The following is a 111354-nucleotide window of genomic DNA, read 5'->3' as shown; positions in this document are numbered from 1 at the left end:
CGCACAGAAGACCCTTTCCAGCTGGTGGCCGAGGCGATGGCCTCGCTGGCGCTGACGGCAGCGCCGGATGCGGATCTGCCGTTCCTGGGCGGCGCGCTGGGGCTGTTCGGCTACGATCTCGGCCGCCGGGTGGAGGTGCTGCCTGCTTTGGCCGCGCGGGATATCGCCGCACCGGACATGGCGGTGGGCATCTATGACTGGGCATTGATTGCTGACCACCACCGGCAGCGGCTGACGCTGGTCTGCCATGGAGACCTGTCGGCCCGGCTGGCCTGGCTGGAAAAGCTGCTGGCCCGCCCTGCCCCGGCCGATGATTTCCGGCTGACCGGGGAGTGGCAGGCGAACCTGACCCGTGAGGGGTACGGTGCGCGTTTCCGGCAGGTACAGGCCTGGCTGCGCAGCGGCGATTGCTACCAGATTAACCTGACGCAGCGTTTTACCGCGCCCTATCAGGGCAGCGAGTGGGAAGCCTTTACCCGCCTCAATGCCAGCAACCGCGCCCCGTTCTCCGCGTTTTTGCGGCTGCCCGATCAGGCGGTGCTGAGCGTGTCGCCGGAGCGTTTCCTGTGGCTGGCGGAAAACCAGATCCAGACCCGGCCAATCAAAGGCACGCTGCCGCGGCTTTCCGATCCGGTTGCGGATGCAGCACAGGCGGCGCGGCTGGCGGCCTCGGAGAAAGACCGGGCAGAGAACCTGATGATTGTCGATCTGCTGCGCAATGACATCGGCCGGGTGGCGGAGCCGGGCAGCGTACGGGTGCCGGAGCTGTTTGTGGTGGAGCCGTTCCCGGCGGTGCACCATCTGGTAAGTACCATCACCGCCCGGCTGCCCACAAATCGCCACGCCGTTGACTTGCTGCGTGCCTGCTTCCCCGGCGGCTCCATCACCGGCGCGCCCAAAGTGCGGGCGATGCAGATTATTGAGGAGCTGGAACCGCAGCGGCGTAACGCCTATTGCGGCAGCATCGGCTACCTCAGCCTGTGCGGCACCATGGACACCAACATCACCATCCGCACCCTGCTGGCTGAGGCGGGCCGCCTCCATTGCTGGGCGGGCGGCGGCATCGTGGCCGACAGCGATGAGCAGGCGGAATATCAGGAGACGTTTGACAAGGTGGCGCGCATTCTGCCGCAATTGCGCCCGGTTGCCGAACCGCAGGAGACCACGGCCGGATGAGTGATTATACGCTGGACGAGTTTATTACCCGCTTTATGCTGCAACAGCCTGCCCCGCCCCGGCCGCTGCGCAATGTGCGGCAGGCGGCGGTGCTGCTGCCGGTGGTCTGCCGCCCGGAGCCGACGCTGCTGCTGACCCGGCGCGCCGACACCCTGCGCAAACACGCCGGACAGGTGGCGTTTCCCGGCGGCTCAGCTGACCCGGATGATGCGTCCCTGATTGCCACTGCGCTGCGCGAGGCGCATGAGGAGGTCGGCATCCCGCCTGCGTCGGTACGGGTACTGGGCATGCTGGGGCCGGTGGAGAGTTCCACCGGGTTTCAGGTCACGCCGGTAGTGGGGCTTATCCCGCCGGACACCCTGCTGGTGCCCAATACCGATGAGGTGGCGGACATCTTTGAGATGCCGTTGCAGGAGGCATTGCGGCTGTCACGCTATACCCCGCTGGAGATTGAGCGCCGCGGCATCCGCCACCGCATCTACCTGAGCTGGTATCAGCATCAGTTTGTCTGGGGCATGACGGCCGGCATTATCCGCGAGCTGTCACAGCATGTGGCCCGCCCTGAGGAGAGCGCCAGCATGAATCCCTCCCTGGTTGCCGGTTAACCGCCATAACGTCCTTTGGATCCGCCTTTTTTATGCGCACTTTTACTGAGCCGCTGTCAGGAAGGCGATCTTTATCACCTTATTTATGGTAATCTTCTGTATATTAGCCACCTGCCATGATTTGCTACTGGAAAAGCCCCTGTTTTTTGTATGAGAAACTGGTAACCGCCGCCGTCACGCTGTTTTATGGCAGAATTTTTTCTGCGGACGCCCGCCGTTGCTATTAGGTAATCTCATGCGAAAAGGTGCTTGCAGGCCGGGCAATCTCACTACACTAAACAAGCAACCCTCTGGTTATTTTTACACCAGTCGCCCCGTTTCCCCTGAAGGAGTTTCAGCGTGATCAGCGTTTTCGACATGTTTAAGATCGGCATTGGCCCGTCGAGTTCCCACACCGTGGGGCCGATGAAAGCGGGCAAACAGTTTGTTGACGATCTCGTCAGCCGCGATCTTCTGCCTGCCGTGACCCGTATTGCCGTGGACGTTTACGGCTCCCTCTCCCTGACCGGGAAAGGCCACCATACGGACATCGCCATTATTCTTGGCCTGGCCGGCAACCTGCCGGACAGCGTGGATATCGACGGCATCCCGGCCTTTATCCGCGATGTGGAGACGCGCCAGCGTCTGCTGCTGGCCAATGGCCGCCATGAGGTGGATTTCCCGCGTGGCACCGGCATGGTGTTCCGTCAGGACAACCTGCCGCTGCATGAAAACGGGATGCAGATCCACGCCTTCGCCGGGGATGCACTGCTCCACAGCAAAACCTACTACTCGATCGGCGGCGGGTTTATCGTTGACGCAGAACATTTTGGTCAGGCAGAACAGCAGGCGGTCGCCGTGCCCTACCCGTTCAGCCATGCCAGCGATCTGCTGGCCCATTGTCGCCAGACCGGGATGTCGCTCTCCGGCCTGGTGATGCAAAATGAGCTGGCGCTGCACGACAAAGAGGCGATCGAGCACTACTTCAGCCAGATCTGGCAGACCATGCGCGCCTGTATCGACCGCGGCCTGAATACCGAAGGGGTGCTGCCCGGCCCGCTGCGGGTGCCGCGCCGGGCGTCGGCGCTGCGCCGGATGCTGGTCTCTTCAGATAAGCTCTCCAGTGACCCGATGAACGTGATTGACTGGGTAAACATGTTTGCGCTGGCGGTCAATGAAGAGAACGCCGCCGGTGGCCGGGTGGTCACGGCCCCCACCAACGGTGCCTGCGGCATCGTGCCCGCCGTGCTGGCCTATTACGATCACTTTATTGAGCCGGTGACGCCGGAGATTTACATCCGCTACTTCATGGCCTCCGGCGTGATTGGCGCGCTGTATAAGATGAATGCCTCGATTTCCGGTGCGGAAGTCGGTTGCCAGGGCGAGGTGGGCGTGGCTTGTTCCATGGCCGCCGCCGGGCTGGCGGAATTGCTGGGCGGCAGCCCGGAGCAGGTGTGCGTCGCGGCAGAGATCGGCATGGAGCATAATCTGGGGCTGACCTGCGATCCGGTCGGTGGCCAGGTGCAGGTGCCGTGCATCGAGCGTAATGCCATCGCCTCGGTCAAAGCGATCAATGCCGCCCGGATGGCACTGCGCCGTACCAGTGCGCCGCGCGTCTCGCTGGATAAGGTGATTGAAACCATGTACGAGACCGGCAAAGACATGAATGCCAAATACCGTGAAACTTCCCGCGGCGGTCTGGCCATCAAAGTGCAGTGCGACTAATGTTTCAACCGGGCAGCCTCTGCGGCTGCCCGGGCGTATTTTCCCTCCCTTCCCGTTTTACCTGATTCTTTCTGCCATTTTCTGGCTGGTCTGTGAAATTTGTATCACTATTATTCATGCTTCATGCAGGCAGCCTAAAAAATAATAGCCGTATTACCCAGCCTGTTCTTTGCGCCCGGCCTGACGGCCGCCGCCTTTTTTCTGCCCTCGGTGTGAGGTCAGGTGTCATCAGGGAGTGGCCACCGATCCTGTCCACGCGCGGCACCCCTGTGCCCCGGTTCCGGATTGCCTGCCGTTTTTCATCAAGGAACCCTATGCTGACACCCGATCATGCCAGTGCAAAATACCGTCTTTACCGTTGGGGGCTTTCCGCCGGTATCGGCCTGTTGACGTTGCTGATTATCCTCGGCCTGCGTTTTTACGAGGAGAGCCGCCGCATCGCCACCGTCCAGCAAACGCTGGTTGCCCATACCTCGCAACAGCTGGACATGCTGATCTGGCCGGTGGATCGCACACCGCTCGGCTACGATGCGTTTTACGGTATGCAGTGCCCGCAAATCCAGCTAAGGCTGTTACGGCAGGCAGCCGATCTTCAGACCCTGCGATCCATTGTGCTGGTGCGTGACGGGGTGCTGATCTGCTCCAGCCTGGTGGGTGCACTGAACCTGCCTTTCGACAGTGTGCTCCCGGCATTGCCCGCCCATCAAAAGCAGCTGGCGCTGCGTAGCTCTTCCGGCCTTAACCGTGGCGAGCCGCTGATGCTGATGTGGAAACCCTTCGGCCCGAACGATGACAGCGGCCAGATCTATACCTTTAATATCCGCCTGCTGGCGCGCTTCCTGCTGGAGCCGCAACCGCCCTACGCTGACCGGCTGGTGCTGAATGTCTCCGGCAACAGCCTCGAGTACCATAAAAACAGCCTGACCCCGCAGGTGAACCTGGGCGGCCTGCCGCAATATACCCACCGTTCCCCGCATTACCCGTTCTCGATCTCGCTGTATGCCCGCTCCGCCTACCATCTGGCCTTTGCCCAGCTCTACCACCATTTGCCGCTGGCGCTGCTGATAAGCCTGCTGGTGATGGCGGCGGTCTATCTGGCGGCCGGTACCCGCATGAGCCTGGCCTACCCGCTGAACCATGCGCTGGCCCGTGGGGAGTTCGCCATTTATTGCCAGCCGATTATCCATTGCCAGAGCGCGCGCTGCATCGGCATTGAAACCCTGTTGCGCTGGAACAGCCCACGCTATGGGCCGGTACCGCCGGACGTCTTTATCCCGCTGGCCGAGCAACATGCACTGATTGTGCCGCTGACCCGCTACCTGATGGCACAGATGGCCGATAACTTTGCCCTGTTCCCGCAGGACCCGGCGTTTTACATCAGTGTTAATGTTGATTCGCGCCACTTCCACCAGCAGCAGATTTTGCAGGATGTGCAGCAGATCTGGCTGGCGAAGCAGCCGTCGGTGACGCTGATGATTGAGCTGACCGAACGCAGCCGGCTGAGTGACCTTGACAGCCAACAGATCCACCAGCTGAAAGCGCTGGGCGTGCTGCTGGCAATTGATGATTTCGGTACCGGGCACAATTCGCTGAGTTACCTGAAGGCGCTGAATCCGGACGTGCTGAAGATCGACCAATCCTTTACCGCCGCCATCGGCACGGATGCGGTCAATGCCACGGTCACGGATATGATTATTACGCTGGCGCAACGCCTGAAGCTGAAGCTGGTGGTCGAAGGGGTCGAGACGCCGGAACAAATCGCCTATTTACGTGAACGGCAGGTGGACGCGGTGCAGGGGTATTACTACGCCCGCCCGCTGCCGGTGGAGGATTTCCCCGCCTGGCTGGCACAGTTTCATGGCGCGCCGCCAGACGGGGATCAAAACACGCAGCGGGAAAGCGGGAACTGAGGCTCTCCTGCCCCGGCCGGGTGCCGGGGCAGAAGGAATGCAGTGAGCCGTTACGCCTGTGCCGGTTCGTTCTCAGGCAGGGCTTCAACGTAGACCAGATCGATGCGGTAATCTGACACCGCCCGGATTTCGAAACGGAAGCGGTGCAGTTCCAGCACCTCCCCGGCCTGCGGCATCTGCCCGATGTGGGACAACAGCAAACCGGCGAGCGAGGCGTAATCCTCCGACGGGCTGACCAGCTCTGAGCAATCCAGCGCCTGTTCCAGCGAGTGGACATCCGCCCCGCCTTTGACCAGCCAGCCGCGCCCTTCCGGCACGATGTCGGGGGTTTCGTCCTCATCCGGGAATTCCCCGGCGATCGCTTCCAGCACATCCAGCGGCGTTACCAGCCCCTGGATCACCCCGAACTCGTTGCTCACCACCACCAGCCGCCCTTTGGCGCGGCGCAAGACCGCCAGCAGGTTGATGACGTCCATGGTCTCCGGCACGATGATCGGCGGCGTGCGGGCGGCAAAGGCCACGATGTCCTCCCCCTGCTCCAGCGCCACCAGCAGATCCTTGGCCCTGACCACACCAATCATCTCATCCAGTGAGCCGCGGCAGATCGGAAACAGGCTGTGCGGCGTGTCCAGCAACTGGAGGCGGATCGCTTCCGGCTGGCGATCACAATCTACCCATGAGATGTCGGTGCGCGGGGTCATGATACTGCGCAGTGAGCGCGAGGCGAGCGTCAGCACACCACTTATCATGTAGCGCTCCTCTTCGGCAAACGCCCCGGCCGGTACCTCACTCTGCGGCTGTTGCGGGTCGGCGTCCTGGCGGCGGCCGCCCATCAGGCGCAGGATCGCCTCGGCGGTGCGTTCACGGCGCGGGCGGCGTGCCTCATGCTTGATGAAGTTACGGCGCGCCACCTGGTTAAACAGCTCAATGAGAATCGAGAAGCCAATCGCTGCGTAGAGGTAACCTTTGGGAATATGGAAGCCAAACCCTTCCGCCACCAGACTCAGGCCAATCATCAGCAGGAAGCTGAGGCAGAGCACCACCACCGTGGGGTGGGCGTTGACAAAGCGCGTCAGGGCTTTTGACGCCAGCAGCATCACCCCCATCGCGATCACCACCGCCGTCATCATGATCGCCAGATTGTCCACCATCCCGACAGCGGTGATCACCGCGTCCAGCGAGAAGACCGCATCCAGCACCACAATCTGGAACACCACCAGCCAGAAGCCGGCATAGCCGCGATTATTCCCTGCGCTGTTGTCATGCCCTTCCAGCCGCTCATGCAGCTCCGTGGTGGCTTTAAACAGCAGGAACAGCCCGCCCAGCAGCAGAATCAGATCGCGTCCGGAGAAGCTCAGGCTGCCCACCGAGAAGAGCGGCGCCGTGAGCCGTACCAGCCAGGAGATCAGCGACAGCAGACCCAGGCGCATCACCAGCGCCAGCGACAGGCCGATAAGCCGCGCCTTATCACGCTGGTGCGGCGGCAGCTTGTCCGCCAGGATGGCGATAAACACCAGGTTGTCGATACCCAGGACAATTTCCAATACCACCAGCGTCAACAATCCGGCCCAGATTGAGGGATCCATCAAAAATTCCATGTCAGGCTCCAGAATAAGCACAGGTGAGATGGGCAATAGCCGGATGCCGGGCAGCCGCGCGCAGCCGCAGGGCGGCGGATCGGTCATTAACGGGGGCAATACGGGGTAACAACATCAAGCGGGAGATCGCATGTGTGCCGCAGCGGGACAGGGAATAACGATCGTTAAAGGTAAAGCGACTTCGGTGACGGTCCATAAAGTGGGGTTGGCCCCTACACTCCTCATTAAAATAAGAACCGGCACTGTAACAGGATTTTTCAAAGGCGACTACCATCTGATCTTACCGTTTGAATTGTTTTGTAACATCGGAGAGGGTTTAGTGACCACCTTTTCCTCTCTGTATTAGGCATCACGAAATAACAGAGCAACATCACATAAATTATTTTTTCACTGACTAAAATAAATAGGTCTTTTGCAGCACATATTACAGCCTTATGAATTTGTTCATTTATTTCTGAAAACCGGGTTTTCCGGGCGGATTCAGTGCATCTTTTTACACGACGCAGTGCCACGGCGCCCACAGCGCCCGCAGGCATTGTGCAGGGATCAACAGGAGGTAGCGGGTGAGCATTGCGATTGTCATTGGCACACATGGGTGGGCGGCGGAACAGCTGCTGAAAACGGCGGAGATGATATTGGGCACACAAGAGAATGTGACCTTTATCGATTTCGTTCCCGGTGAAAACGCAGAAACATTAATAGAAAAATACCGCGAGAAAATAAAGGATCTTGAAACGGCGGACGGTCTGCTATTTCTGGTCGACACCTGGGGCGGCAGCCCGTTTAATGCGGCAAGCCGTATCGCCCATGATGAGGAGAATTACGAGGTGGTCACCGGCGTCAATATCCCGATGCTGGCCGAAACGTTTATGGCCCGGGATGATAACCCCTCCCTGGCTGACCTCACCGCCCTGGCGATAGAGAGCGGGCGCGCCGGGGTGAGATCCCTCAAGGCGCCGGAGCCGGAAGCAGAGCCTGTACCGGCCCCACCGCCCACCCCGGCGGCTGCCGCACCGTCCACCCCTTCTGCGCCGGCTACCCCCTCCGGGCCGGACGACCATATGAAAATTGGCCTGGCGCGCATAGACGATCGTCTGATCCATGGCCAGGTCGCGACCCGCTGGACCAAGGAGACCAAAGTCTCGCGCATTATTGTGATCAGTGATGAAGTCGCCGCTGACCATGTGCGTAAAACCCTGCTGACTCAGGTTGCCCCGCCGGGGGTGACGGCCCATGTGGTGGATGTCGCCAAGGCGGTGCGGGTCTGGAATAACCCCAAATATGCCCATGACCGCGTGATGCTGCTGTTTACCAACCCGACGGATGTGCTGCGGGTGGTGCAGGAAGGCGTCAACATCACCTCGGTGAACATCGGGGGCATGGCGTTTAAGCAGGGGAAAACCCAGGTGAATAACGCGGTCTCTGTGAATGAGAAAGACATCGCCGCGTTCAGGGAACTGGATGCCCGGGGCATTGAACTGGAAGTCAGGAAAGTCTCCAGTGACAGTCGCCTGAAGATGATGGATCTGATCAACAAACTTAACGCCTGACCCGCGCCTGCGCGGCCCTTTACTTAATCAGGCCGGGTGCCTGGAGGAGAAAAGTGCAATGGAGATTTCAACGCTTCAGATTGTGCTGATATTTATTGTCGCCTGTATTGCCGGGGTAGAGTCTGTCCTGGATGAGTTTCAGTTTCACCGGCCATTGGTGGCCTGTACGTTAATCGGCATGGTGCTTGGGGACATCGAAACCGGCATTAAAATTGGCGGGACGCTGGAGATGATTGCCCTGGGCTGGATGAACATCGGCGCAGCGGTGGCACCGGATGCGGCGCTGGCCTCGATCATCTCCACCATCCTGGTGATCGCCGGCGGGCAGTCGATTGGAGCCGGGATCGCCCTGGCGATCCCGCTGGCCGCCGCCGGGCAGGTGCTGACGATTATTGTGCGTACCCTGACCGTGGCATTCCAGCATGCAGCGGACAAAGCCGCCGAACGCGGCAGCCTGTCCGGTATTACCTGGCTGCACATCTCCGCGTTGATTCTGCAGGCGATGCGCATTGCGGTACCTGCTGCGATTGTGGCGGTGTCTGTCGGGACCAGCGTAGTGCAAGAACTGCTTAACTCGATCCCGGCGGTCGTGACCAACGGCCTGAACATCGCCGGCGGCATGATTGTGGTGGTAGGTTACGCGATGGTCATCAACATGATGCGAGCCGGGTATTTGATGCCGTTCTTCTATCTCGGGTTTGTGACCGCCGCGTTCACCGATTTTAACCTGGTGGCCCTGGGCGTCATCGGCGTGGTGATGGCGGTGCTCTATATCCAGCTCAGCCCGAAATATAACCGGGCGGCGGGCGGTGGAGCCACGGCAACACCGGCAAATAACGATTTAGATAATGAACTCGATTAAGCACAGGGGCACGCAGATGAGTGATAACCATAACGAAAACCAGGCCGTCACCGGCCAGAAAAAACTGACCTCCAACGATGTGCGCGGTGTCTTCTTACGCTCCAACCTGTTCCAGGGGTCGTGGAACTTTGAACGTATGCAGGCGCTCGGGTTCTGCTTCTCCATGGTGCCGGTGATCCGCCGCCTCTACCCGGAGAACAATGATGAGCGTAAACAGGCGATCAAGCGCCATCTGGAGTTCTTCAATACCCACCCTTACGTGGCCGCGCCGGTACTGGGCGTGACCATGGCGATGGAGGAGCAGCGGGCGAACGGCGCCGCCATCGACGACGGCGCGATCAACGGCCTGAAAGTCGGGCTGATGGGGCCGCTGGCCGGGGTGGGCGACCCGATCTTCTGGGGCACGGTGCGGCCGGTATTTGCCGCACTCGGGGCAGGCATCGCGATGAACGGCAGCCTGCTCGGCCCGCTGCTGTTCTTTGTGTTGTTCAATCTGGTGCGGTTGATTAGCCGTTACTACGGCGTGGCCTATGGCTACCGCAAAGGCGCAGATATTGTCAGCGATATGGGCGGCGGCTTCCTGCAAAAACTGACGGAAGGGGCGTCCATTCTTGGCCTGTTTGTGATGGGGGCGCTGGTCAATAAGTGGACACACGTCAATATCCCGCTGGTGGTGTCACGGATCACAGACCAGACCGGCAACACCACGGTGACCACGGTGCAGACGATCCTTGACCAACTGATGCCGGGTCTGGTGCCGCTGCTGCTGACCTTTGGCTGTATGTGGCTGCTGCGGCGTAAGGTCAACGCGCTGTGGATCATCGTGGGCTTCTTTGTTATCGGTATTGTCGGCTACGCGATCGGCCTGCTGGGGCTGTAACCGCCCTGCCACACTCTGCCGGGGGCTTGCCCCCGGCTTTATTTTGTCTGCACCGTACCGGGAGGGTACATGACACTGACGGATGGGTTGTTGCTGGGCTGTATTGTGCTGGTGCTGGCGTATGCCGTTCATCTTGAGTGGCTGTTGCCGCAGCGCAAAGGCAAGACCTTGTTGCGGGTAAACTTATTGCGGAAAGGCCGGGCAGACAGCCTGATCTTTATCGCGTTGCTGGGGATAGTGATCTACCGGCATTATACCGGCCAGGGCGCGCCCCTGACGCTTTATTTACTGACCTTTCTGCTGATTGCCGTCTGCTATATTTCTTTTATCCGCCGTCCGGTATTACTGTTTAAACCTGAAGGGTTTTACTACGGCAATCTCTTCATCGGTTATACACGTATTCGTCATCTGCATTTAACTGAACAGGGCGTGCTGTTCATCCATCTGGAACAACGAAAACTGCCTATTCACGTACAATATATAGGCGATCTTGAAAAGATTAAAAACATTTTGTTTAAAAATCAACTAGATGTAAATTAACCTTTTTATAGCCTTGGCTATATTAAACTTATAGCCAAGGCTATATCTGGCTCTATTTTCAGCAAGCCTTAACAATAAAGTGACATTTCCCGATAAAAAGAAAGAGGGTTATTCCCCGCACAAGATGGTGGTTATTTCATCATATTGCGTACTGCCGTTATTCCCCTGCGCATTATATGTTGTCTGGCGCTAAAATATTATGTTAAGGTTGCGCCGTCATTGGGGAGTAGCCGGTTTCTGAACACGCTTGTCAGAAACGCCCGTATCAACATACTCGTTTCTTAAAGGAACGTGGTGCGGGCAACCAGGTCAGGTTGGCGAGACCATAGGCATGTAACTCTGCGTTGGCTGGGGGTGGGTTACGTGCATATGGAGAGACCCGGCCGAGGCTTTTTTTCAATGAACCTTTCCGCAACGCTTATTCTTGCCTTTGGCATGTCAATGGACGCTTTTGCCGCCTCCATCGGCAAGGGTGCTACCTTGCACCGTCCGCGTTTCCGCGAAGCTTTCCGTACCGGTTTAATCTTTGGTGCCATTGAGGCCATTACCCCGCTGATTGGCTGGGGGCTGGGTCTGATGGCCAGCCGCTATATCATGGCCTGGGATCACTGGGTCGCCTTTGCCCTGCTGTTTATTCTCGGCTCACGTATGATCATGGAAGGGCTGAAAACCCCGGCCATGGATGAACCCTGTAAAGATTGCCACAGCTTCTGGGTGCTGGCAGCCACCGCGGTCGCCACCAGCCTGGATGCGCTGGCCATCGGCGTCGGGCTCGCTTTTTTGCAGGTCAATATTATTCATACCGCCCTGGCGATTGGCATGACCACCATGCTGATGGCCACGCTGGGGATGCTGATTGGCCGTTTTATCGGGCCGATGCTCGGCAAACGTGCCGAAATTATTGGCGGGATTGTGCTTATCGGTATCGGCTGCAATATCCTGCTGCAACATCTTGGCCTGCTGGCCTGATCCCTGTCAGGCTACCGGCTGCCGCTGATGCAGCCGGATGACAAAATCGGTTTCACACGCCAGCCCCTCCCCCAACAGCCGCCGCGCCTCTTCACCGGCACGCCAGGCAAACGGCGTCATCTGTAAGAGTTGCAGCGCCGCCTCGCCCGTCAGCGTCATCGGGTAGGCCAGCGTCTGCTGGCAGAGACGGGTAAAACCGGGGAACTGCTCATCTTGTTCCGGATGCAACTGGGCATCCTCATACACTGCGGCCTTGAGTTGATAAAGGTGCCGTGGCCCCGGTGCTACCGTCAATACATACCCACCCGGTTTCACCGTGCGTGCCAGTTCCTGCGCATTGCAGGGGGCATAGATGCGGATGATCGCATCCAGGCAGGTATCCTCGAACGGCAGGCGGTGGCTGGAGGCCACACAGAAACTGGCCTGCCGGTAGCGTTTCGCGGCATAGCGCACAGCCACTTTCGCCACATCCAGCCCGTAGACGGTCAGCGCGCGTGTCTGCTTCAGTTGCGCTGCCAGCGCCGCCGTGTAATAGCCCTCACCACAGCCGATGTCCAGTACTGCCTGTGCAGACGCCGGCAACACCTCGTCCAATAAGGCGCAAACCCGCTGCTGCAACGGCTGGTAATACCCCGCATCGAGAAAATCGCGGCGTGCCTGCATCATCTCCGGGCTATCACCGGGTTGTTTTGAGCGTTTATGCTGCACCGGCAGCAGGTTGACATACCCCTCTTTGGCCCGGTCAAACTGGTGGTTTTGTTCGCAGCGCCATTGCTGAGCATGTTGCTGCAACGGCAGGTGACAGAGGGGACACTGGTAAGCCATGAGAAATTCCGTAAGCGCGGCGCGGGCCGCAGTCATTGAGGAGCGCCAGTCTAATCAACCCGGCTGGCCCGCGCAACCGTCAGGCTGGTCAAGCGCAGGCGACTCTGGCTACACTGGTGATTCTTATCCCTTTAGCCCGGAAGGCCCATGAAACATGATTCTCCCCTGCTCAGTGCGATCCCTGCCCTCGCCCATGGTTTTGGCCACAAGCGCGACCTGATGCCGGCTGCCCTTCAGCCCTATCGCGCCTCGTCACCTGAGAAAAAGCAGGTGCACGGCACCCGTATCGCTGAGGTCAGCCATGCGGCCCAACCCTGCGGCGAGGCCGATGGCTTTTTTACCCGCCAACCGGGCATATTGTTGACGGTGCTGACGGCGGATTGTCTGCCGGTGCTGTTCAGCCGCCGTGACGGCGCGGCGATTGGCGTCGTGCATGCCGGGTGGCGCGGGCTGGTGGACGGCATTATTGAGAGGATGGCTGAACGGATTGCACAGGAGGATACGCTGGCGGACTGGGTCGCGGCGGTTGGCCCGGCGGCCCATGCCTGTTGTTATCAGGTGAGTGATGAGCTGACAGAGACCTTTCTGCAACGCTTGCCGGAACTGCCGGCGTCACTGGTGATGCCGCGGCCACGCTATCTGGACTTGCCGGGGATTGCAGCCGCCAAATTACACGCTCTGGGGTTTGGGGCAGTGGACAACCTGGCACCCTGCACCATTTGCTGCCTCAGCCAGGATGCCGACGGGCCGCGCTATGCCTTTACCAGCTATCGCCGTAACAGCCACCGGCGGGCCGTGGACCCGGCGCATCCGGGCATCCGTGGCCGCAACCAGCATTCCGGGCTGGTGATCCTTCCCTGAATCGCGCCCATAAAAAAACCCGCACATGGCGGGTTTTTTTCACAGCTGACGCTGCTTAGATTGCAGTTACGTTAACTGCAGACGGGCCTTTCTGGCCGTCCTGGATTTCGAACTCAACGTTCTGGCCTTCAGCCAGGGTTTTGAAGCCGTTACCCTGGATTGCAGAGAAGTGTACGAACACGTCTTTGCTGCCGTCAGCTGGGGTGATGAAACCGAAACCTTTGGATTCGTTGAACCACTTAACTTGACCTTTGATCTTTGCCATCTTGAGTATTTCCTTTGGATTGTTTAAACCGCCCGGAGGCGTTACATAGACAAACTAGAGTCGTTACTGCTTGAGGCACTAAGATAAAAATCGGCAGAGAAGCGGTATTCAACGTGAACGTCTTTACTCAGAACTTCTTTACTGAAAATGCCACACATATACAGAACTGTACCTCGTTTTACCCAGATGCGTTATCACATACTCTGTAATTAATGGCAAGCCATTTTTAATCACTGATGGACATGTCGCACATATTTGAAACGGTTAAACGGGTCAGCCATCCCTTACTGCGAAAATAAGTTGATAGCCGTGCTATTTTCTGCTCTGTATTTTACGCCCTCCACAATGTGGGTGTATCCCCATACATTGCGGCCAAGCAATAACAACCGAACTTGATTATTGATCATTTATCCGTGGGCTGTAAGCGCTGGATCCTGATAAATGATAATAATTATGCAATTTTATAGCGTTATAACGGCTTAGCAATGTCGATTTTTAGCTTATGAAAAACGGTTATTTGACTTAAGTCACAAAGTTACATTTTTAACGCCCTGTTTTTTAACAAAATTCATGAAGGGCGCCTCTCTTTACCTTATGCACCCTCAGGCAGGGCACCCTGCGGCCGCTCAAGCCCGTAACCGGTTTCCCGACGTGGAGCCGTTACGCCGGCCTACCCTACGCTGCTGTATCCTGCTTTGTACCTTTGGATTATGACAGTCTGATGAAAACACAGGAGTTTACCTGTGCCGGCCAGGCGGTTCCGGCAACGGCACGCTGCCACGGCCCCGGTGCAGCGGCTCCCCATGATAGTGCACCGTTTTTGCCTGAATTTTCGGCATCCGCTTATTCTGCGGACATCAACCTTTGAGCCTTTTCTATTTATTTATTACTTTTCATGTAGCAAATAAAACAACAGAGCGGGCTTGCTATAAAAAGAAAGGTGCCCGAACGGCGTCGCCTTTATATTAATTGTGCTATCGCACTTATACTATATCAGGTTAAACAAAGGATCAGATTAAATAGCTTTTTAGCAAAAACACAGACGTCATCCGGCTGAGTTTTTATTGCACATATGCCTCAGAATATATTGATAAGAAAAGTTGCAGCATCTGGAGGGCATTCCTCTGACCCACCGCCCTCCCATCCACTTGCCGCTGATGCGCAGCACAGGTGATTCAAGCCCCGCGAAGCAGCGTGCTGGGCAACAGACGCCTGATATCCCTACGGTTAGCAAGCCTTACGGGTAAATCCCCCTTTCTTCTGCCATAAAACCACACTTATTCTCATTAAACCCGCTAACTTAAACAAATTGATAACATTTGAGGGCATCTTAACGTCAGTTTTATTTTTCACGCCCGTTATTGTACCGGGCGACAGCAATTTCAGGCACGCCTGGATTATTTTGATGGCTCCTGAAAGGTTGCCGGTGTGGACAAATTAATGCGTCCGCCAATTTTGAGTGCGCAAAACGCCTGTGCCGATATATTTTCCGCCGAAATAGCCTGCTGTAAAATGCCGGGCGGCTCATCCAGGGATTCATCTGCTAATTCAAACACTCCCCAGTGAATCGGGATCGCGCGCCGGCAATTGAGTTGTTTAAACAATTGGGCTGATTGTTGGGGGTCCATATGTTGCGGCCCCATGAACCACCGTGGTGCATAGGCCCCGATCGGCAATGCCGCCAGATCAAACGGCCCGAGGCGCTCACCAATCTGATGCAGCAACGGCGTATACCCGCTGTCACCGGAGAAGTAGAGGCGCAGTGTCGGGTGGGTCATCACCCAGCCACACCACAGGCTGCGGTTACGATCCCACAGCGTACGCATACTCCAGTGCTGGGCCGGTACGCAGTGAAAATCCAGCCCGCTATGGTGCTGCACATCCCACCAGTCCAGTTCTTCCACATGGCGCGCGCCGCGCCGGGTCAGCCAGTTTTTCAGGCCCAAAGGCACGAGAAAGGTCACATCTGGAAAACGTTTAAGCAACTTTTTCACGGTTTGCTTGTCAAGATGATCATAGTGATTGTGCGAAAGCAGCACCACATCAATGGGCGGCAGTTGATCAATCTCTGCTGCAACCGGGGTTTTCCGCCGCGGGCCATAAAAAGAGAGGGGTGAAGCCCGCTCTGATAATGCCGGGTCTGTCAGGATGTAACGGCCCTGTACACGGAACAGCACGCAGGCGTGGCCCAGCCACCAGGCAGCGTCTTCACTGCCGCTGAAATCAGGTTGCTGCCACCAGTCGGCAATAAACCGGGCATAGCCCTGTTTTGGCGGCTTAGGCAGCCCCTGTTGCTTGCGCTCTTCCTGCCAGCGACGGAAATCACCTTCACCGCGCGCGTGTGCTTGCTGCGGATTACGGAACCCTTCAGGCGTGTGGTGGGCTTTGCTGGCATCGTAATAACGGTTTTTATGGGCCACAGCGGCGCTCCTTGGCAAAAAGACCCGCCAGGCGGGATGCAGGCAGCATGGCTGTTCAGCCGATGCCGGATAAAGGAATTGGTAACACAAGGGTGCCGTGAGGGCATCCGGTAAATATTATGGATTTGTTAATGGTCTGGTGCGTTTCCTGACACCGCCGGGCAAAACAGGGCCGTTGCTCTGTCTCATACCGAATGTTTGTAAGGAGTAATGATGAACCAGCAAGAAAAGTCTCCCCCTCGCCCGCGGGTAAGAGGGCAACGCTCACCGCTGGCGCGGCTGAGCAAAGGGCTTAAAGGCGGATGGCAGCGCAGCACCCTGCCCGCCCGTGGTATTAATGCGCTGAAAAAGGTCGCGAATGCGCTGGTGTTAGCCCTGATTATGGTCAGTGTGGTGGTGATTGATGTGGTTGCCACACTGATGCATGCCCTCTGCCGGTTGTTTGGCGGGCGCAGCATGCGTGACATCGGCCATCACGCCCCCTGAGTTACGGCAGTCAAAAACTGAGCCAGTAAAAAACCTGTCCAGTAAAAAGCCAGCCGTCAGGCTGGCTTTATTTATGTGTGGGCACTTCAGGCCGCAGCCATGCCGCACAACTTGCTGAGATTGCGTGCACCCGCCATCACGGTCGCCACATAGGACTGCCGCCGCGTCACCACTTCAACGGCCACCCGGGCCCCTTTGTAATTCACCAGATAAGTAGACGGCCAGCCCTGCCGGCGCCGTCCGTAGGCTTTTTCATGACTGTCGATAGCGGCATGCGCCACGACAAGATGGGAGAGATTTTTATCGCCTTTAATGATGCGCTTCATAATGGACTCCGCCTTAGACAATACTGTCACAATGAAGAAACATTAATCAGTTGAAAGGTCTGTCTTTTTTACTCACCCTATTTATATAGCTTAATTTCAGGCACCTTGCAGCATCGGCATCTGGCTCAGCAAAAAACACTCCATGGCCGCCCGCAATGGGCAGGTATTGTAGGCCAGCCACTCACCGGCCGGGGTAGTAATGCAGGCGATCCATTGCTGGCCGGGGTTATCGGCAGGGAAGCGCAGGTTGATGCGGTAATTACAGATGATCGGCCAGGCATCGGCCGGATTGTTGCAGTAATCCTTACCTTTCATCCCGCCATAGGGGTACCACTTGTCGGGGTTTTCGCCGGTAAGCTCAGCGATGGTGCGATTAATATCGCTGTCATGTTCTTCAGACCAGTCAATCATCGGGAAGCCTCACCCTGTCAGTTAGTGGCTTCAGCTTACGACGGCATTACGTCACTTTTATGACAGGCACAGCAGGGGAAAAGGCGGAGCAAAGGGCGGAACAGGCGGGGGTTGCCTGCTCCGCAGAGGGGTTAACGTTCCGGCACAAAACCTTTGAACTGGAGGATCTCCTCCTCCTGGGCGGCCGGCCCACGCGCTTCGCTGCCGCCGGCCAGCTGTGTCAGCAACTCGGTCTGACGGCGCTGCTGTTCTGCAATCTCTGTTAACAGCCGGATCTGCTCATTGGCCCTGACGCTGGCACGGTTTACCTTAAACCAGACCACCAGCAGCAGTAAGGCACTTAACAGTGATACCACCAGCGATACCACACCCGACGACCCTAGTAAAAAATCAAACATTGCCTGTCCTGCCAGCAAAAAAACCAGGCCTTATCCTACCACCCGGCGGGAGGCACTGAACAGCACTGCCCTACCAGGGAATAAAAGAGGTGACTGAACACATGCCGAGGGTGAAATTCCCCCCCTGATCGCAGTAACTGTTCAGGGCCAGCAGGTACAGGGCGATGCAGGCCGCCCCGATGACGACGACGGTTGCCAGCATTTTAAATTTCAAATTGATGTCCGCCCCCGCAGCCCCTGAGATAATGCATTATGCTACGCCCCCTACCTTAAACCAGGGTTTAACTGAACCCGCATCACCGCCGCCTTTTTCAGAGTGTTGCCCTTTTTTGCCGTATAGCCGGCCGGTAAAGTCGTGCCCGATGCCCACCGAGGGCACGGTCACCGGGAGAGACAACATGCGGTTTAAAGGGTTGGCATGCATCGCGCTGCTCTATGGGGTGTTTTTGTTTTCCGGCTACGGAGTACTGGCCGGCAGTGAGAAGAACGGTGCCGGGCTGGGCCTGCATTGCCGCTATCTCACGGCACGTGGGATGGTCAGCGCGCAATTCCTGCACTCTGACAGCGGTATTATTGGGGTAAGCCAGTGCCCGCTGCTGAAGAAAGCGGTGGACGTGGTGGAATAAGCGCGTAAAAAAACCCGCCTTGGCGGGTTTTTCTTATTCAGCGGCGGTGAACTTCAGGTCAATCAGCGCAATGGCTTTCTGAACCGCCCGTTTGGTTACCGCATCGGCCCCTGCCGGATGACGGTCAAAATCGATGCTTTTCAGCTGGTGTGACATTTTATCGCGCACCTCAGCCGGGGCGATGACGTCAATCACATCCAAAATCTGTTTAATCACCAGCTGGCAGGCGACCAGGTCGGAAACCAGCTCCTGATCCTGCGTCAATAGGTCTGACATGGTTTACCTCTGCTTAATCAATTGCTCTGTTTAACACGCGGTCTGCCGCGTTGCGGCGGCAAGCATACCATGCGCCTGCACCGGCCTGAAAACAGAAAACCCGCCGTAGCGGGTTTCCATAGACCATCAGTTATATGTGAGGATTAGTTCGCCACCGAAAGAACCAGCCACGCTACTGTGCACCAAAAAGCAACACAACCGGCCAAAACATACGACAAAGGTGATTGAATCATATAGTGCATAATGACCTCGCATCGACAACTGTGTTATGGAATTATCTCCCGGGAGATTAAGATTAATCTTACACCATAATCTTAAGTCTGGCGCTGATTTGCCGGATAATTGCTCTGATAGTCGTTGGCTATTTTCCGAAATGTTGGTCGTGTCACAAACCTGGCATCTTGCTGTGCATTTTTGCCTGCGTTGATGTCGCCGGGATAACAGCAATGAGCTGTTTTGGGGCAGTGCACTGCCGGTGGGCGGAACGTGCACTGCGCCGGGAAGGCGTTGAGCGGCTATGCTTGAGTGAGGGGAAGGTGTTGCCGGCCTGCCGGTGTTGACTAAAAGGATATCCTGAATGTATGCCCTGATTTTGTCGATTTGCTACCTGGGCGGTGGGTGTGATGACCTGGTGATTGATGCCTTTAATACAGAGCCGCAGTGCCTGGCAGCGATGGAGGAGCAGCGCCTGCGCCATGCCGCCTGCTACCCTATCGAGGATTTTATTGACGGTTACGGCGTGCCGGCAGAGGAGCATGCGGATTTTTAAGCGGGAGGCAAAGGCGGGAAATTTCCTGCCGGAGGGCGATAAAGGTTGCCTGACGATCCTCAGATGCTAGATTGATGATAATTTGCACATACCGGGGTGAAGTATGAAGTTCTCGGAACAAGAAATTCAACCGCTGTGGGATGAGGTGGCACGTATTATTGGCGAAGGCGTGATTACGTTACGGCATCAGGCACGCCCGCTGAGTACCGATGCGCTGATCGACCTGTTGGGGCAGCAGCTGCGTGCCACCCCGGATACGCAACGCCGTATCATGCTCGGGGCGGCCATCAATATGCTGAAAGACAAAAGCCGGGTCAATTAACGGCGCGGCACCGCACACCCCGGCACCGGCTTAGTCAGCAATCGTCAACTCTGCGGTTTTCAGGCATTTTTCCAGCACCACGTAATGCGGCCCCTCCAGAAAAAGATAGTCGTTGATGACCATCCAGCGCACCATGGCATCAAAATCATCCATCAATGCCCTGGCATCGGCCTCTTCCTGCGCAATGCGGCGGTTCTCGGCCCCCTGGCAGAAATAGTACTCATAGGCCGGTTCCGTCACGAAGATGCTGCTGGGCTCATCCTCTTTATTGCTCAACCGCTCAATATGCCAGTCACGCCGCGCCTCGCCCAATAACCCCTCTGCCAGCGCCCGGTTAAGCGTCTGTTGGGGGTTGAGATCTTGGGGTTGGGGTAACGCGGCCAGGGAAGCCTGGCGGATAACCTGGTACAACAGGGTAAAAGTGTTCATTGGCAATCAGACGCCCCTCTGTGAGCCGCGCCACCATGGCGGGCTTTCCGGACACGCAAACACACCATCAGTATCATGGCCCCTGCTTTTTAACATCCGGCCGGGGCGGCGGCAATCCCTGTTCAGGCGGGGGCGGGTCAGTCGCTGTCGTGCCGGTCGCGCTGGGCGAAAATAAACATTCGCTGTGCGACCTCATCTGCGCCTTTAATCATCGTAGTCTGCCGGGTATTGCCCTGGTTGACCGCCCGGTTAAACGCCAGTTCATGCGCCTGTTCAACCAGGGTAATGACTTTATCGCGGGTGGGTTTATCAACGGCACCGAGCAAGGTGGTTATGATCGCCTGGTAAGCGTGTGACGCATAGGTCAGGTTTTTTTCACGCTGTTCCAGCGCCTCAATGCGGGCTGTCAGTTCTTCAAGCGAAGCATGATTTTCCATGACACTCTCCCTCTGAAAGGTGTCATCACGCAAAGGCGTCGCCTGCGGGCACCACACCCGCAGGCCATAAAGCGCGATGACTGAATAAAGTCTAGCAGAGGAACCGCACACAGGCGGCTTAACGACGGGCAATGATCCAGATGGCGTGAATAATACCGGGGATGTAACCCAACAGTGTCAACAGGATGTTCAGCCAGAACGCCCCACCGAAACCGACCTGCATAAAGACACCCAGCGGCGGCAGAATAATGGCAATAATGATACGAATCAGGTCCATATAGTCTCTCCTTTTTATCGTCAGCTCTATTAACTTTAGACGATTATACTGAGTGTTCAAGTCTATACAGAATTTTACAAACCCTTTCAGCGTTACTGCACAGGGTTATGCGCCAGGCAACCGGGCGCCCTGCGCCCGTGCCCGGGCCTGTCTCATCAGCGTTTCTCGTCCCGCTGATCGATGTCATCGGCATCCTGATGGGCGGGGATAATGTTGTGCTGGTGGAACGCCACTTCTTCGCCCTGCTTCAGTTCCCAGTGATCAAAAGGAATGTCTGCCGAAGGCGATACCACGACCACGTTGCCGATCAGCCTGTCGCCTTCACGGCGGGCCAGCATCACATCCAGCAGGTAGACGTGATCCAGCCCATGGGTCTCCAGCCGCACAATATCACCCACAACGACCCGGTGGGTGCCCGCTGGGCGTGGGGTAGAAAACTGCACATCCGTCCTCATCATCTTTCTCCTTTTTTATGGGTAACTTCATAAGGATAGATGATCTTTTTCCGGCTTGCCGCCCAATCTTCCGTGGCCGCTAGCCGGCAGAAACAGCCGGCAATGGCATCAGCGGTAGAGAATCGCTTGTGAGATCCACTGGTTGGGTACCTGCGTCGGTTCCACATTGGAGACAAAATAGTAATGCGCGCCGACGGCATCCGCTTTTTTCTGAATCAGTTCTGCGGCATTCATCGGGTTGCCGTATACCGTGACCGACGCGGTGCCTACCTGCGTCAGGTTGGTGGTTTGATCACGGCGGATCTCCTGGGCATGCGCCCCCGGTGACAGCGTACCCATCGGGGCGCGTTCAGTCAGGCTGCAGGCGTTCAGGCTGAGCACCAGCAGGGTGGACAGGCTTATTTTCAACAACGTCATGATGTTATTCCATTAAGGGAAAAGGTTGCCCAGCATACCGCCCTGGGCTAACGGTCCGCCAGCCTCTTTCGCCCCGGCCGCTTTCTTCGCCGCTGTCACGTGTAACGTAAATAAAAGCTAAACAAAAACGTCATAATAATTGAGATACCCCTCATAAAATGCTGACCTGAGTGGTTTCCCCCTCCCCGCGCCGTGTACTATCACTTTTAATTGCAAATAATTGCCCTTTTTCTTCTTTTACGGCTCTTTTGGCCCCCAGTGAATATGAGGATATGCCCTGTGGCAACCAGTTTCCCTGCGTTGTTTTCCCTGTTGCTGTTTGCAGTGTCGATTACGATCTGCCTGCGTAAAGGCATTACCAACCTCTTCTGGCTGATTTCCCTGCTGGCGACTTCGCTGGTGTTCATTTTGCTGAACCTGCTTTACTACGCCAGCAACTATTTTACCGGTAACGGCATCAATGATTCAGTGCTGTACACCCTGACCAGCAATCTGGAAGGCGCGGGGATGGCCAAATACCTGCTGCCGGGGCTGGCGCTGCTGGGCGGGCTGGTGCTGCTGTTCTGCGGGGTAGCGTGGGTGCTGCTGCGCGCACGGCGGTTAAAAAACCGCCCGGTCTATAGCCTGACCGCCTTCGCCCTGATCAGCGCCTCGCTGGTCATTACCCCGGCCACTGGGGAAATTTACACCATGATCAAATCGCGGCACGCCAATAAAGGCGAAGAGTTTTATACCTACTATAAAATCCCGTCCCGGCTGATCGGCGGGAAAAAGCGCAACCTGGTCTACATTTACGCGGAAAGTTTTGAGCGTACCTATTTTGATGAGCAGGAATTCCCCGGCCTGACGCCGGATCTCGCCGCCGTCAAACAGCAGGCGCTGGATTTCAGCCAGACCCGCCAACTGCCCGGCACAGAATATACCATCGCCGGCATGGTGGCCTCACAGTGCGGCATCCCGCTGTTTGCCCCGTTTGACGGCAACGCCGCCGGGTCGGTGGATGGCTTCTACCCCGGCAAAATCTGCCTCGGCGATATTCTGAAAGCCTCCGGCTACGCCCTCTCCTTCTATCAGGGGGCCGACCTGGCGTTCGCCGGCAAGGGGCAGTTCCTGAAGTCGCACGGTTTTGATCAGGTTTACGGCCGCAAGGAGCTGCAACCACAGCTTCAGGACCCCACCTACGTGAATGACTGGGGGCTGTATGACGACACGCTGCTGGATCAGGCCTATGCCCGGTTTGAAACGCTGTCGGAACAGGGGAAGCCGTTTGCCCTGTTTACGCTGACAGTGGATACCCACCACCCGGACGGCTATGTGTCGCGCAGTTGCCAAAAAAACCGCTATACGACCGGCGGTAAAGAGAATAAGTCCCTGAGCGCCATCCTGTGCAATCAGGAGACGGTGGCGAACTTTATCCGTCGCATCCAGCAGTCGCCTTACTATAAAGACACGGTGATCGTGGTCTCCTCCGATCATCTGGCGATGAACAACACCGCCTGGAACCAGCTCACGCGCCATGACCGTAAAGACCTGTTCTTTATCCTTGACGGCAGCGGCGCACAGCATGGGCTGAACGACCAGCCGCGCAGCACGCTGGACAACGGCGCCACGGTGCTGGATCTGCTGGGCGGCGATAATTTCATCGGCCTGGGCCGCAGCACGCTGTCCAACGCCTCACTGGCCGCCACCACCCCGGATCTGGCGGCTAAAATCACCGCCTGGGTACCGGCGCTGATTGAACTGTGGGGCGTACCAAAACGCATCACCGCCTACCAGGTGGATCTCAACACCCAGCGTTTCTCCTTCTCCGGCAGCACCTTTACCTATCCGCTGATTCTGAAGATCGGCAATCAAAAAATTGAGCCGAAATTTGAGACCTACCTGCTGGCGCCGCTCAACCAGCAGTTAGCGGGCTTCCGACCGGGCGATCTGTTTGTCTGGGTCGATGCCTGTGACCGTATCAGCCACATCTGGCCCGGCACCCCACCCTCCGGCCTCTGCCTCGCCTCCGGCAAACTGGGGTCACGCCCGGACATCCGGCAAATCACCGGGCCGGTTTACCAGGGCACGGTGCGTTTCCCGCTGGATAAACACAGCGAAGCCCTCTACCGGCAGACCGTGGCGCAGCTGCAACAGGCCACCGCCCCGGCGGAAAAAGGGTAAAAAAAACGGGAGCCAGAAGGCTCCCGTTTCGCAGGCGTGATGACGATTACATGTTGCTGATGATGTCGTCGCCGAACTCGCTGCATTTACGCAGGGTGGCGCCTTCCATCAGGCGTTCGAAATCGTAGGTCACGGTTTTGGCAGCAATCGCGCCTTCCATGCCTTTCACAATCAGGTCTGCGGCTTCGAACCACTGCATGTGGCGCAGCATCATCTCAGCAGAGAGGATAACCGACCCCGGGTTAACCTTGTCCTGGCCGGCATACTTCGGCGCGGTACCGTGGGTCGCTTCAAACAGCGCGCATTCGTCACCGATGTTGGCACCCGGTGCGATGCCGATCCCGCCAACCTGTGCGGCCAGCGCATCAGAGATGTAGTCACCGTTCAGGTTCATACAGGCGATCACGTCATACTCGGCCGGGCGCAGCAGGATCTGCTGCAGGAAGGCGTCAGCGATCACGTCTTTAATGACGATCTCTTTGCCGGTGTTCGGGTTCTTGATTTTCACCCATGGGCCGCCGTCAATCAGTTCACCGCCGAACTCGTCGCGGGCCAGCTGGTAGCCCCAGTCCTTGAAGGCACCTTCGGTGAATTTCATGATGTTGCCTTTGTGCACCAGGGTCAGGGAGTCGCGGTCGTTGGTGATCGCATACTCGATGGCCGCACGCACCAGGCGTTTGGTGCCCTCTTCGGAACACGGCTTAATACCGATGCCGCACTGCTCTGGGAAACGGATCTTCTTCACACCCATTTCGTTCTGCAGGAAGTTGATCACCTTGTCTGCTTCCGCAGAGCCGGCTTTCCACTCGATGCCCGCATAGATGTCTTCGGAGTTCTCACGGAAAATCACCATGTCGGTGTCTTCCGGGCGTTTCACCGGGCTTGGGGTGCCCTGATAGTAACGCACCGGACGCAGGCAGATGTAGAGATCAAGCTGTTGGCGCAGGGCAACGTTCAGGGAGCGGATACCGCCACCGACCGGGGTGGTCAGCGGGCCTTTGATGGCCACACGGTATTCACGGATCAGGTCAAGGGTCTCTTCCGGCAACCAGACATCTTTGCCGTACAGTTCAGTAGATTTCTCGCCGGTGTAAATTTCCATCCAGGAAATTTTACGCTCACCCTTGTAAGCTTTCTCAACCGCTGCATCCACAACCTTGATCATGGCGGGGGTAACATCGACGCCGATACCGTCACCTTCGATGAACGGGATGATCGGGTTATGCGGAACAACCAGTTTACCCTGAGCATCGACCGTAATTTTATTACCTTCCGCCGGAACAACTACTTTGCTTTCCATTAACCTCTCCTTCAAAGCGCACTTTGTTAATGATTTGTAAGATGCGTGTCAATACTACTTGAATATTCACCCCGCGCCAATCTGAAACCGTTATCGGCTATAATGCGCCTATTGTGGCCAACGTTAAAGAACATGAAAAAATTCCCTGTTAAAAATCACCACGTTAAACGATTCAGCCCGCCTGCGGCCGCCCGTCCTGAGAAACCCGCCGGCCCGCGGCGCATTGTGTTGTTTAACAAACCCTTCGATGTGCTGCCGCAATTTACCGATGAAGCCGGGCGCGCCACACTGAAAGATTTCATTCCGTTGTCAGGCGTTTATGCTGCCGGGCGGCTGGATCGCGACAGCGAGGGGCTGATGGTGCTGACCAATGACGGCAAATTACAGGCACAGCTCACACAACCGGGCAAACGTACCGGGAAAATCTACTATGTTCAGGTAGAGGGTGAGCCGGATGAGGCAGCGCTGGCGGCGCTGCGCCACGGCGTGACGCTGAAAGACGGCCCGACCCTGCCGGCCGGGGTGGAGCGGGTCACGGAGCCGGGCTGGCTCTGGCCGCGTAACCCGCCGATCCGCGAGCGCAAGGCGATCCCGACCGCCTGGCTGAAAGTGACGCTCTACGAAGGGCGCAACCGGCAGGTACGCCGGATGACGGCCCACATCGGCTTCCCGACCCTGCGGCTTATCCGCTATGCGATGGGCAGCGCGACCCTGGGGACGCTGGCCCCCGGTGAATGGCGGGAAGTGCCGCACCTCTAGTTCCGTTTCATCTGTCCAAGGAGAGTCTATGTTCAAACCCCATGTCACCGTGGCCTGCGTGGTACACGCCCAGGGCAAATTCCTGGTGGTTGAGGAAACCATCCGCGGCAAAGCGCTGTGGAACCAACCGGCCGGGCATCTGGAAGCGGACGAAACGCTGGTGCAGGCGGCAGAGCGTGAACTCTATGAAGAGACCGGCCTGCGTGCGCAGGTGCAGCATTTCCTGCGGCTGCACCAGTGGATCGCGCCGGACAACACGCCGTTCCTGCGCTTCTGCTTTGCGCTCGACCTGCCCGCCCCGCTGCCCACCGCCCCGCAGGACAGCGACATCGACCGCTGCCTCTGGCTCCCGGCAGAGGAGATTCTTCAGGCGCCCAACCTGCGCTCGCCGCTGGTGGCCGAGAGCCTGCGCTGCTGGCAGCAACCGGCGCGCTACCCGCTCTCCATGCTGGCGGCGTTCAACTGGCCGTTCCCGGCCTAGACAATTTGTGTGATTGTCGCATTCGGCGGTGCAGCAGCCCCGGCAACGTGGTAAAATCCGGCGCTCATTTTTAACAGGCATGGCCGGCCTGCCCCGCAGCCCCGCCATGCCGTGCGGCACGCGCGCCCTGCGCCTGCCGCCTGGTATACAGGCTCGTGAGATTCCCATGTCAGATAACAGTCAGAAAAAAGTAATCGTCGGTATGTCCGGCGGCGTCGATTCCTCGGTTTCCGCTTACCTGTTGCAGCAACAGGGCTATCAGGTGGCCGGGCTGTTTATGAAGAACTGGGAAGAGGACGACAACGAAGAGTACTGCACCGCCGCCACCGACCTGGCGGACGCGCAAGCCGTGTGTGACAAGCTCGGCATTGAGCTGCACACCGTGAACTTTGCCGCCGAATACTGGGATAACGTGTTCGAGCTGTTCCTGGAAGAGTACAAGGCCGGGCGCACGCCCAACCCCGATATCCTCTGCAACAAAGAGATCAAATTCAAAGCCTTCCTGGAATTCGCCGCCGAGGATCTGGGCGCGGACTACATCGCCACCGGCCACTATGTGCGCCGCCAGGATGTGGACGGCGTGAGCCGCCTGCTGCGCGGCATCGACGGCAACAAAGACCAGAGTTACTTCCTCTACACCCTGAGCCACGAGCAGATTGCCCAGAGCCTGTTCCCGGTGGGTGAGCTGGAGAAGCCGGAAGTGCGCCGCATCGCGGAAGAGCTGGATCTGATCACCGCGAAGAAGAAAGACTCCACCGGCATCTGTTTTATCGGTGAGCGCAAATTCCGTGACTTCCTCGGCCGCTACCTGCCGGCCCAGCCGGGCCGCATCGTCAGCGCTGACGGCGTTGACATGGGGCAGCATCAGGGGCTGATGTACCACACCCTCGGCCAGCGCAAGGGGCTCGGCATCGGCGGCGTCAAAGACGGCGGCGAAGATCCGTGGTACGTGGTGGATAAGGATGTAGAAAACAACATCCTGGTGGTGGCGCAGGGCCATGAGCACCCGCGCCTGATGTCCACCGGCCTGATTGCCCAGCAGTTGCACTGGGTTGACCGCCGGCCGTTGACCACCCCGCTGCGTTGCACGGTGAAAACCCGCTACCGCCAGCAGGATATCCCCTGCCTGGTGACGCCGCTGGACGAGGAGCGCATTGAGGTGCGTTTTGATGAGCCGGTGGCGGCCGTGACGCCGGGCCAGTCCGCCGTGTTCTATCTGGATGACGTCTGCCTCGGCGGCGGCATCATCGAACAACGTATTCAGGGGTAACCGTGGCAAAAAATTACCATGACATCACGCTGGCGCTGGCCGGGATCTGCCAGTCGGCGCGGCTGGTGCAGCAACTGGCCCAGGACGGCCAGTGCAACCGTGACGCGCTGGCGGTGTCGCTGAAAAGCGTGCTGGAGACCAACCCCGCCTCCACGCTGGCGGTGTTCGGCAATGACCCCAGTAACCTGATGCTGGGGCTGGAGACGCTGATGGGCGTGCTGAATGCCAACCGTCAGGGCCCCGGCGCAGAGCTGACCCGCTACACCCTGAGCCTGATGGTGCTGGAGCGCAAGCTCAGCGCCAGCAACGGCGCGCTGGCGACCCTGTCTGAGCGCATCAGCCAGCTTGAGCGCCAGCTGGTGCATTTTGATTTGGAATCCGACACGCTGATGAGCGCCATGGCCGCCATCTATGTGGACGTGGTCAGCCCGCTCGGGCCGCGTATTCAGGTCACCGGTAATCCCTCTATTTTGCAAAACCCGGCCACGCAGGCGCGGGTACGTGCGGCCCTGCTGGGCGGCATCCGTGCCGCGGTGCTGTGGCAACAGGTCGGCGGCGGCCGTCTGCAACTGATGTTTTCGCGTAACCGCCTGTTTGAACATGCTAAAAAGATTCTCGCCCAATGTTAACTAACACATCCCTGGAGTTGCTACCGATGGAATTATCCTCACTGACCGCCGTTTCCCCCGTTGATGGACGCTACGGTGATAAAGTCAGCGCGTTACGCGCTATTTTCAGCGAATTTGGTTTGCTGAAATTCCGCGTGCAGGTTGAAGTACGTTGGCTGCAAAAACTGGCCTCCTGCACCGGCATCGCAGAAGTTCCTGCATTTGATGCCGACGCAAACGCTTTCCTTGATGAGATCGTCGCCAATTTCAGCGAGCAGGATGCACAACGCATCAAAGAGATCGAAAAAACCACCAACCATGACGTCAAGGCGGTGGAGTATTTCCTGAAAGAGAAAGTGGCGGCCGTCCCGGCTCTGCATGCGGTGTCTGAATTTATCCACTTCGCCTGTACCTCCGAAGACATCAACAACCTCTCCCACGCGCTGATGCTGAGCACCGCACGTGAAGAGGTTGTGCTGCCTTACTGGCGTAAGCTGATTGACGCGCTGAAGGCGCTGGCCCATGAGTACCGCGACATCCCGCTGCTCTCCCGTACCCATGGCCAGCCGGCGACCCCGTCCACACTGGGCAAAGAGTTCGCCAACGTCGCCTACCGCATGGAACGCCAGTACCGCCAGCTGGCACAGGTGGAGATCCTCGGCAAAATCAACGGCGCGGTCGGCAACTACAACGCCCACCTGGCCGCCTACCCGGACGTGGACTGGCACCAGTTCAGCGAAGAGTTTGTGACGTCGCTCGGCGTGACCTGGAACCCCTACACCACCCAGATCGAGCCGCATGACTACATCGCCGAGCTGTTCGACGCCATTGCGCGCTTCAACACCATCCTGATCGATTTCGACCGCGACATGTGGGGTTACATCGCCCTTAACCACTTCAAGCAGAAAACCATCGCCGGGGAGATCGGCTCCTCCACCATGCCGCACAAGGTGAACCCGATTGACTTCGAAAACTCCGAAGGCAACCTCGGCCTGGCGAATGCCGTGCTGGGCCACCTGGCCAGCAAACTGCCGGTTTCCCGCTGGCAGCGTGACCTCACCGACTCCACCGTGCTGCGTAACCTCGGCGTGGGCGTGGGCTATGCGGTGATCGCCTATCAGGCCAGCCTGAAAGGCATCAGCAAGCTGGAAGTGAACGAAGCCAACCTCGCTTATGAACTCGACCATAACTGGGAAGTGCTGGCTGAGCCGATCCAGACGGTGATGCGCCGCTACGGCATTGAAAAGCCGTATGAGAAGCTGAAAGAGCTGACCCGCGGCAAGCGCGTGGATGCCGCCGGGATGCAGGCGTTTATCGATGGCCTGGCGCTGCCGGAAGAAGAGAAAACCCGCCTGAAAGCCATGACGCCGGGTAACTACCTTGGCCGCGCAGTGCAGATGGTGGATGACCTGAACCCGCAGGTCAACAACCTGAAATAATACCCACCGGGCGGCGGCCCCCGCCGCCCGTTTTCCCTCTGCCCGCCCTGCCCCGTTTATTTTCCGTTTACCCGGTTATCCCGGCGGTTTACCTGTGGTTTACCCTGCGCAGGGATAATAGGCGCATCCGGGCGCCCGGCCGCGATAAAAGTCACAGGCAAAAACGGCGGTTCCTGCCATAATGGCGGGCTGCGCCTGACCGGGCCGCGCCCCGGCAACCCACTCATGGCAGCATTTCAGAGGATACAGGTATGCGCGTTTTGGTCGTGGAAGATAATGCCCTGCTGCGCCATCATCTGGCGGTTCAGATGCGGGAAATGGGGCATCAGGTGGATGCCGCCGAAGATGCCAAAGAGGCCGATTACTTTTTGCATGAACATGCGCCGGATATCGCGATTGTGGATCTCGGCCTGCCGGGCGAGGATGGGCTGAGCCTGATCCAACGCTGGCGCAGCCACCAGACCACGCTGCCGATCCTGGTACTGACCGCGCGTGAAAGCTGGCAGGACAAGGTGGCGGTACTGGAAGCCGGCGCGGATGACTACGTCACCAAACCCTTCCACCTGGAAGAGGTCATCGCGCGCATGCAGGCGCTGATGCGCCGCAACAGCGGGCTGGCCTCACAGATTATCAGCCTGCCGCCGTTCCAGATTGACCTGTCGCGCCGGGAGCTCAGCATCCATGACCAGCTGATCAAGCTCACCGCCTTTGAGTACACCATTATCGAAACGCTGATCCGCAATGCCGGTAAAGTCGTCAGCAAAGATGCGCTGATGCTGCAACTCTACCCGGATGCCGAACTGCGCGAGAGCCACACCATCGATGTGCTGATGGGCCGCCTGCGCAAAAAAATGCAGGCCGGTTACCCGCACGAGGTGATCACCACGGTGCGCGGCCAGGGCTACCGCTTTGATGTGGGCTGACCGGCACCATGCCTGAGGCCTTACCGTGATGACCCGCCGCGCCCCCTTTTCGCTGCGCGCCCGTTTTCTGCTGGCTACCGCGGCGGTGGTGCTGGCGCTGTCATTGGCTTACGGGCTGGTGGCGGTGGTCGGCTATATCGTCAGCTTTGATAAAACCGCCTATACCCTGCTGCGCGGCGAAAGCAACCTGTTCTTCAGCCTGGCGCAGTGGCGCGAAAAGCAGCTGACCATTGCCGTACCGCCGGATCTGGAACTCAACTCCCCGACGCTGGTGCTGATTTATGATGACCACGGCACGCTGCTGTGGCACCAGCGCGCGGTGCCGGGGCTGGAGTCCCGCATCCCGCGTGAGTGGCTGCGCAAGGGCGGCTTCTATGAGCTGGATGCCGACCCGCACCTCAGCAGCACCGTGGTCGGCAATAATCCCCATGCTCAGCGCCAGTTGAAAGGGTATGAAGAGGATGAACCCTCCCTGACCCACTCGGTGGTGGTAAATAAGTATGCCGCCACTGCCCGCCTGCCGCCGCTGAGCATCGTGGTGATCGACACCATCCCCCAGGAGTTGCAGCGCAGCGATCTGGTCTGGCAGTGGTTCAGCTATGTGCTGCTCGCCAACCTGCTGCTGGTGATCCCGTTGCTGTGGCTGGCGGCGCACTGGAGCCTGCGGCCGATCAAGGCGCTGGCGCAGCAGATAGGCGAACTGGAGAAGCGTGAGCGGGAGGTGCTGGAGGTGAACCCGCCGCAGGAGTTGCGCAGCCTGGTGCGTAACCTCAACCTGCTGCTGAACAATGAGCGCGGGCGCTCCCTGCGTTACCGCACCACCCTTGCTGACCTGACCCACAGCCTGAAAACCCCGCTGGCGGTGTTGCAGTCTACCCTGCGAGCGCTGCGCGGCGGCAAGCAACTCACCATTGAGCAGGCTGAGCCGGTGATGCTGGAGCAGATCAGCCGCATCTCCCAGCAAATCGGCTACTACCTGCACCGCGCCAGCCTGGATTCAGAGAAAAACGTGCTGACCCGCGAAATCCACTCCGTCTCCGCGCTGCTCGACAGCCTCTGTTCCGCGCTCAACAAGGTCTACCAGCGTAAGGGCGTGGTGCTGACGCTGGAGATCCCGCCGGAACTGACGTTTATGGGCGATAAAAATGACTTTATGGAAGTGATGGGAAATCTGCTCGACAACGCCTGCAAATATTCGCTGGAGTTTATTGAGGTCAGCACCCTTCCGGCGGAAAACCAGCTGGTGCTGGTGGTGGACGATGACGGCCCCGGCATTCCGCCCGCCAAACGTGAACTGATTTTCCAGCGCGGCCAGCGGGCGGACACCCTGCGCCCCGGTCAGGGCATCGGGCTGGCGGTGGCCAGTGAGATCATCGCCCGCTATCAGGGCAGCATCACCCTCAGCGACAGTCCACTGGGCGGCGCCCGGATGCAGGTGACCTTTGGCCGCCAGAATGAGGCTGGGGAATAAATACCCGGCCGGTGGCTTTTGCACAGGGAAATGCACGCGCCGCGCCCGCCATCCGTTATACTCGCTGCTAGTCTCCCCCGAATAGTGGAATACAAAATGGATTACCAACTTGACCTCGACTGGCCTGACTTCCTGCAACGTTACTGGCAAAAGCGCCCGGTTATCCTGAAGCGTGGCTTCAAGAACTTTATTGACCCGATCTCCCCCGATGAACTGGCCGGGCTGGCGATGGAAAATGAGGTCGACAGCCGGCTGGTCAGCCATGACGAAGGCAAATGGCAGGTCGGCCATGGGCCGTTCACCAGCTTTGATCATCTGGGTGAGACGAACTGGTCCCTGCTGGTGCAGGCAGTTGACCACTGGCATGAGCCGTCTGCGGCGCTGATGCGCCCGTTCCGCCACATCCCGGACTGGCGCATGGATGACCTGATGATCTCCTTCTCCGTGCCGGGCGGCGGCGTTGGCCCGCATCTCGACCAGTACGACGTGTTTATCATCCAGGGTACCGGCCGCCGCCGCTGGCGGGTGGGTGAAAAAGTGGCGATGAAGCAGCACTGCCCGCACCCGGATCTGCTCCAGGTTGAGCCGTTCGACGCCATCATTGATGAAGAGATGGAGCCGGGTGACATCCTCTACATTCCGCCGGGCTTCCCGCACGAAGGCTATTCGCTGGAGAATGCGCTGAACTACTCCGTGGGCTTTCGTGCGCCGAACGGCCGGGAACTGGTGAGCGGTTTCGCGGATTATGTGTTGTCCCGCGAGCTGGGCAGCAAGCGTTACAGCGACCCGGATCTGCCGGCGCGTGAGCAGCATGCGGACATCCTGCCGCAGGAGCTGGATGGCCTGCGCGGTATGATGCTGGAGTTGTTGCAGCAGCCGGAGCACTTTGAAGGCTGGTTCGGGGAGTTTATTTCCCAGTCACGCCATGAGCTGGATCTGGCCCCGCCGGAACCGCCGTACCAGGCCGGTGAGATTTATGAGCTGATGCAGGGCGGTGAAGTGCTGCAACGCGTTGGCGGTCTGCGGGTGCTGCGGATTGGCGATCGCTGCTTTGTGAACGGTGAGCGTATGGAAACCGAGCATGCGGCGGCAGCGAACGCGCTGTGCCAGCACTTTACGCTGGATGCGTCACACTTCGGTGATGCACTGGATGACCCGTCCTTCCTGGCGCTGCTGGCCGCGCTGGTCAACAGCGGATACTGGTACTTTAAAGACTGATTGTTAGTCTGATGTCTCGCCGATGGGTGGGAAAGGCCGGGCAGCGCAGGCTGCCCGGCTTTTTTATGCGTTTTTTCAAGCAGTTCTGGCGCGCTGGGCGGTCAGCGCGGCGATGCGGGTGATCACCGCCACCGATTTTTCCATCCCTTCCAGCGTCGCGAACTCATGTTTGCCGTGGTAGTTGTAGCCGCCGGTGAAGATGTTCGGGCAGGGCAGCCCCATAAAGGAGAGCTGTGCGCCGTCGGTACCGCCACGGATCGGTTTCATCACCGGTTCGATGTCGTTATCTTTCATTGCCTGCGCGGCAATTTCGATAATGTGCGGGTGTTTCGCCACCTCTTCGCGCATGTTGTAGTAGCTGTCCTCCAGCGTCACCTCAATGTAGCAATCCGGGTGCAGCCCCTCGCCCACCTGTTCCGCCACGCTTATCAGCTGCTGTTTACGCGCCTCGAATTTCTCGCGGTCAAAATCACGGATGATGTAGTGCATCTCGGCCCGGTCTACGCTGCCCTTCATGCTGTTCAGGTGGAAAAAGCCCTCATAACCGGCGGTGTGCTCCGGCGTCTCTGCAGACGGCAGCGCCTGATGGATGCGGGTCGCCAGTGACAGGGCGTTCACCATCACCCCTTTGGCGGTGCCGGGGTGTACGTTATTGCCGACGATTTTTATCGTGGCCGAGGCGGCGTTGAAATTCTCATACTCCAGCTCGCCCACGCCGCCGCCGTCCACGGTGTAGGCCCATTCGGCCCCAAAGGCCTTCACATCAAAGACGTGCGGCCCCTTGCCCACTTCCTCATCCGGCGTAAAGGCCACCCGGATCTCGCCATGGGGAATGTCACCCTGTTTCAGCCGGGCCATCGCCGTCATGATTTCGGCGATGCCGGCTTTGTCATCCGCGCCGAGCAGCGTTTTGCCGTCGGTGGTGATCAGCGTCTGCCCCAGCAGCTGGTGCAGCACCGGGAACATCACCGGCGACAGCACCTCCTCACCGCTGCCCAGCGCCACGTCGCCGCCGCGGTAGTTCTCCACAATCTGCGGGTTCACATTTTTCGCGGTAAAGTCCGGCGAGGTATCCAGATGCGAAATAAAGCCAATCACCGGCACCGGCCAGTCCACATTGGCCGGCAGGGTCGCCATCACGCAGCCGTGCTCGCTCAGGGTAATCGCCTCTAACCCCAGTGCGGCCAGCTCCTCCTGCAACGCATGGGCCAGCTTCCACTGCCCCTCGGTGCTGGGCACCTGACGGACATTTACCTTTGACTGGGTATCGATAGAAACGTAATGCAGAAAACGATCGAGTAAGTTATCCATAGTCTATCCTCTGAGAGCCGCGGGCCATTATGCGCAGCCTGATGGGGGGAGTGTATTGCGTCAGGTCAGTTTTCATCTTTGTTAACCTTAGCGTTTATTTGCCCTGATTGGGCGGCTTACGCGCCATTTGCCGGGTTTTTCCCCGCTCAGGCCGCGTAAGCATTGGTGATACCGGCAGTTTCACGTAGAATTCCCCCCCTCCGAGATCAGACTCACTGTATGAGACGATAGCCTGCTGCACGCTGCCGGACCGGCAACCTGAGCACAAGAAAAGAGTGCCCCGATAAATGACTGAAAACCTGTCTCCGACCCCCCTGGTCACCCTGAGCGGACTACATAAAGCCTTTGACGGCAAAACCATTATCCGCGATCTCAACCTGACCATTAACCATGGCGAATTCCTGACCCTGCTCGGCCCTTCCGGCTGCGGCAAAACCACGGTATTGCGCCTGATTGCCGGCCTGGAAGAGACCGACAGCGGCACCATCACCCTGGACGGCCAGGATGTGACGGCAGTACCGGCCGAACACCGCCACGTCAATACCGTTTTCCAGAGTTACGCGCTGTTCCCGCACATGAGCGTGTTCGAGAATGTGGCCTTTGGCCTGCGGATGCAAAAGACGCCGGAGGCGGAGATCGTCGCCCGGGTCACGGATGTGCTGCGGATGGTGCAACTGGACGACTTCGCCCAGCGCCGCCCGCACCAGCTTTCCGGCGGCCAGCAACAGCGGGTGGCGATCGCGCGCGCCGTGGTGAACCGCCCACGGGTGCTGCTGCTGGATGAGTCACTCTCCGCGCTGGACTACAAGCTGCGTAAACAGATGCAGAACGAACTCAAGGCGCTGCAGCGCAAGCTCGGCATCACCTTTGTGTTCGTCACCCACGACCAGGAAGAGGCGCTGACCATGTCTGACCGCATCGTGGTGATGCGCGACGGGCGGATCGAACAGGACGGCACCCCGCGCCAGATTTACGAGGAGCCGGAGAACCTGTTTGTCGCCAGCTTTATCGGGGAAATCAACATCTTTGAGGCGGAGGTGATCCACCGTCTGGATGAGCAGCGCGTGCGCGCCTGGGTGGAGGGTCGCGAGTGTGACATCACCGTGAACCACCTGGCGGTGACGCCGGGGCAGCGGCTGAAGGTGCTGCTGCGCCCGGAGGATCTCAAAGTCCGGGAGATTAACGAGGGTGACGCCGCCGAGGGCTTTATCGGCCATGTGCGGGAGCGCAACTACAAGGGCATGACGCTGGAATCCACGGTGGAACTCACCAGCGGCAAGCTGGTGATGGTCAGTGAGTTCTTCAACGAGGATGACCCGGATGTGGATCACTCGCTCGATCAGACCGTGGCGGTGACCTGGATCGAAAGCTGGGAGGTGGTGCTCGCCGATGAACAGCTCACGTAAGCTTTTTCAGCGCGGGGTGATTATGCTGGTGGTGGCCTGGCTGACGCTGTTTGTCTTCCTGCCGAACCTGATGATCATCGGCACCAGTTTCCTGACCCGCGACAACGACAGCCTGGTGCGGATGATCTTCTCGCTGGACAACTACCGCCGGCTGCTGGACCCGCTGTACGCCGATGTGCTGCTGCACTCGCTGAATATGGCGCTGATTGCCACCCTCTGCTGTTTGCTGATTGGTTACCCGTTCGCCTTTATCCTGGCGCGGCTGCCCGCCCGCGTGCGGCCGCTGCTGCTGTTCCTGCTGATTGTGCCGTTCTGGACGAATTCACTGATCCGCGTTTATGGCCTGAAGATTTTCCTCAGCACCCGCGGCTACCTCAATGAGTGGCTGATGGCAGCTGGGCTGATTGATACCCCGCTGCGCATTATGTACACGCCGCAGGCGGTGATCCTGGGGCTTATCTACATCCTGCTGCCGTTTATGGTGATGCCGCTCTACGCCAGCATTGAAAAGCTTGATAAAGCCTACCTGGAAGCGGCACGTGACCTGGGCGCGGGCAAGATCCAGACCTTCGTGCGCATCATTTTACCGCTGACCATGCCGGGCATCATTGCCGGCAGCCTGCTGGTGATGCTGCCGGCGATGGGGCTGTTTTATATTGCGGATCTGATGGGCGGCGCGAAAAACCTGCTGATCGGCAATGTGATCAAGAGCCAGTTCCTGAATATCCGTGACTGGCCGTTCGGCGCGGCCACCAGCATCTGCCTGACGCTGCTGATGGGCCTGATGCTGCTGGTTTATTACAAAGTAGCGAAGGCGCTGAACAAAAAAGGGGAGCTGGAATGATCGGACGCGGGCTGCGCGGCGGCTTTATGGCGCTGGTTTACGCTTACTTTTACATCCCTATTATTATTCTGATCGTGAATTCGTTTAACAGTTCACGTTTTGGTTTCAACTGGCAGGGTTTTACCACCCGCTGGTACAGCACCCTGATGAATAACGACAGCCTGATCGAGGCGGCACGCCACTCCGTGACCATGGGCGTGCTCTCGGCAACCTTTGCGACGCTGATCGGCGCGCTGACGGCGGTGGCGCTCTACCGTTACCGGTTCCGAGGCAAGCCGTTTGTCAGCGGCATGCTGTTTGTGGTGATGATGTCGCCGGACATCGTGATGGCGATTTCGCTGCTGGTGCTGTTTATGCTGGTGGGCATCTCGCTCGGCTTCTGGTCACTGCTGTTTTCTCATATCACCTTCTGCCTGCCGTTTGTGGTGGTGACCGTCTATTCACGGCTGAAAGGGTTTGATGTGCGGATGCTGGAGGCCGCGCGCGATCTGGGTGCCGGTGAGTTAACCATTCTGCGCAAAATCATCCTGCCGCTGGCAATGCCCGCCGTGGCCGCCGGCTGGTTGCTGAGCTTTACGCTCTCGATGGATGATGTGGTGGTGTCGTCGTTTGTCACCGGGCCGGATTACGAGATTCTGCCGCTGAAGATCTACTCGATGGTCAAAGTCGGGGTGTCGCCGGAGATCAATGCGCTGGCCACCCTGCTGCTGGCGTTGTCACTGGTGCTGGTGCTCGCCAGCCAGTGGCTGCTGCGTGACCGGTCGCCCCGTCAGGGCTAGCAACCGGTTGCTTCCTTTCATACCGGGCGCTCCTTATACTGGGCGCCTGGCTTTTTAATGGACACCGATACGTCCGGATGGTGAGATACCCTCCCGTGCCGCAGGCGCGCCGGGGTGAGGGTAAATAACAGGGGTAACAATGAAAAAAACAGCACAGTGGCTGGCCGCCGGTTTACTGGCCGCCAGCGCCTTCGCCCAGGCGGATGACGGTAAAACCTTATATTTCTACAACTGGACGGAATATGTCCCGCCGGGCCTGCTGGAGCAGTTCACCAAAGAGACCGGCATCAAGGTGATTTACTCCACCTATGAGTCCAATGAAACCATGTACGCCAAGCTGAAAACCTATAAAGAGGGCGCGTACGACCTGGTGGTGCCGTCGACCTATTTTGTGGCGAAGATGCGCAAAGAGGGCATGTTACAGAAGATCGACAAAAGCAAGCTCAGCCACTTCTCCGCGCTGGACCCGAACCTGCTGAACAAACCCTTTGACCCGAATAACGACTACTCGATCCCTTACATCTGGGGTGCCACGGCGATTGGCGTCAACAGCGATCAAATCGACCCAAAAACCATCACCGGCTGGGCTGACCTGTGGAAGCCGGAATACAAAGGCAGCCTGCTGCTCACTGACGATGCGCGTGAAGTGTTCCAGATTGCGCTGCGCAAGCTCGGTTACTCCGGCAACACCACCGACCCGAAAGAGATTGAGGCGGCTTACCAGGAATTGCGCAAGCTGATGCCGAACGTGCTGGCCTTCAACTCTGACAACCCGGCGAACCCGTACATGGAAGGCGAAGTGAATCTCGGCATGGTCTGGAACGGTTCCGCCTACGTGGCGCGCCAGGCCGGTACGCCGCTGACGGTCGTGTGGCCGAAAGAGGGGGGGATTTTCTGGATGGACAGCCTGGCGATCCCGGCCAATGCGCATAACGTGGCGGGTGCGCACAAGCTGATTGATTTCCTGTTGCGCCCGGAAGTGGCGGCGCAGGTCGCAGAAACCATCGGCTACCCGACGCCGAACCTGGAAGCGAAGAAATTGCTGCCGCCGGAGGTCGCCAATGACCCGTCGCTCTACCCGTCTGACGCGGTGATGAAAAACGGCGAGTGGCAGAATGACGTCGGCAGCACCAGCGAACTGTACGAAACGCTTTACCAGAAACTCAAAGCCGGGCAATAAACGGTTTACCTGCCGGGCGCGCCCTGCGCCCGGTTACTGGTGCTTTACTGCCACTGCCCTTCCCCGCCGGCGATCATCTGGCGGACATACGCCGGCACCACTTCACTTGCCAGCCCATATTTCCGCTCATCAAACTGGCTCTCTACCTGGCTTGGCTCCAGATTAAGTTCCACGGTATGCGCGCCGCCCAACCGGGCCTCATGCACAAAACCGGCCGCCGGATACACATGGCCGGAGGTGCCGATGGAGATAAAGTAATCCGCTTTTGCCAGCGCCTGGTAGATCTCATCCATGCCGATCGGCATTTCACCAAACCACACCACATGCGGGCGCAGCGGTGAGGGGAACTGGCAACAGTGGCAGCGGTCATCCACCGTCAGGTCGCCCGGCCACTCGATTACCTGGTTGGAACGGGTGCAGCGTACTTTCAGCAGTTCGCCATGCATATGCAGCACCCGCTGATTTCCGGCGCGCTCGTGCAGGTTATCGATATTCTGCGTCACCAGCAGGAAGTGATCGCCCAGGCTCTTTTCCAGTTCTGCCAGCGCCAGATGGGCGGCATTGGGCGCAATCGCCGGTTGCTGCAACTGTTGCCGCCGGGCGTTGTAGAACGCCTGCACCCGCACCGGGTCACGCTGATACCCTTCCGGCGTGGCCACATCCTCCACGCGGTGCTCTTCCCATAATCCGTCCGCTGCGCGGAAGGTACGGATGCCGGACTCTGCGGAGATGCCCGCGCCGGTTAATACCACCACAAAAGGTTTTTTCATCTCGGTAACCGCCATAGTGTCGCGATGGAAAATACGTGAGCGAAATCGTTGGTGCCGCAAATGGTTCAGTTTGCGAAACCGGCGCAGCCTGTGGCGTGTGTGCATGACACCTGCTCCTCTGTACTGCGGTGCGCAATCCCGGATGGGATAGCGTTAGTCTAACAAATTTAGGCAGGCTGCCCCGCGCGCGCCACCTGCATCGCCATAGCGGGCTTTCTCAATGCGCGGCGGCACACAGCCCGGCAACAGGTGGGCCGGCAGGCGCGCGGCCAGCGCCGGGTACAATTCATCCACGTTCGACAGGCCACCGCCGATCACCACCAGATGCGGGTCCAGCAGGGTCAGCAGGTTGCCGAGGCAGGCGGCCAGCAGATCCGCATAGCGTGTGAAATGCGCTACGGCGGCGGCCTCCCCGGCCCGGTAGCGCGCCATAATCGCCGGGGCCGTGAGCGTCTGACCGCCGGCGAGGGCATATAGCCGCTCAAACCCCCGGCCGGAGAGATACCCCTCAATGCAGTCAATCTGACCGCACCCACAGGCCACCGGCGGCACGTCGCCCAGGATCGCCCGCGCATCCACCGGCAGGCGCACATGGCCGACTTCCCCGGCCACGCCGTTTCGTCCGCTGAAGACCTTGCCGTTAAACACCAGACCGCCACCGACGCCGGTGCCGAGGATTAACCCCAGCACGCTGGGATAGGCGCGGAATTCGTCGTCCCAGGCTTCGGAGAGCGCAAAACAGTTGGCGTCATTGTCGATGCGGACGCCACGCTCCAGCAGGCGCGCCAGATCGTCCTGCACCCGGCGGCCGGATGCCGCCGGGACATTGGCGGAAAACAGCGTGCCGTCGGCTTTAATCAGGCCGGGAACGCCGATACCCACGCGCCCGCCGCCAACAACGGCATCCGCCTCCTGCACCAGCGCCACCAGGGCCGCCAGCAGCGTGGTGTAGTCATCCCGTGGGGTCGGCACCCGCTTCTGCCACAGGCGGGTCAGCTGGGCGTCAAACACCGCCAGCTCAATTTTGCTGCCGCCCATATCAATGCCGTAATACATGTCAGCGCCCCCCGTTACTGGCCGCCGCTCAACACGCGGGCCGGGTCAATACGGCTGGCGCGCCGCGCCGGGTACCAGCTGGCGATCAGGCTCAGCAGAATGGCCGTCAGCAGCACGCCGCCCACGTCCAGCCAGTGCAGCTCTGACGGCAGGAAGTCGATGAAGTAGATATCCCCGGACAGGAACTGGTGGCCGATCAGCGTCTCCAGCCCGCGGATAATCGGCGTGAGCTGCAAGGCAGCCACCACGCCGACCACCACGCCGCTCAGGCTGCCGACCAGCCCGGCCAGCAGACCGTACCAGATAAAGATGGCGCGGATCAGCCGGTCACCCGCCCCCAGCGTGCGCAGTACGGCGATGTCACTGCTTTTGTCTTTCACTGCCATCACCAGCGTGGAGACGATGTTGAAGCAGGCGACGCCAATCACCAGCACCAGCGCCAGGTACATAATCGCGCGTACCATTTCGATATCACGGTACATGTAGCCGTAGGTGCCGATCCAGCTGCGGATATAGACGTAAGCATTAGTGACTTTGCCCGCCTCACGCACCAGCGTGTTGGCGCTGAACGGGTTGTTGGCTTTAATGGCAATCCCCGTGACACTGTCACCCATGTCAAGGTAGCCCTGCGCATCGGCCAGCGGCACCATGGCAAAGCTGTGGTCAAGCTGGCCGCTGAGTTGCAGAATGCCGGTAACCCGCAGGCGGATGCGCTTGGGTTGCAGCAGTTTGCCCTGCGGATCGCTGTTGGGGATCATCACCGTGACGGAGGAACCCGCTTTGACGCCCAGCTCATCGGCGATGCCTTTACCGAGGATCACCTGCTGTTCACCCGCCCGGAAATGCGCCCAGGCATCGCCCTGCACAAAGTGCGGCAGCGCGCTGAGGTGCGCTTCCTGTTGCGGGTCTACGCCTTTTACCTGCACCGCACGCAATTTCGCGCCGCTTTCCAGTAGGCCGGTGAAATTAATGTAGGGCGCGGCGGCCGCAACGCCCGGCACGGCCGCCACTTTCGGCAGCAGGCCTTGCCAGCCGTTGAACGGCTGGTCCACCGGCTCAATTTCACCGTGCGGCACGACGGCCAGAATGCGGTTATTCAGCTCACGCTCGAAACCGTTCATCGCGCTCAGGCCGACAATCAGCACCGCCACACCCAGCGCAATGCCCACGGTGGAGATGATGGAGATCAGCGACACCATGCCGCTGCGGCGACGGCCGCGGCTGAAGCGCAGGCCAATCACCAGAGAGAGAGGCAACCCCATTACTGCGCCCCCAGCAAGGAAACATCCTGCTGCAACTGGCCGTCGCGCATCTCCAGCTGACGGTTCAGGCGGCGCGCCAGCGTCAGGTCATGGGTCACCACCAGGAAGGCGGTGCCCTGCCGCACGTTCAGCTCGCCCAGCAATTCAAAAATGCTGTCGGCGTTCCGCTGGTCGAGGTTGCCGGTCGGTTCATCCGCCAGCACCAGCGACGGGTTATTCACCAGCGCCCGGGCAATTGCCACCCGCTGGCGCTCGCCACCGGAGAGTTCGGAAGGCCGGTGGCCGCTGCGCTTCTCCAGCCCCACCGCCGCCAGCATCTCACGCGCTTTTTCCTGCGCGGCAGCTGCCCCGCCGGTGCCGATCAGCAACGGCATCGCCACATTCTCCAGCGCGGTGAAATCCGGCAACAGGTGGTGGAACTGGTAGATGAAGCCCAGCTCACGGTTACGCAGCGCGGCTTTGGCACGGGAAGACATACCGCTCAACGGCGTGCCTTTGAACACCACGTCGCCGGAGGTGGGGGTATCCAGCCCGCCCAGCAGGTGCAGCAAGGTACTTTTGCCCGACCCGGAGCTGCCCACAATCGCCATCATCTCGCCCGGCTGCATGGCAAAGGTCACATCGCGCAGCACAGAGGTTTGCAGCTTGCCTTCCTGATAGGTTTTGCACAGGTTGTCGCACTGCAATAAAGGATGGTTACTCATAACGTAAAGCCTCAGCGGGTTGAACGGCGGCAGCGCGCCATGAAGGGTAAAGCGTGGAAAGCAGCGCCACGGCCATTGCCACCAGCGCAATGGTGATGACCTGGAGCGGCTCAATGTCGACCGGCAGCGACGCGCCGTCAATCGCCATGCCGAGCGCAGGCATAATCGTGCCCAGCTGGCTCGCCAGCAGGGTGCCGAGCAACGCCCCGAGCAGGGCGCCGATGATGCCGGCGCTCGCGCCCTGCACCATAAACACCGTCATAATCTGGCGGCGTGTCAGCCCCTGGGTTTGCAGAATCGCCACCTCACCCTGTTTCTCCATCACCAGCAGCCCCAGCGAAGTGATGATGTTAAAGGCGGCCACGGCCACAATCAGGCTGAGTAGCAGCCCCATCATGTTCTTTTCCATACGCACCGCCTGGAACAGCTCGCCCTTGCGGTCACGCCAGTCTTTCCACTGGGTGCCGGCCGGCAGCGGCTGTTGGCTCAGGGTGTCTACGGTGAGCGGCTGTTGCAGCGTCAGCCGCCAGCCGGTGATGTTACCGGCCGGGTAGCGCATCAGGCGGGAGGCATCCTGCTGGTTCACCAGCAACTGGTAGCCGTCCACTTCGCTGTTGGCCGCAAACGTGCCAATCACGGTAAACAGGCGCTGGCTCGGTATCCGCCCCATCGGGGTGAATTCACTGGCGCTGGTGACCATCAGCCGCAGCGTGTCGCCGCGTTTGACGCCCAGTTGCCCGGCCAGCTGCTCGCCCAGGATCACGTTGTAGGTCTGCGGCTGGAGCTGCTGCTGCTGCGCGCCCACCAGATACTGCGCCAGCGGCTCCGGCTGATCCGGGTTGACGCCCAGCATCACGCCGACCGCCACACCGCGCGCGCTTTGCAGCACCACATCACCGGTGGTCAGCGGCACAATGCGCTGCACGCCCTGTAAGCCGGACAGGCCGGACGCGGGGAGTTTCTGGGGGTTAAGGGAGCCCTGTGGGGTGGTGATCAGCGCCTGAGGCATCAGCCCGAGAATATTTCTCTCGAGATCGCGCTCAAAGCCGTTCATCACGGAGAGGACGGTAACCATCGCCATCACGCCAAGCGTAATACCGATGGTGGAAAGCCAGGAAACAAACCGGCCGAAGCGGTCTGAGGCCCGCCCGCGCATATAACGCAGGCCGATGAATAACGCGACAGGTTGATACATGAAATCCGTTTTATGACAGTTGCTAAAGCAAAGTGATCAAGGATAATAAAGGCTACAACCGCATTAGGGAACCACTTCCTGAAGTAACTCTTTGTGTAAGTACACATCTATTAACTACCAGGCTTTCAGGGTTGCTTATACTTACTGCATCGCGTCTTCTGTGCTGTTAAGCCAGCCTGATGCGGGTGCTGCCGCAAACATGCGGCTTCACGATATGGCGGGCAAGATGCCCGGCTGACCGGGATGGCCCGTTGCTGAACAAGAGAATGTAAAACTGACTATGCCTCACACATACCGTTACCCCCTGCCCGCCCGCCGCGGCGATGTCCGCGTGCTTGGTCAACTGACCGGCTCGGCCTGCGCCGTTGAGTGCGCCGAGATCATTGAACGCCATGACGGCCCGGTGATGCTGCTCGCCCCTGACATGCAAAACGCCCTGCGGTTGCGCGACGAGATCCAGCAGTTCACCTCCCATCTGGTGACGGCGCTGTCGGACTGGGAAACCCTGCCCTATGACAGTTTCTCGCCGCATCAGGAGATTATTTCTGCCCGCCTCTCCAGCCTCTACCAGCTGCCGACCATGGCGCGCGGGGTGATCATCCTGCCGGTCAATACCCTGATGCAGCGCGTCTGCCCCCATGCGTTCCTGCACGGCCATGCGCTGGTGATGCAAAAAGGGCAGCGCCTCTCGCGTGACAAACTGCGCGCCCAGCTGGAGCAGGCGGGCTACCGCAGTGTGGATCAGGTGATGGAGCATGGCGAGTACGCCACCCGCGGTGCGCTGCTGGATCTCTACCCGATGGGCAGTGAAGAGCCGTACCGCCTCGATTTCTTTGATGATGAGATAGACAGCCTGCGGGTGTTTGATGTGGATACCCAGCGCACCCTGAGTGAAGTGGATCGCATCAATCTGTTGCCGGCGCATGAGTTCCCGACGGACAAGGCGGCAATCGAGCTGTTCCGCAGCCAGTGGCGTGAAAAATTTGATGTGCGCCGTGAGCCGGAGCACATCTACCAGCAGGTCAGCAAGGGCACCTTCCCGGCCGGGATTGAGTACTGGCAGCCGCTGTTCTTCAACGAACCGCTGAGCACGCTGTTCAGTTACCTGCCGGAGAATACCCTGCTGGTGAATACCGGCGATCTGGAGGCGTCGGCGGAGCGCTTCTGGCTGGACGTGAACCAGCGTTACGAGAACCGCCGCGTTGACCCGATGCGCCCGTTGCTGGCGCCGGAATCCTTGTGGCTGCGGGTCGATGCCCTGTTTGCCGAGCTGAAACAGTGGCCGCGCGTGCAGCTGAAAACTGACCTGCTGCCGGAAAAAGCAGCCAACACCAATCTGGGCTATGAGCCGCTGCCGTCACTGGCGGTGGAACCGCAGCAGAAAGTGCCGCTTGATACCCTGCGCCGCTTTGCTGAATCCTTTACCGGCCGCCTGATCTTCTCCGTGGAGAGCGAAGGCCGTCGCGAAACCCTGCAGGACTTGCTGGCGCGCATTAAATTACGCCCGGTGATGATTGAGCGCCTGGAGCAGGCGGAAGCGCCGGGCCACTACCTGATGATCGGTGCCAGCGAGCGCGGGTTCCTGGATCGCCCACGCGAACTGGCCCTGGTGTGCGAAAGCGATCTGCTGGGCGAACGCGTCAGCCGCCGCCGGCAGGACAACCGCCGGACCATCAATACCGAAACCCTGATCCGCAACCTGGCGGAGCTGCACCCCGGCCAGCCGGTGGTACACCTGGAGCACGGCGTCGGCCGGTATGCGGGCATGACCACACTGGAAGCCGGCGGCATCAAGGCGGAGTACCTGATCCTGACCTACGCCGGTGAAGACAAGCTCTACGTGCCGGTGTCGTCACTGCACCTGATCAGCCGCTATGCCGGGGGGGCGGATGATAATGCGCCGCTGCATAAACTGGGCGGTGAAGCCTGGGGCCGGGCGCGGCAGAAAGCGGCCGAGCGGGTGCGGGACGTGGCCGCCGAGCTGCTCGACATCTACGCCCAGCGCGCCGCCAAGGCGGGCTACGCCTTTAAACATGACCGCGAGCAGTATCAGCTGTTCTGCCAGTCGTTCCCGTTTGAAACCACGCCGGATCAGGAGCAGGCGATCAATGCCGTGCTGAGCGACATGTGCCAACCGCTGGCGATGGACCGGCTGGTGTGCGGCGACGTCGGCTTCGGCAAAACGGAAGTGGCGATGCGCGCCGCGTTCCTGGCGGTGGAAAACCACAAACAGGTGGCGGTGCTGGTGCCGACCACCCTGCTCGCCCAACAGCATTATGATAACTTCCGCGATCGCTTCGCCAACTGGCCGGTGCGCATTGAACTGATGTCGCGTTTCCGCAGTGCCAAAGAGCAGCAGGTGGTGATTGATGAGGCGGTCGAGGGCAAAGTCGACATCATCATCGGCACCCACAAATTGCTGATGAGCGATCTGCGCTGGAAAGACCTCGGCCTGCTGATCGTCGATGAGGAGCACCGTTTCGGCGTGCGCCACAAAGAGCGTATCAAGGCGATGCGCGCCGATGTGGACATCCTGACCCTGACGGCCACGCCGATCCCGCGCACGCTGAACATGGCGATGAGCGGGATGCGTGACCTGTCGATCATCGCCACCCCGCCGGCGCGGCGCCTGGCGGTGAAAACCTTTGTGCGGGAGTATGACAGCCTGGTGGTGCGCGAGGCGATCCTGCGTGAGGTGCTGCGCGGCGGGCAGGTTTACTACCTCTATAATGATGTGGAAAACATTGAAAAAGCGGCACAGCGGCTGGCCGAACTGGTGCCCGAAGCGCGGATTGCTGTGGGCCACGGCCAGATGCGCGAACGCGATCTGGAACGGGTGATGAACGATTTCCACCACCAGCGCTTTAATGTGCTGGTGTGTACCACCATCATCGAAACCGGCATCGACATCCCCAGCGCCAACACCATCATCATTGAGCGGGCCGATCACCTTGGGCTGGCGCAGCTGCACCAGCTGCGCGGCCGGGTCGGGCGTTCACACCATCAGGCCTACGCCTACCTGCTCACCCCGCCGCCCAAGGCGATGAGCGGCGATGCGCTGAAACGGCTGGAGGCGATCGCCTCGCTGGAAGATCTGGGGGCCGGGTTCGCGCTGGCCACGCATGACCTGGAGATCCGCGGGGCCGGTGAATTGCTGGGTGAAGACCAGAGCGGCCAGATGACCACCGTCGGCTTCACGCTCTATATGGAACTGCTGGAGAGCGCGGTGAATGCGCTGAAAGAGGGGCGCGAGCCGTCACTGGAGGATCTCACCAGCAACCAGACCGAGGTGGAGTTGCGGATGCCGTCGCTGCTGCCGGAAACCTACGTGCCGGACGTCAACACCCGCCTCTCCTTCTATAAACGTATCGCCAGCGCCAAACAGGCCAACGAACTGGAGGAGATCAAGGTTGAGCTGATTGACCGCTTTGGCCTGCTGCCGGATGCGGCGCGCAACCTGCTCGACATCGCCGCGCTGCGGCTGGCGGCGCAGGCGCTGGGCATCCGGCGTATTGAAGGCAATGAGCGCGGCGGCTTTATTGAGTTTGGCGAACAGAACCGCGTAGACCCGGCGTACCTGATTGGCCTGTTACAGAAAGCACCGCAGGTCTACCGGCTGGATGGCCCGACCAAACTGAAATTCAACCGCGAGTTGACCGAGCGTAACCTGCGGCTGGAATTCCTGGACACCCACCTGAAAGCCTTTGCGGAGCACACGCTCTGACCCCAGCCGGGCAGCGGCCGCTGCCCGGTTTCTCCCCATAAGAAAGCCCGCGCCAATGTTAATGCCACTCGCTTACCTCACCCCAGGCGGGTAAACGATCAGAACTAACACTGTGCGCGGGCGCAATTTTTTATTGGCGTTGCCGATTAGGTACGGTTACTGTCGTTCAGAATCAGCTGGCCGTTACGATCCAGTGGGATCTGGCTGCCCGGTTGACGATCCATCCGCACTTTGCCCTGCTGGTCACCGATTTTATAGGTGACGTCGTAGCCCAGGGTTTTTTGGCTCTTGTCATACACCGTGCTGCAACGCTGTTTCGTGGTGGTGTAGGTGTCATTTTCCTGCAGGCTGCTCTGCGTGCGGTTACCTGCATATCCCCCCGCCAGCGCCCCGGCCACGGTGGCGACATCACGCCCGCGCCCGCCACCGAATTGATGGCCCAGCACCCCACCCGCTACTGCACCCAGCACTGAGCCGGCGATCTGGTGTTCATCCTGCACCGGACGGCGGTGCGTGACGGTGACGTCACGGCACTCCTGACGCGGCGTTTTAACGGTTTCCGTGATCGGTGTGGCATTCACTACCTGCGCATATTGCGGGCCGGAGAACGCATCCAGATTGCTGGCGACGGCGGCGATCCCCATCGCGGCGGCGACGCCGATGCCGATACCTGCTGCCATTGATTTATTCACAGGACATCCTCCCGGTTCATTCTCATGCCATGTTACCTGTCCGGCACTGCCGGCTGCGGGACGTTTCCGTACTGCGGCCGGGTGCCCGGACGGGGGCTGACGTTCATGCCCTGCCCCCTTCTGATGGAAAAGAGTGTGCCTCCGGATTGCGCGTCCGGCAATAAGAGCAGTGGACGAAAAGTGGCATTTCCACGGGAGAAACCGCAGGTTTAGGAGTTGTCTGAAGGGTAAAGCGCGCTTAAGTAAAACTTTATGCTGGCAACGGCAGCTGGGAAAGAATAAGGCCCGCCGGGGAAGCGGGCCTCTGGTCAGTCAAACAGGCTTAATGTAATTTCAGGCGCGGGCGGATAACGCGGTTGATGCTGCCCACCAGCACCATCAGGCCGGTACGCAGGTAACCGTGCAGCGCCACCTGGTGCATACGGTAGAGCGAAACGTAGACAAAGCGCGCGATACGCCCCTCAATCATCATCGAGCCGCGCATCAGGTTGCCCATCAGGCTGCCGACGGTGCTGAAGCGGGAGAGCGACACCAGTGAACCGTTGTCTTTATAGATGTACGGCTTCAGCTTGTTGTCCTGGCCGCTGAGCTGCAACAGCAGGTTGTCGTAGCAGCGGGAGGCCATCTGGTGGGCGGACTGAGCGCGCGGCGGCACAAATTTGCCGTCCGGCTGCGGGCAGGAGGCGCAGTCACCAATGGCATAGATGAACGGGTCACGCGTGGTTTGCAGGGTCGGTTCCACCACCAGCTGGTTGATGCGGTTGGTTTCCAGGCCGCCGATCTCTTTCATAAAGTCCGGTGCCTTAATCCCGGCTGCCCAGACCATCAGATCGGCCTCAATGTACTCACCGCCTTTGGTATTCAGGCCACCTTTATCGGCACTGGTGACCATGGTGTTGGTCAGCACGCGCACGCCGAGTTTGGTCAGCTCCTGATGGGCGGCCGCAGAGATGCGCGGCGGCAGCGCCGGCAGAATGCGCTCCCCGGCTTCCACCAGCGTGACATTCAGCGCTTTATTATCCAGCCCCTGGAAGCCGTAACTGTGCAGCTGTTTCACCGCATTATGCAGTTCCGCAGACAGTTCCACCCCGGTGGCCCCGCCGCCGACGATGGCGATATTTACCTGCTCACGGTCAGCCGGGTTGGCGGAGAATTTCAGGAACAGGTTAAGCATCTCGTTATGGAAACGGTGCGCCTGATGCGGGTTATCGAGGAAGATGCAGTTCTCTTTAACGCCCGGCGTACCGAAGTCATTAGAGGTGCTGCCCAGCGCCATCACCAGGTAGTCATAACTGATTTCACGCGCTGCCACCAGCACGTCGCCCTGGCCATCGCGGATCTCGGCCAGTTGCAGGGTTTTGCTGTCACGGTTGATGTCGGTAACAGACCCCAGCTGGAACACAAAATGGTGGTTGCGGGCATGGGCCAGGTAGCTCAGCTCATCCACCCCGGCATCCAGTGAACCGGTGGCCACTTCATGCAGCAGGGGCTTCCATAAATGGCTGTTGTTGCGATCGACTAATACAATTTCAGCCTTGTTTTTGCGGCCTAATTTGTTCCCCAGGCTGGTTGCCAGCTCCAGCCCGCCTGCACCACCACCTACGATGACGATCTTTTTCATTGGCGTAGTCAATTTGACCCCCTCAAATGTGAACCAATTGTAATCTAAAGGTTAAATATAATGTCCTTAGAAAACATAGGGTTCGCGTAAATTAAACCTGCATCTGAGGCCAGAATAGCATGGGAGGTTATTTGGTCATACCAAAATTGATATACATCAAACTTTTTTGTTTATTCCATAGACAAAGAGCGGTATTAATGCATTTAAATCATCAGGTTATTAAGAATAGTCTCAGGTATAGCCGTGCGCGATATGGATAAAAAAAGCCCAGCTGGCGCTGCTTAAACAAGCAATCCGGAAAGGGGAAACCGGCCGCCTGACGGTGACCGGCATGACCGGAAAACAGGCGTCAGCCTGTGGTTTTGAACGCGTTGATGCGTTGCAGGTGTGGGGAGAGATTTTTGAATTTGTGGCCCTGCTGCTCATCCCAGATGATGGGATAGTAATGATGCAGCGCGGCCGCACTGCGCCGGCTGTCCAGGGCTTCATCCTGACGGGAGAGGATCAGCAGGCAGCGATCGCGGTTACGTTCTCGGAAGTCACTGACACATTTGGTGGCGATGTCGAGATACTCTTCCGGCCGGTCGATTTTGCCGGGCATGTTCTCTTCCGGCCAGAGATTGGGATTAACGCTGACCTGGCGGATCCCACAAAGAAAGCCGATACGCTCCGCCCAGAAGCCCCCCAGCCCCACCCCACATATCAGCGGATGGTCGTCACGGTTCTGCTGGAGCGCTTTATCCACCTCTTTCAGCAGGAATTGCATATCGTGGCGTGGATGCAGGGTGCTGTAACTGATCAGCCGGACATCAGGATCGATGAATTGCAGTTGCAGCACTTTTTCATGATTGCCGGGACTCGTTGAATCAAAACCATGCAGATAGATGATCATGTTTTTCCCCGTATGATGTGAAACGGCCCCCGCCCAGATTGGCCGGGGCCGGACAATCACCCGGCGTTCTGCTGTTTGTGCGCCTGCCAGCGGTCATTGAGGGCGGTAAGCGCCTGGTTGGCCTGCTTCCAGCGCGGCGAATCTAACAGTTCTTGCCGGGTGTATTTACCCCGATGATACAATTGTGCAACCTGCCCCGCGTTGACCGGGGTCAGGTTATCCAACACGCTGACGGCCCCGGCGCGGTTGTTGCACACCAGAATCATGTCACAGCCCGCATCCAGCGCTGCCTGGCCACGCTCCGCATAGCTGCCCATAATGGCCGCCCCCTCCATGGAGAGATCGTCAGAGAAGATGATGCCGCTAAAGCCCAGCTCCTGACGCAGCACCTGCTTCAGCCACCAGGGTGAGCCGCTGGCCGGGCGCGGGTCGGCCTCGGTATAAATGACATGCGCAGGCATGATCGCATCCAGCCGGCGGCGGGCGATCAGCTCGCGGAAAATCAGCATGTCATGTGCGCGGATCTCTGCCAGCGGGCGCGGGTCGTGCGGCGTCTCTTTGTGGGAGTCCGCCGCCACCGCCCCATGGCCGGGAAAGTGCTTGCCGGTACTCTTCATCCCGGCGCTCTGCATTCCCAGGATAAAGCGCTCAGCCATTGCCAGCGCTACCTGCGGATCCTCATGGAAGGATCGCTCACCAATCGCCGCGCTGCGGTGGCCGATGTCCAGCACCGGGGCAAAACTGATGTCGATGTCCATGCTGATCATCTCAGCGGCCATCAACCAGCCCGCCTCTTCAGCCAGCCGCCCGCCCTCTTGCGCATCGTTCAGCGCGGCAAAAGACTGGGCGGCCGGCAGACGGGTAAAGCCGTCACGGAAACGCTGCACCCGGCCGCCTTCCTGATCCACCGCCACCACCAGCCGCTCACGCGATGCCTGGCGGATTTGGCGCACCAGCTCGCGCAACTGCGCGGCATCATGAAAATTACGGCTGAACAGGATCAACCCACCCACCAGCGGGTGGCGCAGAATCTCACGCTCTTCCGCATCCAGTTCATACCCTTCCACATCTAACATTACCGGACCCACGGTACTCTCCCTTCACTGCCTGCTTGGGAACCTGCCGGTTCCGCTGTTATCGACTCTGTAACCGGGCGTGCAGGCCATCGGCCGCCGCCCTGAATGAAATAGTGTGTGTTTGTTGCCAGCGCACTTCGTACCACATCAGCATCAGGTAGTCGATCCACGGCAACCAGCGCCCTACCGCTGCTTGAAGCCGCGTAACGTCGCCGTACCCTCCTGCCGCACAATAGGCCGCTACCAGCGCCGCCTGTTGCTGCCCGGCTGACCAGCCATTGCCGCGCACCAGTGCCGCCAGCTCGCAGGCGATGTCTCCATCGGCGGCGTACTCCCAGTCAATCAACTGCCAGCCTTCACCGGTTGCAATGATATTGCCGGGGTGAATATCCATGTGCAGCGGTGCAATCTTCAGCACCGGCGGCAGTGGCGTGCGCTGCACGCGCTGATGGTAACGCAGCCAGCGGGGCGTCAGGCGGGTGCGGTCGATCTGCTGCCAGTACCGGGCCAGAATACCTTTCAACGCCAGCGGAAACCCGCCGCGCGGCTGCCGGTGCAGCCTGACCAGCAACAACGCCAGTGCCCCAACCGGCTGAAATGCCGTTTCCGGCAGCGTGTCGCCATCGATCCAGGCCAGCAGCAGCCAGCCATGGTGCAGCCCCAACGGCTGCGGCCCCACTCCGCCAGGCTGCCGGGTGCGCAGCATCCGTAGCTCCCGGCGGCGGCTGACGCCCATTTCCGCCATTACCGCCGTCTGCCGACGCGCCAGATAAGTGCCCTGTGGGGTACAGATGCGCCAGCTTTCGCCGGAAAGGCCGGCAACCGGGCTAAAACAGCAACCGGCGGTATTCACCGCCGGCAGGATCTGTTTCAGGCTGACAATCAGGCTGGGATCAACGCTGTACGTCACCGCTGCCCGACCAGACGATTTCACCGGTCTGCACCAGCATCAATTGCATCTCCAGCGTAGGCGCTTTGGCACTGCCGCTGGCATCGCTGTAAAGCACATACTGGGCCTTGAGGTAACGCGCCAGGCCGATAGCCTTGCTGCGGGACACCAGGCTGTCATCAGCTGAGAGGCCCAGCGTCTGCTTGGCCTGAATCAGCTGGCTGGCTGGCACCACCGAGAAGGTGTTGTTGGCGCCCAGCGCATCATAGAGGGCGGCGGTCGCGGCACTGGTCTGCAACGTGCCGTTGGTGCTGTTTTTCACATTGTCCAGCAGCAGCACGCCGCCGCTCTCCACGCCTTCAGCTTTCAGCATCTGGGCCACCAGCGGCTGCACGCTGGCCGGCCAGTCAATCGGCTTTTGCATTTTCGGTGGCTGCGGCACAGTTTCTGACGCCGGCGGCAGCGGCTGTTGCGGCTGCGGCTGGGGTTGCTCAGGTTGCGGTTGTGCCGGGATAGTGGTGACCGGCGCCTGCGGCTCTTCCGGCGGCCGGGTCATACACCCGGACAGAATTAACGCGGCCGCAGCCACAAGTAAAAGCTTTTTCATTTACCCTCTCCGGTAACTGATTAGAGATAAAGATAGAGACGCACACTGTCGGCATCCAGATTGCCCATCAGCGAATAGATCGTGGCGGTGGAAGCGGGTGCAAGCGTAATGGTACGCGGTGGCTGGAACGGCAGCAGATCCAGCCCCTGCGCATCATACCAATAGAAGCGGTAATGCACGGTTACCGGCGTCATCTGGCTGTTTGACAGCACAGAGGCGGCACTTTTGCGCCCGGAGGCATCCGCAATGGTGGGTTTATCCGCGATAATCCCTGCAGTCAGCACCGGTGATTCCATCACCACGGTTTGCTGCGTATTCAGCGCAATTTTTTGTGGGGTACTGCACCCTACCAGGGCAAGGCCCATCAGCAGAATCCACCCCGTCCGCCTGTAAACCTGCATAATGTTTTTCCTGTCAGCGAGCCAGCATCGGGCCGAGCGGCCGGCCACCCACCAGGTGCATATGAATGTGATACACCTCCTGGCCGCCATGCCGGTTGCAGTTCATGATCAGGCGATAGCCATCTTCCGCAATGCCCTCTTGTTCGGCAATTTTTGCTGCCACGGTAAACATCCTTCCCAGCGCGTGCTCATGCTCGGCCGCAACATCATTAACGGTAGGGATCAGCAGGTTCGGCACAATCAGAATGTGCGTAGGGGCCTGAGGCGAAATGTCACGGAATGCCGTAACCAGTTCATCCTGATAAACCACATCTGCCGGGATTTCACGGCGGATAATTTTACTGAAAATGGTCTCTTCAGCCATGGCAGTTGTCCTTTAGTGATGCGTGAATGATGTACGCAGTATGAGTGACATTTTCCATTTCTTTCAACCTCATTCCAAACATTCAGTGCTGACTGCCGGAGAAAAGAGCAGCAGCACCGGCCCGGAGCGCCGGCCCAGCGGCCGGTCACCGGGGTGGCCGCACGCTCCCGGAGGCAGCAGGAAAGGACAACGGGTGGGATCGCAGACATAAAAAAAGGGAGGCTTTCGCCTCCCCTTGTCGCTCCCCAGCGGACATTAATGATTACGGATGTAATCGTCCATGTCAGTTTTGAGGTTGTCTGATTTGGTACCGAAAATCGCCTGCACCCCAGAACCTGCCACGACCACACCGGCCGCGCCCAGTTTCTTCAGCCCTGCCTGATCCACCTTGGAGACATCTGCCACGCTGACGCGCAGACGGGTGATACAGGCATCCAGGTTGGTGATGTTCTCTTTGCCGCCGAAGGCGGTCACCAGTGCTGCAGACATTTCGCTGCCGCTCTGGGTAGAACGTTCACCGGTTGTTTCTTCACGGCCCGGCGTTTTCAGATCCAGCTTGGCGATCAATACGCGGAACACTGAGTAGTAGATCACGCCATAAATGATACCGATGATTGGGAACAGCCAGATTTTGCTGCTGTTGCCGCTCAGTACCACGAAGTCAATCAGACCGTGTGAGAAGCTGGTACCGTCGCGCATCCCCAACAGAATACAGATTGGGAAAGCCAGACCTGCCAGGATGGCGTGGATGCCGTACAGGATCGGCGCCACGAACATAAAGGAGAACTCGATAGGCTCGGTGATCCCGGTCAGGAACGAGGTCAGCGCGGCGGAGATCATGATGCCGCCCACTTTGGCACGGTTTTCCGGTTTCGCAGAGTGCCAGATGGCAATCGCTGCCGCCGGCAGGCCGTACATTTTGAACAGGAAGCCGCCTGAAAGTTTACCTGCTTCCGGGTCACCCGCCATATAGCGAGGAATGTCGCCATGGAAGACCTGGCCGGCTGAGTTCACGTATTCACCAATCTGCATCTGGAATGGAACGTTCCAGATGTGGTGCAGACCAAACGGCACCAGTGCGCGCTCAATCACCCCATAGATACCAAACGCCACCACCGGGTTCTGGTAAGCCGCCCACTGAGAGAACGTCTGGATCGCGGTACCGACCGGCGGCCAGATGAAGGAGAGCAATACGCCCAGGATGATCGCTGCCAGGCCGGAAATAATCGGCACAAAGCGTTTCCCGGCGAAGAAGCCCAGATATTCCGGCAACTGGATGCGGTAGAAGCGGTTAAACATGTAGGCCGCGATGGCCCCGGCGATAATGCCGCCGAGCACACCGGTATCCGCCAGATGCTTGGCCGCAATCTCTTCGGCCGGCAGGTGCAGCACCAACGGTGCCACCACCGCCAGCGTTTTCACCATGATGCCGTAAGCCACCACCGCTGCCAGGGCGGAAACACCATCGTTATTGGTAAAACCAAGTGCCACGCCGATAGCAAAAATCAGCGGCATATTGGCAAACACCGAACCACCCGCTTCCGCCATCACATGGGAAACAACGGCTGGCAGCCAGCTGAAGTTGGCGGAACCGACACCGAGCAGAATACCTGCAATGGGCAGTACCGACACCGGCAGCATCAGCGATTTACCTACTTTCTGTAGGTTGGCAAATGCGTTCTTGAACATAATTGAGTGTGCTCCTGAGTAATAGTGCTTTTGGTACTACTGGCACCTGACAGCAGAGATGGCGCGGTCCGGTGTGCAGCCGGAACGGGGAGAAAGCCCCGGCTGTCAGGGCGTCTGAAGCGCCCCTTTAATTTTTACGAAGAGTAAAATAAATGCCGTTTGTAATGTTTGATAACAGTCACGTTTCTACAAATAAAAGATGTATCTTTCATTTTTAGCATCGGCTTTTACCGCAAAAGAGAGGAAACAGGCAGATTAACCGCCAGAATTCGGCAGCGGCGCCTCGTTTTATCCGGTATTAATTACGAACCGGAAAATAAAGCGCCGCTAAAAACGTCAGGTATAGATTAGGCCAGGGCAGCCGGAGTCACATGGAATAATTGGGAAAAGTTTTTTGTGGTGGTTTCCGCCAGTTGCTCCAGCGACACCCCCTTCAATACAGCCAGATACTCCGCCACATCACGTACGTAAGCCGGCTGATTCTCTTTGCCGCGATGCGGGACCGGGGCCAGGTAAGGTGAATCCGTCTCGACAAGAAGGCGATCTAACGGCACATAGCGGGCGGCGTCACGGATTTGCTCCGCATTACGAAATGTAAGAATGCCGGAGAATGAGATATAGAAACCCAGATCCAGTAACGCTTTTGCCGTGGCCTGATCTTCAGTAAAGCAGTGCAGCACACCACCGCACTGATCCGCCTGCTCTTCACGCAGAATGGCCAGTGTATCTTCGCGTGCATCCCGGGTGTGGACAATCACCGGCTTGTTCAGTTCACGCCCGATGCGGATGTGGTCACGGAAGGATTGCTGCTGCACATGCAGGTTCTCTTTCTGGTAGTAATAGTCCAGCCCGGTCTCCCCCATCGCCACTACCCGTGCGTCAGACGCCAGCTGGCGCAGCGTATCGACCTCATACGCGGCCTCCATATTCAGCGGATGAACGCCACAGGAGAACACCACATCCGGGCGATCGCCAATTAATGTGCGCATCGCGCTGTAGCCCGGCAGCGTGGTGGCCACCGCCAGGAAAAACTTCACATCACGCTGATGTGCTTTCGCCAGGGCATCGTCAACGCCGGTATGGAGATCCTGATAGTTCAGCCCATCAAGATGGCAGTGTGAATCAACTAAAAACATAATTTTAAACTCTACAGCCGTTAGAAAGCAGAATCCGGCGCGGCAAGCAAGTCTTCCCACGCCAGCAGGTGTTCGGTGAGCAACAGCTCGCGGTTGACGGCATTCACCGTCAGCAACTGATGCCGGCAGGTCAGCCAGCCCTGCATCAGCGTTTGCAGGGAACGCTGCCCCAGGGTGGCCGCCAGCGCCGCTACCAGCGGCTGCTGATCCTGATTCAGCAGATACGCTGCCGCGCCCTGCTGCCACTTCATCGCATCCAGCAACAGGGTGCACAACCAGTGTAGACGTTCAGCGGCATCCTCGTGATTGAGCACCGGCAGCAGCGCCAGCAAGTCTCGCGCCGGTAACAGGCTGCTCACCTGCTGGCAGAGTTGCTGCCGTTGCTGCCAGCGTTCCGGCTGCAACAGTGCCGCTGCGGCCAGCGGCGCGCCGTGGCTGAGTTTCAGCGCGGTTTCAACACTTTGCGGGTCAACCGGTTGCTGGCGCTGGATCCACTGGCTGCTCAGGTCAGGCGGTGGATTTTGCAGATGCCAGTAGCTGCACCGGCTGCGCAGGGTCGGCAACAGGCGCGAGGGCGTACGGCAGCCAATCAGGAAATAGGTTTTCTCCGGCGGCTCTTCCAGGGTTTTCAGCAGCGCATTGGCCGCGGCTTCCGTCAGCCCCTCGGCCTGCGCCAGCCAGACCACCTTCGCCCCGCCCTGCTGCGCATGGGTATACAGCCCGTCAATCACCTGCCGCACCCGGTCAATACCCAGGCTGGTTTTGCCTTTCTCCGGCGTCAGCACATGCCAGTCAGGGTGGTTGCCCGCCAGCATCAGCCGGCAGCTGTGGCACTCCCCGCAGCTTTTTTCGCCCTGTGGATGCCGGCACAACAGCCAGCGGCTCAGCCCATAGACCAGTGCCGCATCCCCATTACCTTCATCTGCGTGGATCAGCAGCGCATGGTGGCCGCGCCCGGCCTGATATTGTGCAATCAGCTGGCGGTAAGGGGTATTCAGCCACGGATACCAGTTCATCAGGCGTGCCCTTGCTGCGGTAACCAGGCGCGCAGGGTGGCGGTAATCTGTGCCGACACCTCCGGCAGCGGCTGCGCGGCATCAATAGTTTTGATACGCGGGTCTGCCGCCGCCAGCGCCTGATAGCGGGCGCGCGTGCGTTCAAAGAAGGCCAGGGACTCCTGCTCAATGCGGTCCAGGGCGCCACGCTGGCGGGCGCGCTCCAGCCCGATGGCCGGCGGCAGATCCAGGTAAAGGGTTAAATCCGGGCTGAAGTCCGCTAACACGATGTCCCGCAAGGCGGCCATCATCGTGGGATCAATCCCGCGGCCGCCGCCCTGATAAGCCTGGGAAGAGAGATCGTGGCGGTCGCCAATCACCCACGCCCCGCGGGCCAGGGCCGGTTTAATCACGGTTTCCACCAATTGCACCCGCGCGGCATAGAGCATCAGCACTTCCGCTTTGTCCGTCAGGGTTTCGCCTTCAATGCCCTCTTTGATCAGGGTGCGCAGGCGTTCAGCCAGCGGTGTCCCGCCCGGCTCACGGGTAAACACCAGATCGGTAATGCCGGCCTCATGCAGCGCCGCCACGATGGTGTCACGGGCGGTGGTTTTTCCGGCGCCTTCCAGCCCCTCAATCACAATAAATTTGCTGTTCATGGTCTGTCAGCGCCCCGCACTGGTTTTCAGGATTTCACGGTAACGTTGCACCGCTTTGTTGTGGTTTTCAAGATTGGTGCTGAACGTGTGCCCGCCCGTGCCGTTTGCCACAAAATAGAGGTAAGCGGTTTTCGCCGGGTGTGCGGCGGCCTGCATGGATGCCAGGCTTGGCATGGCAATCGGCGTCGGCGGCAACCCGGAGATCACATAGGTGTTGTAAGGCGTCGGCGTCTCCAGATCTTTACGGGTGATGTTGCCTTTATAGGCGTCGCCCATACCGTAAATCACGGTGGGATCCGTTTGCAGACGCATACCGATGCGAAGGCGGTTGATAAATACCGAGGCGACCTCATCCCGCTCCTCGCTGACGGCGGTCTCTTTCTCAATGATCGAGGCCATGGTCAGCAGATCATTCGGCGTTTTATACGGCAGATTCGGTGCGCGCTGGGCCCAGATCTCATCCACGGTTTTCTGCATTCGCGTATAGGCGCGTTTGAACAGGGAGAGATCGCTCATGCCGGCGGTATAAAGGTAGGTATCGGGATAAAGGCGGCCTTCTACCGGCTCACCGGGTTTCATACCCAATGCCGCGCCAATGGCGGCTTCATCTTTGCCTGCCAGTTGGTGCTTCAGGTAGGGTGCTGCCTGCGCAACCTGCAACCAGTCTTGCAGCCGTAACCCTTCGATCAGACGGATACTGAACTGGGCTTCTTTACCGCTGACCAGCAAAGCCAGCATCTCCCTTACTGTCATCCCGGGCATCAGACGGAACGTGCCGGCTTTGACATTAGCCAGGGAGGGTTCAATACGCAGTAGCCAGGCAAACCATGGGCTGGGGGCCAGCACTTTCTGTTCATTGAGCAACGCTTCCAACCCGCTGCGGCCGGTACCGGCCGGCAGGGTGAAAATGGTTTCCTGGCTAATGGCCAGCTGCTGGCCGGCAAAATGCTCAGTCCGCTGGTAAACAAATACTGCGGCAATCAACAGAAGTGCCGCCAGTAACGTAACAACTCTTAGTTTCTTCTTCATTCAACAGCCTGGTTAACAATAAGGAATCAGCGTATGGAAAAGCGTTCGCGACGGGTAGCGCCACTCGCCGATGGCAGTAACCGGCAGCAACGGCATCAGGGCGTTACAGATAAAGACTTCATCTGCCCCGGCCAGCACCGCCATCGGCGCCCGCACAATCTCTGCCTGATAGTCCGGGTGGTCAGCCAGCAGCGCCAGAATATGTTGCCGCATAATTCCATCTACCCCGGAAAGCGTGACGTCCGGTGTCATCACCCGCTGACCGGTACGCCAGAATAAATTAGCCGCACAGCATTCCACCAGCATCCCGGAAGTGTCAAGCACCAGCGCTTCGTCGGCCGTTGTCTGCTCAAGATGCAGCCGGATCATCACCTGCTCCAGCCGGTTCAAATGTTTAATGCCGGCAAGCAAGGGGCTTTGCGCCAGCGCTACCGGACTCAGCGCCAGCGTAACGCCGCGCTCACGCCAGTCGCTGTAGTGTGCCGGGTAAGAGGATGTTGTAACGATTCTTGTGGGCTGAAGGCAACCGGCCGGGCTATAGCCGCGCCCGCCGCTGCCGCGGGTGACGATCACTTTAAGTACGCCCTGCCCTTGTTCGGCGGCAGCATGCACCATCTCCTGTTCAAGCGCCTGCCAGTCAACGCCCTGGATCATCAACGCCGCGGCACCGCGTTGCAACCGAGCCAGGTGTGCCGGCAGCCATTGCATGCTGCCGCCAAGCACGCGGGCCGTGGTAAAACAGCCATCACCAAACTGCACCGCGCGATCGCTAAGGGAAATGTCAGTGGACGGGCAGCCATTGAGCCAATACATCAGAGACCTCCGGGGCGTGTCATGTCATGGGAACCTGCGCCTGCTTCCTGAGACTGGCGATGGGTACAGAGGTTCCCGGCTGGCCGCAGCCTTTCACAGGGGTGCCGCACCTATAAAAAAGCCCGGCAGAGCCGGGCTTAGGATGCTTCTCGCCTGAGCGTTGTCGTTTTTTATACCCGACGGAATACCAACGATCCGTTGGTGCCGCCAAAGCCAAACGAGTTGCACAAGGTATATTCCAGATCGGTCACCTGGCGCGCCTCATGCGGCACGAAGTCCAGGTCACAGCCTTCATCCGGGTTATCCAGGTTGATGGTGGGCGGCACGGCCTGATCGCGCAAGGCCAGCACAGCAAAGATTGACTCTACCGCCCCTGCCGCGCCCAGCAGGTGGCCGGTCATCGATTTGGTAGAGCTGACCATCACGCGTTTGGCATCTTCGCCAAACACCGATTTCACTGCCTGGGCTTCCGCTTTGTCACCCGCGGGGGTAGACGTACCATGGGCATTGATGTAACCGATGTGGTGGGTAGAGAGGCCGCAATCCTGCAGGGCGTTTTTCATCGCCATGGCTGCGCCTGCGCCATCTTCCGGCGGTGAGGTCATGTGATAGGCGTCACTGCTCATGCCGAAACCAACTACTTCTGCATAAATTTTTGCGCCGCGCTTTTTCGCATGCTCATACTCTTCCAGCACCATGATGCCTGCGCCGTCACCCAGCACAAAACCATCACGATCTTTGTCCCATGGGCGGCTGGCCGCTTGCGGGTTTTCATTGCGGGTCGAGAGTGCCCGTGCAGCACCAAAGCCGCCCACGCCCAGCGGGGTACTGGCTTTTTCTGCACCGCCTGCCAGCATCACGTCAGCATCGTTATAGGCGATGATACGCGCGGCATGGCCGATGTTATGCACACCGGACGTACAGGCCGTGGCGATAGAGATGCTCGGGCCACGCAGGCCATACATGATGCTCAGGTGGCCGGCGATCATGTTGACGATAGTGGAAGGCACAAAGAACGGGCTGATTTTACGGGGGCCACCATTCACCAGTGCGGTATGGTTTTCTTCAATCAGACCCAGTCCGCCGATGCCGGAACCAATGGCCGCGCCAAAACGCGTTGCGTTTTCTTCAGTGACCTGGATACCGGAATCCTGCATGGCCTGAATACCGGCCGCAACTCCATATTGAATGAAGGCATCCATCTTGCGTGCATCTTTGCGCGAGATGAAGTCTTCACAGTTAAAATCCTTTACTAAGCCGGCAAAACGCGTTGCATAGGCAGTAGTATCGAAATGGTCGATTAGGCTGATGCCGCTCTGACCGGCAAGGAGAGATTTCCACGTGGACTCTACAGTATTGCCGACAGGAGACAACATGCCCAGTCCGGTCACAACAACTCGACGCTTAGACACGGTTGTCCTCCAGGGAGGGAAAAAATATGGATACTCAGGGACAAAAAAACTTAGGCGGTCGAATGACCGCCTAGATATGTTCGCTTACTGCTGGCTAGCCTGGATAAAATCAATCGCTGCCTGAACAGTAGTGATTTTCTCAGCTTCTTCGTCCGGAATCTCAGTATCAAACTCTTCTTCCAGAGCCATTACCAGCTCAACGGTGTCAAGAGAATCAGCGCCCAGGTCATCAACAAAAGAAGCGTTGTTTAAAACTTCTTCCTGCTTAACACCAAGCTGCTCAACGATGATTTTCTTAACGCGTTCTTCGATAGTGCTCATACTCTTAAATTTCCTATCAAAACTCGCTTTCGCGATGGTTTTCGTAGTGTATAAAATGTTGAAAAAGATGCAACTAAATCCCGGCTGGTCAAACCACGATTTTACGCTATTTTGCGGTGTTTACCCCAAATAACGCAAATAGTTTTCGTGATTTTTAAATCATATACATGCCGCCATTGACATGCAGTGTTTCACCGGTGATATAGCCAGCCTCATCAGAGGCTAAAAAAGCAACAGCGCTGGCGATTTCTTTAGCTTCTCCAAGCCGGCTAGCCGGAACCTGGGCCAAAATGCCTGCGCGTTGATCTTCTGTCAACGCCTGTGTCATGTCCGTCTCAATAAAGCCGGGCGCCACGACGTTGACCGTAATGCCACGTGAAGCAACTTCACGTGCCAAAGATTTGCTAAAACCAATCAGACCCGCTTTAGCCGCCGCGTAGTTCGCCTGCCCTGCATTGCCCATGGTGCCAACAACGGAACCGATGGTAATGATACGGCCAAAACGCTTTTTCATCATAGCGCGCATTACCGCTTTTGACAGGCGGAATACTGAAGTCAGGTTGGTGTCCAGGATATCCTGCCACTCATCATCTTTCATACGCATCAGCAGGTTATCACGGGTAATCCCGGCATTATTGATCAAAATATCGATCTCGCCGAATTCCGCACGGATTGTTGCCAGCACGGCGTCAATCGATGCGGAATCTACCACATTTAACATCAAACCTTTACCGTTATCGCCCAGGTAAGCACTGATTGCCTCAGCGCCTTTCTCACTGGTCGCGGTACCAATCACTTTGGCACCCTTTGCCACCAGTGTTTCAGCGATTGCCCGGCCGATGCCACGGCTTGCCCCGGTTACCAGGGCAATTTTTCCTTCGAAGCTCATTGTTTTCCTCTTTTTATTGTTCAAGCGCCGCTGACAGGCTGGCCGTATCGTTTACGGCGGCCGCAGTCAGGGTGTCAACAATACGTTTGGTCAGCCCGGTCAATACTTTGCCCGGCCCAACCTCAATCAGGTGTTCTACGCCCTGGGCGGCCATAAACTCTACGCTCTCGGTCCAGCGGACCGGGCTGTAGAGCTGGCGGACCAGTGCGCTGCGGATCGCCTCCGGCGACTGCGCAATGGCGACGTCAACGTTATTCACCACCGGCAGGACCGGGGTTGAGAAGGTCACGTTTTCCAGCGCCTGTGCCAGCTTTTCGGCCGCCGGTTTCATCAGGGCACAGTGGGAGGGCACACTGACAGGTAACGGCAGCGCACGTTTGGCACCGGCTGCTTTACAGGCGGCATTCGCCCGCTCAACCGCTTCTTTATTGCCGGCAATCACAACTTGCCCCGGCGAGTTGAAGTTCACCGGGGAGACAACCTGCCCTTGTGCCGACTCTTCACAGGCTTTGGCAATGGCGTCGTTGTCCAGGCCGATGATAGCAGACATCGCCCCGGTGCCTTCCGGCACCGCTTCCTGCATCAGCTTGCCGCGCAATTCAACCAGGCGGATAGCTTCCTGGAAATCCAGCACACCGGCGCACACCAGCGCTGAGTACTCACCCAGGCTGTGCCCGGCCAGCAGCGCGGGGGTCGCCCCGTTCTGCTGCTGCCATACCCGCCAGATGGCCACGGAGGCCGCCAGCAGTGCCGGCTGGGTCTGCCAGGTTTTATTCAGTTCTTCAGCCGGCCCCTGCTGCACCAACTGCCACAGATCATAACCCAGCGCCTCAGAGGCCTGGGCAAATGTCTCTTCCACTACCGGATACTGCGCGGCTAAATCAGCCAGCATACCGAGCGCCTGGGAGCCCTGCCCAGGGAATACCATTGCAAATGTCGTCATTATTCTTTTCCTGCCCGATTAGAAACGAACCAGTGCTGAGCCCCAGGTAAAGCCGCCGCCAAAGGCTTCGAGCAGTACCAGCTGGCCGCGCTGAATGCGCCCGTCGCGTACTGCTTCATCCAGTGCTGCCGGCACAGAGGCCGCAGAGGTGTTGCCGTGGCGGTCAAGCGTCACCACCACATGTTCCATCCCCATCCCCAGCTTTTTAGCTGTGGCGCTGATAATACGCAGGTTTGCCTGATGGGGAACCAGCCAGTCCAGCTCGCTGCGATCCAGATTATTGGCAGACAGTGTCTCATCCACGATATGCGCCAGTTCAGTTACCGCGACTTTGAATACCTCGTTACCTGACATGGTCAGGTAGGCGGTGCCGTCCGGATCCTGGCGGTTATGGTGCGGCAGTGCCAGCAGGTTGCCGTAACGGCCATCTGCGTGCAGATGCGTGGAGATAATGCCCGGCTCTTCAGAGGCACCCAGCACCACTGCGCCGGCACCGTCGCCAAACAGGATCAGGGTGCCGCGATCGTTTGGATCGAGGGTGCGGGAAAGGACATCAGACCCAATCACCAGCGCATGCTTGACTGCACCACTTTTGATGTACTGATCGGCCACGCTCAGAGCATAGGTAAACCCGGCGCATGCGGCAGCCAGATCAAAGGAGGCCGCATCTTTAACACCCAACAGCTGTTGGATCTGGCATGCGGAACTGGGGAATGCATGGCTGGAGGAAGTCGTGGCGACAATGATCAGACCCAGGTCGTCTTTGTCGACGCCGGCCATTTCAAGCGCCTTTTGCGCGGCATTGAAGCCCATCGTGGAGACGGTTTCATCGGCTGCGGCGATACGGCGTTCACGAATACCGGTGCGGGTGACAATCCACTCGTCGGAAGTATCCACCATTTTTTCGAGGTCGGCGTTAGTACGCACTTGTACGGGCAAATAGCTCCCCGTACCGAGAATTTTAGTATACATGTACGATCAGTCACTCTTGGGTAATACAGCCTCAAGGCGCGCGGCAATACGCTCGGGGACCTGCCGCTGCACCGCCTGCACAGCCTGTTCGATCGCGGCAGCAAATGCGCGTTGATTCGCTGCGCCGTGGCTTTTGATAACGGTGCCCCGCAATCCTAACAGACATGCGCCATTATACTGGTCGGGGTTCAAATGACCGAACCGCTTTGCCACGCGTTTCTGTAACCATTTACCCAGCAGTGTTACCCACCAGGCTTTTTTCTTCCCTTCACCAGAGGAGTTGAGGAGTGACAAAAAGAGCCTTATCACACCTTCCATGGTCTTCAGGGTGACGTTACCCACGAAGCCGTCACACACCAGGACATCCGTCTTACCTGTCAGCAAGTCGTTGCCTTCAAGATAGCCTATATAGTTTATTGTTGGCGTTCTTTTTAGTACGGCGGCGGCTTCGCGGATATTATCCGGGCCTTTGGCCTCTTCTTCCCCGATATTCAGCAGGGCTACCCGGGGAGAACGGATGCCCACCACTTCTTCGGCCATGACGGCCCCCATCACGGCAAACTGAACCAGCATGGTGCTGTCGCACGCGACATTGGCCCCCAGATCAAGCACAACCGTCCTGCCGCGTTGCTGATGCGGTAATACGCTCATCAGCGCCGGACGTTGAATCCCTTCCAACGGTTTCAGCACCCCTTTTGCCAGCCCCATCAGCGCGCCGGTATTGCCGGCACTGATGCATCCCTGCGCGTCGCCCTGCTTGACCAGCTCCAGCGCAATACGCATAGAACTGCCGCGACTGGCACGGATCGCCTGCGATGGGCGGGCGTCACCGGCAATCACCGATTCAGCAGGAATTACCCGCAAACGCGCCATAAAAGACGGATCAACTCGGTTCAGGTAAGGCGAAATCGCGTCGGGATTACCGACTAAAAGAAGAGTGAGCTCTGGATGGGAGGCCAGTGCCTGCAATGAAGCAGGCACTGTGACGGACGGACCGAAATCCCCGCCCATTACATCTAACGCAAGGGTCAGACGAGCCAAGGTATCTGTCGCTTTGCTAAAAATTAGCGAAAGCTACTCAGATAACCTTGCGACCGCGGTAGAAACCGTCGGCAGTGATGTGGTGACGACGGTGAGTTTCACCAGACGTTTTGTCCACAGACAGAGTGGTGGTGGTCAGGGCATCGTGCGAACGACGCATGCCACGCTTGGAACGGGTTGGTTTATTCTGTTGTACGGCCATGGACCTTACTCCTCAATTACTTTTTCTTTAAACTGGCTAATACGGCAAATGGATTAGGTTTCTCCGCCTCTTCAGGCAGTTTACCGAAGACCATGTCCGCGTCGGACACTTCACAGTGTTCAGAATCATGTACCGGAACCACCGGCAATGAAAGAATGATTTCATCTTCAATCATTGCCAACAGATCAACTTCGCCAAAATCATCGACGTTAATCGGTTCGTAAGCTTCCGGCAATGCCTCAGCCTGCTCATCATTGACGACCGGGCTGAAACAATATGTTGTGTGCACATGGTGTTCGAAGGTCTTTCCGCAACGCTGACACTCAAGCGTGACCGTGACATCCGAAACGCCGGAAATCACTGCCAGACGCTGATTATCGATGTTAAACGATAAAGCGCTTTCTACATCACTGTCCACACTGACCACGGATTCGGCAACTCGTGTAACCTGCTCCGGCGAATAGATACCTGCGTAATCTAAACGCTTTTGCGCGGTACGAACCGCATCAACGGCCAAGGGTAATTTTACCTTTTGCATAGGGCGCGCATATTAACTTTGTAACGACATGGAGTCAAAGAAAAAGGCCGGCTTCCCGCACCTTTCACCAATATTCGCTTCCGCAGCGGCCAATAGTTTAAAATGCGCAATTCAATTACGCTACGGTTTATGAAAAAAATATGTCTCTTCCTCTGGTTCTTGCCTCAACGTCACCCTACCGCCGCGCCTTACTGGAAAAAACCGGCCTGACATTTATGGCTGCCGCGCCGGACGCCGATGAAACGCCCTGCCCCGGTGAAAGCGCGGAGGCACTGGTTCAGCGGCTGGCTGTGGCAAAAGCACACTCGTTGGCACACGCGTATCCGCATCACCTGATTATAGGGTCAGATCAGGTCTGCGTCCTGGACGGTGCCATTACCGGCAAACCCCACACCCTGGAAAACGCGTTTGCTCAGTTGCGGCGGGCCAGCGGTCAATGCGTGACCTTTTATACCGGGCTGGCGCTTTATAATAGTGAAACCGGCGCGTTACAGTGCTGCTGCGAGCCTTTTGAGGTGCATTTCCGGGCACTCACGGACGAGGAAATTCACGGGTATCTGATGCGTGAACAGCCGCTGGACTGTGCCGGCAGCTTTAAGAGTGAAGCGCTGGGCATCACGTTGTTTGAACGTTTATCCGGCCGCGACCCTAATACCCTGGTCGGGATGCCGCTGATTGCCCTGCTGGCGATGTTGCGGGCGGAAGGGGTAAACCCTTTACTCGCCTGACCTCAGTAATAAAAAGGCACCTTTCGGTGCCTTTCGGACAATCAGGCTTTCGCCTCTTTACGCAACACTTGCAGACAGCGCTGCAGGGCAGCATCCAGCGGGGCCTCGATGCGCATAGTCTCGCCGCTGCCCGGATGCTCAAAACGCAGGGCCGCTGCGTGCAGGAACAACCGTTTCAGGCCGGTTGACGCCAGCTGGCTGTCAAACTCACGGTCGCCGTAGCGATCGTCAAAAGCGATAGGATGCCCGGCATGCAGGGTATGAACCCGGATTTGGTGGGTACGGCCCGTGACCGGGCTGGCTTTGACCAGGGTGGCGAAGGTAAAGCGCTCCTCCACTTTAAAGCGCGTCTCAGAAGGCTTGCCTTCACTGTTGACCCGCACAATCCGCTCACCGCTCTGCAGGATATTCTTCAGCAAAGGCGCCTGTACCACTTTGCAATGGGATTGCCACTGACCGCGTACCAGCGCCAGGTAATCTTTTTGCATACCCTTCAGGCGCAGTTGCTCATGCAGCGATCGCAACGCTGAACGTTTCTTGGCCACCAGCAGCACGCCCGACGTATCCCGGTCAAGGCGGTGCACCAGCTCCAGGAAACGTGCCTCAGGCCGCAGGGCCCGCAGGGCTTCAATCACCCCGAAGCTCAGCCCGCTGCCGCCATGCACTGCAGTCCCGGCGGGTTTATTCATAATCAGCAGATGCTCATCCTCATACAGGATACAGTCTGCCAGCGCGGCCACTTTATCCAGCTTAGCGGAGACCTGCGGCTCTTCGCGCTCAGCCACACGCACGGGCGGAATACGCACTTCATCCCCCGCTTCCAGTTTATACTCGGGTTTAATGCGCTTTTTATTTACCCGGACTTCGCCTTTACGCACGATGCGGTACACCATGCTTTTCGGCACCCCTTTGAGTTGGGTGCGCAAAAAGTTGTCGATACGCTGGCCGGCCTGATCGTCAGAAATAGTGACGATTTGCACTGATGGATTCTCTGTTTTCATGGCGGCGATTCTAAATACCCGGCCGCCTTCGCGCCACTGATTTTTGTGACACAGACCGGCTTTTGGCCGCAGACACAGCATAATTTTGTTTATTTCCTCAGCAACCGTTACCGTCCTGCTTTCTTATGCGTGAGTTTCTTGTAAGGCACTGCTAAAGTCACCTTGCTATAACCGTGTCTGCAATGGAATAATGCGATTTCTTTCCGCGTTAATCTCGTTAAGACAGGGAAAATAGCGGAATCAGAACATTGCCTGATCGCACACACGCAGCAATGGCGTAAGACGTAGCGTAAAATCAAGCAATTAGCGGGCTGCGGGTCGCAGCCTGGCCGGCATAATGGAATGAGATCTGTCGACGTAACTGAGAGGCTATTCCCCTACAAAGAGCGCTGCTTTTCACAAAGAAAGGCAGGCTTACCGAAGTAATGCGCCCCTATGCAGGCGACAACCGGGAGGTTGACGGCTTTGCGAGAAGACACGGGGCCAACGGTAACACCGGTCAGGAGGTTATTTTGCCCGCAGCTTTATCGACAATGCAAAAATAACGAGTAAGTTAAGATGAAAAGAATGTTAATTAACGCAACTCAGCAGGAAGAGTTGCGTGTTGCCCTCGTAGATGGACAGCGTTTATATGACCTGGATATTGAAAGCCCGGGTCATGAACAGAAAAAAGCCAATATCTATAAAGGCAAAATCACCCGTATAGAACCGAGCCTTGAAGCCGCTTTTGTTGATTACGGTGCCGAAAGACACGGTTTTCTCCCCCTCAAAGAAATTGCCCGCGAATACTTTCCCAGTAACTACTCCTCCCATGGTCGCCCCAACATCAAAGATGTATTGCGTGAAGGCCAGGAAGTCATTGTTCAGGTCGATAAAGAAGAGCGCGGTAACAAAGGTGCTGCCCTCACAACGTTTATCAGCCTGGCAGGCAGCTACCTGGTATTGATGCCGAATAACCCGCGCGCCGGGGGCATTTCACGCCGTATCGAAGGTGATGACCGCACGGAGCTGAAAGAGGCCCTTTCTTCACTGCAACTGCCGGACGGTATGGGGCTGATTGTCCGCACCGCCGGTGTCGGCAAGTCTGCTGACGCGCTGCAATGGGATCTCTCTTTCCGCATCAAGCACTGGGAAGCGATTAAAAAAGCCGCGGAAGGCCGCCCGGCCCCGTTCCTGATCCATCAGGAGAGCAACGTTATCGTCCGTGCTTTCCGCGATTATCTGCGACCGGATATCGGCGAAATCCTGATCGATAACCCGAAGATTCTCGATCTGGCCAAAGAGCACATTGCTGCCCTGGGCCGCCCCGATTTCAGCAGCAAGATCAAGCCTTACACCGGCGAGATCCCGCTGTTCAGCCACTATCAGATCGAATCACAGATTGAATCTGCCTTCCAGCGTGAAGTGCGCCTGCCTTCCGGCGGTTCTATCGTCATTGATACCACCGAAGCGCTGACTGCGATCGACATCAACTCCGCACGCGCTACCCGCGGCGGCGATATCGAAGAAACTGCTTTCAATACCAACCTGGAAGCGGCCGACGAAATCGCCCGTCAGTTGCGTCTGCGTGACCTCGGTGGCCTGATTGTCATCGACTTTATCGACATGACGCCGGTGCGCCACCAGCGTGAAGTTGAAAACCGCCTGCGCGATGCGGTGCGTCAGGACCGTGCGCGTATTCAGATCGGCCGCATTTCACGGTTTGGCCTGCTGGAAATGTCGCGCCAGCGCCTCAGCCCGTCACTGGGTGAGTCAAGCCACCACGTCTGCCCGCGTTGCAGCGGCACCGGCACCATCCGTGACAACGAATCCCTGTCGCTCTCCATTCTGCGCCTGATTGAAGAAGAAGCGCTGAAAGAGAACACCAAGGAAGTGCACGCGATTGTTCCGGTGCAGATCGCCTCTTACCTGCTGAACGAAAAACGTGAAGCCGTGAATGCGATCGAAAAGCGCCAGGGTGGCGTGCGTGCCATCATCGTGCCGAGCGACCAGATGCACACCCCGCACTACTCTGTGCTGCGCGTGCGCAAAGGCGAAGAGACCTCGACCCTGAGCTACCTGCTGCCGCAACTGCATGAAGCTGAGATGGTACAGCCTTCAGACGATGCGCCGGCTGAGCGTAAACGTCCGGAACAACCGGCGCTGGCGACCTTCGCCCTGCCGGTTGAAGCACCGCCGGTGTTTGAAGAGAAAGTTGCCAGCAAACCTGTGGCCGCCGCCAGCCAGCCGGCGAAGCAAGAGGCAGCCCCGGCAGCCCCTGGCTTTATCAGCCGTCTGCTGGGTGGCCTGAAAAACCTGTTCGTTGGTGAACCGCAGCAACCTGAAGCCAAACCGGCAGAAGAAGATGTGGTGGTGAAGGAAGAGAGCCCGGAACCGCGCCGCAACGATCGCGATCGCCGTACCCCACGCCGCCAGAGCAATAACCGCAAAGAGCGTAACGGTGAACGCCGCCCGCGTGACGATCGTGAGCCGCGTGAATCCCGTGAATCCCGTGAACCGCGTGAACCACGTGAATCCCGCGAACCGCGCGAATCCCGTGAGCCGCGTGAACCACGTGAAATGCGCGAACCGCGTGATGATCAGCGTCGCAACAAGCGTAATCAGGACGTGATTGCCGAGCCGCGCAGTGAAGAGGCTGAAAAGGCCCTGCGTGAAGAGCAACAGCAACGCCGTGAGCAACGTGCTGAGCGTCAGCGCCGTCGTCAGGAAGAGAAGCGCAAAACGCCGCAGGAGGTTGTTGCTGAAGAAGTAATCGCGCCGGTTGATGTGATTGCCAACGTCAATGTTGACGATAACGATCAGGAAGATCGCCAGCAGCCGGTTATGCCGCGCCGCGAACGTCGTCCGCTGACACAAAAAGTGCGTTTTAATGGTGAAGCCCCGGTAGAAAACAGCCCGGTTGCTGAAAGCCAGCCGGTTGCAGAGACTACTGTACAGCAAGATGATGAAAGTGGTGCCGAAGGCCGTAACGCCAACGGTGAAACCGGCATGCCGCGTCGTTCACGCCGTTCGCCGCGCCACTTGCGCGTCAGCGGCCAGCGTCGCCGTCGTTACCGTGATGAGCGTTACCCTTCCCAGTCTCCGGTACCATTGGCAGGCGCATTTGCCTCGCCGGAAATGGCCTCAGGCAAGGTCTGGGTTAGCTATCCGGTTACGGCATTTGGTGACGAGCAGCATGATGAGCCGATGTCTCCGCACACTGCCCTGTCAGCCGGTATCGCTGAGCAGCATGAAAATGGTGATTATGTTTACCCGTCCTCTACCCCAGAAGAGATGGCCGGCGTAGATGCAACCCATACTGACGCAGCAAAAGATGACGTTGCAGTCATTGATGCGCCGGCGCTGGAAATCATGGCCGATCCGCTGACGGCTGAAACCGTTGAGCGCATTGAGGAAGCAGCACCGGAAGCAGGCATTGAGTTGGATGTCGAGCCGGTATCCGCGGCTTCTGCTGATGAGCCACAGGGCGTCACTGAAGAGGCCACACCGGCAACTGTCAGTGTACAGCCGGTCAATGCCCCGGAAGCTGCCCCTGTTCAGGCACCGGCCGCAGTTACTGAAACCCTGGTGAATGCTGCCGAAGCCCCAGTCAATGCTGCTGAAGCACCGGTTAACGCGGCTGAAGCACCAGTAAATGCCGCTGAAGCGCCGGTGAATGCTGCTGAAGCACCGGTTAACGCTGCTGAAGAACCAGTGAATGTCGCTGAAGCGCCGGTAAATGCTGCTGAAGCACCGGTTAACGCTGCTGAAGAACCAGTGAATGCCGCTGAAGCACCAGTTAACGCTGCTGAAGAGCCGGTAAATGCCGCCGAAGCACCGGTTAATGTTGCTGAAGCACCAGTGAATGCTGCTGAAGCGCCTGAGGCTGAGGTTGCGCCACTGAAAGAAGAAGAGGCTGTCAAAGCAACGCTGGTTGCTGAAGCGGCCATCGCGGCGGCTACGCCTGCGGCCTCACCGGCACCGGTTGATTTTACACACCATGCTACCGCGCCGATGACCAAGGCTCCGGCTCCGGATTACACCCCGGAACCTACACGCCAGAGTGACTGGCAGCGCCCGGTATTTAACTTTGAAGGTAAAGGTTCCGCAGGTGGGCACGCTGCTGTCAGCACCGCCACTGCCCCGGCAACCAAGCCTGAAATGAGCGAATAACGCTGCTATAAAAAATAAAACCCGCCATCCGGCGGGTTTTTTTATGGGCTATCTCAGGCGACAGCATCACCTGCGCCTGCTGTGCAGCGGCTCAGGCGATCTGTTTTAACGTCTTGATATCCAATGACGCGAGTTTGCCTTCCAGTTGGCTGGCAAAGCGGCCAAAGTGCTCACTGTTACTGTGCTTATCAAGCGCTTCCTGTGAACGCCAGCGTTCGAAAAATACGAAACCGGCTGGATTTTCATTGTCCTGATGCAACTCATACTGAATGCACCCTACTTCCAGCCGGCTCGGCTCAATGATTTCATGTAACGTTGCGGTCACTTCTTCCAGATATTCCGGCTTAGCAACCAGACTTGCGACGACACGCACTTCCATACTTACGACTCCTTATTTTAATGCCGGGCAGCGCGTTTAAGGCAATACCGCCGCCGGCCGGATGAATAGGTTTACTATGGCCCTATCTTGCCAGCGATTTCAACTTTGGATTAACAAACAGATGCATCTGATCAACTTTACGCTTATCCTTACACCCCGCCATAAATCGCCTGTTAACACGGCTGATGTCTTTAACGCCTTTTCCATTTATGCCGGAGTGTTGTGAAATGACCGCCCAACCGCAAGTTCTGAAGATCCGCCGCCCTGACGACTGGCACATCCATTTACGTGATGATGACATGCTCAGAACCGTGGTGCCTTATACCAGTGAAGTTTTTGGCCGGGCGATCGTCATGCCAAACCTGACGCCCCCCGTCACGTCGGTCGCGCAAGCGATTGCTTACCGTGAACGCATCCTGGCAGCAGTGCCTGCCGATCATCATTTCACCCCATTGATGACCTGTTACCTGACAGACTCCCTGCCGGCCAGCGAACTGGTACAAGGATTCCAGCAAGGCGTCTTTACCGCAGCAAAACTTTACCCGGCGAATGCCACCACCAACTCCTCCCACGGCGTCACCAATGTGCCGGGTATTTATCCCTTATTTGAAGCAATGCAAAAAATTGGGATGCCGCTGTTGATCCATGGTGAGGTGACGCACGCGCACGTTGATATTTTCGACCGTGAAGCGCGTTTTATTGATGAGGTCATGGACCCAATCCGCCGCCATTTCCCCGCACTGAAGATTGTTTTCGAACATATCACCACGAAAGATGCTGCAGACTATGTTCTGGCCGGTGACCGCTACCTGGGTGCTACCGTGACCCCTCAGCACCTGATGTTCAACCGCAATGATATGCTGGTAGGCGGTATCCGCCCGCATCTTTTCTGCCTGCCTATCCTCAAGCGAAATATCCACCAGCAGGCACTGCGCAGCGCGGTGGCCAGCGGCAGCGATCGCTTCTTCCTCGGCACGGATTCTGCGCCTCATACCCGCCATCGCAAAGAAGCCAGTTGTGGCTGCGCCGGCTGCTTTAATGCGCCGTTGGCCATGTCTGCCTATGCAACGGTCTTTGATGAGCTGGGTGCGCTGGAGCACCTGGAAGCCTTCGCCTCGCTGAACGGCCCGCAATTCTACGGCTTGCCGGTCAATGAGGGGTTCATTGAGCTGACGCGTACTGAGGTAGTGCAGGAAGAAGAGATTGCCGTTGCCGGTGAGAGCGTCGTGCCGTTCCTCGCGGGCCAGACCTTGCCCTGGCGTGTTACCCGCCTTTCCTGACCGGCCTGCTCTGTTTTGCTTAAAACAGGCTTGCGCCCCTGCATGATATACTGTATAAATTAACAGTATATTCTGATGTGGGGGTGCACGATGCGTGTTGAACTTACCGTGGATAAAACCAAACCTTTGCCGGCGGGCGCGCTTGAGGCGCTCTCTGGTGAGCTGAGCAAGCGCCTTAACCAGCAGTTTACCGATGTGGCCGTACAGGTGCGTTATGCCGGTGCCAATCACCTCTCGGTGTTAGGTGGGGCGAAAACGGACCGGGCGCTGATCGAAGAGATCCTACAAGAAACGTGGGAAAGCGCCGATGACTGGTTCGTCACTGACTTTTAACCACTTGCTGTTTTTTTGCCGGGCGTCGCTTCCCGGCTTTTTTATATCTCTGGCCAGCCTGTTTTTCTTCCCCAGACCGTTATAACATTATGTTACATACTCAGCGTTAATCGCTGTCGCGTGTAACAGGGTCGTGATGACGGGCCGAAAGGGTGGCCATACCGTGCCGCCTCTGCGCCCGTTACCTGCCCTAATCTGTCTGGCTTGTATTCACACAGGAGGTAGGCACATGGCCGCCGAAAAACCGGAAGAGGCAATGACGTTTGGCGAGCTGCTGGAGCTGATACGCGATCAGCAACGTCGGCTGAGCGTGCTGGAGACGGCATTCTCTTACCTGGCTTTTAGTCATGATGATAAATCAGCCCAATTAATGATTCACAGCCTGAAGCTGGAATCGCAGAACCAGAACCGGGATGAAGAGACACAAAAACATTTTGCGCAGCTGGCGGAGCAGTGGGAAAAACGCTTTTCGCCGGCTATTACGCCTTCTGCCGAATAATCTTCAGCCTCTCCGGTAAGCCCGGGGAGGTTCCTTCTGTAAAAGGGCTAAAAAAGCCGCCCTCCGTTCATTTATTGCCCGTTCGGGCCTCTTTTTAGCGTGTCCTCAACTTTTACTTCCCAAAAACCTGTCGGCCGTGCTTATACTTAAGTGCTCACTTCATAAAGAGCCGCATTGCTCCTCAGTTAGTCACTCACGTTAGTCACTACTAAAGAAGGGGTCTATATGGACAGAAAAGATGAAGTTATTCAGACACACCCGCTCGTAGGTTGGGATATCAGTACCGTCGATGTTTATGATGCCATGATGATTCGTCTTCATTACCTGTCTTCAACAGACCAGTCTCCAGAAGAAGCACATGTTGACAGAACGTTATGGTTAACGACAGATGTTGCGCGGCAACTTGTTTCCATTCTTGAAGCTGGCATCGCAAAGATAGAATCCAATGAATACCTGGACCTTGACCATCGTAAACATTAACGTTATTTATCGCTTGGCCTGAGGCACCCGTTATCCGGGTGCCTTTTGCATTTCTGCCCCCCGCTTTTTTCTGCACCACGGCGGATTGTCAACGCCGGGTCACTCTCTCTATGATGGCGGGGTCTTTTACCCTGAATCACGAGGAAGCACGTTCCATGGAATATGATCTGATCATTGTCGGCAGCGGGTCAGTTGGCGCAGCGGCAGGCTACTATGCCACCCAGGCCGGCATGAAGGTGCTGATGATCGACAGCGCCATGCCCCCGCACAAAGGCGCAAGCCACCACGGCCAGACGCGCATCATCCGCCATGCCTATGGCGAAGGGGAACGCTATGTGCCGATGGTTCTGCGGGCGCAGGCACTGTGGGAGCAGTTGGCCGGGCTGAGCGGCCAGCGCCTTTTCCACCCGTGCGGCGTGATTAATCTTGGGTCGGCGGACTCTGCTTTTATGCGCAATGTGTGCCGCAGTGCTGAAGCTTATGGGCTGCCCGTCGAGATGTTAAGCCCTGACCAGGTGCAGGCCCGCTGGCCGGTGTTTACCGTGCCGGATAACTTCATTGGTGTGTTTGAACCGGGTTCGGGCATCCTGCAATGTGAACAGGCGATTGAGGCGTACATCCGGCTGGCGCGTGAAGCCGGCTGTGCCCAGCTGTTTAACTGCCCGGTCACGGCAATTGCCTCTCTGGAACAAGGGATGCAGGTCACCACCCCGGAAGGGGCGTTCACCGCCCGAAAAGTGGTGATCAGCGCCGGTACCTGGGTGAAGGCGCTGCTGCCCACGCTGCCGGTACAGCCGCTGCGTAAAGTCTTCTCCTGGCATCAGGCCGATGGCCGCTACAGTGAAGAGAACCACTTTCCGGCCTTTACCGTTGAAATGGCGGAAGGCGACCACTATTACGGTTTCCCGGCCGGTAAAGAGGGGCTGAAGCTCGGTAAACACCAGGGCGGCCAGCCGATCTCAGCGCCGGAACAGCGCACACCGTTCGGCAGCGTGGCGGAAGACGGCACCGAAGTCTTCCGCTTTCTGCGGCGCTTCCTGCCGGGCGTGGGCGTCTGTCTGCATGGGGAATCCTGTACGTACGATATGACGCCGGATGAAGATTTTATTATTGATACCCTGCCCGGCTGCCCGCAGGCAATGGTGATCGGCGGCCTGAGCGGACATGGTTTTAAATTCGCCAGCGTCCTGGGTGAGATGGCCGCCCTGTATGCGGATGACCAGCCCCTTCCCTTTGATTTAGCACCCTTTAGCTTATCCCGCTTCGGCTGAGTGGCCGGCGGCCGCCCGGCACGGCGGCCGCCATAAATAATAACCCACGCAAATTCATTATTCTTAAATATATAAACCACTTATATATTCGGAAATTATACTCCGCTCACTCTGCTTTTTCAGAATTGACGCTTCCTGCAGATCTGATTAATTTGCCCGGTCATTAAAAATGGAATTTCGCTATTTACCGAGGAGAGCAGCAAATGCGGATCATGATAATCGACAGTTGTGTCTTTACCCTGTTGGGTGCCTGCTGCTTTTTTGAAAAATACCCTTCTGTTACCACAGAACATGCCACTGCCCTTGAAGCGGGGTTGCCTTTGGTCACCGATTTCCGCCCCGATATTGTGCTGGTTAATTTAACGCATTATTGTCGCCGCGGCGGCGAATTCCCCCAGCTGGTTGATTTTTTTAAGGCTTGTGGTAATGCCCAGGTTTATATTTACGTGGATGCGCCCTATCCCACAGCCGGTGAGCCCATTACGCTGACCGGACGCGTCTCTTTAATGAATAAACAATGTCTGCTGCCCCTGCTGCATCAGATAGGTGAAACCTGCCGGCCACCGGCGCTGCTTAAACGCACCGGCAAAGGGTTCCTCTACAGCCGCCAGGAGTTGGCGGTTATCGCGTTATGGATGGCGCAGCAAACCAACCATGATATTGCGCGGCAACTGGGGATCTGCGGGCGGACGGTCTATGTGCATAAACGCCAGGCCATCCGCAAACTGACAGTGCGAAACCGGCTGGAATTCTGTTTTCTCTATCATGTGCTCAAGTATGTTATCTATCCGCCCTTTTTCTTCCCTGAGCACAATGCTGCCCCTGCCGGGCTACAGCACGCCCTGTAATCCCTGATCCTCTCTCTCACTCGCGGTTACATCGGCTGCTGGCTTTAATCCGGCAGCCCCGCCCTGTCTTTCGCCGTCTCTGCTTCCTGCTTTTTGCATGCATTAGCCCGTTTTTATCTTTTCTTTTGCACATTATTGCAATTAACCCTAGGGCTGTTTTATTAGCGTTCCATTAAATTGACAAACACTGACAATTATTGACAATACTCGTTTCCCTCCCTGCTTTATCTTCCCAGGCTTTTATAGGTTATTTCACCGAAGCCACTGAATAAGATATCGGTGACTAAATCAAAAATTATGAAAGAAATTTCCAATTGATTATAAATAAAAAATAACCGTTGATTTTGTAAAATCAGATGTCTATTTTTTAAAAACTCGTTACCGTCTGGTAAAGGTTTTTATGATGCATTTTAAAAATGATACTCAGGCTTTTGGTCACACCAGCGTGCTGATCCATTGGCTGGCGGCATTGGTCATTTACGGCATGTTTGCACTCGGCCTCTGGATGGTGACCCTGGGCTATTATGACGTCTGGTACCACCGGGCGCCTGAACTGCATAAAAGCATCGGGGTCCTGCTGTTTGCCCTGATTTTATTCCGCATTATCTGGCGCTTTGTCTCACCGCCGCCCTTGCCGCTCAGCACGTACAGCGCTGCCACACGCCTTGCGGCAACCACGGCCCATTTGCTGTTGCTGGCGGGCCTTCTCGGCATTCTGGTTACCGGATACCTTATTGCCACCGCAGAAGGGCAGCCCATCAGCGTGTTCGGTTGGTTCAGCGTGCCGGCTTTGGTGACGCTTGGGCCAGAGCAGACAGACCTGGCCGGCACCCTGCATCTCTGGCTGGCCTGGGGGGTGGTGGTGCTCTCGGTGCTGCATGCGCTGGCTGCCCTGAAACATCACTTTATCGACGGCGATGTCACCCTTAAACGGATGCTGGGTCGCCGGTCCTCTTGAGACTCACCTACTGGTAACATGGAGATTGCTATGCTGACGATGACCCCGAAGCTGAAAAAGCGCGCCCTTGGCCTGACATTCGCCTCATTGCTGATGAGTGCCGGAAGTGCAGTAGCTGCTGACTATAAAATCGACAAAGAGGGGCAGCACGCCTTTCTGCAGTTCCGCATCAAACACCTGGGGTACAGCTGGATTTACGGCAGCTTTAAAGATTTTGACGGCACCTTTACCTATGACGAGCAGAACCCCGCGTCAGATAAAGTTAACGTCACGATTAACACCAACAGCCTTGATACGAACCACGCAGAACGTGATAAACACCTGCGCAGCGCTGAGTTCCTGAACACCGGCAAATACCCGCAGGCGACGTTCGTCTCCACCAAAGTAGAAAAAGACGGGGATGAATTGAAAATCACCGGCAACTTTACCCTGAACGGCGTCACCAAGCCGCTGACCCTGGAAGCGAAGCTGATAGGCCAGGGGGATGACCCATGGGGCGCTTACCGTGCCGGATTCGAGGCGGAGGGGGAATTTGCGCTGAAGGATTACAATATCAATACCAAACTTGGCCCGGCATCCCAAAATGTGCAGCTGATTATCTCGCTGGAAGGGGTACGGCCGAAATAAGCCTTACGCCATAAAAAAGGTCACCTCAGGTGACCTTTTTATTTTGTCAGGCAGGATCAGGCTTCGTTGTCCGGTGCCGGGATCTGCAAGCGTGGGCGCAACAGGCCTTTGGACTTATTGAAGATCTTATTGCCGTTTTCACGGCCGGCACGGCGTGCGCGTTGCTCTTCCGGCGGTAATGCCAGTTCTTCCTGGCAGAGGGCGCTGCAACAGCCTTCATAGGCGGCGGCACAACGCGGGCACTGGATAAACAGCAGATGGCAGCCATCATTTCTACAGTTGGTATGGCTGTCGCACGGCTCACCACACTGGTGGCACTGGGCGATCACATCGTCAGAGATGCGCTCCCCCATCCGCTCATCAAACACAAAGTTCTTGCCGATGAATTTCAGCGGCAGACCTTGCTCACGCGCCCGGCGGGTGTACTCAATGATGCCGCCCTCCACGTGATAGATGTTTTTAAAGCCGTGGTGCAGCATGTAGGCGCTGGCCTTTTCACAACGGATGCCGCCGGTGCAGTACATCACAATGTTTTTGTCTTTCTGGTCCTGCAGCATCTCGACGGCCATCGGCAACTGCTCACGGAAGGTGTCTGACGGCACCTCAAGCGCGTTTTCAAAGTGGCCGACTTCATACTCATAATGGTTGCGCATATCCACAAACAACGTGTCGGGATCGTCAATCATCTGGTTAACCTGATCGGCTTTCAGGTATTCCCCCACCTGGGACGGATCGAAGCTTTCGTCCTCGATGCCGTCGGCCACAATGCGCTCACGTACTTTCATGCGCAGTACCCAGAACGATTTGCCGTCATCTTCCAGCGCAATGTTCAGGCGCACCTGATCCAACGCCGGATGGCTGGCAAACAGCGCCTGCTTAAACGCCTCAAAGCGGCTTTGCGGCACGCTGATTTGGGCATTAATCCCCTCTTTGGCCACATAGACGCGGCCAAAGACATTCTCCGCCTTAAACGCCAGGTAGAGGGCGTCACGGAAGGCTTTCGGGTCGTCAAGGGTAAAGTATTTGTAGAAAGAGACGGTGGTACGCGGCTCGGTTTCGGCCAGCATACGTGCCTTCAGCTCTTCGTTGGAAATTTGGTTGTGTAACACTGGCATGGTGTACGTTCCTGGGGTCATCAAGTCTCAGACAAATCGCGCTCCGCCACGGCGGGCGTAAACGGGGGCGTATGATACATGATAGTTTTTTCCAAAACATCACCATAACCAATGAATGGCAGCTTTTCCGCCCTCCCTCCCGCCGGAAACAATTTGTTGCCGACCCACAGGTTGACGTCAGGCCGAAAAGGGTTAAGCCTTGTTATAGAGACAATTAAAACACGTTATCTTCGGCGGGGGGCCGCCAGGCCATACTGTGCCCCCTTCCCTTCTCTCTTAAAAGCGAGGTCTTCATGAGTCAGCTGTTTACACCTTTTCACCTGGGTTCCCTGACACTGCCAAACCGTATCGTCATCGCCCCGATGTGCCAATACTCTTCCGATGACGGCAAAGCTACCTCCTGGCACACCATCCATCTTGGCCAACTGGCCCTTTCCGGTGCCGGTTTGCTGATTGTTGAGGCCACGGCCGTGGAAGCGGTAGGCCGCATTACGCAGCAGGATCTCGGCCTGTGGGATGATGAGACCGAGCAGGCGCTCTCCGGCGTGGTGAAGGCTATCCGTGAACACAGCACCATTCCGCTTGGCATTCAGCTTGGCCATGCCGGGCGTAAAGCCTCCTGTAAACGCCCCTGGGAGGGCGGTAATTCCATTCCTGACGGCCAGCCGGGCGGCTGGAAAACCGTGGCCCCTTCGGCGATCCCTTATAATCCTGAACAGGATGAAACGCCGGAAGCGATGACGCAGGAACGCATTGATGCGCTGAAAGAAGCCTATGTCGCGGCGGCCAAACGTGCTGACCGGCTGGGCTTTGACCTTCTGGAGCTGCACGCTGCCCATGGTTATCTGCTGCACCAGTTCCTCTCCCCGCTGTCCAACCAGCGTACCGACCAGTACGGCGGCTCGTTGCAAAACCGGATGCGGCTGGTGCTGGAGGTGTATCAGGCACTGCGGGCAGCCTTCCCGGCAGAAAAACCGATCGGCGTGCGCATTTCTGCCACTGACTGGGCGGACGGCGGCTGGGATCTGGAACAGTCGGTGGCACTGGCGAAAGCGCTGGATGAGCTCGGCTGCAGCTACATCCATGTCTCCAGCGGCGGGAACGCCATGCAACAGAAAATCAGCATCAGCCCTAACTATCAGGTGCCGTTTGCCGATCGCATCCGTCAGGCGGTGAAGATGCCGGTGATTGCTGTGGGCCTGATCACCGAACCGGAACAGGCAGAGGCCATTGTGGCGACCGGCCAGGCGGATCTGGTGGCACTGGCGCGCGGCATCCTGTATGACCCGCGCTGGCCGTGGCATGCGGCGGCCAAACTGGGTGAGAAAGCGATCGCGCCCAATCAGTACAAGCGCTCTGAACCCCATGCGCTGAAGGGGCTGTTCAACGATAAATAACCCCTCCGGGGTGGGCCGCCCGGCCTGCCCCTGTTTCTTTTGTTCTGCATCATGCTGAAAATCACCTCAATCTGACGTGCTTTTGTACGTTACCCTAACAAAATGAACCTTTTATGCGGTGAATTTTCACCTATGCTGCTAATAATGGCACAATAGCCAACAATGTAGCGGCTGAATATGTTGGGTTCATCCCTGCCATACTGCGTTTCTGACCAGCCACCGGCAGCCTTAGGCAAGGAGCTTCTGCCGCACTGACAGAAACGTATTAACCAGAGCATGATTGTTACGTCGTAACAAAATAAAGCAGAGAAATTATGACGCACCTTCCTACCTTTAACCGTTCTCTATTGCATCCCCGTTACTGGCCGACCTGGCTGGGCATTGGCCTGTTATATGCGCTGGTGCTGTTGCCCTATCCGGTGATTTACCGGCTGGGCACCGGCCTGGGTCGTTTCTCCATGCGGTTTCTTAAACGCCGGGTGCGTATTGCACAGCGTAATCTGGCGCTCTGTTTCCCGGATATGCCTGCCGCCGAGCGGGATGAGCTGGTGCGGAAGAATTTCGAATCGGTGGGTATGGGCCTGTTTGAAACCGGCATGGGCTGGTTCTGGCCGGAGTGGCGGGTGCGCCACTGGTTTACCGTGCGTGGCGAAGAGAACATCGCCCTGGCAAAAGCCAATAAAGAGGGCGTTTTGCTGGTCGGTATCCATTTCCTGACGCTGGAACTGGGCGCGCGCATTTTCGGCATCTACAACCCCGGTATCGGCGTTTACCGCCCGCATGATAATAAGCTTATGGACTGGATCCAGACCTGGGGCCGCACGCGCTCCAACAAAACCATGCTGGACCGTAAAGATCTCAAGGGCATGATCCGCAGCCTGAAACAGGGGGACATCATCTGGTATGCGCCGGATCATGACTACGGCCCGCGCGCCAGCGTGTTTGCGCCGCTGTTTGCGGTGCCGGATGCCGCCACCACCACCGGCACCTATCTGCTGGCGCGGATGGGCAAACCGGCGATCATTCCGTTCGTCCCACGGCGTCTGCCGGGCGGCCGGGGCTATGAGATGGTGATCCTGCCCAAAGTGGAAAACATGCCGCTGGACAGCGAACTGGCGGCGGCCACGCGTATGAATCAGGTGGTGGAAGAGGCGATCATGATGGCCCCCGACCAATATATGTGGCTGCACCGCCGGTTCAAAACGCGCCCGGAAGGGCAACCTTCGCTCTATTAGGGGCAGCGCACGGTTCACACCCAAACCGGCGGGCGCGTTGCCCGCCTTTTATACGCGGAGATTCTTATGTACATCATCAGCCTGACCTATACCCAGCCTCTGGATGCCGTAGACGCCCACCTTGACGGCCACCTGGCCTGGCTCGATCAATACTTCCGTCAGGGCACCTTCCTGGCAGCCGGCCGTAAAGATCCGCGTAACGGCGGCGTGATCCTGGCGCAGGGTGTGTCGCATGACGAACTGGATCGCATTTTGGGCGAAGACCCGTTCCAGGCTGTGGCCCGTTATGAGGTCACCACCGTAGAGGTAACCCTGACCAACGCCCAACTGGCCTGCCTGAAAGGCGTGTAACCCTCCCGGGCCGGCGCGCAGCCGGCCTTGGTTTTTTACCGGCGTCCCCGGCTACCCCACCCTCCCTGCCCTCCTCTTTCTCTCAGCTGGTTGATAATACAGCGGTTCCGGCGCATACTTAACAGGCTAATCGTCTGTTTTTCATGCGCTGCCATACCGGTTCGCCCCCGTTTTTTGCTGCGGGCGAAACCTGCGGCAGTGCGGTGTTCACCTTTGATCGCAGGACATAACCCCGCTGTGCAGAATACGCTCCCCGCTGCTGTACCGATCAACTGGAAACGCAACCTGACGGTTGCCTGGCTCGGCTGCTTTCTGACCGGTGCCGCCTTCAGCCTGATAATGCCTTTCCTGCCGCTCTACATTGAAACGCTCGGCGTCACCGGCCATGAAGCGGTCAACATGTGGTCAGGGCTGGTGTTCAGTATCACGTTTCTGTTCTCGGCGGTGGCCTCGCCCTTCTGGGGCAGCCTGGCCGATCGCAAAGGGCGTAAGCTGATGCTGCTGCGCTCAGCGCTGGGCATGGCGATCGTCATGGTGCTGATGGGGTTGGCCCAGACCATCTGGCAATTGCTGGCGCTGCGTGCGGTGCTGGGGCTGCTGGGCGGCTTTGTGCCGAATGCCAACGCCTTGATCGCCACCCAGGTGCCGCGTAACAGAAGCGGCTGGGCACTGGGCACGCTCTCTACCGGTGCGGTCAGCGGCGCGTTGATTGGGCCGTTGATTGGCGGGCTGCTGGCTGACCGCTATGGCCTGCGCCCGGTCTTCTTTATTACTGCGCTGGTACTGTTTGTCTGTTTCATTTTCACGCTGTTTTTGATCAAAGAGCAGTTTGTGCCGGTCTCTAAAAAAGAGATACTTAATGGCCGCCAGGTGCTCGCCTCGCTGAAAAACCCCAAACTGGTGCTCTGCCTGTTCGTCACTACCCTGATCATCCAGGTGGCCACCGGCTCCATTGCCCCCATCCTGACGCTGTATGTGCGTGAACTGGCCGGCGATACCCAGAACCTGGCCTTTATCAGCGGGATGATCGCCTCGGTGCCGGGCGTGGCCGCGTTGATAAGCGCGCCCCGGCTGGGGAAACTTGGGGATCGCATTGGCCCGGAGCGCATTCTGATTGCCATGATGGCGCTTTCGGTGGTGATCCTGATCCCAATGGCATTCGTGCAGACCCCGGTACAGCTCGGCATCCTGCGTTTTTTACTCGGCGCGACCGATGGCGCGCTGCTGCCGGCCGTGCAGACGTTGCTGATCTATAACAGCACCCAGCAGGTGGCCGGGCGGGTATTCAGCTATAACCAGTCGTTCCGCGATATCGGGAATGTCACCGGCCCGTTGCTGGGCGCGGCCGTTTCCGCCAGCTATGGGTTCCGCGCCGTGTTCGGGGTGACCGCCTGCGTCGTCTTGTTCAATGCGGTCTACTCCTATTGGTGCCTGCAACGTGGCCCGAAACGGGCTTTGCTGAAATAAGCGGCAGTGCGCCCGGCGCCCGGGCGTTGCCTGAACCGTTTCATGCTGCCCGCACGCTTGCGGCGTAACTTATTGATTAAATTTCACCTGATAAAATAGCGTAAGATCAGTAATGTCCCTGCTGCGGGCAGCATAAAAAATTTTATTCGCATTCCCTTCGCCAAAAACTTGCATACTCCGCCTCACCGGTAACACTTAACCGGTACCCCTGTTTACTGCGCTGACACGGCGCAACCGTGTCATTGAAGGAGGCCAACAATGAGCATGTATGCAACCCTGGAAGAAGCCATTGAAATTGCGCGCGAAGAGTACCTGGAAGCGCTCGCAGACGACTACGCGGATGATGAGATCCCCTCGCCGCAGCAGTTTAACCTGCAAAAATATGTGCTGCAGGATGGCGATATTATGTGGCAGGCAGAATTTTTCCTGGATGAAGGCGATGCGATAGAGGGCCTGCCGTTCCGCAGCGGCGCGGCGGCACAAGCCATTTATGAAGACGATTTCGATGAAACCGAATTGCGTCTGGAGTGGCTGGAGGAGAATACCCTGCATGAGTGGGATGAGGGTGAATTCCAGCTCGATCCGCCGCTGGATACCGAAGAGGGGAAAACCGCGGCAGATGAGTGGGACGAGCGGTAAGGGATGATCAACCGATCCGGGTGCGGCGCGCCCGGTCAGGCTGCCCGCCTAATCTTTACTTTATTCGTAGGGGCCGTGGCGGGCATCGATCGGCAACATAAAGGTATCCACAATCATCGACAGCGGCACATCAATCACCGTGACATAACGCCACGCGCTGTCGCGCAGATCCCATTGTACGCCGGGGTAGTACTGGTTCCCGTGCCCCTGCCCCGGCATCGTCCGGCTGATGATGCTGCCGCACCCACTCAGGCTGACTGCCGCCACGCCCATCATGATGATCCGTAAAAATAGACTCTGCACCACACCCTTACCTTTCGTAATCCGCTGCGCGGGGTGCGCAAACGGTGAGACATTATGCTTTAGCATAGCATGGCCCCCGTACAGCCGGTGCAGGCGGGAAAGTTAAGAGTGTGTAAAGTCAACTGCGCGGCAGTCCCCGCATAAACTGCAGGCTGGCCAGGAAACACAAGGTATAGCCAAACAGCTCTACCCCCTCTTCCACCACATTTTTGGCTGTGCGGTCATAGCCGTCCAGCAATACATGCTCCCAGATCACGTGCATACCAATCAGGCGGGAAAACAGCAGGATACAGAGCAGCCCGCAGAGCATCATGCCGTAGCTGCGCGCACGGATAAAACAGGCCAGCCCGGCCACCGTGGATCGCAGGTGGCTGGCCGCCGCTACCAGGCACACCAGCGTCACCGCCAGCGCGACATAGACCCAGCAGCCATGCCTGATCAGGTCAAACAGGGCATCCAGCTCACGGATCAGCATGGTGGTCAGAAAGCCGCCAAGCAGCACGAAGCCGTAGCGCCACGCCGGATAGCGCCGCGCCAGCAGGAAGTAAACCAGCGCCGTGGCAGCCAGCAGCCCCTCCTGGGCGATCTCCGTCATCGAGATCTCTTTGACAAAGTTGTGCAGCCAGATGACGTCCACAAACAGCAGCGATGAGAAAAACGCGATAACCACGGCAGAAAGGAGAAAGTGCCGGAGTGCGCGGAGAATGGTGTGCAAATCAGAAGACATATTATTAACTCTTATAATTATTAAAGTATTCATATTAACGGCGTGCATAGTAGTCAGGATCACCCGGCACTTTTAGGCTTTTGATGCCGATCGCCCGGTAAACGCCCATAAAAAAAGCGGAATGCTCACGCATTCCGCTTTCACTGAGGTATTCCGGTTTATTAGTGCGCGTCAGGGAACGCCAGATCGTTACGCGGCAAGGTGCGATAGTAGTCGCGCCATTGCTGGCTGTGCTCCGGGTGGCTCCAGACTTCACTGTGCAGCCGTGCCATCAACACCGGATCACTCAGCAGCAGCAAACGCTCTGCTTTGTTAAGCCGGGTCGGGCCAACCTGCAACGCCTGGCTCAGGCGCTCACTGCGCCAGTGCTCAATGGCCGCACGGGTATGGTGACGTGACGTCGCCATTGCCGTCGCCAGGGCGTTGAATGACGGGTCGACTACCGCATGCATAAAGCCGTTGTCCAGCGCCCGCGAGCGGTTCAGCGTCAGGTATTCGTCCGTTGCCACCAGTTCACGCGGCGGATTGTACTCCTCCGGGATCAGGAAAAGCCTGGCGCGCTTGCTCTTCAGGCCAAGGGTCGCGCGGCTCGACAGCACCGACACAATCGGCGACAGGATCAGAGAGAACACGATCGGGGCCAGCCACCAGAGGAAACGCAGGTCCAGCCAGGCCATGCCGCCCGCCCACACCAGGCCCAGCAGCATCTGGGAACCGTGGCGACGGAAGGATTCGCCCCAGGGGGTGTCATCATCATCACGTTGCGGCGAGTTCCAGACCACTTCCCAGCCCAGGAAGGCGCTGACCACAAACACCGTGTGGAACAGCATCCGCACAGGTGCCAGCAGCACTGAGAACAGCATTTCCATCAGCATGGAGATAAACAGCCGGAAGGCCCCGCCATACTCCTTCGCCCCTTTCGCCCAGATCAGCACCACACTGAGCAGTTTCGGCAGGAACAACAGCACCAGCGTGGTGGAAAAGAGCGCAATCGCCAGCTCCGGCCGCCACTGCGGCCATACCGGGAACAACTGGCGCGGCTGAAGGAAGTATTGCGGCTCCATCAGGGTATGCACCACCTGCAACGCGGTAGAGAGCGCCAGGAACATAAACCAGAGCGGGGCCGACAGGTAGGACATCACGCCGGTCAGGAACACCGCCCGGTGTACCGGGTGCATGCCTTTTACCAAAAACAGGCGGAAGTTCATCAGGTTACCGTGGCACCAGCGACGGTCACGTTTCAGCTCATCCAGCAGGTTTGGCGGCAGCTCCTCGTAGCTTCCCGGCAGGTCATAGGCGATCCAGACGCCCCAACCGGCGCGGCGCATCAGGGCAGCCTCAACGAAGTCATGGGAGAGAATGGAACCGGCAAACGAGCCTTCACCCGGCAGCGGTGCCAGCGCACAGTGCTCAATGAACGGCTTGACGCGGATAATGGCGTTATGGCCCCAGTAGTGCGATTCGCCTAACTGCCAGAAGTGCAACCCGGCGGTGAACAGCGGCCCGTAAACCCGGGTGGCGAACTGTTGCAGGCGCGCATAGAGGGTATCCATGCCGGAGGCTTTCGGCGACGACTGGATAATCCCGGCGTGTGGGTTGGCATTCATCAGGCGTACCAGACCGGTGAGGCACTCACCGCTCATCACGCTGTCTGCATCCAGGATCACCATGTAGCTGTAATCCCCGCCCCAGCGGCGGCACCAGTCATCGATGTTGCCGCTTTTGCGTTTCACACGGCGGCGACGGCGACGGTAGAAGATCTTGCCGTGGCCATCCACCTCGTTACACAGCTCCAGCCACGCCTTCTGTTCCGCGACGCAGATGTCCGGATCGTAACTGTCACTCAGCACATAGATGTCAAAGTGCTCGAGGTCACCGGTGCGTTTAACCGACTCGAAAGTCGCGCGCAGGCCGGCGAAGACGCGCTCCACATCCTCGTTACAGATTGGCATGATAAGCGCGGTACGCTGCGCCGGATCAAGCGGCTCTGTGCCGGTACTGGAGGCGGAGATGCTGTACTTGTCTTTACCGATCAGCAACTGCAAAAAGCCCATCAGTGCCGTCCAGAAACCGGCCGAGACCCAGCAAAAGAGTATCGCGAACAGCACCAGAATGCCGGTCTGCAACACATAGGGCAGCAATTGCAGCACCGATTGCATCAGATCCTGGTTGAAAATCTCCATCGGGTCGATCAGCGCCCAGCCCTGATAAGGCAGGATGGTTTTCATGTACCAGGTGGCGATGCCGGTCTGTACCAGCATCAGGAACAGCAGGATGTAGCGGCGCAGCGAGCCCACCACACGCCAGCGTTTCTCCGATTCTGCCATCTCCTGGGAGATAGGCTCCTGCGGCATGGCGCTGCGGCCCAGCAGGGAATCCCAGAAACGGGCCAGCGGGTTGGTGCGCCAGGCTTCCGGGAACATGCTGGAGCGGCGGATCGGCGGCATTGCCTTCAGCGTGGTACGCCCTTCGGCGTCCTCGCCCAGCAGGCCGTTTTCAGCCGCCACATCGGGCCAGGCGTGTTGCAGGCGGGTTTTGACCGAGGCCAGCGGCGCATCATCCGCTGCCGGCGTGACAGCCGCTGCACCAGCGAGTTGCTGGTGCAGGTCGGCAAAGGCAGCATCGCCGCCGGACAGCAGGCGCCCGGTCAGCGTGCCCTTCTCCTGACTGGAGAGGGGCAGTGCCTCAATATAATCGTGGGATAACGGCGTTGACTTATTCATTGGCAGGCAGCTGATAGCTCCAGGTTTCACTCAACGGTTTGTCACCATTAACCAGCGCGGCGCGCATCTCGACCGGTTTCTTCGGATCCTTGACCTTGACGCGCAAGGTGAGACGCCAGCCTTTGGTGACCGGATTGTAACGGACACTGTTTTCTACCATGTCCGCATTGTCATTAACACTGACCTGCGAGGCGACCGGGGTATCGTCTTTCAGCGCTTGCAGCACCGGGCCAACGAAGTCCACCAGCAGCGCGGTGCTGCCGTCCGGCTCACGGATCAGGTTAGACTGTTTCACATCACCCGCAGAGCGCAGGGTTTGCTTCACGTAGGCCAGATCCGGCGAATGCAGTTTCTCTTCCTCACGGGTGAAATGCAGGCGGTAGTTCAGGTCCAGCGGCTTCCCGGCGTCCGGCATTTTTTCCGGTGACCAGTACGCAACGATGTTGTCGTTGGTTTCATCCGCCGTTGGGATCTCCACCAGCTCCACCCGGCCTTTGCCCCAGTCGCCGCGGGTTTCTACCCAGCCGCTCGGGCGCAGATCGTAGCGGTCATCCAGATCTTCATACTGCGCGAAATCACGGCCGCGTTGCAGCAGGCCAAACCCTTTCGGATTGTCAATGGTATAGGTGCTGACCGACAGGTGGCGCGGGTTATTCAGCGGACGCCAGATCCACTCGCCGTTACCGGCGTGGATCGACAGGCCGTCTGAGTCATGCAACGCCTGGCGGTAGTTCATGGTCGGTGAAGGCTGGTTCGGCCCGAACAGGAACATACTGGTCAGCGGGGCGATGCCCAGCTTGCCTACCTTGTCACGCAGGTAGACTTTGGCCTGCACATCCACGGTGGTTTCACGCCCTGGGTAGAGGTCAAAACGGTAGGCACCGGCGGCGCGCGGGGAATCCAGCAGCGCATAGATCACCAGGTGTTTCTCATCCGGGTTCGGGCGCTCAATCCAGAATTCGCGGAAGCGTGGGAACTCTTCGCCGGAGGCGAGCGCGGTGTCAATCGCCAGGCCGCGCGCGGAGAGGCCATAAACCTGATCTTTGCCGATAACGCGGAAGTAGCTCGCGCCCAGTACGCTCATGATCTCATCATTCTTGTCCGCTTTATTCAGCGGGTAGAGCACTTTGAAACCGGCAAACCCAAGGTTTTTCACGGCGTCGGCATCGTGCTTGACGTTGCCGAAGTTAAAGTAGTCCGGGTTGTATTTGATTTCACTCGCCTTGTTGGCGGTGATTTCGTTGATTTTGACCGGATATTCGAAGTACATGCCCTGGTGGTAGAACTCCAGCTTGAACGGCGTGTTCAGCTTGTTCCAGTAGGCTTTGTCATGGTTGAACTGAATCTGCTGGTAGTCGGCAAACTTCATTTCGCGGAACTGGGAGGGGAGATTGCTCTTCGGCGCCTCAAATCCCTTTCCTGCCAGCTCTTTAGCTTGTTTGGCGACATCATCAATGGAAAACGCCCATGCCTGTGATACACCTAACGTCATCATTACAGCGGCACTCAACACGCAGATTTTTGCCACACCCGGCCCCTTGGCTACATTTTTAACTCGCACAACCCCCCCTTTCGAGTGCTGAAATCATTCGAAATCCATATTAAAGGATTATTTAGCTATCCGACAACATGATAAATGGATGGTTCCTCTCTGTGGGTCACTGTTTAATCAGATGACCGCGATCAAGAGTAGCAACGCAGAGATTAAACGGCTATGGAAAATTGCCGGAGGCTATAGTAGGGTTTTTCTCCCGTGATTTAAGCCAAACGGTTTGAGAGTAACCCGAATCGCCCTGTTTTATGAAACGCGCTAAAATAAGCGTCGGGACCTTAAAGAAAAAACCCTGGAAACTTATGACAAAAAAAACAGTAGCACGAGAATACTTTCTCGATTCGATCCGGGCCTATTTGATGTTGCTCGGCATTCCGTTCCATCTTTCCTTGATCTACTCCAGCCACGAATGGGCGGTTAACAGCCACACCTCCTCTGCCCTGCTCACGGTACTGAATGATGTGATCCACGCCTTCCGTATGCAGGTGTTCTTTGTTATCTCCGGCTATTTTTCCTATATGCTGTATGAGCGCTATGAGCCGCAGCGCTGGCTGAAGGTACGGCTGGAACGGGTCGCGATTCCTATGCTCTCGGCGGTGGTGCTTATCACCCTGCCGCAATTCTTTATGCTCAAAAATTTCACCAACCGGATTCAGGGCTGGGCAACCTTTAATGTGTATGAAAAGATTAATGTCACCATTTGGGAATTAGTTTCACATCTCTGGTTTTTGTTGACATTAATTATCCTCACTTGCCTGGGCTTCTCTATTTTCCGCCGCCTGAAAGCAATTCAGACTAATCGGGTTCCTTTTCCGGCTAATCATTTTCAGAGCTTAGGAAAACTCTTATTTTATTTCCTGATATTCAGCCTAGGTTATGCGGTAATTCAGCGCGGGATCCTTATTGTGTTACCCGACCTGTTATTTAACAGCGTCTTTAATTTTGTGGTGATGGAATCGCTGTTCTATCTGCCGTTCTTTATTCTGGGGGCGCTGGCGTTTAAATATGCGTGGCTGAAAGCCATGCTGCTCCGGCCTTCACCGCTGGCGCTGCTGCTGGCCCCGCTGCTGTTTGCTGCCTATATCGCCAATCAGCATCTCAATGACACTGCCCATTTCTTACCCGAAATCGACACGTTGATTACCGGCACACTGGGCATTGTGATGGTCAATCTGGTGTTCTCATTTGGCCACCGGTTGCTCAACAGTCACTCACCACGTATTACCTATCTGGTTAACGCATCGCTATTTATCTATCTGGTACACCATCCGCTGACGCTGATATATGGAGCCTTTGTCACCCCGCGGATTGAGAATAATCTGGTGGGGTTTGTGCTCGGGCTGATATTTGTTTTCGGGCTGGCCTTCCTGCTGTATGAAGTGCATCAGCGTATTCCGCTGCTGCGTTTCCTGTTCTCCGGTAAATCACAAAAACCGGTGGTGGTGCCCTCTTCCCGCTGACGCCTGCACAGCAGCGCGCCCGCCCCGGTGACCGGGACGGGCGCGTTTTTATTCTATGGCCTGCACAGGCGCTTAAGGCTGGGTGGTATCGATGGTCGGCACCACGGACATCCCGACTTTCAGGCGCTGTACCTGCGGCTGATTGGCCTCCAGCACGATTTTCACCGCCAGGCGCTGGGCCACTTTGGTGTAGTTGCCGGTGGCGTTATCCGCCGCAATCGGCGAGAAGGTGGCGCCGGTGGCCGGGGCGATGCTCTCCACATGACCATGCAGCACCACGTCCGGCAGGGCATCCACACGCAGGCTGACCGGCTGGTTCGGTACTACGTTGCCCAACTGGGTCTCGAGGTAGTTCGCCACAATATAGGCACGCTGCAGCGGCACCACCGCCAGCACCCGGGTACCGGCGCTGACATAGGCACCGACCCGCAGCGAACGCTGCCCTACGGTACCGGCCACCGGCGCGGTAATGTGGGTGTATGAGAGGTTCAGCTTCGCCTGGCTGAGATCGGCCGTGGCGGCGTCAATCGCGGCCAGCGCTTCGGCACGTTCCGCCTTCAGCACATCCACTTCCTGCTGGGCCGCTTCGAGTGCCGCCGCATCGCTCTGGTGCGCGGCCGCTTTCTCACGGTAGGTCGCGTCTGACTCGTCACGCTGGTCGGCGGTACCGGAGCCTTGCTGTAACAGCCGGCGGTAACGGTCGGCGCTCTGGCGCGCATAGTTCATCCCGGCCACGCTGGAACTCAGTGCCGCCTGCGCCTGAAGGATCATCTGCTGCTGTTTAATCAGCTGCGCATCCAGGCTTTTGAGCTGCGCCTGTTTGCTCTCCAGCGTGGCCTGAGCGGTATTCAGCGCATTGATGTAATCACGGTCATCAATCCGGGCCAGCAGTTGCCCGGCCTCGACCTGCTGGTTATCTTCTACCCGGACTTCGGCGATATGCCCCGAAATGCGCGGGGCCACCAGCGTGTAATCCGCAGTGACGTAAGCATCATTAGTGGTTTCATGGCCGTGGCCGGCCATACGCCACACCACAAAGCCGGCCAGCAGGGCAATCAGGATCACTGCCACCAGCAGCGGAATACGTTTTGAAGATGTTGCTAACATGGTTCCCTTCTCTTAACGCTCACTCTGAGCGGACATAACGGCAATCAACGGTTGACCAGCGACTGTGGCGGATAGGTCCGCTGCGGCAGCAGCGCCGCCAGGAGAATCAACCCCAGCGCCACGCCCATGATCATCAAATAGGTATCACTCAGGCCGAGGATGGTGGCCTGATGCTTCGCCAGGGTGGAGAAGCGCGCCAGCACCTCGCTGGAGACAGCGCTGCCGTCGGCATTCAGCGGGGCCGGTGGCGCGCGGTTGCCGTCATAGGGTTGCGACAGCAGGTAACTCACCGACCCGGCGTGATCCAGCAACACATGGGAATGGAACTTCTCCCGGTGGCTGATAAAGGTTTCCAGCAGCGCCGACCCCGCCACGCTGCCCAGCCCGCGCACGGTGTTGAACATCGCGGAGGCGAATGGCCCCTCAGGCGGCTGCACCACGCTGGTGGCACTCATCAGGATCGGGATCACCGCCATCGGCTGTGCCACGGCCTGTATCGCCTGCAACCAATAGAAGTTGTCCTGCACCCAGGCGCTGTTAATCTCTGACCCGCAATAACAGGCAAAGGCCAGCAGCCCCAGCCCGGTTGCCAGTACCCAGCGGCTGTCCACCCAGCGCAGGTTACAGACCGCCGCCACCAGCGGGGCCATCACGAGTTGCGGCACACCGATGGTCAGGGCCAGCGGCCCCATTTCGGCGGCACGGAAACCGTTCACAGACATCAGGTAATTCGACGGCAGCGCCGAACCGGAGAGGTAGACCACCATCAGCCCGGCCAGCGTCAGCAGGCCATGCGCCAGGTTGCGCCGTTTCAGCATCTGTAACTTAAACAGCGGCAGCGGGTGATACCATTCGTTGATCAGGAACACCGTGAGCAGCACCCCCGCGCCAAACAGCAGCGCACAGATCTGCGTGGACTCGAGCCAGTCCTGCCGCTCGCCCTGCTGCAACGCCAGTACCAGCATCGCCACCCCGCTGCAGCCGGTTATCATGCCGAAGGCGTCAATCTGCTTCAGCCGCTCCAGCCGCAACGGATCCTGCGGGATGCCGTGGCTGATCATGGCGAAGGCCAGCAGGCACGGCGGGATCACCTGCCAGTAAACAAACTGCCAGCCGACATGATCGGTCCACAGTGCGGCCAGCGAGGTCGCCATATTCGGGCCAAAGGTGGCGCTGAGCGCATAGGCCCCCAGCCCATACAATTTAAAGCCGGGCGGCAGGAAGCGCAGCGCCACCGTCATCAACAGCGGCGGCAGCGCCCCGCCAAACAGCCCCTGGATCACCCGCAGGGCGATAAACAGCGGCAGGTTGGGTGCAAACGGGATCAGCGCGCCCAGCAGGCCGAAGCCCAACACCATGGACATGGCAAAGCGGCGCATGGAGAAGGTCATCGCCAGCCAGGGAGCCAGCATCATCGCGGCCACTTCCGCCGCCTGATAGCCGCCAACCAGCCACGAACCCTCGTCACTGCCGATGCTCAGCGCGCCCCGCACATCACTCAGGGCGATGTCCGTGACCCGGTCATTCAGGCCGGATGAGAGGGCGGCAATCAACACGCCGATAAGCCCTGTCACCAGCCGCCCGGTAAAGGGCTGGGCCACCGGGGCAGCGGGAGGGGTACCGCCGGCACTGGCCGGCGGCACACTGACTACACTCATAAATAAACTCATCTGTTTTACGCGCGCTGCTTTCGGTTGCCGCGAAGGCAACACGCCATACGTCATAACACAACAGGAAGCAGAGGCGGATAATGGCAGGTAAAGTGCCGGCATCATCATGTGATGGCGGTCACTTTGAGAATACTACAATACGGTGCGGTGTATTGCAATGCGGTACGCGTTGAGTTTAGCTGCAGAATACCGTTAAATACCTGCGGTTTTTACCTTAAAAGGAAGCGTAGTGTGACAACCCATGACAGCCATGCCACCGATGAGGAGCGCAGCGGCGGCATTCAGGTGATCTCCCGCGCGGCGACGATTCTTAATGCCCTGGGTGCGCATCCGGAAGGGATGAGCCTGGGGGCAATCGCCCAGGCGGTGGCCCTGCCCCGCTCCACGGTGCAACGCATTGTCGCGGCGCTGGCAGATGAAGGCATGGTGCGCAGCCACGGCAACAGCGGCTTTCGCCTCGGCCCGACCCTGTTGCGGCTGGTCGCCACCGTACACAGTGACATCATCGCCATTGCCACACCGTTTTTGCAGGCGTTATGCAACGAGACCAATGAGACGGTGACGCTGGCGCGCCCCAGCGGGCGGCAGATTGCGATTGTCCACATGGTGGTGGCGAACCGTGAACTGCGCGTGGTGCCGCGTTTCGGCCTTAACCTGCCGATTTACAGCACCTCCGGCGGCCGGGCGCTGCTGGCCCTGAGCAGTGATGACGAAGTCCGGCGCTTGCTGGGTAACGTATTTGAACCGGTGACGGCCAACACCGTGTGTGACATTGAGACGTTGCTGACAAAATTAGAGGGGGTGCGGCAAGATGGCGTGGCCGTGGAACACGGCGAAACGCTGGAGGGTATTTCATCCATGGGCATCGCGGTTGATACGCTGCTCGGGCGCTATTCCGTCTCCCTGCTGGTGCCGACAGACCGCCTGCACCGGCACTTTCCGGCCCTGCATACCGCCATTCTGGCATGCCGGGCTTCATTAATGGGCGAAGTCGGCAGGCTGGATCGCCGCTGAGACCGGCGCATGCCGGTAAAAAGGAGTCACTATGTTTACCCATATTTTGCTGGCCGTGGACGGTTCACGCCAGACCCGGCGCGTGGTTGACCTGGCCGCCGGGCTGGCGGCCGCCTCCGGTGCCCGCATCTCCGTAACCTGCTGCGTGGATGCCTCCTATGCCGTAGACAGCGGCAGTGACCCGGCCGGGGAAGTCACCCTGTATCAGCCCGCTTGTGAAGAGGAGAGCGCGGCGGCCCGCATTGTGCGCGAGGCGATGACGCAATTGCATTCACTGGGCGATAAGGTGACCGGGCAGATTATTGTCGGGGATGCGGCGCAGGCGCTGGTGGCTGAAGCCACAAAGCAGCAGGCATCAGTGATTGTGATGGGGCATCGCCATCGCGGTCTGGTTGACCGCTTGCTGAAGGGTTCCGTGTGTGCGGATATCATGGCCACGGCACCTTGCCCGGTGCTGGTCGAGGTGCGTGACTGACTCAGCGCGACTGCCCTCACACCCGCAGAAAAAAGAACCGACAGATTAAAGATATTCCTATTGACATAAGCAAAATTTATAATTCATTTTCATCATTTTCTTATATTTTATAGGTTGGCTAAAGGTTAGACTGTTAAATGCATTACGGTATGTTATGTCCCCTTTAACACAAGGAGTTAGCTATGAAGAAAGTGATGACCGCTGCAGCCATTGCGCTTTACCTGGCCGGGGCGTCCGCAGCCTTTGCCGCGACCACTGCCGGCGCTGAAATTGCCGCAGGCACCGCGACAGGGGCCGCTTCTGCCACCGACGCGACCCTGCTCTCCGGCGGCGTTGCTGCTGCCGCGGCGGCCAGCGATCCGAGCGGCGGCACCGGCATTTCAACGGCCACCTCGACCTCAACCACGACCCAAACCCGCTAAGGGCCGTGTGCAGCACAGGGTGCGCGTTAACGCGTTGCCATCAAACCAGCCTGGCGGCTGGTTTTTTTATGCAAAAAAAAGCTGCCTGATACACATCGGCAGCCTGGAAATATCGCTGGGGTAACGCTGTTATTATGTGTACACCCTGGTGTTGGCCGTACAATTATTTATCCCCGGAAATTAATTGACGCCCATTCTTTCCGCCCAATGGGCAATTTGTTCACGGTATATAAAGGTGACCTCATTGACCATAGGCTGGTTAATTGAGGTCGTGATCATCGCCAGGCAAGGATAATCCAATGGCCGTAAATCAAAGAGATATTCATCGAGCTCTTCGTTGGATAATAATGAGGTGCCATCGATATCATCGATCATAAAATAATGTGTCATCATCCAATTACGGTATTCAAAAGCGTTAGTTAACAATTGCATGGCGTGGCCTTTCAGCTAAAACAGACTCCGGCAGGGGCGGCAACGCTTTATCTCGCTGCTCACCCGGCTCTTAACGCATCCCCGCGTTAATCAGGCGTTCCGTTGCTCTCTTTATATTGAAAATAACAAAACAGCAACAGTGAAGCAATAAAGAAAATTTAAATTTTCGTTTTTAATTAAATTTTATCGTAAACGTCGAAATTCTCTACAATAATATTGTTATCATGAATTAATACGAGCCGTTAAATATTAGAATTCTATTGATTGTGTTAATTTGTTAACAGCTAATCATTTTCCTGCACGCACAAAAAAACCGCCGCAGCGGTTTTTGGATTTATCCGTGATGGCCCGGGTCAGATTTTGCAGCCTTCACACTCATCTTCACCGCCCACGACATCAGGCAGTTCAGCGGCTTTTTTCTCGGTTTTCTCAGCGGCTTTCGCCAGCTCGGCGTCGATGTCGAAATCGAAAATATCATCACTCATGGTGGCTCTCCTCACAGTTGTGCAGCCCGGCAGTATACCTGACACACCGCCGTCTGTACCGGATTGCGCACAGATTGCTACCTGTTCACAATCCCGGCAGTTAGCGGCGGTTGATTTGCATACCTGCCGGGTCGGTACCATAGTTAACAGGTCAACATCAACACAACCAGAGGATCATCTCTGGCGATCGCAATAAGGGAGAGTTTGAATGACCGATATGAATAATGTTAAATCCTGGGCCAATGTCAGGGATACATCGATCGAGATTGCAGAAGCGATTTTTGAGCTGGCTAATGACGACGAAGTCCTGGCGCAGAAAATCTGGGAAGAAGGCAATGATGAAGTCTTGCTGAAGGCGTTTGAAAAAACAGATGCCGATCACCTGTTCTGGGGCGAAGAGAAGATTGACCGCAAGAACGTGTGATACCGCCGGGGCTGCCGCCGGTTGCGGCGGCAGCCCGGTTAGCTGCCGAAGCCGAACCCCATCTGGTGGGCCCAGTCAAAAATCTGTTCTTTGTAGATGAATTTCGGTTCGCACACCGCCGGTTCCCCTTTGGTTTGCACCATCACGGCAATACAGGGGTAGGCCGTTGGGCGGGCATCAAAGATAAAATCCTCGATTTCCTGCTCCACAAACAGCGTAGTGTCCCGTGGCTCCCGCACCATAAACAGTTCCGCCATAATCCAGCCGCGGTAATCTGCCTCATTTTGCAACATTTGCATCACTGGCTCCCTGGTTAGGCCTGGCTAGGTTAGTGCCACTCATCGCCGCCACAACATGGGCAGACCTCGGCACGGCTTACAGACATCGCCGCGCAGCCATCAGTCTCCCACTCCACCCGCAGCGGCTGGCCATTATCGTCAGCGGCACTGAGGTAACGCGGGTAATGCTGCGCCTGACCGGACATGGTTTCGGTGATGATCAGGCGATCGCCGGCGTAGATGCGTGCGGTGGCGCGCGCATCCTGTTTACCGTCGGCACTTTCCTGATAGAGGTGATGAATGGTGAGCTTGATCTTCTGCACGCCGGCTCCTGATCGGGACAACGCATTGATTGCGTGAATAGGTATAGTCTACCCGATCCGGTGCCGCCAGGGATATGCGCAATGTGCATATCCCTGTTTCTCAATGGGCGGGGTGCTGCCGGCCGGCGTGGGCCAGTGGGGCGGGCTGCCTGGCCTGCTTGCGTGCCAGGTCATAGATATCATAGAAATCGATGTTGCCCTTGTGGCGGATGATTTCCTGCATCCGCGCTTTAATCCGGTTATCCACCTGCGGATGCGCCAGGATCTCTTCTACCGCGTTCACCGGCACTTCACGGCTGAAATACCATTCGCCGTTGTAACACACCCGCAGATCCAGCACGCCGATGTCCTCATAGCGGTAGACCGGTTTGATGTCCATCAGCAGGCCGCCGGAGACCAGCACCAGAAATGCGGTGAAACCGGCAAACCACCCCAGCCCCATGTAAGGGGAGCAGTACATGACAATGCCCACGGCCAGGTAACCGGCCAGCATCGCCAGACAGAGCCAGGGGTGTTTGGTAAAGAATTCCGTATTGAAACGCGCCTTACCGTCACGGCGTTCCTGTTGGTTAATCTGCTGGATCTCTCTGACCAGGATGGTCTTGATGGCGTCCATCGTGTCACCCTCATGGGAAGTGTTGGAAATAGGCCAGTGTTGGAAACAGGCCTGTGTCAGGACGCATAGCGTAGCACAGTGACTGTTATAGCCTGCATAGCAGTTCAGGGATATTCACCGCAGAACTGTTATAGCCCTTACACTGCATATGGGCATCACCCACTCTCATAAAATGAGTTTCATTAATCGTTCCAGGTAAAAGCCAGCGTATTATTTTCTGCCAGGCCATTCTTTTTTATTTTATATTTTTCTCGTTGAACTGCCGTTTACGTTGGTAACTGGTTATTTTCCGCATTACGTATTATCTGCGTTAACTTATTACCCCCTATTTATACGCATATATTTCCGCCTTTCTCGACCTGAAAATAAAATACCTTATAAGTAGATGATTTTTATCAGTGAATTAATATGTTCCTTTTTTATTCTGTTTATCGCAGAAAACCTGACTATCTTTCTACTATTGCCTGCGCCGCCCTATTTCAGCGGGTATTCTCTTTCCTCTTTTCCGGGCAGCCATCTGAAAAATTAACGTAAGGTAAATTATGACAACGGATTCAGAAAGTCAGAAAGTGGGGCTTATTCCCGTTACCCTGATGGTGTCCGGGAATATTATGGGTTCCGGCGTTTTCCTGCTGCCGGCGAATCTGGCCGCCACCGGGGGAATTGCTATCTGGGGCTGGCTGGTGACGATTCTCGGGGCGCTGGCGCTGTCGATGGTTTATGCCAAAATGTCCTCGCTTGATCCCAGCCCCGGCGGTTCTTATGCCTATGCCCGCCGCGCGTTCGGGCCGTTTATCGGTTACCAGACCAATGTGCTCTACTGGCTGGCGTGCTGGATCGGCAACATTGCGATGGTGGTGATCGGCGTGGGCTACCTGAGCTACTTCATTCCACTGCTCAAAGAGCCTGTCCCGCTGACCATCGCCTGTGTGGCGATCCTCTGGCTGTTCGTGCTGCTGAATATTGTCGGCCCGAAGATGATCACCCGGGTGCAGGGGGTGGCGACTGTGCTGGCGCTGGTGCCCATTGTAGCCATTGCGTTGTTCGGCTGGTTCTGGTTCCAGGGGGAAACCTATATGTCTGCCTGGAACGTCAGCGGCATGGGGCCGGTTGGGGCGATCCAGAGCACGCTGAGCGTGACCCTCTGGTCATTTATCGGGGTGGAAAGCGCGTCGGTGGCCGCAGGCGTGGTGAAAAACCCAAAACGCAATGTGCCGGTTGCCACCGTCGGTGGGGTACTGATTGCCGCGGTCTGTTATGTGCTCTCCACCACCGCCATTATGGGCATGATCCCCAATGCTGAGCTGCGCCTCTCTACCTCGCCGTTTGGTGATGCGGCCCGGCTGGCGCTGGGCGACCTGGCCGGCGGCACCGTGGCCCTGTGCGCTGCGCTGGGCTGCCTCGGTTCCCTCGGCGGCTGGACGCTGCTGGCCGGCCAGACGGCGAAGGCCGCCGCCGATGACGGACTGTTCCCGCCTGTTTTCGCCAAAGTAAACAAAAACAATGTGCCGGTCGCCGGGCTGCTGATTATCGGCGTGCTGATGACCATTTTCCAGATAACCAGCATCTCCCCCAATGCGACGGCGCAATTTGCGCTGGTCTCTTCGGTGTCCGTGATCTTTACGCTGGTGCCCTACCTCTACACCTGTTCAGCCTTGCTGCTGGTGGGCCACGGCCACCTCGGCCACCGCCATACGATTTACTTTCTCATTACCCTGCTGGCGTTTGTCTACTGCATCTGGGCGGTGATCGGCTCCGGCGCACAGGAGGTGATGTGGTCCTTTGTGGCGGTGATGGTGATCACCTCCATGTATACCGTGAACTACAACCGGCGGCATAGAAATCCCTTCCCGCTCGATCGCCCATTTGTACGCGACGATGACTAAGTGCCCCCGGTAACAGGGTGGGCAGGCCACGATGACGTTGACAGAGGCAGGCAGCATGATTGATTTAGGCACCCACAAGAAACGTAAAGTCCTGGTAGTGGACAGCAATATTCTGGACAGCAACACCGCCAACAGCCGCGCGGTGCAGGAGTTGATCACCGCGTTGCAGGGCGTCAATCTGGACGTGATCCCCGCGGCCACCTTTGAGGACGGCAAAGCTACGGTGATGTCTGACGCTTCGCTCTGCTGCATCTTTGTTGACTGGACTTCCGGCGGCAACGATGACGACTCCCACAGCCAGGCGTCCGCACTGCTCAGGGAGATCCGCTACCGCAACAAGGAGGTGCCGGTGCTGCTGATGGCGGAACACTCCTGCATCGACAGCTTAACACTGGACATCATGCGCATGGTGAATGAGTTCGTCTGGATGCATGAAGACACGGCCGACTTTATCGCCGCCCGAGCCAAAGCGCTGATCGCCAAATATTATGACCAGCTGCTGCCGCCCTTCACCAAGGCGCTGTTCCACTACACGCTGGAATCCCCGGAGTACTCCTGGGCCGCACCGGGCCACCAGGGTGGCGTCGCATTCACCAAAAGCGCCGTCGGGCGTGAGTTCCTCGACTTCTTTGGAGAAAATCTGTTCCGCACCGATACCGGCATCGAACGATCTGCCATGGGGTCGCTGCTCGACCACAGCGGGCCGATAAAGGCCTCCGAAACCTATGCCGCCAAGGTATTCGGCGCGCACCAGAGCTATTCGGTGCTCAACGGCACGTCCGGCTCTAACCGGGCGATCATGGCGGCGGTGATTGGCGACCGGCAAGTCGCGCTGTGTGACCGTAACTGCCATAAATCGATTGAGCAAGGGCTGGTAATGACCGGTGCGCTGCCGGTCTTCTTTGTGCCGACCCGCAACCGCTTCGGCATTATCGGGCCGATCCCCAAACAGCAGTTCCGGGCGGACGACATCCGCGCCAGAATTGCCGCCCACCCGCTGATTGAGCAGGCCGCCGACCGCACGCCGGTGTATGCGGTGGTCACCAACTGCACCTATGACGGTATGTGCTACCACGCCGGGCAGGCGCAGGATCTGCTCGCCGAGAGCGTGGACCAGATCCATTTTGATGAGGCGTGGTACGCGTATGCCCGCTTTAACCCCTTCTACCAGCACCGCTATGCCATGCGCGGTGACCCGGCGGATCACGACCCAAACGGCCCAACGGTGTTTGCCACCCACTCCACCCATAAGCTGCTGGCCGCACTGTCGCAGGCCTCTTACATCCATATCCGGAATGGCCGCAAGCCGGTGGTGCACTCCCGCTTCAATGAGTCCTACATGTTGCAGGCTACCACCTCGCCGCTCTATGCGATTATCGCGGCCAATGAAGTCGGGGCCGCGATGATGCGGGGCGGCCAGGGGCAAACCCTGACGCAGGAGGTGATCAACGAGGCGGTGGATTTCCGGCTGGCGCTGGCCAAGGTCAACGCCACCTTCCACGACCGGGGCGAATGGTTTTTTGCGCCGTGGAATGCCCCGGAGGTCACTGACCCGGAAACCGGCAAAAAGATCCCGTTCCGGATGGCCTCAAAAGCGCAACTCACCACCGACCCACGTTGCTGGGTGCTGAAACCCGGCGAACGCTGGCACGGCTTTGATCAGCTGGAGGATGAGTGGTGCATGCTCGACCCGATCAAGGCCGGGATCCTGTCGCCCGGCATGAATGATGACGGCACCCTGATGGAGACCGGCATCCCGGCGGCGATGGTGACCGCCTTCCTGACCCAGCACGGGGTTGTGCCGTCGCGCACCACGGACTTTATGGTGCTCTGTTTGTTCTCCGTTGGGATTACCAAAGGGAAATGGGGCACGCTGATTAACGTGCTGCTGGAGTTCAAACGCCACTATGACGAAAACACGCCGGTCACGGCCTGTCTGCCGGATCTGGCCGGAGGCTATCCGGCGCGCTACGCGGGGATGGGGCTGAACGACCTTTGTGACGAGATGTTCAACTACATGAAGACCAGCCAGATGGACAAGCTGCAATCCGAGGCGTTTGGCCGGTTGCCGGAGCCGGTGGTGTTGCCGCGTCAGGCGTTTCAGGCTCATATGGCCGGGCACTGCGAGCATCTGCCGCTCAGCCGGCTCGCCGGGCGGATCTCCGCCGTGGGGGTCATCCCTTACCCGCCCGGCATTCCGATCGTGATGCCCGGTGAACGTTTCGGCAGTGACGAAGAGCCCTGGTTGCAGTACATCCGCAGTATTGCCGAATGGGGAGAAAAATTTCCGGGCTTTGAAAAAGAGCTGGAAGGGGCTGAAATGATTGACGGCACATACCATATCTGGGTGCTGGAGAAGGATGCCGGCTAACCTTGGGTAAAAAAACGCCAGCCTGCTGGCTGGCGAAAATACTGGAAGCAATGTGAGCAATGTCGTGCTTTCCCTACGGCATGAGCAGCCGTACCGGAAAGCGACTTGATGATAACGATTATCATTCCATAAAGTAAAGTGCTTTTTTTTTCACCCCTTCCTCCAGGGCCATCCAGCCCCGGTGCCCGCTCAGGTGCTGTCCCAGCATTTCTGCCCCGCTGAACGATGATTTACGCTAATGTTATAGCAATATCCTTAATAAGCTTGTTGGCATCGTTCTGAGGCGGGGGTAGTCTGGCAAGAGGCATATAATGGAGGGGCATATCATGAGCATCAGTGTCAATTCTTTGGTCAAGCATAAAACCGGTGAGATCGTAGGCCGGGTTATTTCCATGCTTTCCAATCAGGAAAAACCCTGGGCGATGGTTGACTGGGGTAACAGCGGCATCTCAATGCATGCGTTGAGTGATTTGATTGAAGTAAGCCAGGAGAATCGCCGTTTATAATTCCCCGGCCTGCCCTTTTTTATCTGCCTTCTGTGTTACGCCTGTCTGTTGAGCTTCCCTTCACAATGACTGCGAAGCCCGCATGATTTCCTGCTGCCTGGCCCAGCCTGTTGCCGGAAAAATGAAACATGCGCCGTGTCACACCACCCGCCGCAACTGCTTGATCTTCAATACCAGCTCATTTCACCCATCCTGATCATTTATTTCTTTACCAACCAACAAAGAAATATTAATTTCATTTAAAACCAGATAATTCACCCACCACATCGTTTAAAGGCGCCATCCCTCCTTTTTTAGCGCTATTTTGCCGTAATACACTGCTATTTTATGAGCCAGCACACAAAATTAAATTTCCAATATTTTAATAAATGAAATTTTCTGTCTATAACTATCTGTCGCTCACGATCTGCAACAAGTTATCTACAACCATGGCGTCATTTGTTAACGAATTTTTTGATGTGATGTTTTTTATCTTACTCCCTTGTAACGACCAGACCCTGCAAGACCACTGGAGCTATCATGGAACAATACATAACAACCAACCCTGCTTCTGGGCCAAACAGTCAAACCAAAACCGAACCCTTCGTTAAAATTATCGTGCTGATCTCCACGCTGGGTGGCCTGCTGTTCGGCTATGACACCGGCGTGATCTCCGGTGCCCTGCTGTTTATGGGCCAGGAACTGCACCTGACGCCCTTTACCACCGGGCTGGTGACCAGTTCCCTGCTGTTTGGCGCAGCCTTTGGGGCGCTGATGGCCGGCCATCTGGCAGATGCCGCGGGACGCAAAAAGATCATCCTGTTTCTGGCGGTGATTTTTGCTGTCGGTGCTATCGGCACCTCGCTGGCCCCGGATGTCACCTGGATGATCGCCTTCCGGCTGGTGCTGGGCGTCGCCGTGGGCGGCGCAGCGGCCACGGTACCGGTCTATATTGCGGAGATTGCCCCGGCCAACCGCCGCGGGCAGCTGGTGACGCTGCAGGAGCTGATGATTGTCTCCGGCCAGATGCTGGCCTACATCTCCAATGCCACCTTCCATGAGCTTTGGGGCGGGGAATCCACCTGGCGCTGGATGCTGGCGATCGCCACTATTCCAGCCGTGCTGCTGTGGTTCGGTATGCTGTTTATGCCGGACTCCCCGCGCTGGTATGCCATGAAGGGACGCATGGCTGAGGCGAGAAAAGTGCTGGAGCGCACCCGTTCCACGCAGGATGTGGAATGGGAGATGACAGAGATTGAGGAGACCATTGAAGAAAACCGCCATCAGGGCAAAGGCCGCCTGCGTGACCTCGCCACACCGTGGTTAATGAAGCTGTTCCTGCTGGGCATCGGGATTGCGGTTATCCAGCAACTCACCGGCGTCAACACCATTATGTATTATGCGCCGACCATGCTGGAAGCTACCGGCCTGAGCACCGATGCTGCTCTGCTGGCGACCATCGCCAATGGGGTGATTTCCGTGGCCATGACCTTTGCCGGCATCTGGCTGCTGGGCAAAATCGGCCGCCGGCCGCTGGTGCTGATTGGGCAGATAGGCTGTACCTGCTGCCTGTTCTTCCTGGGCGCGGTCTGTATCCTGATGCCGGAAACGGTGGGCGGCCTGCCTAACCTGCTGCGCAGTTATCTGGTGCTGGCCGGGATGCTGATGTTCCTGAGCTTCCAGCAGGGCGCGCTCTCACCGGTGACCTGGCTGCTGCTCTCTGAAATCTTCCCGATCCGCATGCGCGGCATCTGTATGGGGGCTTCCGTCTTTGCCATGTGGATCGCCAATTTCTTGATCTCACTGGCATTCCCGATGTTGCTGGCCGGCGTGGGGCTGGCCGGGGCGTTCTTCACTTTTGCCTGCATCGGCATCGCCGGGTCGCTGTTTGTGGTGCTGTGTGTACCGGAGACCCGGGGCCGCAGCCTGGAGCAGATCGAGCACTATTTCCGCGATCGTTACCAGTCTTCGCCTGTCAGCCCGCGCCTTTCCACCGGGCATAAACGCAAGGCCTGACAGCAAAAAGCCCACCTTCCGGTGGGCTTTTTCGTGATGCATGATACAGCCGGGCTTAATGCGGCTGATCGTTAACGCGGCTGTCGTGCGGCGCATTAGCTTTCTTCGGCACCGGCTTTTTCACGGCTTTTTTCTTCACATGATGCACCGGCTTATGGCTGACGGGTTTCACCGGGTGGGCTGCGCGGTGTGCGTGGCTCAGTTCAGCTTTGTTAACCGGGGTCGCGTCAGCGTGCATCGGTTCTGCCATAGCGGCACTGCTCAGGGCTAACAGCGATCCCAGCATCACTGATTTCATTACCTTCATTCTTACCTCTGTGTCTGTTTGTTCAACGATTCATTCGCCGGATAGAGAGTACAGGGTTTGCCTGTAAGGATTCCGGCAGCAGAATGTAACAACATGCTAACCCAACACCGGTAAAATCAGGGGCATAGCATCTTCAGGCAGGACGGGGGGCTCAGCGGCTGAAAAGCGGGGGAGTGAAAACGCTCACTTGCGAAAACCATTGTTACGGCATGTTAATAACCCTGCCGGAACCGATTTTCTGGTCTATGCTTTTAATACGTTCACTCACAAATGGAGTTTGCATATGTTTGATAAAGTAAAAGATAAAGCAGAAGAAGCTGTGGGTGCGGGCCAGGAACAGTTTGGTCGCGCAACTGATGACAGCAAGACTCAATTTGAAGGGGCTGTGCGTAAGAACCTTTCCCAGGCTTCTTATGCTGTCAATGACGCGGTAGACACCGTGAAACGCACAACGTCTGACAACCCGGTACCGGCACTGCTGGTGGCCGCAGGGGTTGGTTTCGTTCTGGCAAAACTGCTGGGCGGCCGCCGTTAATCACTGGTGATGACGCTCTGTGTAAGCCCGGCCTGGCCGGGCTTTTTTACGTCTGGCTGTGATGCTGCGCTAACGGTAAGGGGACATCGGCTGCGTTTATCTCTCCCATTTTTTTAATTTGTCTATTACCCCGATCAAAGAATTGATAGAAAAGTGCAAAATCAATACAATAATGACATTGTGTAAACGACAGGTAATAGATGTGTCTGCTCATACCGCCTGGGAAGCGTTAAAAACCATTTTCCTTATCGGCTTTGCCCTCTCCGCCCTTTTTACCTTACTGATCAGCCGTGATTCCTCATTCAGGATCCGGTTATTTACGTCCGGCATTATTGGCCTGACCTGGCCGCTGAGTTTTCCGGTCGTCCTGCTGTTTTCCCTGTTCTGAGCCGTCAGGCTGAGGCCATCACCAGCAGGTAACGGCAGGGCTGGCTGCCCGGGTTGGCAAACGTCAGCGGTGCATCGACACCGAAACTCAGGCAATCCCCCGCGGCCAGCACATAGCGCGCTTTACCATATGTCAGCGTGACGGTGCCCTCACATACCCATAATTGCTGCCGATAAGGCGCGGCGTTCCAGCGGGGATAGTTGATTCTGGCCCCGGCCGGCAGCGTGATTTCTACCAGTTCCGCCCCCTGCCCCGCGTTTTTTTCACTGACCTGCCGCCGCAGATAGCCGAGATCGGGATCGCGCCAGACCGGTTGTTCATCGCGGCGGCGCAGGGGATGGGGCTGCGGTTCTTGTGCAGTGATCAATTCAGCCAGCGAAATACCCAGCCCGGCCGCCAGCCGCCCCAGGGTGGCTGCACTGGGGCTGCTTGCCTGGCGTTCAATTTTTGAAATCATCGCTTTACTCACCCCTGATTGCTGCGCCAGCATGTCAATGCTCCAGCCCTTTTCCTTGCGCCGGGCGTATAACTGGCCGGCGATAATCTCATCAATTGACATGGCTCATGCCCGCGTTTACTTTAGGAGAATAATATCCATTATAGTAAACAGCACAGCAGGAGTGTTCAAGATGAAGTGGGTTGAATGCAGTGAAGAGCGGCATGCAGAGGCGATTCTGGCCATTTTTAATGAGGCGATCCTCACCTCCACGGCCTTGTACGATTATCAACCCCGGCCGCTCTCTGCGATGCGCACCTGGTTTGCCGTAAAACGGGACAATGGCTTTCCGGTAATCGGCCTGGAAGATGAGCACGGTAACCTGCTGGGCTTTGCCAGCTACGGCACCTTCCGCCCGTTCCCCGCCAACAAATACACCGTCGAGCACTCGCTGTATGTCCACCCGGATCACCGGGGGCGCGGGCTGGGCCGCCGGCTGCTGGAGCGGCTGATCGCCGAAGCGCAGGCACGCCAGGTGCATACGCTGGTCGGCGGCATCGACAGCACCAACCAGGGCAGCATCGCGCTGCACGAGCGCCTTGGCTTCAGCCACTGCGGTACAGTGCGGCAGGCGGGTTATAAATTTGACCGCTGGCTCGATCTCGCCTTTTACCAGTTATTGTTGCCGACACCAGACCAGCCGATCGCCGCCCTCTAAGTTTCCTATACTTAGCCTGTTGGCAATAACAGGAGGCATTATGTGCGGACGCTTTTCACAGCATCAGACGAGGTCAGACTACCTGGAGGCACTGGCCCCGGGCATCGCCTTCAGTGGCGGCCTGGATCCCGTGCCGATTGACCGCTATAACGTGGCACCCGGCACCCGGGTGCTGCTGCTGAACCAGCGCAATGACCAGTTGCATCTGGATCCGGTGCGCTGGGGCTACCAGCCGCACTGGGCCAAAGAGGCGCACCGGCCACCGGTGATCAATGCCAGGGTGGAGACTGCGGCCGAAAGCCGGATGTTTAAACCGCTCTGGCAACATGGCCGGGCGCTGGTGATGGCGGACGGCTGGTTTGAGTGGAAAAAAGACCCGGAAGACGCTAAGCGTAAACAACCCTACTTTATTTATCACCAGCGCCGTACGCCGATTTTCTTTGCAGCCATCAGCAAATTCCACCCGGATGCCCCAGAGCCGCCGGATGACGACGGTTTTGTGATTATTACCGCCGCCTCTGATGCCGGGCTGCTCGACATTCATGACCGCCGCCCGCTGGTCTTGACGCCGGACGCGGCGCGCGCCTGGCTTGATCCCACCCTGAGCCCGCAGGAAGCCGAGACGCTGGCTACGGAAGGTGCCGTGCCGGTGGAGCAGTTCAGCTGGCACCCGGTTGACAAGGCGGTCGGCAACCCGCACCACGACGGGCCGGCGATGCTGGAGCCCATTGATAATCCGCTGGTCTGACAGACCGTGGAGGAAACATGCTGAATATCAACGCCCTTAGCCATATCTACCATAATCTGCCGGAGCTGATTGAAGAAACCGCCGGCCAGAGCGGCACCAATCTGGCCAGCGCACGCGGCGTGGCCCGGCAGATTATGGCGGAAAAGACTTTGGCCAACCTCTCACCGGCCCAGATGAAAGTCTTTGATCAGGCTCTGCGCCCGCTGATAGAAAATGCCCAATGGGATAACCACTGGGAGCAGGAGTAAGCCACTACGCCCTACGCGGCAGCTGACCAGCGGTAAAATTTGCTGTCTACCGCCATGCGCGGGAACGCCGCAGGCAAGGTATTGGCAGCCACCTCACTGAACCCCTGCTTCTCATAAAAGCGTTGGGCGGCCAGGAATTTGTCAGTCGTACCCAGATAAATATCACGGATGTCCACCTCCGCGGCGTGGCGGAACAACGCAGCCAGTAACTGGGGCGCGACTGACCACGCCCGGCCCCGGTAGGCGGCGGTGACAAACATTTTACGCAGGGCAGCCTGCTGGTTACCGATGTCTTTCAGCCCCAGCGTACCGATAATCTCACTCCCACAGCGTGCTACCCAGAATTCCCCGCCATCACATTGATAAAACCCGGGGATATCGCTGAGATCCGGCTGCTGTTCTGCGGTAATGGCGATACCGAATTCCTGATTCTGAATAGGCAAAATCACCTTGATCACCTGATCACGGTCTGTGGGCTGGAAACGGCTGATGGTAACAGGGGGCTGGGTATGCGCTGGCATGGTCTGTTCTCCGGAAAAAAGGGAGAGATGAGCGTATAAAAAATGGCTGGCCGTGGCTATGGGCTTTGATGGGATAAAGGGACAAAAACAAAAAAACCGCCTCTCGGCGGTCTACGACATTACTGCTTATTGCTTTATTATTCTTTTACTTTCCGTGGTACCCGGGGCGGGACTTGAACCCGCACAGCCATAAGCCGAGGGATTTTAAATCCCTTGTGTCTACCGATTTCACCACCCGGGCATCGGGAAAAGTGGAGGCGCGTTCCGGAGTCGAACCGGACTAGGCGGATTTGCAATCCGCTACATAACCGCTTTGTTAACGCGCCGTAACTGATTTGCCATTTTCCATGGCTAAACTCGTAATGCTTTCGCTTACCAGCTTATTAAAATTTGGAGCGGGAAACGAGACTCGAACTCGCGACCCCGACCTTGGCAAGGTCGTGCTCTACCAACTGAGCTATTCCCGCATTAATCAGAAGCTACTGATTTTATTATCTTTCAGCAAGCTGTGCTGCCGTCCGATGCGTTGCATTCTACTTACCTGTGCCAATGAGTCAACAGAATTATCAGCGCAAAATGTTCATTTGGCGCTTTTTAAGTCACATCGATCACGGTTCAAGCAAATCTTTCCGGGCTGCGTGCAAATATTGGAACATTGACCAGAAAGTCAGCACCGCCGCGATGTAGAGTGCGATGATCCCTACAAACTCCAGCGAGGGATCGGGCCGCCACAGCAACGCCACCAGCGACAGCATCTGCGCAGTGGTTTTCACCTTACCAACCCAGGAAACCGCCACACTGCTGCGCTTACCGACTTCCGCCATCCACTCCCGCAGCGCTGAGATAATAATTTCACGCGCAATCATGGTCGCGGCCGGCAGGGTTATCCACCAGGCGTGGAAATACTCTGCCACCAGCACCAGCGCAATCGCCACCATGACCTTGTCAGCCACCGGGTCAAGGAAGGCACCAAAGCGTGTGGTTTGCTTCCAGCGGCGGGCCAGGAAACCATCAAACCAGTCAGTGATGGCTGCCACCACGAAGATCAGGGCACAGGCCATGGGCGCCCAGACAAACGGGAGGTAG

The 111354-nt window shown here is 57.8% G+C and carries 119 protein-coding genes, 3 tRNA genes and 1 riboswitch (2 of these 123 running past the window's edge); of the genes, 57 read left to right on the top strand and 65 right to left on the bottom strand.

Annotation, left to right across the window (positions count from 1 at the left end; genetic code table 11):
• The 4 genes from pabB to CYR55_RS01305 all read left to right on the top strand — a co-directional run.
• Positions 1-1176: the 3' portion of an aminodeoxychorismate synthase component 1 gene (gene pabB / locus CYR55_RS01320; RefSeq protein ID WP_101814359.1), read on the top strand. The gene continues 210 nt to the left of window position 1, outside the view; 1176 of the gene's 1386 nt are visible here — the last part of the coding sequence; the start codon falls outside the window, past its left edge; its stop codon occupies positions 1174-1176.
• Positions 1173-1781, top strand: coding sequence for a CoA pyrophosphatase (locus tag CYR55_RS01315; RefSeq protein WP_101814358.1), 609 nt, complete (start codon positions 1173-1175; stop codon positions 1779-1781). Before pabB ends, CYR55_RS01315 begins: the two co-directional genes overlap by 4 nt.
• 339 nt (positions 1782-2120) lie before the next feature.
• Positions 2121-3485, top strand: a complete 1365-nt coding sequence (gene sdaA / locus CYR55_RS01310; protein WP_101814357.1) for an L-serine ammonia-lyase — start codon at positions 2121-2123, stop codon at positions 3483-3485.
• A gap of 314 nt (positions 3486-3799) precedes the next feature.
• Positions 3800-5395: an EAL domain-containing protein gene (locus tag CYR55_RS01305; RefSeq protein WP_101814356.1), complete on the top strand. Its 1596-nt coding sequence runs from the start codon at positions 3800-3802 to the stop codon at positions 5393-5395.
• A gap of 50 nt (positions 5396-5445) precedes the next feature.
• On the opposite strand, the gene CYR55_RS01300 is transcribed toward CYR55_RS01305, so the two are convergent.
• Positions 5446-6993, bottom strand: a complete 1548-nt coding sequence (locus CYR55_RS01300) for a TerC family protein (RefSeq protein WP_101814355.1) — start codon at positions 6991-6993, stop codon at positions 5446-5448.
• A gap of 563 nt (positions 6994-7556) precedes the next feature.
• Here CYR55_RS01300 and manX point away from each other — a divergent pair.
• The 5 genes from manX to mntP all read left to right on the top strand — a co-directional run bounded on the left by manX (position 7557) and on the right by mntP (position 11794).
• Complete coding sequence (gene manX, locus CYR55_RS01295) at positions 7557-8543, top strand: PTS mannose transporter subunit IIAB (protein ID WP_101814354.1); 987 nt, start codon at positions 7557-7559, stop codon at positions 8541-8543.
• Between the two features lie 58 nt (positions 8544-8601).
• A complete protein-coding gene (locus tag CYR55_RS01290; protein ID WP_101814353.1) occupies positions 8602-9405 on the top strand; it encodes a PTS mannose/fructose/sorbose transporter subunit IIC in 804 nt (267 codons plus the stop codon).
• Positions 9406-9421: 16 nt separating this feature from the next.
• Positions 9422-10285 carry a PTS mannose transporter subunit IID gene (locus CYR55_RS01285; protein ID WP_101814352.1) on the top strand — a complete coding sequence of 288 codons (864 nt, stop codon included), beginning with the start codon at positions 9422-9424 and terminating at the stop codon, positions 10283-10285.
• Positions 10286-10354: 69 nt separating this feature from the next.
• Positions 10355-10825 carry a DUF986 family protein gene (locus CYR55_RS01280; RefSeq protein ID WP_101814351.1) on the top strand — a complete coding sequence of 157 codons (471 nt, stop codon included), beginning with the start codon at positions 10355-10357 and terminating at the stop codon, positions 10823-10825.
• Positions 10826-11034: 209 nt separating this feature from the next.
• Positions 11035-11212, top strand: a riboswitch (yybP-ykoY riboswitch).
• 12 nt (positions 11213-11224) lie between these two features.
• Positions 11225-11794, top strand: coding sequence for a manganese efflux pump MntP (gene mntP / locus CYR55_RS01275; protein ID WP_101814350.1), 570 nt, complete (start codon positions 11225-11227; stop codon positions 11792-11794).
• Positions 11795-11800: 6 nt separating this feature from the next.
• On the opposite strand, the gene rlmA is transcribed toward mntP, so the two are convergent.
• Positions 11801-12619, bottom strand: a complete 819-nt coding sequence (rlmA, locus tag CYR55_RS01270) for a 23S rRNA (guanine(745)-N(1))-methyltransferase (protein ID WP_101814349.1) — start codon at positions 12617-12619, stop codon at positions 11801-11803.
• A 147-nt stretch (positions 12620-12766) separates the two neighbouring features.
• On the opposite strand from rlmA, the gene CYR55_RS01265 reads away from it, so the two are divergent.
• Positions 12767-13480 carry a purine nucleoside phosphorylase YfiH/LACC1 family protein gene (locus CYR55_RS01265; protein WP_101814348.1) on the top strand — a complete coding sequence of 238 codons (714 nt, stop codon included), beginning with the start codon at positions 12767-12769 and terminating at the stop codon, positions 13478-13480.
• 55 nt (positions 13481-13535) lie between these two features.
• Here the strand turns inward: CYR55_RS01265 and cspE are convergent, their stop codons facing one another.
• The 3 genes from cspE to CYR55_RS01250 form a co-directional block, all read right to left on the bottom strand.
• The gene (gene cspE, locus CYR55_RS01260; protein ID WP_002221949.1) at positions 13536-13745 is read right to left on the bottom strand and encodes a transcription antiterminator/RNA stability regulator CspE; all 210 of its coding nucleotides are present in this window, start codon (positions 13743-13745) and stop codon (positions 13536-13538) included.
• 41 nt (positions 13746-13786) lie between these two features.
• On the bottom strand, positions 13787-13903 hold the full coding sequence (locus CYR55_RS01255) for a DUF2627 domain-containing protein (protein WP_072925258.1): 117 nt from the start codon (positions 13901-13903) through the stop codon (positions 13787-13789).
• A 1239-nt stretch (positions 13904-15142) separates the two neighbouring features.
• On the bottom strand, positions 15143-16165 hold the full coding sequence (locus tag CYR55_RS01250) for an MBL fold metallo-hydrolase (RefSeq protein WP_101814347.1): 1023 nt from the start codon (positions 16163-16165) through the stop codon (positions 15143-15145).
• 213 nt (positions 16166-16378) lie between these two features.
• Here CYR55_RS01250 and CYR55_RS01245 point away from each other — a divergent pair, with 213 nt between their 5' ends.
• On the top strand, positions 16379-16651 hold the full coding sequence (locus tag CYR55_RS01245) for a hypothetical protein (RefSeq protein ID WP_101814346.1): 273 nt from the start codon (positions 16379-16381) through the stop codon (positions 16649-16651).
• Between the two features lie 86 nt (positions 16652-16737).
• Here CYR55_RS01245 and CYR55_RS01240 read toward each other — a convergent pair whose 3' ends face one another.
• From CYR55_RS01240 to mgrB, 4 genes are all read right to left on the bottom strand, one after another.
• A complete protein-coding gene (locus tag CYR55_RS01240; protein WP_072925267.1) occupies positions 16738-16977 on the bottom strand; it encodes a DUF4060 family protein in 240 nt (79 codons plus the stop codon).
• A gap of 96 nt (positions 16978-17073) precedes the next feature.
• A complete protein-coding gene (locus CYR55_RS01235; RefSeq protein ID WP_101814345.1) occupies positions 17074-17388 on the bottom strand; it encodes a phage protein NinX family protein in 315 nt (104 codons plus the stop codon).
• A gap of 131 nt (positions 17389-17519) precedes the next feature.
• Positions 17520-17786, bottom strand: coding sequence for a YebO family protein (locus tag CYR55_RS01230; protein WP_101814344.1), 267 nt, complete (start codon positions 17784-17786; stop codon positions 17520-17522).
• Between the two features lie 70 nt (positions 17787-17856).
• The gene (gene mgrB, locus CYR55_RS01225) at positions 17857-17988 is read right to left on the bottom strand and encodes a PhoP/PhoQ regulatory lipoprotein MgrB (RefSeq protein ID WP_101814668.1); all 132 of its coding nucleotides are present in this window, start codon (positions 17986-17988) and stop codon (positions 17857-17859) included.
• A gap of 196 nt (positions 17989-18184) precedes the next feature.
• Here mgrB and CYR55_RS01220 point away from each other — a divergent pair, with 196 nt between their 5' ends.
• Positions 18185-18412, top strand: a complete 228-nt coding sequence (locus CYR55_RS01220) for a YobH family protein (protein WP_101814343.1) — start codon at positions 18185-18187, stop codon at positions 18410-18412.
• A gap of 33 nt (positions 18413-18445) precedes the next feature.
• Here CYR55_RS01220 and CYR55_RS01215 read toward each other — a convergent pair whose 3' ends face one another.
• The gene (locus CYR55_RS01215) at positions 18446-18688 is read right to left on the bottom strand and encodes a DUF2766 family protein (protein WP_072925280.1); all 243 of its coding nucleotides are present in this window, start codon (positions 18686-18688) and stop codon (positions 18446-18448) included.
• Between the two features lie 577 nt (positions 18689-19265).
• Between CYR55_RS01215 and CYR55_RS01210 the strand changes: the two genes are divergently transcribed.
• Both CYR55_RS01210 and CYR55_RS01205 read left to right on the top strand, forming a co-directional pair.
• Positions 19266-19457: a YdfD/YebW family protein gene (locus CYR55_RS01210; RefSeq protein ID WP_101814342.1), complete on the top strand. Its 192-nt coding sequence runs from the start codon at positions 19266-19268 to the stop codon at positions 19455-19457.
• Positions 19458-19560: 103 nt separating this feature from the next.
• Positions 19561-19779 carry a hypothetical protein gene (locus CYR55_RS01205; RefSeq protein ID WP_101814341.1) on the top strand — a complete coding sequence of 73 codons (219 nt, stop codon included), beginning with the start codon at positions 19561-19563 and terminating at the stop codon, positions 19777-19779.
• A gap of 30 nt (positions 19780-19809) precedes the next feature.
• Here CYR55_RS01205 and CYR55_RS01200 read toward each other — a convergent pair whose 3' ends face one another.
• The 5 genes from CYR55_RS01200 to bsmA form a co-directional block, all read right to left on the bottom strand.
• Positions 19810-20208 carry a hypothetical protein gene (locus CYR55_RS01200; protein WP_101814340.1) on the bottom strand — a complete coding sequence of 133 codons (399 nt, stop codon included), beginning with the start codon at positions 20206-20208 and terminating at the stop codon, positions 19810-19812.
• A gap of 137 nt (positions 20209-20345) precedes the next feature.
• Positions 20346-20645, bottom strand: coding sequence for a hypothetical protein (locus CYR55_RS01195; RefSeq protein ID WP_101814339.1), 300 nt, complete (start codon positions 20643-20645; stop codon positions 20346-20348).
• A 118-nt stretch (positions 20646-20763) separates the two neighbouring features.
• Positions 20764-20922, bottom strand: a complete 159-nt coding sequence (locus tag CYR55_RS01190; RefSeq protein ID WP_072925292.1) for a YqaE/Pmp3 family membrane protein — start codon at positions 20920-20922, stop codon at positions 20764-20766.
• 155 nt (positions 20923-21077) lie between these two features.
• Complete coding sequence (locus tag CYR55_RS01185) at positions 21078-21380, bottom strand: hypothetical protein (protein WP_241522053.1); 303 nt, start codon at positions 21378-21380, stop codon at positions 21078-21080.
• A gap of 105 nt (positions 21381-21485) precedes the next feature.
• Positions 21486-21794 (bottom strand): biofilm peroxide resistance protein BsmA, encoded by a 309-nt coding sequence (gene bsmA, locus CYR55_RS01180; protein WP_101814337.1) that lies wholly within the window; start codon positions 21792-21794, stop codon positions 21486-21488.
• Between the two features lie 279 nt (positions 21795-22073).
• Here bsmA and opgB point away from each other — a divergent pair, with 279 nt between their 5' ends.
• Entirely contained in the window at positions 22074-23957 is a 1884-nt protein-coding gene (gene opgB / locus CYR55_RS01175) for a phosphatidylglycerol--membrane-oligosaccharide glycerophosphotransferase (RefSeq protein ID WP_165699502.1), read from the top strand.
• 46 nt (positions 23958-24003) lie between these two features.
• Here the strand turns inward: opgB and icd are convergent, their stop codons facing one another.
• Positions 24004-25257, bottom strand: a complete 1254-nt coding sequence (gene icd, locus CYR55_RS01170) for an NADP-dependent isocitrate dehydrogenase (RefSeq protein WP_101814335.1) — start codon at positions 25255-25257, stop codon at positions 24004-24006.
• A gap of 132 nt (positions 25258-25389) precedes the next feature.
• Here icd and rluE point away from each other — a divergent pair, with 132 nt between their 5' ends.
• From rluE to CYR55_RS01130, 8 genes are all read left to right on the top strand, one after another.
• The gene (gene rluE / locus CYR55_RS01165; protein WP_101814334.1) at positions 25390-26016 is read left to right on the top strand and encodes a 23S rRNA pseudouridine(2457) synthase RluE; all 627 of its coding nucleotides are present in this window, start codon (positions 25390-25392) and stop codon (positions 26014-26016) included.
• 28 nt (positions 26017-26044) lie between these two features.
• Positions 26045-26497 (top strand): NUDIX hydrolase, encoded by a 453-nt coding sequence (locus CYR55_RS01160; protein WP_101814333.1) that lies wholly within the window; start codon positions 26045-26047, stop codon positions 26495-26497.
• A gap of 166 nt (positions 26498-26663) precedes the next feature.
• Positions 26664-27767, top strand: a complete 1104-nt coding sequence (gene mnmA / locus CYR55_RS01155; protein ID WP_101814667.1) for a tRNA 2-thiouridine(34) synthase MnmA — start codon at positions 26664-26666, stop codon at positions 27765-27767.
• A 2-nt stretch (positions 27768-27769) separates the two neighbouring features.
• Complete coding sequence (gene hflD / locus CYR55_RS01150) at positions 27770-28396, top strand: high frequency lysogenization protein HflD (RefSeq protein ID WP_101814332.1); 627 nt, start codon at positions 27770-27772, stop codon at positions 28394-28396.
• A gap of 26 nt (positions 28397-28422) precedes the next feature.
• The gene (gene purB / locus CYR55_RS01145) at positions 28423-29814 is read left to right on the top strand and encodes an adenylosuccinate lyase (RefSeq protein WP_101814331.1); all 1392 of its coding nucleotides are present in this window, start codon (positions 28423-28425) and stop codon (positions 29812-29814) included.
• 251 nt (positions 29815-30065) lie between these two features.
• A complete protein-coding gene (gene phoP / locus CYR55_RS01140) occupies positions 30066-30737 on the top strand; it encodes a two-component system response regulator PhoP (RefSeq protein WP_101814330.1) in 672 nt (223 codons plus the stop codon).
• A gap of 28 nt (positions 30738-30765) precedes the next feature.
• Positions 30766-32208 carry a two-component system sensor histidine kinase PhoQ gene (gene phoQ / locus CYR55_RS01135; RefSeq protein ID WP_101814329.1) on the top strand — a complete coding sequence of 481 codons (1443 nt, stop codon included), beginning with the start codon at positions 30766-30768 and terminating at the stop codon, positions 32206-32208.
• A 96-nt stretch (positions 32209-32304) separates the two neighbouring features.
• Positions 32305-33426 (top strand): ribosomal protein uL16 3-hydroxylase, encoded by a 1122-nt coding sequence (locus CYR55_RS01130; protein ID WP_101814328.1) that lies wholly within the window; start codon positions 32305-32307, stop codon positions 33424-33426.
• A 75-nt stretch (positions 33427-33501) separates the two neighbouring features.
• On the opposite strand, the gene pepT is transcribed toward CYR55_RS01130, so the two are convergent.
• Entirely contained in the window at positions 33502-34737 is a 1236-nt protein-coding gene (gene pepT, locus CYR55_RS01125; RefSeq protein WP_101814327.1) for a peptidase T, read from the bottom strand.
• Positions 34738-35024: 287 nt separating this feature from the next.
• On the opposite strand from pepT, the gene potA reads away from it, so the two are divergent.
• The 4 genes from potA to potD all read left to right on the top strand — a co-directional run bounded on the left by potA (position 35025) and on the right by potD (position 38946).
• Positions 35025-36143 (top strand): spermidine/putrescine ABC transporter ATP-binding protein PotA, encoded by a 1119-nt coding sequence (gene potA, locus CYR55_RS01120; RefSeq protein ID WP_101814326.1) that lies wholly within the window; start codon positions 35025-35027, stop codon positions 36141-36143.
• Positions 36127-36987, top strand: a complete 861-nt coding sequence (gene potB / locus CYR55_RS01115) for a spermidine/putrescine ABC transporter permease PotB (RefSeq protein WP_101814325.1) — start codon at positions 36127-36129, stop codon at positions 36985-36987. The genes potA and potB overlap by 17 nt, the downstream gene beginning before the upstream one ends.
• Positions 36984-37766, top strand: coding sequence for a spermidine/putrescine ABC transporter permease PotC (gene potC, locus CYR55_RS01110; protein ID WP_101814324.1), 783 nt, complete (start codon positions 36984-36986; stop codon positions 37764-37766). Before potB ends, potC begins: the two co-directional genes overlap by 4 nt.
• 139 nt (positions 37767-37905) lie before the next feature.
• Entirely contained in the window at positions 37906-38946 is a 1041-nt protein-coding gene (gene potD / locus CYR55_RS01105; RefSeq protein WP_101814323.1) for a spermidine/putrescine ABC transporter substrate-binding protein PotD, read from the top strand.
• Positions 38947-38990: 44 nt separating this feature from the next.
• Here the strand turns inward: potD and cobB are convergent, their stop codons facing one another.
• From cobB to lolC, 5 genes are read right to left on the bottom strand one after another with little or no spacing between them, the layout of a single operon-like run.
• A complete protein-coding gene (gene cobB, locus CYR55_RS01100) occupies positions 38991-39821 on the bottom strand; it encodes a Sir2 family NAD+-dependent deacetylase (protein ID WP_101814322.1) in 831 nt (276 codons plus the stop codon).
• Between the two features lie 48 nt (positions 39822-39869).
• A complete protein-coding gene (nagK, locus tag CYR55_RS01095; protein ID WP_101814321.1) occupies positions 39870-40772 on the bottom strand; it encodes an N-acetylglucosamine kinase in 903 nt (300 codons plus the stop codon).
• A gap of 14 nt (positions 40773-40786) precedes the next feature.
• Positions 40787-42034, bottom strand: a complete 1248-nt coding sequence (gene lolE, locus CYR55_RS01090; protein ID WP_101814320.1) for a lipoprotein-releasing ABC transporter permease subunit LolE — start codon at positions 42032-42034, stop codon at positions 40787-40789.
• Positions 42034-42738, bottom strand: coding sequence for a lipoprotein-releasing ABC transporter ATP-binding protein LolD (lolD, locus tag CYR55_RS01085; RefSeq protein ID WP_101814319.1), 705 nt, complete (start codon positions 42736-42738; stop codon positions 42034-42036). Before lolD ends, lolE begins: the two co-directional genes overlap by 1 nt.
• Entirely contained in the window at positions 42731-43933 is a 1203-nt protein-coding gene (lolC, locus tag CYR55_RS01080) for a lipoprotein-releasing ABC transporter permease subunit LolC (RefSeq protein WP_101814318.1), read from the bottom strand. Before lolC ends, lolD begins: the two co-directional genes overlap by 8 nt.
• 280 nt (positions 43934-44213) lie before the next feature.
• Here lolC and mfd point away from each other — a divergent pair, with 280 nt between their 5' ends.
• Entirely contained in the window at positions 44214-47657 is a 3444-nt protein-coding gene (gene mfd, locus CYR55_RS01075) for a transcription-repair coupling factor (RefSeq protein ID WP_101814317.1), read from the top strand.
• Positions 47658-47803: 146 nt separating this feature from the next.
• Here mfd and CYR55_RS01070 read toward each other — a convergent pair whose 3' ends face one another.
• The 22 genes from CYR55_RS01070 to yceD form a co-directional block, all read right to left on the bottom strand.
• Positions 47804-48349, bottom strand: coding sequence for a glycine zipper 2TM domain-containing protein (locus tag CYR55_RS01070; protein WP_101814316.1), 546 nt, complete (start codon positions 48347-48349; stop codon positions 47804-47806).
• Positions 48350-48671: 322 nt separating this feature from the next.
• Positions 48672-49982, bottom strand: coding sequence for an NAD(P)/FAD-dependent oxidoreductase (locus tag CYR55_RS01065; protein ID WP_101814315.1), 1311 nt, complete (start codon positions 49980-49982; stop codon positions 48672-48674).
• Positions 49983-50319: 337 nt separating this feature from the next.
• The gene (ycfP, locus tag CYR55_RS01060; RefSeq protein ID WP_101814314.1) at positions 50320-50862 is read right to left on the bottom strand and encodes an alpha/beta hydrolase YcfP; all 543 of its coding nucleotides are present in this window, start codon (positions 50860-50862) and stop codon (positions 50320-50322) included.
• A 56-nt stretch (positions 50863-50918) separates the two neighbouring features.
• Positions 50919-51938, bottom strand: a complete 1020-nt coding sequence (gene nagZ / locus CYR55_RS01055; protein ID WP_165699501.1) for a beta-N-acetylhexosaminidase — start codon at positions 51936-51938, stop codon at positions 50919-50921.
• Between the two features lie 58 nt (positions 51939-51996).
• A complete protein-coding gene (locus CYR55_RS01050) occupies positions 51997-52812 on the bottom strand; it encodes a phosphotransferase (protein WP_420912715.1) in 816 nt (271 codons plus the stop codon).
• A gap of 19 nt (positions 52813-52831) precedes the next feature.
• The gene (lpoB, locus tag CYR55_RS01045; RefSeq protein ID WP_101814311.1) at positions 52832-53434 is read right to left on the bottom strand and encodes a penicillin-binding protein activator LpoB; all 603 of its coding nucleotides are present in this window, start codon (positions 53432-53434) and stop codon (positions 52832-52834) included.
• A gap of 20 nt (positions 53435-53454) precedes the next feature.
• Positions 53455-53799, bottom strand: coding sequence for a YcfL family putative periplasmic lipoprotein (locus CYR55_RS01040; RefSeq protein ID WP_241522051.1), 345 nt, complete (start codon positions 53797-53799; stop codon positions 53455-53457).
• 49 nt (positions 53800-53848) lie between these two features.
• Entirely contained in the window at positions 53849-54199 is a 351-nt protein-coding gene (hinT, locus tag CYR55_RS01035) for a purine nucleoside phosphoramidase (RefSeq protein WP_072925380.1), read from the bottom strand.
• Between the two features lie 255 nt (positions 54200-54454).
• Complete coding sequence (gene ptsG, locus CYR55_RS01030; RefSeq protein WP_101814309.1) at positions 54455-55888, bottom strand: PTS glucose transporter subunit IIBC; 1434 nt, start codon at positions 55886-55888, stop codon at positions 54455-54457.
• Positions 55889-56235: 347 nt separating this feature from the next.
• The gene (locus CYR55_RS01025; RefSeq protein WP_101814308.1) at positions 56236-57024 is read right to left on the bottom strand and encodes a metal-dependent hydrolase; all 789 of its coding nucleotides are present in this window, start codon (positions 57022-57024) and stop codon (positions 56236-56238) included.
• Between the two features lie 20 nt (positions 57025-57044).
• A complete protein-coding gene (holB, locus tag CYR55_RS01020) occupies positions 57045-58040 on the bottom strand; it encodes a DNA polymerase III subunit delta' (RefSeq protein WP_101814307.1) in 996 nt (331 codons plus the stop codon).
• Positions 58040-58678, bottom strand: coding sequence for a dTMP kinase (tmk, locus tag CYR55_RS01015; RefSeq protein WP_101814306.1), 639 nt, complete (start codon positions 58676-58678; stop codon positions 58040-58042). Before tmk ends, holB begins: the two co-directional genes overlap by 1 nt.
• A 6-nt stretch (positions 58679-58684) precedes the next feature.
• Positions 58685-59707: an endolytic transglycosylase MltG gene (gene mltG, locus CYR55_RS01010; protein ID WP_101814305.1), complete on the bottom strand. Its 1023-nt coding sequence runs from the start codon at positions 59705-59707 to the stop codon at positions 58685-58687.
• A gap of 12 nt (positions 59708-59719) precedes the next feature.
• Complete coding sequence (gene pabC / locus CYR55_RS01005; RefSeq protein ID WP_101814304.1) at positions 59720-60520, bottom strand: aminodeoxychorismate lyase; 801 nt, start codon at positions 60518-60520, stop codon at positions 59720-59722.
• Between the two features lie 170 nt (positions 60521-60690).
• Positions 60691-61932, bottom strand: coding sequence for a beta-ketoacyl-ACP synthase II (gene fabF / locus CYR55_RS01000; protein ID WP_101814303.1), 1242 nt, complete (start codon positions 61930-61932; stop codon positions 60691-60693).
• Between the two features lie 84 nt (positions 61933-62016).
• Complete coding sequence (gene acpP, locus CYR55_RS00995; RefSeq protein ID WP_072925418.1) at positions 62017-62253, bottom strand: acyl carrier protein; 237 nt, start codon at positions 62251-62253, stop codon at positions 62017-62019.
• Positions 62254-62407: 154 nt separating this feature from the next.
• Positions 62408-63142 carry a 3-oxoacyl-ACP reductase FabG gene (gene fabG / locus CYR55_RS00990; RefSeq protein WP_072925420.1) on the bottom strand — a complete coding sequence of 245 codons (735 nt, stop codon included), beginning with the start codon at positions 63140-63142 and terminating at the stop codon, positions 62408-62410.
• Positions 63143-63155: 13 nt separating this feature from the next.
• The gene (fabD, locus tag CYR55_RS00985) at positions 63156-64085 is read right to left on the bottom strand and encodes an ACP S-malonyltransferase (protein ID WP_101814302.1); all 930 of its coding nucleotides are present in this window, start codon (positions 64083-64085) and stop codon (positions 63156-63158) included.
• 18 nt (positions 64086-64103) lie between these two features.
• A complete protein-coding gene (locus tag CYR55_RS00980) occupies positions 64104-65057 on the bottom strand; it encodes a beta-ketoacyl-ACP synthase III (protein ID WP_101814301.1) in 954 nt (317 codons plus the stop codon).
• A gap of 6 nt (positions 65058-65063) precedes the next feature.
• Positions 65064-66098 carry a phosphate acyltransferase PlsX gene (gene plsX / locus CYR55_RS00975; protein WP_101814300.1) on the bottom strand — a complete coding sequence of 345 codons (1035 nt, stop codon included), beginning with the start codon at positions 66096-66098 and terminating at the stop codon, positions 65064-65066.
• Between the two features lie 37 nt (positions 66099-66135).
• On the bottom strand, positions 66136-66300 hold the full coding sequence (gene rpmF, locus CYR55_RS00970) for a 50S ribosomal protein L32 (RefSeq protein ID WP_072925431.1): 165 nt from the start codon (positions 66298-66300) through the stop codon (positions 66136-66138).
• A gap of 16 nt (positions 66301-66316) precedes the next feature.
• Entirely contained in the window at positions 66317-66838 is a 522-nt protein-coding gene (yceD, locus tag CYR55_RS00965; RefSeq protein WP_101814299.1) for a 23S rRNA accumulation protein YceD, read from the bottom strand.
• Between the two features lie 140 nt (positions 66839-66978).
• Here yceD and CYR55_RS00960 point away from each other — a divergent pair, with 140 nt between their 5' ends.
• Positions 66979-67566, top strand: coding sequence for a Maf family protein (locus tag CYR55_RS00960; RefSeq protein WP_101814298.1), 588 nt, complete (start codon positions 66979-66981; stop codon positions 67564-67566).
• A gap of 41 nt (positions 67567-67607) precedes the next feature.
• Here the strand turns inward: CYR55_RS00960 and rluC are convergent, their stop codons facing one another.
• Complete coding sequence (rluC, locus tag CYR55_RS00955) at positions 67608-68567, bottom strand: 23S rRNA pseudouridine(955/2504/2580) synthase RluC (RefSeq protein WP_101814297.1); 960 nt, start codon at positions 68565-68567, stop codon at positions 67608-67610.
• Positions 68568-69125: 558 nt separating this feature from the next.
• Between rluC and rne the strand changes: the two genes are divergently transcribed.
• Positions 69126-72719 carry a ribonuclease E gene (gene rne / locus CYR55_RS00950; RefSeq protein ID WP_101814296.1) on the top strand — a complete coding sequence of 1198 codons (3594 nt, stop codon included), beginning with the start codon at positions 69126-69128 and terminating at the stop codon, positions 72717-72719.
• Positions 72720-72810: 91 nt separating this feature from the next.
• Here rne and CYR55_RS00945 read toward each other — a convergent pair whose 3' ends face one another.
• A complete protein-coding gene (locus tag CYR55_RS00945; RefSeq protein WP_101814295.1) occupies positions 72811-73098 on the bottom strand; it encodes a putative quinol monooxygenase in 288 nt (95 codons plus the stop codon).
• A 227-nt stretch (positions 73099-73325) separates the two neighbouring features.
• On the opposite strand from CYR55_RS00945, the gene pyrC reads away from it, so the two are divergent.
• The 8 genes from pyrC to CYR55_RS00905 all read left to right on the top strand — a co-directional run bounded on the left by pyrC (position 73326) and on the right by CYR55_RS00905 (position 79394).
• The gene (pyrC, locus tag CYR55_RS00940) at positions 73326-74378 is read left to right on the top strand and encodes a dihydroorotase (protein ID WP_101814294.1); all 1053 of its coding nucleotides are present in this window, start codon (positions 73326-73328) and stop codon (positions 74376-74378) included.
• Between the two features lie 90 nt (positions 74379-74468).
• The gene (dinI, locus tag CYR55_RS00935) at positions 74469-74711 is read left to right on the top strand and encodes a DNA damage-inducible protein I (RefSeq protein WP_101814293.1); all 243 of its coding nucleotides are present in this window, start codon (positions 74469-74471) and stop codon (positions 74709-74711) included.
• Positions 74712-74940: 229 nt separating this feature from the next.
• Positions 74941-75210 carry a hypothetical protein gene (locus tag CYR55_RS00930; protein WP_101814292.1) on the top strand — a complete coding sequence of 90 codons (270 nt, stop codon included), beginning with the start codon at positions 74941-74943 and terminating at the stop codon, positions 75208-75210.
• Between the two features lie 225 nt (positions 75211-75435).
• Positions 75436-75690: a biofilm formation regulator BssS gene (bssS, locus tag CYR55_RS00925; RefSeq protein WP_072925467.1), complete on the top strand. Its 255-nt coding sequence runs from the start codon at positions 75436-75438 to the stop codon at positions 75688-75690.
• A 155-nt stretch (positions 75691-75845) separates the two neighbouring features.
• Complete coding sequence (gene solA, locus CYR55_RS00920; protein ID WP_101814666.1) at positions 75846-76961, top strand: N-methyl-L-tryptophan oxidase; 1116 nt, start codon at positions 75846-75848, stop codon at positions 76959-76961.
• A gap of 203 nt (positions 76962-77164) precedes the next feature.
• Positions 77165-77809, top strand: coding sequence for a response regulator transcription factor (locus CYR55_RS00915; protein ID WP_101814291.1), 645 nt, complete (start codon positions 77165-77167; stop codon positions 77807-77809).
• A gap of 403 nt (positions 77810-78212) precedes the next feature.
• Positions 78213-78767 (top strand): cytochrome b, encoded by a 555-nt coding sequence (locus tag CYR55_RS00910; protein ID WP_101814290.1) that lies wholly within the window; start codon positions 78213-78215, stop codon positions 78765-78767.
• A gap of 51 nt (positions 78768-78818) precedes the next feature.
• On the top strand, positions 78819-79394 hold the full coding sequence (locus tag CYR55_RS00905) for a YceI family protein (protein WP_101814665.1): 576 nt from the start codon (positions 78819-78821) through the stop codon (positions 79392-79394).
• Between the two features lie 56 nt (positions 79395-79450).
• On the opposite strand, the gene trhO is transcribed toward CYR55_RS00905, so the two are convergent.
• Positions 79451-80509, bottom strand: a complete 1059-nt coding sequence (gene trhO / locus CYR55_RS00900; RefSeq protein WP_101814289.1) for an oxygen-dependent tRNA uridine(34) hydroxylase TrhO — start codon at positions 80507-80509, stop codon at positions 79451-79453.
• Positions 80510-80802: 293 nt separating this feature from the next.
• Here trhO and CYR55_RS00895 point away from each other — a divergent pair, with 293 nt between their 5' ends.
• From CYR55_RS00895 to CYR55_RS00875, 5 genes are all read left to right on the top strand, one after another.
• Positions 80803-81906 (top strand): NADH:flavin oxidoreductase/NADH oxidase, encoded by a 1104-nt coding sequence (locus tag CYR55_RS00895; RefSeq protein WP_101814288.1) that lies wholly within the window; start codon positions 80803-80805, stop codon positions 81904-81906.
• A gap of 314 nt (positions 81907-82220) precedes the next feature.
• The gene (locus tag CYR55_RS00890) at positions 82221-83141 is read left to right on the top strand and encodes a Kdo(2)-lipid IV(A) acyltransferase (RefSeq protein WP_101814287.1); all 921 of its coding nucleotides are present in this window, start codon (positions 82221-82223) and stop codon (positions 83139-83141) included.
• A 66-nt stretch (positions 83142-83207) separates the two neighbouring features.
• On the top strand, positions 83208-83492 hold the full coding sequence (locus tag CYR55_RS00885; protein ID WP_101814286.1) for a YciI family protein: 285 nt from the start codon (positions 83208-83210) through the stop codon (positions 83490-83492).
• Between the two features lie 237 nt (positions 83493-83729).
• Entirely contained in the window at positions 83730-84959 is a 1230-nt protein-coding gene (gene mdtG, locus CYR55_RS00880; protein WP_165699500.1) for a multidrug efflux MFS transporter MdtG, read from the top strand.
• A gap of 258 nt (positions 84960-85217) precedes the next feature.
• A complete protein-coding gene (locus CYR55_RS00875; RefSeq protein ID WP_101814285.1) occupies positions 85218-85598 on the top strand; it encodes a MysB family protein in 381 nt (126 codons plus the stop codon).
• A gap of 60 nt (positions 85599-85658) precedes the next feature.
• Here the strand turns inward: CYR55_RS00875 and CYR55_RS00870 are convergent, their stop codons facing one another.
• The 4 genes from CYR55_RS00870 to CYR55_RS00855 all read right to left on the bottom strand — a co-directional run bounded on the left by CYR55_RS00870 (position 85659) and on the right by CYR55_RS00855 (position 90846).
• On the bottom strand, positions 85659-85874 hold the full coding sequence (locus tag CYR55_RS00870; protein WP_101814284.1) for a YceK/YidQ family lipoprotein: 216 nt from the start codon (positions 85872-85874) through the stop codon (positions 85659-85661).
• A gap of 145 nt (positions 85875-86019) precedes the next feature.
• Entirely contained in the window at positions 86020-86628 is a 609-nt protein-coding gene (locus tag CYR55_RS00865) for a hypothetical protein (protein WP_101814283.1), read from the bottom strand.
• A 161-nt stretch (positions 86629-86789) separates the two neighbouring features.
• Positions 86790-89351 carry a glucans biosynthesis glucosyltransferase MdoH gene (mdoH, locus tag CYR55_RS00860; RefSeq protein WP_101814282.1) on the bottom strand — a complete coding sequence of 854 codons (2562 nt, stop codon included), beginning with the start codon at positions 89349-89351 and terminating at the stop codon, positions 86790-86792.
• Positions 89344-90846, bottom strand: coding sequence for a glucan biosynthesis protein G (locus CYR55_RS00855; RefSeq protein WP_101814663.1), 1503 nt, complete (start codon positions 90844-90846; stop codon positions 89344-89346). The genes mdoH and CYR55_RS00855 overlap by 8 nt, the downstream gene beginning before the upstream one ends.
• A 359-nt stretch (positions 90847-91205) precedes the next feature.
• Between CYR55_RS00855 and mdoC the strand changes: the two genes are divergently transcribed.
• Positions 91206-92363, top strand: a complete 1158-nt coding sequence (gene mdoC, locus CYR55_RS00850) for a glucans biosynthesis protein MdoC (RefSeq protein WP_101814281.1) — start codon at positions 91206-91208, stop codon at positions 92361-92363.
• A 72-nt stretch (positions 92364-92435) separates the two neighbouring features.
• Here mdoC and CYR55_RS00845 read toward each other — a convergent pair whose 3' ends face one another.
• Complete coding sequence (locus CYR55_RS00845; protein ID WP_101814280.1) at positions 92436-93470, bottom strand: HlyD family secretion protein; 1035 nt, start codon at positions 93468-93470, stop codon at positions 92436-92438.
• A gap of 44 nt (positions 93471-93514) precedes the next feature.
• Positions 93515-95128, bottom strand: a complete 1614-nt coding sequence (locus tag CYR55_RS00840) for an MFS transporter (protein WP_101814279.1) — start codon at positions 95126-95128, stop codon at positions 93515-93517.
• 243 nt (positions 95129-95371) lie between these two features.
• Here CYR55_RS00840 and CYR55_RS00835 point away from each other — a divergent pair, with 243 nt between their 5' ends.
• The 3 genes from CYR55_RS00835 (at position 95372) to CYR55_RS00825 (ending at position 97051) form a co-directional block, all read left to right on the top strand.
• The gene (locus tag CYR55_RS00835) at positions 95372-96154 is read left to right on the top strand and encodes an IclR family transcriptional regulator (protein WP_241522050.1); all 783 of its coding nucleotides are present in this window, start codon (positions 95372-95374) and stop codon (positions 96152-96154) included.
• 31 nt (positions 96155-96185) lie between these two features.
• Positions 96186-96629 (top strand): universal stress protein, encoded by a 444-nt coding sequence (locus tag CYR55_RS00830; protein WP_101814277.1) that lies wholly within the window; start codon positions 96186-96188, stop codon positions 96627-96629.
• Positions 96630-96811: 182 nt separating this feature from the next.
• A complete protein-coding gene (locus CYR55_RS00825; RefSeq protein WP_241522049.1) occupies positions 96812-97051 on the top strand; it encodes a hypothetical protein in 240 nt (79 codons plus the stop codon).
• 180 nt (positions 97052-97231) lie between these two features.
• On the opposite strand, the gene CYR55_RS00820 is transcribed toward CYR55_RS00825, so the two are convergent.
• Positions 97232-97483, bottom strand: coding sequence for a hypothetical protein (locus CYR55_RS00820; RefSeq protein WP_101814276.1), 252 nt, complete (start codon positions 97481-97483; stop codon positions 97232-97234).
• A gap of 353 nt (positions 97484-97836) precedes the next feature.
• Complete coding sequence (locus CYR55_RS24090) at positions 97837-97968, bottom strand: hypothetical protein (protein WP_277622293.1); 132 nt, start codon at positions 97966-97968, stop codon at positions 97837-97839.
• A 208-nt stretch (positions 97969-98176) separates the two neighbouring features.
• Here CYR55_RS24090 and CYR55_RS00815 point away from each other — a divergent pair, with 208 nt between their 5' ends.
• The gene (locus CYR55_RS00815; protein ID WP_101814275.1) at positions 98177-98392 is read left to right on the top strand and encodes a YccJ family protein; all 216 of its coding nucleotides are present in this window, start codon (positions 98177-98179) and stop codon (positions 98390-98392) included.
• Between the two features lie 38 nt (positions 98393-98430).
• Here CYR55_RS00815 and CYR55_RS00810 read toward each other — a convergent pair whose 3' ends face one another.
• The 3 genes from CYR55_RS00810 to CYR55_RS00800 form a co-directional block, all read right to left on the bottom strand.
• Positions 98431-98691 (bottom strand): hypothetical protein, encoded by a 261-nt coding sequence (locus tag CYR55_RS00810; protein ID WP_101814274.1) that lies wholly within the window; start codon positions 98689-98691, stop codon positions 98431-98433.
• Between the two features lie 29 nt (positions 98692-98720).
• Positions 98721-98993, bottom strand: a complete 273-nt coding sequence (locus tag CYR55_RS00805; protein ID WP_101814273.1) for a hypothetical protein — start codon at positions 98991-98993, stop codon at positions 98721-98723.
• 100 nt (positions 98994-99093) lie between these two features.
• On the bottom strand, positions 99094-99609 hold the full coding sequence (locus tag CYR55_RS00800; RefSeq protein WP_101814272.1) for a YlaC family protein: 516 nt from the start codon (positions 99607-99609) through the stop codon (positions 99094-99096).
• 542 nt (positions 99610-100151) lie between these two features.
• Here CYR55_RS00800 and adiC point away from each other — a divergent pair.
• The 4 genes from adiC to CYR55_RS00780 all read left to right on the top strand — a co-directional run bounded on the left by adiC (position 100152) and on the right by CYR55_RS00780 (position 106367).
• Entirely contained in the window at positions 100152-101495 is a 1344-nt protein-coding gene (gene adiC, locus CYR55_RS00795; protein ID WP_101814271.1) for an arginine/agmatine antiporter, read from the top strand.
• Positions 101496-101550: 55 nt separating this feature from the next.
• On the top strand, positions 101551-103866 hold the full coding sequence (locus CYR55_RS00790; protein WP_101814270.1) for an Orn/Lys/Arg family decarboxylase: 2316 nt from the start codon (positions 101551-101553) through the stop codon (positions 103864-103866).
• 326 nt (positions 103867-104192) lie between these two features.
• On the top strand, positions 104193-104372 hold the full coding sequence (locus CYR55_RS00785; RefSeq protein WP_146000936.1) for a hypothetical protein: 180 nt from the start codon (positions 104193-104195) through the stop codon (positions 104370-104372).
• Positions 104373-104891: 519 nt separating this feature from the next.
• Positions 104892-106367, top strand: a complete 1476-nt coding sequence (locus CYR55_RS00780; RefSeq protein ID WP_101814268.1) for a sugar porter family MFS transporter — start codon at positions 104892-104894, stop codon at positions 106365-106367.
• Between the two features lie 55 nt (positions 106368-106422).
• Here CYR55_RS00780 and CYR55_RS00775 read toward each other — a convergent pair whose 3' ends face one another.
• Positions 106423-106674: a hypothetical protein gene (locus CYR55_RS00775; protein WP_146000935.1), complete on the bottom strand. Its 252-nt coding sequence runs from the start codon at positions 106672-106674 to the stop codon at positions 106423-106425.
• Positions 106675-106957: 283 nt separating this feature from the next.
• Here CYR55_RS00775 and CYR55_RS00770 point away from each other — a divergent pair, with 283 nt between their 5' ends.
• Complete coding sequence (locus CYR55_RS00770; protein ID WP_241522048.1) at positions 106958-107209, top strand: CsbD family protein; 252 nt, start codon at positions 106958-106960, stop codon at positions 107207-107209.
• Between the two features lie 202 nt (positions 107210-107411).
• The gene (locus tag CYR55_RS00765) at positions 107412-107597 is read left to right on the top strand and encodes a GhoT/OrtT family toxin (protein WP_101821668.1); all 186 of its coding nucleotides are present in this window, start codon (positions 107412-107414) and stop codon (positions 107595-107597) included.
• A gap of 4 nt (positions 107598-107601) precedes the next feature.
• Here the strand turns inward: CYR55_RS00765 and CYR55_RS00760 are convergent, their stop codons facing one another.
• The gene (locus CYR55_RS00760; protein WP_101814264.1) at positions 107602-108156 is read right to left on the bottom strand and encodes a helix-turn-helix domain-containing protein; all 555 of its coding nucleotides are present in this window, start codon (positions 108154-108156) and stop codon (positions 107602-107604) included.
• A gap of 70 nt (positions 108157-108226) precedes the next feature.
• Here CYR55_RS00760 and CYR55_RS00755 point away from each other — a divergent pair, with 70 nt between their 5' ends.
• The 3 genes from CYR55_RS00755 to CYR55_RS00745 are packed head-to-tail and all read left to right on the top strand — an operon-like array spanning position 108227 to position 109747.
• A complete protein-coding gene (locus tag CYR55_RS00755) occupies positions 108227-108751 on the top strand; it encodes a GNAT family N-acetyltransferase (RefSeq protein ID WP_101814263.1) in 525 nt (174 codons plus the stop codon).
• Between the two features lie 40 nt (positions 108752-108791).
• Entirely contained in the window at positions 108792-109499 is a 708-nt protein-coding gene (locus CYR55_RS00750) for an SOS response-associated peptidase family protein (protein ID WP_101814262.1), read from the top strand.
• Positions 109500-109516: 17 nt separating this feature from the next.
• The gene (locus CYR55_RS00745; RefSeq protein WP_101814261.1) at positions 109517-109747 is read left to right on the top strand and encodes a hypothetical protein; all 231 of its coding nucleotides are present in this window, start codon (positions 109517-109519) and stop codon (positions 109745-109747) included.
• A gap of 11 nt (positions 109748-109758) precedes the next feature.
• On the opposite strand, the gene CYR55_RS00740 is transcribed toward CYR55_RS00745, so the two are convergent.
• The 5 genes from CYR55_RS00740 to pgsA form a co-directional block, all read right to left on the bottom strand.
• On the bottom strand, positions 109759-110268 hold the full coding sequence (locus tag CYR55_RS00740; RefSeq protein WP_101814260.1) for a GNAT family N-acetyltransferase: 510 nt from the start codon (positions 110266-110268) through the stop codon (positions 109759-109761).
• 155 nt (positions 110269-110423) lie between these two features.
• Positions 110424-110509, bottom strand: a tRNA-Leu gene (locus CYR55_RS00735).
• 11 nt (positions 110510-110520) lie between these two features.
• Positions 110521-110594 (bottom strand) — tRNA-Cys (locus tag CYR55_RS00730).
• Positions 110595-110659: 65 nt separating this feature from the next.
• Positions 110660-110735, bottom strand: a tRNA-Gly gene (locus tag CYR55_RS00725).
• Between the two features lie 141 nt (positions 110736-110876).
• Positions 110877-111354, bottom strand: the 3' portion of a protein-coding gene (gene pgsA / locus CYR55_RS00720) for a CDP-diacylglycerol--glycerol-3-phosphate 3-phosphatidyltransferase (protein WP_101814259.1). It continues 71 nt past the right edge of the window; the window shows 478 of its 549 coding nt (coding positions 72-549); the start codon falls outside the window, past its right edge; the stop codon is at positions 110877-110879.

The sequence above is a fragment of the Chimaeribacter californicus genome (genome assembly GCF_002858675.1).
GTDB classification, from domain to species: domain Bacteria; phylum Pseudomonadota; class Gammaproteobacteria; order Enterobacterales; family Enterobacteriaceae; genus Chimaeribacter; species Chimaeribacter californicus.
The sequence above is the reverse complement of the archived record's forward strand: the minus strand, read 5'-3'. Positions and strand labels throughout refer to the sequence as shown.

What these genes read in the sequence shown, in the direction of transcription:
- CYR55_RS01190 (WP_072925292.1), bottom strand. Translation starts at nt 20,922, where the DNA reads ATGGACCTGATTCGTATCATTATTGCCATTATTCTGCCGCCGCTGGGT.
- cspE (WP_002221949.1), bottom strand. Translation starts at nt 13,745, where the DNA reads ATGGCAAAGATCAAAGGTCAAGTTAAGTGGTTCAACGAATCCAAAGGT.
- CYR55_RS01290 (WP_101814353.1), top strand. Translation starts at nt 8,602, where the DNA reads ATGGAGATTTCAACGCTTCAGATTGTGCTGATATTTATTGTCGCCTGT.
- CYR55_RS01220 (WP_101814343.1), top strand. Translation starts at nt 18,185, where the DNA reads ATGCGGTTTAAAGGGTTGGCATGCATCGCGCTGCTCTATGGGGTGTTT.
- pabC (WP_101814304.1), bottom strand. Translation starts at nt 60,520, where the DNA reads ATGTATTGGCTCAATGGCTGCCCGTCCACTGACATTTCCCTTAGCGAT.
- mfd (WP_101814317.1), top strand. Translation starts at nt 44,214, where the DNA reads ATGCCTCACACATACCGTTACCCCCTGCCCGCCCGCCGCGGCGATGTC.
- CYR55_RS01160 (WP_101814333.1), top strand. Translation starts at nt 26,045, where the DNA reads ATGTTCAAACCCCATGTCACCGTGGCCTGCGTGGTACACGCCCAGGGC.
- CYR55_RS00980 (WP_101814301.1), bottom strand. Translation starts at nt 65,057, where the DNA reads ATGTATACTAAAATTCTCGGTACGGGGAGCTATTTGCCCGTACAAGTG.
- CYR55_RS00910 (WP_101814290.1), top strand. Translation starts at nt 78,213, where the DNA reads ATGCATTTTAAAAATGATACTCAGGCTTTTGGTCACACCAGCGTGCTG.
- CYR55_RS01315 (WP_101814358.1), top strand. Translation starts at nt 1,173, where the DNA reads ATGAGTGATTATACGCTGGACGAGTTTATTACCCGCTTTATGCTGCAA.
- mgrB (WP_101814668.1), bottom strand. Translation starts at nt 17,988, where the DNA reads ATGCTGGCAACCGTCGTCGTCATCGGGGCGGCCTGCATCGCCCTGTAC.
- CYR55_RS01215 (WP_072925280.1), bottom strand. Translation starts at nt 18,688, where the DNA reads ATGTCAGACCTATTGACGCAGGATCAGGAGCTGGTTTCCGACCTGGTC.
- pyrC (WP_101814294.1), top strand. Translation starts at nt 73,326, where the DNA reads ATGACCGCCCAACCGCAAGTTCTGAAGATCCGCCGCCCTGACGACTGG.
- CYR55_RS00930 (WP_101814292.1), top strand. Translation starts at nt 74,941, where the DNA reads ATGGCCGCCGAAAAACCGGAAGAGGCAATGACGTTTGGCGAGCTGCTG.
- CYR55_RS00960 (WP_101814298.1), top strand. Translation starts at nt 66,979, where the DNA reads ATGTCTCTTCCTCTGGTTCTTGCCTCAACGTCACCCTACCGCCGCGCC.
- dinI (WP_101814293.1), top strand. Translation starts at nt 74,469, where the DNA reads ATGCGTGTTGAACTTACCGTGGATAAAACCAAACCTTTGCCGGCGGGC.
- CYR55_RS01210 (WP_101814342.1), top strand. Translation starts at nt 19,266, where the DNA reads ATGTATGCCCTGATTTTGTCGATTTGCTACCTGGGCGGTGGGTGTGAT.
- cobB (WP_101814322.1), bottom strand. Translation starts at nt 39,821, where the DNA reads ATGCACACACGCCACAGGCTGCGCCGGTTTCGCAAACTGAACCATTTG.
- CYR55_RS00750 (WP_101814262.1), top strand. Translation starts at nt 108,792, where the DNA reads ATGTGCGGACGCTTTTCACAGCATCAGACGAGGTCAGACTACCTGGAG.
- trhO (WP_101814289.1), bottom strand. Translation starts at nt 80,509, where the DNA reads ATGCCAGTGTTACACAACCAAATTTCCAACGAAGAGCTGAAGGCACGT.
- CYR55_RS01205 (WP_101814341.1), top strand. Translation starts at nt 19,561, where the DNA reads ATGAAGTTCTCGGAACAAGAAATTCAACCGCTGTGGGATGAGGTGGCA.
- rne (WP_101814296.1), top strand. Translation starts at nt 69,126, where the DNA reads ATGAAAAGAATGTTAATTAACGCAACTCAGCAGGAAGAGTTGCGTGTT.
- CYR55_RS00830 (WP_101814277.1), top strand. Translation starts at nt 96,186, where the DNA reads ATGTTTACCCATATTTTGCTGGCCGTGGACGGTTCACGCCAGACCCGG.
- CYR55_RS00845 (WP_101814280.1), bottom strand. Translation starts at nt 93,470, where the DNA reads ATGTTAGCAACATCTTCAAAACGTATTCCGCTGCTGGTGGCAGTGATC.
- CYR55_RS01025 (WP_101814308.1), bottom strand. Translation starts at nt 57,024, where the DNA reads ATGTTTTTAGTTGATTCACACTGCCATCTTGATGGGCTGAACTATCAG.
- yceD (WP_101814299.1), bottom strand. Translation starts at nt 66,838, where the DNA reads ATGCAAAAGGTAAAATTACCCTTGGCCGTTGATGCGGTTCGTACCGCG.
- CYR55_RS01245 (WP_101814346.1), top strand. Translation starts at nt 16,379, where the DNA reads ATGAACCAGCAAGAAAAGTCTCCCCCTCGCCCGCGGGTAAGAGGGCAA.
- CYR55_RS00810 (WP_101814274.1), bottom strand. Translation starts at nt 98,691, where the DNA reads ATGCAAATGTTGCAAAATGAGGCAGATTACCGCGGCTGGATTATGGCG.
- CYR55_RS01185 (WP_241522053.1), bottom strand. Translation starts at nt 21,380, where the DNA reads ATGATGAGGACGGATGTGCAGTTTTCTACCCCACGCCCAGCGGGCACC.
- phoQ (WP_101814329.1), top strand. Translation starts at nt 30,766, where the DNA reads ATGACCCGCCGCGCCCCCTTTTCGCTGCGCGCCCGTTTTCTGCTGGCT.
- CYR55_RS01280 (WP_101814351.1), top strand. Translation starts at nt 10,355, where the DNA reads ATGACACTGACGGATGGGTTGTTGCTGGGCTGTATTGTGCTGGTGCTG.
- CYR55_RS01235 (WP_101814345.1), bottom strand. Translation starts at nt 17,388, where the DNA reads ATGATTGACTGGTCTGAAGAACATGACAGCGATATTAATCGCACCATC.
- CYR55_RS00745 (WP_101814261.1), top strand. Translation starts at nt 109,517, where the DNA reads ATGCTGAATATCAACGCCCTTAGCCATATCTACCATAATCTGCCGGAG.
- CYR55_RS00760 (WP_101814264.1), bottom strand. Translation starts at nt 108,156, where the DNA reads ATGTCAATTGATGAGATTATCGCCGGCCAGTTATACGCCCGGCGCAAG.
- rpmF (WP_072925431.1), bottom strand. Translation starts at nt 66,300, where the DNA reads ATGGCCGTACAACAGAATAAACCAACCCGTTCCAAGCGTGGCATGCGT.
- purB (WP_101814331.1), top strand. Translation starts at nt 28,423, where the DNA reads ATGGAATTATCCTCACTGACCGCCGTTTCCCCCGTTGATGGACGCTAC.
- hinT (WP_072925380.1), bottom strand. Translation starts at nt 54,199, where the DNA reads ATGGCTGAAGAGACCATTTTCAGTAAAATTATCCGCCGTGAAATCCCG.
- potA (WP_101814326.1), top strand. Translation starts at nt 35,025, where the DNA reads ATGACTGAAAACCTGTCTCCGACCCCCCTGGTCACCCTGAGCGGACTA.
- mltG (WP_101814305.1), bottom strand. Translation starts at nt 59,707, where the DNA reads ATGAAGAAGAAACTAAGAGTTGTTACGTTACTGGCGGCACTTCTGTTG.
- CYR55_RS01195 (WP_101814339.1), bottom strand. Translation starts at nt 20,645, where the DNA reads ATGGAAAATCATGCTTCGCTTGAAGAACTGACAGCCCGCATTGAGGCG.
- CYR55_RS00770 (WP_241522048.1), top strand. Translation starts at nt 106,958, where the DNA reads ATGTTTGATAAAGTAAAAGATAAAGCAGAAGAAGCTGTGGGTGCGGGC.
- CYR55_RS01230 (WP_101814344.1), bottom strand. Translation starts at nt 17,786, where the DNA reads ATGTTTGATTTTTTACTAGGGTCGTCGGGTGTGGTATCGCTGGTGGTA.
- CYR55_RS01285 (WP_101814352.1), top strand. Translation starts at nt 9,422, where the DNA reads ATGAGTGATAACCATAACGAAAACCAGGCCGTCACCGGCCAGAAAAAA.
- CYR55_RS01305 (WP_101814356.1), top strand. Translation starts at nt 3,800, where the DNA reads ATGCTGACACCCGATCATGCCAGTGCAAAATACCGTCTTTACCGTTGG.
- CYR55_RS00915 (WP_101814291.1), top strand. Translation starts at nt 77,165, where the DNA reads ATGCGGATCATGATAATCGACAGTTGTGTCTTTACCCTGTTGGGTGCC.
- lolC (WP_101814318.1), bottom strand. Translation starts at nt 43,933, where the DNA reads ATGTATCAACCTGTCGCGTTATTCATCGGCCTGCGTTATATGCGCGGG.
- CYR55_RS00775 (WP_146000935.1), bottom strand. Translation starts at nt 106,674, where the DNA reads ATGAAGGTAATGAAATCAGTGATGCTGGGATCGCTGTTAGCCCTGAGC.
- CYR55_RS00780 (WP_101814268.1), top strand. Translation starts at nt 104,892, where the DNA reads ATGGAACAATACATAACAACCAACCCTGCTTCTGGGCCAAACAGTCAA.
- lolD (WP_101814319.1), bottom strand. Translation starts at nt 42,738, where the DNA reads ATGAGTAACCATCCTTTATTGCAGTGCGACAACCTGTGCAAAACCTAT.
- CYR55_RS00755 (WP_101814263.1), top strand. Translation starts at nt 108,227, where the DNA reads ATGAAGTGGGTTGAATGCAGTGAAGAGCGGCATGCAGAGGCGATTCTG.
- pepT (WP_101814327.1), bottom strand. Translation starts at nt 34,737, where the DNA reads ATGGATAACTTACTCGATCGTTTTCTGCATTACGTTTCTATCGATACC.
- icd (WP_101814335.1), bottom strand. Translation starts at nt 25,257, where the DNA reads ATGGAAAGCAAAGTAGTTGTTCCGGCGGAAGGTAATAAAATTACGGTC.
- solA (WP_101814666.1), top strand. Translation starts at nt 75,846, where the DNA reads ATGGAATATGATCTGATCATTGTCGGCAGCGGGTCAGTTGGCGCAGCG.
- CYR55_RS00820 (WP_101814276.1), bottom strand. Translation starts at nt 97,483, where the DNA reads ATGCAATTGTTAACTAACGCTTTTGAATACCGTAATTGGATGATGACA.
- holB (WP_101814307.1), bottom strand. Translation starts at nt 58,040, where the DNA reads ATGAACTGGTATCCGTGGCTGAATACCCCTTACCGCCAGCTGATTGCA.
- adiC (WP_101814271.1), top strand. Translation starts at nt 100,152, where the DNA reads ATGACAACGGATTCAGAAAGTCAGAAAGTGGGGCTTATTCCCGTTACC.
- CYR55_RS00865 (WP_101814283.1), bottom strand. Translation starts at nt 86,628, where the DNA reads ATGTCTTCTGATTTGCACACCATTCTCCGCGCACTCCGGCACTTTCTC.
- CYR55_RS00815 (WP_101814275.1), top strand. Translation starts at nt 98,177, where the DNA reads ATGACCGATATGAATAATGTTAAATCCTGGGCCAATGTCAGGGATACA.
- ptsG (WP_101814309.1), bottom strand. Translation starts at nt 55,888, where the DNA reads ATGTTCAAGAACGCATTTGCCAACCTACAGAAAGTAGGTAAATCGCTG.
- CYR55_RS01300 (WP_101814355.1), bottom strand. Translation starts at nt 6,993, where the DNA reads ATGGAATTTTTGATGGATCCCTCAATCTGGGCCGGATTGTTGACGCTG.
- CYR55_RS00895 (WP_101814288.1), top strand. Translation starts at nt 80,803, where the DNA reads ATGAGTCAGCTGTTTACACCTTTTCACCTGGGTTCCCTGACACTGCCA.
- CYR55_RS01255 (WP_072925258.1), bottom strand. Translation starts at nt 13,903, where the DNA reads ATGTGTGGCATTTTCAGTAAAGAAGTTCTGAGTAAAGACGTTCACGTT.
- CYR55_RS01130 (WP_101814328.1), top strand. Translation starts at nt 32,305, where the DNA reads ATGGATTACCAACTTGACCTCGACTGGCCTGACTTCCTGCAACGTTAC.
- CYR55_RS01040 (WP_241522051.1), bottom strand. Translation starts at nt 53,799, where the DNA reads ATGGGCCTTGCCCTGGTAGGGTGCAGTACCCCACAAAAAATTGCGCTG.
- CYR55_RS00890 (WP_101814287.1), top strand. Translation starts at nt 82,221, where the DNA reads ATGACGCACCTTCCTACCTTTAACCGTTCTCTATTGCATCCCCGTTAC.
- fabD (WP_101814302.1), bottom strand. Translation starts at nt 64,085, where the DNA reads ATGACGACATTTGCAATGGTATTCCCTGGGCAGGGCTCCCAGGCGCTC.
- CYR55_RS00825 (WP_241522049.1), top strand. Translation starts at nt 96,812, where the DNA reads ATGAAGAAAGTGATGACCGCTGCAGCCATTGCGCTTTACCTGGCCGGG.
- nagZ (WP_165699501.1), bottom strand. Translation starts at nt 51,938, where the DNA reads ATGTTAGATGTGGAAGGGTATGAACTGGATGCGGAAGAGCGTGAGATT.
- rluC (WP_101814297.1), bottom strand. Translation starts at nt 68,567, where the DNA reads ATGAAAACAGAGAATCCATCAGTGCAAATCGTCACTATTTCTGACGAT.
- mdoC (WP_101814281.1), top strand. Translation starts at nt 91,206, where the DNA reads ATGACAAAAAAAACAGTAGCACGAGAATACTTTCTCGATTCGATCCGG.
- CYR55_RS01200 (WP_101814340.1), bottom strand. Translation starts at nt 20,208, where the DNA reads ATGAACACTTTTACCCTGTTGTACCAGGTTATCCGCCAGGCTTCCCTG.
- CYR55_RS00875 (WP_101814285.1), top strand. Translation starts at nt 85,218, where the DNA reads ATGAGCATGTATGCAACCCTGGAAGAAGCCATTGAAATTGCGCGCGAA.
- CYR55_RS01240 (WP_072925267.1), bottom strand. Translation starts at nt 16,977, where the DNA reads ATGAAGCGCATCATTAAAGGCGATAAAAATCTCTCCCATCTTGTCGTG.
- mnmA (WP_101814667.1), top strand. Translation starts at nt 26,664, where the DNA reads ATGTCAGATAACAGTCAGAAAAAAGTAATCGTCGGTATGTCCGGCGGC.
- rlmA (WP_101814349.1), bottom strand. Translation starts at nt 12,619, where the DNA reads ATGGCTTACCAGTGTCCCCTCTGTCACCTGCCGTTGCAGCAACATGCT.
- mdoH (WP_101814282.1), bottom strand. Translation starts at nt 89,351, where the DNA reads ATGAATAAGTCAACGCCGTTATCCCACGATTATATTGAGGCACTGCCC.
- nagK (WP_101814321.1), bottom strand. Translation starts at nt 40,772, where the DNA reads ATGTATTACGGCATTGATATGGGCGGCAGCAAAATTGAGCTGGCGGTG.
- CYR55_RS00840 (WP_101814279.1), bottom strand. Translation starts at nt 95,128, where the DNA reads ATGAGTGTAGTCAGTGTGCCGCCGGCCAGTGCCGGCGGTACCCCTCCC.
- mntP (WP_101814350.1), top strand. Translation starts at nt 11,225, where the DNA reads ATGAACCTTTCCGCAACGCTTATTCTTGCCTTTGGCATGTCAATGGAC.
- CYR55_RS00945 (WP_101814295.1), bottom strand. Translation starts at nt 73,098, where the DNA reads ATGGAAGTGCGTGTCGTCGCAAGTCTGGTTGCTAAGCCGGAATATCTG.
- tmk (WP_101814306.1), bottom strand. Translation starts at nt 58,678, where the DNA reads ATGAACAGCAAATTTATTGTGATTGAGGGGCTGGAAGGCGCCGGAAAA.
- CYR55_RS00855 (WP_101814663.1), bottom strand. Translation starts at nt 90,846, where the DNA reads ATGATGACGTTAGGTGTATCACAGGCATGGGCGTTTTCCATTGATGAT.
- CYR55_RS00740 (WP_101814260.1), bottom strand. Translation starts at nt 110,268, where the DNA reads ATGCCAGCGCATACCCAGCCCCCTGTTACCATCAGCCGTTTCCAGCCC.
- bssS (WP_072925467.1), top strand. Translation starts at nt 75,436, where the DNA reads ATGGACAGAAAAGATGAAGTTATTCAGACACACCCGCTCGTAGGTTGG.
- CYR55_RS00885 (WP_101814286.1), top strand. Translation starts at nt 83,208, where the DNA reads ATGTACATCATCAGCCTGACCTATACCCAGCCTCTGGATGCCGTAGAC.
- phoP (WP_101814330.1), top strand. Translation starts at nt 30,066, where the DNA reads ATGCGCGTTTTGGTCGTGGAAGATAATGCCCTGCTGCGCCATCATCTG.
- CYR55_RS00790 (WP_101814270.1), top strand. Translation starts at nt 101,551, where the DNA reads ATGATTGATTTAGGCACCCACAAGAAACGTAAAGTCCTGGTAGTGGAC.
- CYR55_RS01265 (WP_101814348.1), top strand. Translation starts at nt 12,767, where the DNA reads ATGAAACATGATTCTCCCCTGCTCAGTGCGATCCCTGCCCTCGCCCAT.
- bsmA (WP_101814337.1), bottom strand. Translation starts at nt 21,794, where the DNA reads ATGACGTTGTTGAAAATAAGCCTGTCCACCCTGCTGGTGCTCAGCCTG.
- lolE (WP_101814320.1), bottom strand. Translation starts at nt 42,034, where the DNA reads ATGGGGTTGCCTCTCTCTCTGGTGATTGGCCTGCGCTTCAGCCGCGGC.
- CYR55_RS00870 (WP_101814284.1), bottom strand. Translation starts at nt 85,874, where the DNA reads ATGATGGGCGTGGCGGCAGTCAGCCTGAGTGGGTGCGGCAGCATCATC.
- ycfP (WP_101814314.1), bottom strand. Translation starts at nt 50,862, where the DNA reads ATGATCATCTATCTGCATGGTTTTGATTCAACGAGTCCCGGCAATCAT.
- CYR55_RS00785 (WP_146000936.1), top strand. Translation starts at nt 104,193, where the DNA reads ATGAGCATCAGTGTCAATTCTTTGGTCAAGCATAAAACCGGTGAGATC.
- CYR55_RS24090 (WP_277622293.1), bottom strand. Translation starts at nt 97,968, where the DNA reads ATGAGTGATGATATTTTCGATTTCGACATCGACGCCGAGCTGGCGAAA.
- potC (WP_101814324.1), top strand. Translation starts at nt 36,984, where the DNA reads ATGATCGGACGCGGGCTGCGCGGCGGCTTTATGGCGCTGGTTTACGCT.
- potD (WP_101814323.1), top strand. Translation starts at nt 37,906, where the DNA reads ATGAAAAAAACAGCACAGTGGCTGGCCGCCGGTTTACTGGCCGCCAGC.
- lpoB (WP_101814311.1), bottom strand. Translation starts at nt 53,434, where the DNA reads ATGAAAAAGCTTTTACTTGTGGCTGCGGCCGCGTTAATTCTGTCCGGG.
- fabG (WP_072925420.1), bottom strand. Translation starts at nt 63,142, where the DNA reads ATGAGCTTCGAAGGAAAAATTGCCCTGGTAACCGGGGCAAGCCGTGGC.
- potB (WP_101814325.1), top strand. Translation starts at nt 36,127, where the DNA reads ATGAACAGCTCACGTAAGCTTTTTCAGCGCGGGGTGATTATGCTGGTG.
- acpP (WP_072925418.1), bottom strand. Translation starts at nt 62,253, where the DNA reads ATGAGCACTATCGAAGAACGCGTTAAGAAAATCATCGTTGAGCAGCTT.
- CYR55_RS00800 (WP_101814272.1), bottom strand. Translation starts at nt 99,609, where the DNA reads ATGGACGCCATCAAGACCATCCTGGTCAGAGAGATCCAGCAGATTAAC.
- rluE (WP_101814334.1), top strand. Translation starts at nt 25,390, where the DNA reads ATGAAAAAATTCCCTGTTAAAAATCACCACGTTAAACGATTCAGCCCG.